Origin of the sequence: Rhizobium sp. P32RR-XVIII, assembly GCF_012641395.1 — a bacterium.
Lineage (GTDB): Bacteria > Pseudomonadota > Alphaproteobacteria > Rhizobiales > Rhizobiaceae > Rhizobium.
This window is the reverse complement of record NZ_JABAIH010000003.1, coordinates 629,857-742,638: the sequence shown is the minus strand read 5'-3', so window position 1 is coordinate 742,638 and position 112,782 is coordinate 629,857. Positions and strand designations below refer to the sequence as shown.

The window sequence follows — 112,782 nt, the reverse complement described above, 5'->3', positions numbered from 1 at the left end:
GAATTCCGGGAGGCGGCGATGGCGATGATCGCATCGGGGTGCATGTGGTCGACATGCGTGAAGGGCACGAACCCGTGCAGCGGCGTATCGATGGAAGCGGCGCGCGCATTCAGGTTGAACGTGCAGTGCGGCAGAAAGCCGACCATACGGTCTTCGTCTTCGACACCCTTGTAAATGCTCTTCAAGGACTCGAGCTTTTCTTGATAAAGCGTTGCGAAACCGTCGAGTTTGATCGTTCCGACGTCGCCGCCGGAGCCTTTGACCCAGAGAACCTTGACCTTTTCGCCGGTCAGCGGATCGGTTTCCATCACCTTAGCGGAGGTGTTGCCGCCGCCGTAATTGGTGATGCGCTTGTCTGCACCCAAGAGATTCGAGCGGTAGAGCAGCTTGCCGGGCTCATCGAGCCTCGCCGCATAAGAGTCGTCCCAACGGTTCTCAAGAAGCCGGACGGTGGCTGCCATTTCATCCTCCCTTGTGTCTTTAGCGCGGACAAAATCCGCGTTCCTTCCGATCATGGTATCGCTCATCAAAACGCGCGTTGTCAATCGAAAACGATCAAAAACCGTTATTGTGCAGCGCAATATGAATATTTTTGAGCGTTTTTGATTGACAGCTTTTAACGGATGCGAAATAAATATGACTACGGGAGGAGCCCAATGCACGAACGCGAACGCCATCGCATCATCTTGAGCGCGGTACAGGAAAAGTCGGTCGTCACGATTCAGGACATTGCTGAATTGACCGAGGCTTCCGAGGCCACGATCCGCCGAGATATTGCGGCCCTCCATGTGCAGGGTAAGATCCGGCGCGTGCGGGGCGGAGCCGAAGCGGTGCATCCGCCACAGCTCGGCAATCTCGCGGGCCGACCCTTCAAAGTCTCAGAATCGCTCAATATCGATAAGAAGCGCGCAATTGCTCGCGCAGCCGTCGATCTTTGCGATCCGGGCGACGCCATCATCATCAATGGCGGCACCACGACGTTCCAGATGGTGCATTACATGTCCGGGCACCGTATGCAGGTCATGACAAATTCCTTCGCGATCGCCGAGCACTTGGTCAAGCACTCCAAGAACACGGTGACCGTGCCGGGCGGGGTCATCTATCGCGAGCAGAGCCTCATCCTGTCGCCCTTCGACAATGACGCAATCCGAAATTTCTATGCGAGGCGCTTTTTCATCGGCGCGCAGGGCGTCGGCCCGCTTGGCGTGATGGAGGCTGACGCGCAGATTATTCAAAGCGAACAGAAGCTGATGCATCAGGCCGACGAACTCGTCGTCATGGTTGATTCCAGTAAGTTTCGCCGCCGGTCGAGCCTCATTCTATGCCCGCTCGATCGCATTTCGACGATCATCACCGATGATGGCATTCCAGAGGAGGCCGTCAAGATGATCGAAGACGCAGGCGTTACGCTCGTGGTTGCGAGCGTCGGCCTGCAAGTTGTGAAGGAGGATTCCTCGTCGGTCGCATAAGGGGCGCCGGCGAGGTGTGAACAGTCGATTAACTGGGAGGATGAAAGCATGAAACTCGCAAGGAAACTCGCGGTGGGCGTAGCGCTCGCCGTCGTCATGATGGCAGGAGCTGCAAGCGCGGCTGACATGAAGATCGGTCTCGTCGTCAAATCGCTCGGCAACGGCTTCTTCGATGCCGCAAACAAGGGTGCGCAGGAAGCTGCCAAGGAACTCGGCGGTGTCGAGATCATCTATACGGGCCCGACTGCACCGACGGCCGAAGGCCAGATCGAAGTCATCAATTCGCTGATCGCCCAGGGCGTCGATGCCATCGCGATTTCGGCAAACGACCCGGACGCCGTCGTTCCCGCCCTGAAGAAAGCTGCTCAACGCGGCATCAAGGTCATTTCGTGGGACTCCGGCGTTGCTCCTGAGGGCCGCATCCTGCAGCTCAACCCGTCGTCCAACGAGCTGATCGGCAAGATGTGCCTGACGCTTGCCAAGGACCATCTCGACGGCGGCAAGGGTGATTTCGCCATCCTGTCGGCAACGTCGACCGCAACGAACCAGAACATCTGGATCGACCAGATGAAGAAGCAGCTCAAGGACTTCCCGGGCCTCAACCTCGTCACCACCGTCTATGGCGACGACCTCTCGGACAAGTCCTACCGCGAAGCCGAAGGCCTGCTGAAGTCCAACCCGAACGTCAAGGTCATCGTCGCTCCGACGACAGTCGGCGTGCTCGCCGCCTCCAAGGTGGTCGAGGACAAGGGCCTCGTCGGCAAGGTCTACGTCACCGGCCTTGGCCTGCCGTCCGAAATGGCCGGCGCGATCAAGTCCGGCGCGACGAAGGAATTCGCCATCTGGAACCCGATCGACCTCGGCTATTCGGCAACGCAGATCGCCTATCACCTCGTTAAGGGTGACGCCGACGGCAAGCCGGGCAGCGAGATCGAAGCCGGCCGCATGGGCAAGATCAAGGTTGGCGACAATGGCGAAGCCGCGATGGCCGATCCGTTCGTCTACAACGCTTCGAACATCGACCAGTTCTCCAAGGTCTTCTGATCGCAAATACCCCTTCTGGCCTGCCGGCCATCTCCCCCACAAGGGGGAGAAAATCTGCAGCACCGCCCCTCCCATCGCGAGCCTCGGCATCGCGGTGGGTCAAGCCCCTCCCCCTTGTCGGGAGGGGTTGGGGAGGGGTTTTTAAGGTGAAACCAATGATGCCCGCCGCAACACAAAAGCACGATGCCAGCCCTATGCCTGAAGGTGATGCCATTCTCGAAATGCGCGGCATCTCGCAGATTTTTCCCGGCGTGAAGGCGCTCGACAATGTCAGTATCGCGCTCTACCCCGGCAAGGTCACGGCGCTGATTGGCGAGAACGGCGCGGGGAAATCCACGCTCGTCAAGATTCTGACCGGTATCTACAAGCCCAACGAGGGCGAAATCATTGTCGACGGGCAGCCTGTTACCTTCTCCACCGCACAAGCGGCGATCGACGCCGGAGTCACCGCAATCCATCAGGAAACCGTGCTCTTCGATGAATTGACGGTTGCCGAAAACATCTTCCTCGGCCATGCGCCGCGCACGAAATTCCGCACCATCGACTGGAAGTCGATGAACAGCCGCTCGAAGGAGCTGCTCACCTCGCTCGAAAGCAACATCGATCCGACGATCCGTCTGAAGGACCTCTCTATTGCGCAGCGTCATCTGGTAGCGATTGCCCGCGCGCTCTCGATCGAGGCCCGCATCGTGATCATGGACGAGCCGACGGCGGCTCTTTCCCGCAAGGAGATCGACGACCTCTTCCGCATCGTCCAGGGCTTGAGAGCCAAGGGCAAGGCGATCCTCTTCATCAGCCATAAGTTCGACGAACTCTATGAGATCGCCGACAATTTCGTCGTCTTCCGCGACGGCCGCGCCGTCGGAAGCGGCAAGCTCCAGGAGACGCCGCAGGACGCGATCGTAAAAATGATGGTCGGACGCGATGTCGAAAACGTCTTTCCGAAGATCGCCGTCGATATCGGAGGCCCGGTCTTCGAGGTCCAGCGTTACTGCCACCGGACGGAATTCCGCGACATCTCCTTCACGCTTCGCAAGGGCGAAATTCTTGGCGTCTACGGCCTGATCGGCGCCGGACGCTCGGAACTTTGCCAGTCGCTCTTCGGCATTACCAAGCCGCTCTCCGGCAAGCTTGTCCTCGAAGGCAAGGAACTGTCGATCACCTCTCCCCATGACGCCATTCGCGCCGGCATCGTCTATGTGCCGGAAGAGCGCGGCCGCCACGGCCTGGCGCTGCCGATGCCGATCTATCAGAACATGACGCTGCCCTCGCTCGGCCGTACCTCGCGCAAGGGCTTCCTGAAAGCGGCGAACGAATTTGCGCTCGCCCGCAAATATGCCGAGCGGCTCGATCTCAGGGCCGCCGCGCTCTCCGTGCCCGTCGGCACGCTTTCCGGCGGCAATCAGCAGAAGGTGGTCATCGGCAAGTGGCTCGCGACCAAGCCGAAGGTCATCATCCTCGACGAGCCGACCAAGGGCATCGATATCGGCTCAAAGGCCGCCGTCCATGGCTTCATCAGCGAACTCGCCGCCGAAGGCCTTTCGATCATCATGATCTCCTCCGAACTGCCGGAGATCATCGGCATGTCGGATCGCGTGCTGGTAATGAAGGAAGGTCTTTCGGCCGGCATCTTCGAGCGCGCTCAGCTTTCGCCGGAGACCCTGGTGCGCGCGGCGACCGGAAATGCGTGAGGTGAAAGCATGTCAAGACTGATCAGAAAGCGCGAAACCCTGCTTTTCCTTATCATCGTCGCGATGATCGCGATCTTCTCGACCCGCGCTTCGGATTTCGCAACGCCGTCGAACCTCGCCGGCATCTTCAACGACACCTCGATTCTGATCATCCTGGCGCTGGCGCAAATGACGGTGATCCTGACGAAGTCGATCGACCTCTCGGTTGCCGCCAATCTCGCCTTCACCGGCATGGCGATCGCGATGATGAATGCCGCCTATCCGGGTATTCCGCTGATCGTGCTGATCGTTGCCGCGATCGCCATCGGTGCGTGCCTCGGCGCCATCAACGGTTTCATGGTCTGGGCGCTCGAAATGCCGCCGATTGTCGTGACGCTCGGCACGCTCACCATTTACCGCGGCATGGCCTTCGTGGTCTCCGGCGGGGCATGGGTGAACGCGCATCAGATGACGCCGATCTTCCTTTCGGTGCCGCGCACGCCGATCCTCGGCCTGCCCGTCCTGAGCTGGGTCGGGATCATCATCGTAGTGCTGATGTATGTTCTGCTGAAATTCACCCAGTTCGGGCGCTCGGCCTATGCGACCGGCGGCAACCCGACGGCCGCCGTCTATGCGGGTATTGACACCGGCTGGACGAAATTCCTCGCCTTCGTGATTTCCGGCGCGCTTGCGGGCCTCGCCAGCTATCTCTGGGTCTCCCGTTACGCCGTTGCCTATGTCGACATCGCCGGCGGCTTCGAACTCGATAGCGTCGCAGCCTGCGTTATCGGCGGCATCTCGATCGCCGGCGGCGTCGGTTCGGTCATCGGCACCGTGCTCGGCGCCCTCTTCCTCGGCGTCATCAAGAACGCGCTTCCCGTCATCGGTATCTCGCCCTTCACGCAGATGGCGATATCGGGCACCGTCATCATTCTCGCCGTCGTCTTCAACGCGAGGCGCGAGCGCAGTCGCGGCCGCATCATCCTGCGTGACAAGGCAGCCGCAGACACTCCAGCCGAGGTGGCCGCATGAGCACCGTTTCCGCCCCGACCGAAAAACGCGTCATTCCCGATCGTCTCGGCACCCCGTTCCGCCGCATCATGTCCAGCTGGGAAGTGCTGCTCTTCGGCGTCGCGATACTGATCTTCATTTTCAATTCCCTGGCGTCGCCCTATTTCCTCAACGCCTGGAACCTCTCGGACGCGACCTTCAACTTCACCGAAAAGGCGATGATCGCCTTTGCCATGGCGCTGCTCGTCATTGCCGGTGAGATCGACCTCTCGGTAGCCGCCATCATCGCGCTTGCCTCGACCGCCATGGGCGCGGCGGCGCAAGTGGGCGTCGGCACAGCCGGTCTCGTCTTGATCGGCATCGGCACCGGTCTGCTCTGCGGGATTTTCAATGGCTTCCTGGTCTCCGTGCTGAAACTGCCGTCGATCGTCGTCACCATCGGGACCATGAGCCTGTTCCGCGGCATTTCCTACATCGTGCTCGGCGATCAGGCCTATGGCAAATATCCCGCCGATTTCGCCTATTTCGGCCAGGGCTATGTCGTCTGGGTGTTCTCCTTCGAATTCGTGCTGTTCATAGTGCTTGCGATCGCCTTTGCAATCCTGCTGCACGCGACGAATTTCGGCCGCCAGATCTATACGATCGGCAACAATGATTTTGCCGCGCGCTTCTCGGGCATTCCCGTCGAGCGCGTTAAGTTCATCCTTTTCATGCTGACCGGCGTCATGAGCGGCATTGCAGCGGTCTGCCTTACCTCGCGTCTCGGTTCCACCCGGCCCTCGATCGCACAGGGCTGGGAACTCGAAGTCGTGACCATGGTGGTGCTCGGCGGCGTCTCGATCCTCGGCGGCTCCGGCACGATCGTCGGGGTGGTCATCGCCGCCTTCGTGATGGGCCTCGTCACCTTCGGGCTCGGCCTGCTCAACGTTCCGGGCATCGTCATGTCGATCTTCATCGGCCTGCTGCTCATCATCACCATCGCCATTCCCATCATCGCCCGCCGCATCAAGGCCATGAGTTCCCGATGACCCTCGAAAAACACGCCTTCAAGATGAAGCTCAACCCAGGCATGGAAGCCGAATATAGGAAGCGGCACGACGAGATCTGGCCGGAACTTGTCGAGCTCCTGCACAAATCCGGCGCCAGCGATTATTCCATCCATCTCGACCGCGAGACGAACACCCTCTTCGGCGTGCTGACGCGTCCGCGGGACCACACGATGGCGAGACTGCCGGACCATCCCGTGATGAAAAAGTGGTGGGCGCACATGGCCGACATCATGGCCACCAACCCGGACAATTCGCCCGTCCAGAGCGACCTCGTCACCGTCTTCCACATGCCATGAGCGAGACGCCAAGATACCGCCGGATCGCCGTTCTCGATATCGGCAAGACCAATGCGAAGGTCGTCGTTCTCGACGCTGCAACGGGTGCCGAGATCGCCGTCGCGAAGATAGCGAATACCGTCCTCAAGGATGGCCCTTACCCGCACTACGACGTGGAAGCGCTCTGGTCGTTCACGCTCGACGCCTTCCAGCGCTTCGCTAGGCAGCCGGGTTTTGACGCCATTTCGATCACCACCCACGGCGCATCTGCGGCGCTGCTTGGTCCGGATGGCAAGCTTGCCATGCCGGTTCTCGACTACGAGCATGAATATCCGCAGGACATCCGCGATGCCTATACGGCCCTTCGTCCTTCCTTCGAGGAAACCTATTCGCCGCGCCAGTCGATGGGGCTGAATGTCGGTGCCCAGCTTCACTATCAGAAGACGGCCTTCCCCGCGGAATTCGCAAGGGTGGCCACCATCCTCACCTACCCGCAATATTGGGCCGCGCGGCTCACCGGCGTTGCGGCCAACGAAGTGACGTCGCTCGGCTGCCATACCGATCTCTGGAATCCGAAGCGCGGCGAATATTCCTCGCTGGTCGACACGCTCGGCATCCGCAATCTGATGGCGCCGATCCGCTCGGCCTTCGATGCACTTGGCCCCGTGCTGCCGGAGATCGCGGCCGGCATCGGCCTTCCTGCCGACATCCCGGTCTATTGCGGTATCCATGATTCCAACGCCTCGCTGCTGCCGCATCTCGTCACCCGCGAGGCGCCGTTTGCGGTGGTCTCGACCGGAACCTGGGTGATCAATTTCGGAGTGGGTGGCGATCTTGACCGTCTCGACCCATCACGCGATGCGCTTGCCAATGTCGATGCCTACGGGCGTGCAGTGCCATCCTCCCGCTTCATGGGCGGCCGCGAATTCGAGATTCTTTCCGCGGAAATCGGCAATATTCCCCTGGGACATGTCAAGGCGGCTCTCGGCGAAACCATTTCAAAAGGCGTGATGCTCCTCCCGAACGTGGCGTCTGGTTCCGGGCCGTTTCCTGGCCGAGAGAAGCGCTGGCTGAATGCGGATGATGCAGGCGCCGCGGAGCGCTATGCCGCGATGTGCCTCTACCTTGGCTTGATGAGCGAGGCCTGCCTTGGCCTGATCGGCGCCGTGGGGCCGGTCATCGTCGAAGGACCTTTTGCGTTGAACGAGACCTATCTCGAGATCCTTGCAACATTGACAGGTCGCGATGTCGTTGCCCTGCCCGGCTCGACCGGCACCAGCCAGGGAGCCTCGTTGCTCACCGGCATAATGCCGGCGCCCGGTTCTGAAAGACGCTTTCCGCCAGCCGTGATCACCGGACTGAAGGACTACCGACGCGCTTGGCATGCAGCAATGGAATAGCAGTCTTTCCATACACGCCCCTTATCCCATCTTAGGCAGGCGGCTAGTGTTGGCCGCTCAAGAAACCAGGCGGAGGAACCATCATGACGGATTCAAACGCGGCCTTCGACCCGCGTGCGCTCGCAGCTCGACTTCACGGCCTCCACAAAGCGGGCGGTCAAGCGCCGACAGCCGATTTCGCGCTTCCCGCCGATCTGCGCCACGCCATGGATGCGCAGAATTTCCTCGCCGCCGAAGAGGCCATTGCCAGCAACGCATGGAAAGTGACGGCTTCGCCCGATGGCCAAGCGGTGACGGCACCGCTCCACCCTTACGCAGAAGCCGATTCCGGCGCGCAGATTCCGTGGGCGAAGGGCATGAAGTTTGAGGCGGAAATCGCTGTCCGTCTCGGCTCGGATCTACCGGTTCGCCGCAACAGCGGTTACAGCCGTGCCGAAGTCGCCGATGCAGTGGCGACGGCCCATCTCGGTGCTGAACTTCTGGTCTCCGCCATCGAGGAAAGTGGCAAGATTTCCTTCCTGCTCTTCCTCGCCGATCGCCTCGGCAACAGCGGCTACGTGCTTGGCCCGACCGTGCCAAAGTCGCTGATCGACACAGCCAGCGGAACGCCGCTGAAAGTCACCTTCAACGGCCAGTCGATCTACGATGCGCCTGCACAGCACCCGAAAGGCGACGTGCTGACGTGGCTCGTCGACTACGCCAACGACAAGCTGCGCCCTGAAAACTCGCTGAAGGCCGGGGCGCTGATCACCACCGGCACGCTTTGTGGCGCGATCGAACTTGCCGCACCAGGCGACATCGAGATTTTGCTCAACGATACCGCACGCTTGCATCTGTCGCTTGTTGCGAAATAGTCAGCGCTGCTCCCGGAACATCTCGATGATGGCGGAAAAGTCCTTTCCGGCATTGCCCTGCTTTTCGAAGAGCGCGTAAAGCTGCGCCGCTTCCGCCCCGAGCGGGGTCGACGCACCACTCGAAAGTGCCGCCTCCTGCGAAAGCCGGAGATCCTTGAGCATCAGAGCGGCAGCAAATCCCGGTTTGTACTCGTTGTTTGCCGGCGATGTCGGTACCGGCCCCGGAACCGGGCAATAGGTATTGATCGACCAGCACTGGCCGGACGACGTCGAGGCAACGTCAAAGAGCGCCTGATGCGAGAGACCGAGCTTTTCCCCCAGCACGAAAGCTTCGCAGACGCCGATCATCGAAATGCCGAGGATCATGTTGTTGCAGATTTTCGCCGCCTGACCTGCGCCGGCTTCGCCGCAGTGGACGATCTTCTTGCCCATCTTTTCAAGGATCGGCTTGGCCTTGGCGAAACTCTCGTCTGAACCGCCCGCCATGAACGTCAAGGTACCCGCCGTAGCCCCACCCGTTCCGCCCGAAACGGGAGCGTCAAGCGAGAGGCAGCCTGCGGCCTTGGCCATCTCATGCGCCTTGCGGGCACTTTCGACATCGATGGTCGAGCAGTCGATCACCAGCGTTCCGGCCGGAACCGACTTCAATATGTCGGGCCAGGCGGTGAGCACATGCTTGCCCTGCGGCAGCATCGTTACCACGGTCTCCGCCTCCATGACGGCCTGGCTGATGTGGCTTGCCGGCTTTACGCCTGTCTCTTCGGCGGCCTGTAGCACGGGGGCAGCGAGATCGAAGCCCATAACTTCGTGTCCTGCCTTGACGAGATTGGCCGCCATCGGCCCGCCCATATTGCCAAGCCCGATGAATGCGATCCGTGCCATGCTGGCCTCCTATCTGTTGTCTTCCAGGATCATTGCCGCGGCTTTCTCGGCAATCATGATCGTTGGAGAATTCGTGTTGCCCGAGGTGATCGACGGCATCACCGAGGCATCGGCGATCCTGAGCTTGGCAAGTGCGCGCAGCTTCAGCCGCGGATCGACGACGCTGTCCCTGTCTCCACCCATCCGGCAGGTGCCGACCGGATGGAAGATCGTCGTGCCGATCTCGCCTGCCGCCCGCTCCAGATCGGCTTCCGTCTGATAAGAGCGGCCGGGCTTAAATTCTTCCGGCTTGAAGCGCGCAAAGGACGGCTGCGAAACGATCCGCCGCGTCAGCTTTATGGATCGAACAGCTATGTCGCGATCACGCTCCGTCGAGAGGTATTTCGGTGCAATCGTCGGCTGTGCGGCGAAATCCGGGCTCGCAATATGCACGGAGCCGCGGCTTTCCGGCCTGAGGTTGCAGACGCTGGCAGTGATCGCCGGAAAGGGGTGAACCGGGTCGCCAAACTTGTCAAGCGAGACCGGCTGCACGTGATATTGCAGGTCAGGTGTCTCCTTGTCAGGTCCCGAGCGCGTAAAGATGCCAAGCTGGCTCGGGGCCATCGACATCGGTCCCGAGCGGCGGATGAGATATTCAAGCCCGATCGCTGCCTTGCCGATCAACTTCGTCGCCTTCTCGTTCAACGTCGGAACGCCGGTCACCTTGTAGGCAAGGCGCAGTTGCAAATGATCCTGCAGGTTTTCGCCGACGCCCTTTGCCTCGGTCACGACGTCGATGCCGGCACTCTTCAGCACTTCGCCGCGACCGATGCCGGAAAGCTCCAGGATATGCGGAGAACCAACCGAACCGGCGGAAAGGACTGTTTCCTTAGTGGCATAAATGCGCTTCGCCATGCCGTCGTGCTGGAACTCGACGCCGGAAATCGCACCTTCCTCGATAAGCAACCGCCGTACATGCGCCTTGGTCAAAACGGTCAGATTGTCGCGTTTCGTCGCCGGGCGGAGAAATGCCTTGGCCGTGTTCCAGCGGATGCCGGAGCGCTGGTTGACGTCGAAATAGCCGGAGCCTTCATTGCTGCCGCGGTTGAAATCCTCCGTAACCGGAATGCCCGCTTCTTTTGCCGCCTGCTGAAAAGCATCGAGCACCGCCCAGCGCACCCGCGCTTTCTCCACCCGCCATTCGCCACCTGCCCCATGCATCTCGTCTTCGCCGCGATAATGATCCTCCGATTTGCGGAAGTAGGGGAGCACGTCGTCCCAGCTCCAGCCGGTGCAGCCCATCTGGCGCCAGAGGTCGTAATCGCGAGCCTGCCCGCGCATGTAGATCATGCCGTTGATGGAGGAGCAGCCGCCAAGCACTTTGCCGCGAGGATAGCTGAGCGCACGGCCATTCAGTCCCTCTTCCGCCGCCGTCGTGAAGCACCAGTCTGTGCGCGGATTGTTGATGCAATAGAGATAGCCGACCGGGATATGGATCCAGTGGTAGTTGTCGCTTCCCCCTGCCTCGAGCAGCAGGACACGGTTGTTGCGATCCTCAGACAGGCGGTTCGCCAGCACGCAGCCCGCGCTGCCTGCGCCAATGATGATATAATCGTAGCGATCCATGCGGTCACCGGCCGCATCAGCGGCGATATACAAAACCCAGTTTGCGCCCCAGCCACGAGGCATAAAATTCGCCAACGATGCCGCGGCGGAAGATCAGAACGCAGATCATGAAGACGACGCCGGTAATGATCGTCACCGGGAATTCCGATGTCGCGAGATAGTTCTGAAGCGTCACGACGAGCCCTGCGCCGAAGATCGGCCCGATCATCGTGCCGATGCCACCGAGAAGCGTCATCAGGATCACCTCGCCCGACATCTGCCAGGCGACGTCCGTCAACGTCGCGAACTGGAAGACCAGCGACTTAACGGCACCTGCAAGTCCGGCAAGGGCCGCCGACATCACGAAAGCACCGAGCTTGTAGCGAGCCACGGAATAGCCGAGCGAGACCGCCCGCTGTTCGTTTTCCCGGATCGATTTCAGGATCATGCCGAAAGGCGAGTTGATGAAGCGCCAGATCAGCACCATGCCGATGAGGAACACTGCCAGGACGAAGTAGTACATGTTGGTGGAATTGTTGAGGTCGACAAATCCTAGGAGATGTCCCCGCGGCACGGACTGGATGCCGTCCTCGCCCTCGGTGAATTTCGCCTGCAGGCAGAAGAAGAAGAACATCTGCGAGAGCGCCAGCGTGATCATCGCAAAGTAGATGCCCTGACGGCGAATGGCGAGATAGCCTATGACGAGGCCGAGCAGGGCCGCCCCCGCCACACCCGTCAATATGCCGAGTTCAGGCGGAAAGCCCCACGCCTTCACCGTATAGGCGGTGAAATAGGCAGCGCCGCCGAAGAAGGTGGCATGCCCGAACGAGAGCAGACCCGTATAACCGAGCAGCAGGTTGAAGGCGCAGGCAAAGAGCGCGAAGCACAGGAGCTTCATCAGGAAGATAGGATAGAAGAAGAACGGCGCGAGCAGCAGAAGCAGCAGGCCGATGATAAGGAAGGCGGCCTGCACTGACAGCGCGGTGCGACTCTTTTCCGTTCGAAGGGTTTCGGTGATGTCCGTCATCTTACGCATCCCGGCCGAAGAGGCCCGCGGGCCTGACGAGAAGCACGATCGCCATGATCACGAAGACCACGATGTTCGACGCTTCCGGATAGAAGACCTTTGTAAGGCCCTCCGCAATACCCAGCACATAGCCGGTAACGATCGCACCCATGATCGAACCCATGCCGCCGACCACAACGACGGCAAAAACGACGATGATGATGTTCGATCCCATCAGCGGCGAGACCTGGTAGATCGGCGCCGCGAGCACGCCGGCAAAGGCGGCGAGACCGGCTCCGAGCGCATAGGTTAGCGTCAGAAGCAGCGGTACGTTGACGCCGAAAACCTGCACCAGAACCGTATTTTCCGTCGCAGCCCGGAGATAGGCGCCGAGCTTGGTCTTTTCGATCAGGAGCCAGGTGCCGATGCAGACCACCAGCGACATGACGACCACCCAGCCACGATAGATCGGCAGGAACATGAAGCCGAGGTTCATTCCGCCTGCGAGGGCTGTCGGGGTCGCATAGGGCTGGCCCGAAGAGCCGTAGAGGTAGCGGAACGTCCCCTCGATCGCCAGCGCCATGCCGAACGTAAAAAGCAGGCCGTAAAGCGGATCGAGATCGTAGAGCCGCCGCAGGAAGAGACGCTCCACCACTGCGCCGAACAGGCCGACGGCGAGAGGCGCCAGAATGAGCGCCGGCCAATAGCCGATGCCACCGTAAGCAAGCATCAGATAGGCGACGAAGGCGCCCAGCATATATTGCGCACCATGCGCAAAGTTGATGACGCGCAGCAGGCCGAAGATGATGGCCAGGCCGAGACTGAGCAGGGCGTAGAAAGAGCCGTTTATCAGGCCGATCAGCAGCTGGCCAAGCAGTGCCTGAACGGGAATGCCGAAGATCATCGTCATGGCATCACACCCCCAGAACCCTGTGCAGCGTATCCATCCGCTGCGGCAGTTCGCCGACCGGGAACTCGGACACCATCTGCCCATGATCCATCAGATAGAAGCGGTCGGCAATGCGGCTGGCAAAGCGGAAATTCTGCTCGACGAGAAGGATCGTCATCCCGCGCTCCTTCAGCTTCCGCAATACCTCGCCGATACGCTGGACGATGACGGGCGCCAGGCCCTCGGTCGGCTCGTCGAGCAAGAGCATTTTGACGCCGGTGCGCAAGATGCGGGCGATCGCCAGCATCTGCTGTTCGCCGCCGGAAAGCTTGGTTCCGGAGCTGGCGCGACGCTCGTAAAGATTCGGAAAAAGCTCATAGATTTCATCGACGGTCATGCCGCCTTCGGCAACGACCGGTGGCAAAAGCAGATTTTCGGAAACAGTGAGCGTCGAGAAGATGCCGCGCTCCTCGGGCACGAAGCCGATGCCTTTATGCGCCGTCTTGTGCAGCGGTACCTGCATCATGTCCGCTCCGCCAAAGCTGATCCTGCCCTTGCGGGCGCGAACGATGCCGGTGATGGTCCGCAGCGTGGTTGTTTTGCCGACGCCGTTGCGTCCGAGGATGGTGATCGTCTCGCCTTCGCCGACATGCATGTCGACGCCATGCAGGATGTGGCTTTCGCCGTACCAGGCATTCAGGCCCCGAACTTCCAGAAGTGCCGCCATCAGCTATCCTCCGTGCCCATATAGGCCTCGCGGACGCGCGGGTCCTTGCTGACCGTGGCATAGTCGCCTTCGGCGAGTATCTCGCCGCGCTGAAGCACGGTCACCTGCTGGCAGATATTGGCGACGACGGAAAGATTGTGCTCGACCATCAATACGGCCCGGTCACGGGCGACCTCGCGGATGATGGCGGAAACGACGCTGACATCCTCCTGGCCCATCCCTGCCATCGGCTCGTCGAGCAGCAGCACTTTCGGGTCGAGTGCAAGCGTGGTGGCGATCTCCAGCACGCGCTTGCGCCCGTAGGAGAGATCCGCGGCTATGTGATCACGCTCCTTCGAGAGCCCGACGCTCGCGAGCAATTGCTCGGCGCGGTCGCTCAACCGATCGAGCGACGACATCGGCCGCCAGAATTGCGTCGAGAGGTTGTTGGGCCGCTGCAGTGCGACGCGCACGTTGTCGAGCACCGACAGGTGCGGAAACACCGCGGAAATCTGGAACGAGCGCACCAGTCCCATCCGCGCCACCTTGTCCGGCGGCGTCTTGGTGATGTCGGTGCCCATCAGCATGATAGTGCCGGCTGTCGGCTGCTGGAATTTGGTCAAGAGATTGAAAACCGTCGTCTTGCCCGCGCCGTTCGGCCCGATCAGCGCATGGACGCTCGCATCCTGCACATCGAGGTCGACGTTCTTGACGGCCGTGAAGCCGCCGAAGTCCCGGCGAAGGCCGCGGGCGGAGAGCACCACCCGCGGCGTCGCATTCGTTTGTGTTGCGGAAACCGCCATAGGCTTACTTTACCAGATCGCAGCCGCTTTTGGCGGGGTCGATATAGGCTTCCTTGCCGGGGACGGTGGCCAGAACATTGAAGTAATCCCAGGGCTGCTTGCTCTCTTCCGGCTTCTTGACCTGCAGCAGGTACATGTCGTGGATCATGCGCCCGTTCGGTCCGACGGTGCCGCCGCGGCCGAAGACGTCATCGACAGGCATTTCATGCAACTGCTTGGCAACAGCTTCGGTCTCGTCCGTGCCGGCCTTCTGGACCGCCTTCAGATACTGAAGAACGGCGGAATAGGTGCCGGTGTGGATCATGTTCGGCATTTTGCCGGTGCGGTCGAAGAACTTCTTTGCGAAGGCGCGGCTCTCGTCGTCGCGGTCCCAATAGTAGCCTTCCGTCAGCGTCAGGCCCTGAGCGGCCTCGAGGCCAAGGCCATGGACCTCCGCCAGCGTGAAGAGCAGTGCCGCCAGATGCTGGCCGCCCTGCGTGATGCCGAATTCGGCAGCCTGCTTGATGGCGTTCGACGTATCGAGGCCGGCATTGGCGAGGCCGATGACCTTGGCACCAGAGGACTGCGCCTGCAGCAGGAAAGACGAGAAGTCCTGGCTGGAAAGCGGATGCCTGACGGAGCCGACGACCGTGCCGCCGTTCGCCTTGACGAAATCGGAGGTCTGCTGTTCCAGCGAATAACCGAAGGCATAGTCCGCCGTCAGGAAGAACCAGCTGTCGCCGCCCTGCTTGACGAGCGCGCCACCGGTGCCGACAGCCAGCGCATGCGTGTCATAGGCCCAGTGGAAGCCGTAGGGCGAACAGGCCTTGCCGGTAAGATCCGTCGTCGCAGCGCCTGTGACGATGTCAATCTTCTTCTTCTCTTTCGCAATTGCCTGGACCGCAAGGGCAACCGACGAGGTCGTCAACTCCATGATCGCGTCCACCTGCTCGGTGTCGTACCACTGGCGGGCGATGTTCGAGGCGATGTCCGGCTTGTTCTGATGGTCGGCATCGATGATTTCGATCGGAACGTCGAGCACCTTGCCGCCGAAATCCTCGACCGCCATCTGGGCGGCCTCGACGGACGACTTACCGCCGAAGTCTGCATAGACACCGGACTGATCGTTCAGAATGCCGATCTTCACCTTCCCGTCCGACGCACCATTGGCGAACACGGCTGTGCTGCTTGCAAGCAGGAATGCAACGGACGCAATAAGATTCTTTCGCATAAGTCTCTCCTCCCAGAGATGGCCAGATCGCGAGTCTGTTCAAAATTGGCCAGCCGCTCTCCTCAAACGAACCGACGCCGCGCCTACGATCACGGAATTTCCCGCATGAGGCAACCGGCGGTTTACAACTAATTCCAAACAGTATCTGTTCGTTTTTGCACAGAGCCGCTCGGAAACTGTGCATCGGCTGCTTTCCGGTCTCTAGGCATTAGACCAAAGACGTAGATGGACGCGTGAACCCGCATGAACAATCCTCCGCAGTTTACTTGGGACGATCTGCAGTTTTTTCTAGCGGTGGCTCGAACAGGGCAGCTTTCGACTGCGGCCAGACAGCTGCGGACTAGCCATGCCACCGTCTCCCGGCGCATCGACCGGCTGGAATTTGCCTTGAAGGTCAAGCTCTTCGAGCGTAACCCGCGCGGCTACGTGCTGACTGCCATGGGCACGCGATTCGTGGAGACCGCCGAAAAGATGGAGCAGGAAACCGAACGTCTGCGGGCCGATCTTGCCGCAGGCTCCATGACGCAGCGCGGCGTCGTGCGCCTCAGCGCGCCGGAAGGCTTTGCCAACTTTTTCTTTGCCAGCGTGCTGCCGAAATTCGCCGCGCTTCATCCGCACCTTTCGCTGGAACTCGTGACGATCCAGCAGATCATGTCGCTGTCGCGCAAGGAAGCGGACCTTTCCGTCGTGCTGGACGAACCGAAGGGCGGGCCGTATTTTTTCGAGAAGCTGACGGATTACCATCTGCAGGTTTACGGCTCGCGGGACTATCTCGCCAAAAGCTCGCCCGTTACCTGCCGCGACGATCTGCTCGATCATCCGTTCATCGGCTATATCGAAGAGATGATCTTTGCGCCGGGACTTGATTATCTCGGCGACGTGCATCCGCGCATCAAACCGCGGTTCCAGAGTTCCAGCATCTTTGCGCAGCTGACGGCAACCCGAAATGGCCTAGGGCTTTGCGTACTGCCGTATTTCTTTGCCAGCCGCTATCCGGAGCTCGTGCGCGTCTTGCCTGATGAAGTGGACCTCTGCCGCGGCTACTGGGTGACCTGCCACGGCGATCTGAAGCAGGCGCCGCGGGTGCGCGCCGTCATTGAGTTCCTGCGCGAAACCGTAAAAGGCGAGGATGCTCGCTTCATCCCGCCCTTGGCAGCGGCGATGCATGCGGGCCGGAAGGCCGGGTGATCATTTCAGGAACTCCGCGCGGTGCGGCGTGAAGGTGTCGATCAGGCGGCCCTTTTCCAAAGCCTTGACTCCATGAACGAGGTTCGGCGGCACGATGAAGCTGCCGCCCTCATTCAGCACCTCGGTCTTTCCGTCGATGGTCACGGCAAAGCTGCCTTCGGCGACATAGCTCGCCTGGATATGCGGGTGCGAGTGCGCAGCTCCGACCGCATCCTTCTCGAACGCGACTTCGACCATCATCATTTCGGGCAGATAGACCATGATGCGGCGCGTGACACCCGGTTCCGGACTGATCCAGTCAGCACCTTCGGCATGCACAAAAAGACTGCTCGACGTCATTCCCGCCTCCTCAATTCGATTTCATAGGGCGGCAAGTTGGAGCATGGAAGCCTGTTTGAAAAGCCTGTATCCGCTATATTCCTTCCGGTTGACGCCGAAGTTGGCCGGCGTTATGGCCAGCTTGATCAGGCATGCCTGAACAATGGTGAGGAGACGCCGTCATGCAGCACACCCGCGAGATCTTCGACTGGGCCGACCCGTTCCGGCTGGTCGAGCAGCTGACGGACGAGGAGCGCATGGTGCAGGATACCGCACACGCCTATGCGCAGGAAAAGCTCGCACCCCGCGTCCTCGAAGCCTTCCGCCACGAAAAGACCGATCCTGATATCTTCCGCGAAATGGGCAAGCTCGGGCTGCTCGGCCCGACGATTGCCCCGGAATATGGCGGCGCCGGCCTCGGCTATGTCGCCTACGGGCTGATCGCCCGCGAAGTGGAGCGCGTCGACAGCGGCTACCGCTCGATGATGAGCGTGCAATCCTCGCTCGTCATGGTGCCGATCGATGCCTTTGGCTCCGAGGCGCAGAAGCAGAAGTACCTGCCGAAGCTTGCCACCGGCGAATGGATCGGCTGCTTCGGGCTCACCGAGCCGGACCACGGCTCCGATCCCGGCTCGATGGCGACGCGCGCCCGGAAGGCCGATGGCGGCTACAGTCTCACCGGCGTCAAGACCTGGATCTCCAACGCGCCGATCGCCGACGTCTTCGTCGTCTGGGCCAAGACCGAGGACGGCGTGATCCGCGGCTTCATCCTGGAAAAGGGCTGGAAGGGACTGTCGGCGCCGGCCATCCACGGCAAGATCGGGCTGCGCGCCTCGATCACCGGCGAGGTGGTGATGGACAATGTCTTCGTGCCGGAAGAAAACCTCTTGCCCAACGTATCCGGCCTCAAGGGTCCGTTCACCTGCCTGAACTCGGCCCGCTTCGGCATTGCCTGGGGGGCGCTGGGTGCGGCCGAAGCCTGCTATGCGACGGCGCGGCAATACGTGCTCGACCGCAAGCAGTTCAACCGGCCGCTGGCCGCCAATCAGCTGATCCAGAAGAAGCTTGCCGACATGGCCACCGAGATCGCGCTCGGCCTGCAGGGCTGCCTCAGGCTCGGCCGCATGAAGGAGGAAGGCCATCCGCCGGTGGAGCTGACCTCGATCCTCAAGCGCAACTCCTGCGGCAAGGCACTCGATATCGCCCGCGCCGCCCGCGACATGCTCGGCGGCAACGGCATCTCCGACGAGTTCGGCGTTGCCCGCCACCTCGTCAACCTCGAAGTGGTCAACACCTACGAAGGCACCCACGACATCCACGCCCTCATTCTCGGCCGCGCCATTACGGGAATACAGGCGTTCGCGAACTAAGGCCTGCTGCTGCAGACCACGACCTGATCCACCGATCGCTGACCTCTTTGTGCGCCATTCGCAACTCGCCAACGAGTCACCGGGAGCGAATTGAAACCCTTCGGAGATTGTGCCACGCTGCGAACGCCGCAACGGCACAGGTCGGGGACGGGTTCGCAGATGCTTCTATTCCTTGCATTTTTGATCGGAATTATTGCCGGCCTCAGGGCCATGACCGCACCTGCAGCCGCTGCCTGGGGCGCAGCACTTGGCTGGTTCGACGTCTCTCAGACTCCTCTCGCCTTCATGGGCTATCAGTGGACGCCGTGGATCTTCACGCTGCTTGCCGTCGTCGAATTGATCAGTGATCAGCTGCCGACAACGCCGAGCCGTAAGGTGCCGATACAGTTCGGAGCGCGTATCATCATGGGGGCTCTCGCCGGCGCCACCGTCGGGGCCTCCGGCGGTCCTCTGGTTGCCGGTCTCATCGCGGGTATCGTCGGCGCCATTGCAGGGACGCTGGGTGCCGCAGCTGCCCGCGGCAAGCTCGCCAGTGTCTTCGGCAGGGATTTGCCGGCGGCGCTTATCGAGGATATCGTCGCCGTCGGCGGCGCTTTGTTGATCGTGGGGGCAGTGCCATGAAAACCTATGATGCGATTTTCATCGGGGCGGGCCAATCCGCCCCCTTTCTCGCGGCCCGCATGGCCGAGAAGGGCATGAAGGTTGCGCTGATCGAACGCAAGTATCTTGGCGGCACTTGCGTCAATGCCGGCTGCATGCCGACGAAGACGCTGGTAGCCAGCGCCCGCGCCGCCCACGTCGCCCGCCGCGGCGGCGACTACGGCGTGAAGATCGCCGGCGGCATCGAAATCGACATGCGGGTCGTCCGCAAGCGTGCGGAAACGGTCATCATGGACGCCCGCAACGGCCTGATCGATTGGCTCGGCGGCATGAAGACGATGGAGGTCGTCTACGGCCAGGCGAGATTCACCGGTCCGAAAACGATTGCCGTCAACGGCGAGACGCTGACAGCGCCGCAAATCTTTCTGAACGTCGGCGCTCGCCCAATCATTCCGGATTTTCCAGGCGTCGACGACATCGATTATCTCACCAGCACATCGATCATCGATCTCGACACGCTGCCGCGCCACCTTGTCGTTGTCGGCGGCAGCTATATCGGTCTCGAATTCGCCCAGATGTACCGCCGCTTCGGCGCCGAGGTCACCGTTCTCGAGCGCGGACCGAAACTCGCCTCCCGCGAGGATGAAGACATTTCCGACGCGATCGAGGATGTTCTGCGCGCAGAGGGCATCGCCGTTTACACGAACGCCGACGGCATTGCTTTCGCCGCGAAGGACGGCGGAATTGCCGTGACCATTGGCTCCGGAAAACCGGAAATCGAAGCAAGTCATGTGCTGATCGCGACCGGCCGCAAACCGAACACCGACGATCTTGGTCTCGACGTTGCCGGCGTTGCGATGGACGCGAGCGGCTATATCTCAGTCGACGACAAGCTGATGACCAATGTCGAGGGCATCTACGCGCTAGGCGATTGCAACGGCCGCGGCGCCTTCACGCATACATCCTATAACGACTTCGAGATCGTGGCGGCCAACTTGCTGGATGGGGCTGACCGGAAGGTGAGCAGCCGCATTCCCGCATACGCGCTCTATATCGATCCGCCGCTGGGCCGTGTCGGCGTGACGGAGAAGGAGGCGCGCCGCTCCGGCAGGAAAATCATGATCTCCACGCGTCCCATGAGCCGCGTCGGCCGCGCCAATGAACGCGGTGAGACCCAGGGCTTCATGAAGATTATCGCCGATGCCGAGACCAAGCAGGTCCTCGGCGCTGCCATCCTGGGCATCGAAGGCGACGAGGTGATCCACGGCATCATCGATGCCATGAACGCCGGCACCACCTACCCTGCCCTGCAATGGGCTGTGCCGATCCACCCGACCGTCTCGGAACTCATTCCAACGGTGCTTGGGGACTTGAAGCCGGTCTGAAATGGCAATGATGCCGCGGAAGCCTTAGATCGCGAAAGGCTGGAGGCCTAGTGGGTGTCCATCGAACTCCTGATCGAGAATTACGGTCTGCTGGCGATATTCCTCGGCACCGCCTTTGAAGGCGAAACCGCCGCATTCCTGGGCGGCGTCATCTCGCATCGCGGGCTTCTGACATACTGGGCTGCATCGATGGCAGCGGCGGGTGGTTCGTTCGCCGGCGACCAAATGTGGTTCTTCGCCGGGCGCTACGCCTCTCATTGGGGTTTCGTTCGCCGGCTGATGGAAAAGCCCGCGCTGGCGCGGGCGACACAGCTTCTCGAAAAATATCCGACCGGCTTCATCTTCGCGTTCCGCTTCCTCGTCGGATTGCGGACGATCAGCCCCATCGTCATCGGCACGACGCGCATCCCGACACGGAAATTCCTCGTTCTGAATATCGCGGCGGCGCTGGTCTGGGGGCAATTGTTCACAGCGTTGGGCTATATCTTCGGGCATGGTATCCAGCAGATGCTGGGCCGCCTCCCGCTGCATCACCACCTGCTCATTGCGCTCGGAGCCGCGGCTATCGTTGCAGGCGCGGCTCTCGCGTTTCGCAAGATGAAACCGGGCATCGGGTCCCCTAGGGCCCCTTAGTCCATAACGATCTGCAGCTTCACATCGGCCGGCCGTGCCTCGACCGCGCGGTCGAAGGCTTTGATCGATTCCTCGAAGTTGAACGTCTGGGAGATCAGCGGCTTCAGGTCGACACGGCCGGAGCCGAGCAGAGCGATCGCCCGCTCGTACTGGTGCGCATAGCGGAAGACCGTTTCGATACGGATTTCCTTGGTCGACGCTGTCGAGACGTCGAAGCCGACCGGATTGACCGACAGGCCGACGGCAACGATGACTCCGCCTGGGCGCGGCAAGGCCATGATCGTTTCCCAGGCCTTCGGCGATCCGGAACATTCGAACACGACATCGGCGCCCCAGGCGTCGGTCAGGCGCGACACTTCCTCCGTCAGGTTCTTCTCGCGGATATTGATCGGGATGACGCCCTGGTACTGTGCGGCGATATCGAGCTTCGGCTGGGCAAGATCGGCAACGATCGCCCGAGCACAGCCGCCGGCAAGCGCGGCGATCGCCACCATTGTGCCGATGGGACCGGCGCCAAGCACGACGGCGGTATCGCCAGGCGCGATCTTAGCCTTTGCTGCTGCCTGCATACCTACGGCAAAGGGCTCGACCATTGCGCCTTCGGCAAAGCTTACATTGTCCGGGAGCTTGAAGGTGTAGTTGGCTGGATGCACAACCTCGGCCGTCAGCACACCGTGAACCGGCGGCGTCGCCCAGAAGGTGACGGCAGGATCGACATTGTAAATGCCGAGACGGCTTGCCTTTGAATTCGGGTCGGGAATGCCGGGCTCCATGCAGACGCGGTCGCCTATTTTCAGATGCATCACGCCTTCGCCGACTTCGAGCACCGTCCCCGCAGCCTCATGTCCGAGCACCATCGGCTCGTTGACGACGAACGGCCCAATTTTGCCGTGGGTATAGTAATGCACGTCCGAACCGCAGACCCCGACGGTGTGGATCCTGATCTTCACCTGACCTGGTCCGGTCTCCAGCGGCAGATCGATATCGCGAAGCGCAAGCTTATGCTGCCGCTCCAATACCAGCGCACGGACCTTGGTCATTGTCGGGTTCCTCTCTGATGCCTTGTCCGCCACTCATTGGGGGACGCGTTGGCAGACTATAAAACCCGACGCCTCCGCAATTCAACAGGATTGCGGAGGCTTTTGCTCATTATGCGATGAAATGCTCAGCCGAACTTGACGAGGTTCAGAGCCGGCAGCGGGCCACCCGGAAACTGAACCAGGCTGCCGCCGACGGCGATCAGCCCGAGGTCGATGCCGAAAAAACCGAGCTTGTCGACCAGCGCGCCGACTTCGGCCTTTGCTGCGGCATCATCGCCGGAATAAAAGAGCACACGCTTGCCGCCTTCGGCCTGCGGATCGCCGGAAACGAGGGCCGGCAGCAGATGGTTGAACGCCTTCACGACGCGCGCGCCTGATACGAGATCGGCGAAGATCTCGCTGGAGAGCCTGCCGTTCAGCTCGGCCGACCTGAAGAGCGGCGCCTCGATCGGATTGTTCGCATCTATGACGATACGGCCATTCCATTCAGGCAGGCCGGCGAGCGCCTTCGGCAGCCTCGACCAGGGAACCGCAACGAGGACCATATCGGAGCTCGCGGCTTCCTCGATGGTGCCCGCCTTGATCCAAGGCGAGAGCTCATGCACGAGACCTGCAAGCGAATCCGGACCGCGGCTATTCGCGATCGTGGCAGGAATGCCGGCTTGAGCGAGCGCGCGGGCGAAGGCGGCGCCGATATTGCCGGCGCCAATGATACCGATGGACATTGTCGTTCTCCTTGAAATGAAAGGTCAGGCGGTGAAGCCGCCGTCGGCAATGATGTCGGCGCCGGTGACGAAGGCTGCTTCCGGGCTTGCGAGATAGGCAACCACACTCGCGATCTCGTAATCCTTGCCGTAGCGGCCGATCGCCATGCCGGGGCCGACGACCTTCGAGATCGGGCCGCCATCGGGATTCATGTCTGTGTCGGTCGGGCCGGGATGGACGGTGTTGACGGTGATGCCCTTCGGACCGAGGTCGCGCACGAGGCCGCGGTTGAAGCCGGCGACCGCGCCTTTGGTCAGCGTGTAAAGCGATGCGGTCGGGAAGGCGGCGTAACGGAACATCGACGAGCCGATATGGATGATGCGGCCACCCGGCTTCATCCTGCGGGCTGCTTCCTGGGTTGCCACGAACACCCCGGTGACGTTGACGGCGATCATGCGCTCATAATCCTCGAACTTGATGTCCTCGATCGGACCGCCAAGAGCGATGCCGGCATTGTTGACGAGGATGTCGAGCGAGCCGAACGTCTCTTCCGTCTGGGACACCGCGGCGCGGACGGCAGCCGGATCGCCGGCATCGGCCTTGATGGCGATGGCACGGCCGCCGGCATCCTCGATTTCCTTGACTACAGCGGCGGCCTTGTCCGGCGAAGCGCTGTAGGTGAGCGCGACCGAGGCGCCATCTGCAGCAAGACGCTTTGCGATGGCCGCACCGACGGAGCGCGACCCGCCCGTCACGAGCGCCGTCTTGCCGGAAAGATTTTCAGTTGTGTTGGTCACTGCGATAACTCCGATTGTTGATGGAGTGAATATCGCTCGGCTATTCCATCTGGATTAGCCTTCAATCGCTTTCATCTATTTCAAGCATATATTGAAAGTTAAATAACACTTATAAGATTTTTATATTGAAGCCTTCCGGCCCCTCTCGAACGTTTATGCAGTCCGGCCGCATATTAATGCATGAGAGATCACCAAGATCGTCTCCAGCCAGAAAGCATGAAAGGTGCCGCCTCCCAAGCCGGCACCCTTTATCTTGTCTGACTCCAAAGAAAAACAACAGGAGTCAAGATCGATGATGGACATCATTTTACTCGGCATCGCCGTCGTATTCTTCGCATTGTGCTTTGCCTACACCAGCGCCTGCGACAGGCTCTGAGGAGAAACATCATGACGCTCGATTATATCTTAAGCGGTGCAGTGACGGTGTTCCTGACCGTCTATCTCACCTACGCTCTCATTCGCCCCGAGCGCTTCTAACGCCGAAGCAACCGGGTATTGAAAGTTACCTCCCATGACCCTCAACGGATGGCTACAGATCCTCGTCTTCTGCGGGATCCTCATCGTGCTCGTCAAACCGCTCGGCGGTTACATGACGCGTGTCTTTTCAGGCGAGCGCACATTTCTCTCACCGGTTCTCGTTCCGATCGAACGGGGGCTTTATGCTTTGGCCGGCACGAACGAGCGTGAAGAACAGCATTGGACCTCCTATGCCTTCGCCATGCTGATGTTCAACCTGCTCGGCGTCATCGTACTCTACGCTTTGATGCGTCTCCAGGCAGGCTTGCCCTATAACCCGGCAGGTATGCCTGCCGTTGGGCCTGAGGTTTCCTTCAACACCGCCATCAGCTTCGTCGCCAACACCAACTGGCAGAACTATGGCGGCGAAAGCACGATGTCCTATCTCACGCAGATGGCCGGATTGACCGTGCAGAACTTCGTTTCCGCCGCGACCGGCATGGCGATCGCCATCGGCCTGATCCGCGCTTTCTCGCGCGCCTCTGGTAAGGCGATCGGCAATTTCTGGGTCGATATGATCCGCGCGACGCTCTACGTCCTTCTGCCGATCTGCATCGTGCTCACGCTCGTTTACGTCTATCTCGGCGTGCCGCAGACGCTCGGCCCCTATGTCGACGCGACGACGCTGGAAGGCGCCAAGCAGACGATCGCTGTCGGCCCGGTTGCCTCGCAGCTTGCCATCAAGATGCTCGGCACCAATGGCGGCGGCTTCTTCAACGCCAACTCCGCGCACCCGTTTGAGAACCCCGACAACATCTCGAACATGCTCCAGATGTTGTCGATCTTCGCGATCGGTGCCGCCTTCACCAACGTCTTCGGCCGCATGGTAGGCAACCAGCGCCAAGGCTGGGCGATCTTCGCCACGATGGGCCTGCTGTTCATCGTCGGCGTTACCGTCACCTACTGGGCTGAAGCTGCGGGCAACCCACTGATGCATGCCTTCGGCCTGCAGGGCGGCAATATGGAAGGCAAGGAAGTCCGCTTCGGCGTCGCCATGTCCTCGCTCTTTGCGGTGATCACCACGGCCGCTTCCTGCGGCGCGGTCAACGCCATGCACGGCAGCTTCACGGCGCTCGGCGGCCTGATCCCCATGATCAATATGCAGCTCGGCGAAGTCATCGTCGGCGGCGTTGGCGCGGGCTTCTACGGCATCCTGCTCTTCATCGTCGTTGCCGTCTTCGTGGCAGGCCTCATGGTCGGCCGCACGCCGGAATATCTCGGCAAGAAGATCGAGGCCAAGGAAATGAAGATGGCTGTTCTTGCCATTCTCTGCCTGCCCTTGGCGATGCTGGTCTTCACGGCGATTGCCTCGGTGCTTCCGTCAGCTGTCGCCTCGATCGGCACGGCGGGTCCGCACGGCTTCTCCGAAATTCTCTATGCCTATACGTCCGCTGCGGCGAACAACGGCTCGGCTTTCGGTGGCCTGACGGGTAACACCCCCTGGTACAACATCACGCTTGGTCTCGGCATGCTGATGGGCCGCTTCCTGGTCATCATTCCGGCGCTTGCGATCGCAGGCTCCCTGGTTACCAAGAAGACGGTTCCCGCTTCGGCAGGCACCTTCCCGACGGACAGCTTGCTCTTCGTCGGCCTCCTGAGCGGTACCATCCTGATCGTCGGCGGCCTGACCTTCTTCCCGGCACTGGCCCTCGGCCCGGTTATCGAGCACCTGATGATGATTACCGGCAAAACCTTCTGAGGTGATGTCATGATCCTTCGTCACAGACTTCGAAAGTCCTTCAACTCACGTCCCGGTTCGCCGGGACGTGAGCGAGAGCGCCTGGCACGGGGCACTGACATCATCCTGGTGATGATGGCCGGCATCCTCGTTATCCTCGCCGCCCTCAGAATTTTACACGGCTGACCGGAAAGCCGGTCGCCTCACCTCGTTTCAAGCTGGAGTCTCTTATGAGCCAGGCAAAATCCGCGAGCATCATGGATTCTCGCATCCTCATTCCGGCCGTGGGCGCCGCTTTCAAGAAGCTGAACCCGCGCACGCTTTCCAAGAACCCGGTCATGTTCGTCGTGGCCACCGTCTCGGCGCTCACGACCGTCCTCTTCATCCGCGACCTCGTAACCGGCGGCGGAAATCTCGGCTTCTCCTTCCAGATCAATCTTTGGCTCTGGTTCACGGTGCTCTTTGCGAACTTCGCGGAAGCTGTCGCCGAGGGTCGAGGCAAGGCACAGGCCGACTCACTGCGCAAGGCCCGCACGGAAACCCAGGCCAAGCTGCTCAGCGCCAACGACGCCAGCGGCTATCGCCTGGTGCCGGGCACGAGCCTAAAGGTCGGCGATCTCGTCCTTGTCGAGGCCGGCGACATCATTCCGTCCGACGGCGAAGTCGTCGAAGGCGTCGCCTCGGTGAATGAAGCCGCCATCACCGGCGAATCCGCCCCGGTCATCCGCGAATCCGGTGGCGACCGCTCGGCTGTCACTGGCGGCACGCAGGTGCTCTCCGACTGGATCCGCGTGCGCATCACGGCGGCTGCCGGTTCGACGTTCCTCGACCGCATGATTGCGCTCGTCGAAGGTGCGGAACGTCAAAAGACGCCGAACGAAATCGCGCTCAACATCCTGCTCGCAGGCATGACGCTAATCTTCGTGCTCGCCACGGCTACGATCCCAAGCTTTGCGTCCTATGCCGGCGGCTCGATCCCGATCATCGTCCTCGTCGCCCTCTTCGTGACGCTGATCCCGACCACGATCGGCGCCCTCCTCTCGGCCATCGGCATCGCAGGCATGGATCGTCTCGTCCGCTTCAACGTGCTCGCCATGTCCGGCCGCGCCGTCGAAGCTGCGGGCGACGTCGACACGCTGCTGCTCGACAAGACCGGTACGATCACGCTCGGCAACCGTCAGGCGACCTCCTTCCGTCCGGTTCACGGCGTGTCCGAGCAGGAGCTTGCCGACGCAGCTCAGCTCGCCTCACTCGCCGACGAAACGCCGGAAGGCCGTTCGATCGTCGTACTCGCCAAGGAGAAATATGCGATCCGCGGCCGCGAGATGGCCAACCTGAAGGCGCATTTCGTGCCCTTCACGGCCCAGACTCGCATGAGCGGTGTCGATGTCGAAGGCTCGTCGATCCGCAAGGGCGCAGTTGACGCTGTTCTCACCTATGTCAATTCCGGCCCCACGTCTGTTTCCGGCAATGCTGTCGTGGCCATGCGGACGGACAGCGATGTCATCAGGGAACTGCAGGCGATCTCAGATGAAATCGCCAAGGCTGGCGGTACGCCGCTTGCGGTCGCCCGTGACGGCCGTCTGCTTGGCGTCATCCAGCTCAAGGATATCGTCAAGGGCGGCATCCGCGAGCGCTTCTCTGAGCTGCGTCGCATGGGTATCCGCACCGTCATGATCACCGGCGACAATCCGATGACGGCAGCCGCCATCGCCGCCGAAGCGGGCGTGGACGACTTCCTCGCCCAGGCTACGCCCGAGAACAAGCTGTCGCTGATCCGCGAGGAGCAGGCGAAGGGCAAGCTCGTCGCCATGTGCGGCGACGGTACGAACGACGCCCCCGCCCTCGCCCAGGCCGATGTCGGCGTCGCCATGAACACCGGCACGGTCGCTGCCCGCGAAGCCGGCAACATGGTCGACCTCGACTCGGACCCGACGAAGCTCATCGAGATCGTCGAGATCGGCAAGCAGTTGCTTATGACGCGCGGCGCCCTGACGACCTTCTCGATCGCCAACGACATCGCCAAGTACTTCGCCATCATCCCGGCGATGTTCCTGACCTTCTATCCGCAGCTCGGCGTGCTGAACATCATGGGGCTCGCAACGCCGCAGAGCGCCATCCTTTCGGCGATCATCTTCAACGCGCTGATCATCATCGCGCTGATCCCGCTGTCGCTGAAGGGTGTTAAATACCGGGCTATCGGCGCCGGCGCGCTCTTGTCCCGCAACCTGCTCATCTACGGTGTCGGCGGCATCATCGTCCCGTTCATCGGCATCAAGGCGATCGACATGGTCATCACGGCCATCGGTCTCGCCTAAGGAGTTGAAATCATGTTGAAAGAACTTCGTCCGGCAATCGTCATGATCGTTGCCACCACGGCCATCACCGGCCTTCTCTACCCGCTCGCCATGACCGGCATCGCTCAGACGCTCTTCCCGACACAGGCGAACGGCAGCCTCTTGGAAAAGGACGGCCAGGTGATCGGCTCGACTCTGATCGGCCAAGCTTTCACGAGCGACAAGTATTTCCATGGCCGGCCTTCGGCGGCGGGTGACGGATACAATGCAGCAAGCTCCAGCGGTTCGAACCTCGGTCCGACCAGCCAGAAGCTTCTCGACCGCGTGAAGACTGACTACGAAGCCGCAAAGGCGACGAACCCGAATGCCGAGGTTCCGATCGATCTGGTGACGGCCTCCGGCAGCGGGCTTGATCCGGATATCTCGCCGGAAGCCGCATACTTCCAGGTGCCGCGCGTCGCCAAGGCGCGCAACATGGACGAGACTGCGGTGAAGGCTTTGGTTGACGGCGCTATCCGCTCTCGTGAGCTCGGTATTCTGGGCGAGCCCACCGTCAATGTTCTGGCATTGAACCAGTCCCTCGATGCTTCTATGACTCAGTGAAGCTGAAGGCCCCGGAGCGCTTGCGGGCGTTCCGGGGCCTTGCTGATAAAGAAAGATTACACGAATGCCGGACGACAGAAGCGATCAGGCCGCCAGGCCCTCGCCCGACGCGCTGCTCGAGAAAGCGCGCGCCGAAATGCGCGGCCGGTTGAAAATATTTCTGGGTGCCGCGCCCGGCGTAGGCAAAACCTACGAAATGCTCGTCTCCGGCCGCGCGAAACTTGCGGATGGCGTCGACGTTGTTGTCGGGGTCGTCGAGACGCACGGCCGCAAAGAGACGCAAGCCCTGCTCGATGGCTTCGAGATCATCCCGCGCGTCGCGGTCAACTACAAAGGCCGGGCGCTGGAGGAAATGGACCTCGATGCCATCCTTGCCCGCAAGCCTGACCTCGTTCTGGTCGATGAGCTCGCCCACACGAACGCAGAAGGCAGCCGGCATCCGAAGCGCTATCTCGACGTCCAGGAGCTGCTGGAACGCGGTATCGATGTCTATACGACGCTGAACATCCAGCACGTGGAGAGCCTGAACGACGTCGTCTCCCAGATTACCCGGATCCATGTGCGCGAGACGGTGCCGGATTCGATCATCGACGTGGCGGACGATGTCGAGATCATTGATCTGACACCAGATGACCTGATCAAGCGCCTGCACGACGGTAAGGTTTACGTGCCACAGACGGCTCAACGCGCGCTAACCAACTATTTCAAGCCCGGCAACCTGACAGCGCTTCGCGAGCTCGCACTGCGCAGGACCGCGCAGCGCGTCGACGACCAGCTCGTGAGCCATATGCAGGCGCACGCGATCTCCGGGCCATGGGCGGCAGGTGAGCGTGTGCTGGTGGCGATCGACCACCGTCCTCGCTGTGCCTCGCTCGTCCGCTATGCCAAGCGTATGGCCTCGCGACTGCGCGCCCCATGGTCTGCCGTCTACATCGAAACCACCCGCTCGATCGGCCTGACGGAAGAGCAGCGGGATACGATCGCGGCGACGCTGCGGCTCGCCGAACAGCTCGGCGGCGAAGCGCTGACCCTTCCCGGCAGGCAGGTTGCCGAGGAACTGCTTCGCCACGCAACTTCCAACAATGTCACGCATATCGTCATCGGATCCCCTGAGAAACAGACATGGCGGCAATGGCTTTGGCCTTCGCCGGTTGATGAACTGATCCGGCATGCCGGCGATATCAGCGTTCATGTCATGTCCGGCAACGAAAAAGAGGGCGAAGCGGCCCGGGGCGTCAAACCGGCGCCAGCTGTCCCGACGTTCAACATTCGAAGCTATATGCTCGCAACGGCCTACGTTGTCATTGCGCTCGGCGTCAGCATCGTGCTCGATCAGGTGCTCGATGTCCGCAACCTTGCTCTCGTTTTCCTGATGGCGGTGCTCACCTCTGCCGTCATCCATGGCCTGCGGCCGGCGCTCTACAGCTGCCTTCTCGGCGCGTTCGCCTTCAATTTTTTCTTCCTGCCGCCGCGTTTCACGCTGACGATCAGGGATCCCGAGAGCGTGATCGCCTTTTTCTTCTTCATCGGCGTGGCGGTGATTGCGAGCAACCTGACCGCAACCGTACAGCGGCAGGCCGCCGCTGCTCGTCAGCGCGCGCGCACGACCGAGGATCTTTATATTTTTTCCCGCAAGCTCGCGAGCACCGGCACGCTTGATGACGTGCTTTGGGCAACGGCCTTCCAGATTGCTTCTATGCTCAAGGTTCGAGTTGTCTTGCTTCTGCCTGAGGACGATACGATCGCGGTCAAGGCCGGATATCCGCCGGATGATACGCTGGACGATGCCGATATCGCCGCGGCCCGCTGGGCCTGGGAGCACAATCATGCTGCCGGACGCGGCGCTGACACGTTGCCAGGCGCAAAACGCCTTTATGTGCCGCTTAGGACCGGGCGTACAGCGGTCGGCGTGATCGGGCTCGATAGCGACCGCCGCGATGGCCCGCTGTTTACGCCCGAACAGCAACGGCTGCTGGATGCGCTCGCCGACCAGGCAGCGCTTGCGATCGAACGCATTCAACTCGTCGCCGATGTGGATCGTGCCAGACTCGCTGCGGAAGCCGATCGCCTACGCTCCGCCCTGCTCACTTCGATCTCCCACGACCTGAAAACGCCGCTGGCTGCAATCCTCGGCGCATCCGGCACGCTGCGCGACTATTTCGAGTCCATGCCGGCAGAAGACCGTAATGATCTTCTGACAACGGTGATCGACGAATCAGAACGCCTGAACCGGTTCATCGCCAACCTGCTCGATATGACAAAAATCGAATCCGGAGCGATGGAGCCGAACTACGGCCTGCATTATCCGGGTGACATCGTCGGCAGCGCCCTCAGACGGGCGGCAAAGATCCTCAAACACCACAGGACCGAAGTGACCATTCCGGCCGACTTACCGATGGTGCGTGTGGATCCGGTGCTTTTCGAGCAGGCGCTCTTCAACCTCCTCGACAATGCCGGCAAATATGCGCCTGAAGATACGGTGATCCGGGTTGGGGGCTGGGTCGACTCGGGTTCCGTCGTTTTTCAGATCGCTGACGAAGGCCCCGGCATTCCGCCCGGCGACCTCACCCGCATCTTCGACACCTTCTACCGCGTACGCAAGGGCGATCAGGTGCGAGCCGGGACGGGTCTCGGCCTTTCCATTTGTCGCGGCTTCATCGAAGCGATGGGCGGAACGATCGTCGCCGGGAATCGCAAGGACCGCGCCGGCGCGGTATTTACCATCCGTCTGCCGATACCTCATGACATTCCAAAACTGGATGAACTCAAATGACCGGCTCAGCCGTGAAAATTCTCGTCGTCGACGACGAGCCGCCGATCCGCAAACTGCTTCGCGTTGGCCTAAGCGCTCAGGGCTATGAGGTGCATGAGGCACCAAACGCCACAAGCGCCTACGCAGCCGTGAAGGAAGATGCCCCGGACCTCATCGTTCTGGACCTTGGCCTTCCCGACAAATCGGGTCACGATCTACTGCGGGAATGGCGGGAGGATGGCCTATCTGTGCCCGTCGTCATTCTCTCTAGCCGCACCGATGAGGCCGGCATCGTAAAGGCGCTGGAGACCGGGGCCGACGATTACGTCACGAAGCCTTTCGGCATCAACGAGCTTGGAGCACGCATCCGCGTCGCACTGCGCCACCGCTTGCAGCAGCAAGGCGAAAAGGCGGTCTTCCAGACCGGCGGCCTTTCCATCGATCTCGTCAAGCGGATCGTCAAGGTGGACGACAAGGAGATCAAGCTGTCTCCGAAGGAATACGACATTCTTCGCGTGCTTGCGCAGCACGCCGGAAAAGTGTTGACGCATCAATTCCTTTTGAAGCAGGTCTGGGGACCGGCTGCCGACGTTCAATATCTGCGGGTATATGTGCGGCAACTGCGACAAAAGGTGGAGCAGACCCCGGATCAGCCGCAATATATCACCACCGAGACCGGTGTCGGCTACCGGCTCAGAGAGCCGGATTGAACTCCGGCATCACACATCCCGTCGATAGACAACGGAAAACATGAATCTCGCACATATCATCCGGCCGGAACATACTTTCGTCGGCGTTTCGGTGCCCACGAAGTGGCGCGCGCTGCAGAATCTCGCCGAAAGAGCCGGCAAGGCGTTCGGTATTGAGGAAAAGACCATCCTTCAGGCGCTGGAAAGTCGCGAAAGCCTCGGCTCGACCGGTATCGGTAATGGCATCGCCGTGCCGCATGCCGCAATCGCCGGCATGACAAGCCCGCGCGGCCTCCTGGTGCGCTTCGCGCAGCCCCTGGATTTCGAGGCCATAGACGATGCACCGACGGATATCGCTTTCATGCTGCTTTTCGGCGAGAGCAATCGCGGTGAATACCTCAACGTGCTTGCCGCCATTGCGCGGCGCCTGCAATCCGAAGGCGTCCTCGCTTCCATGCGGCAGGCCAGAAACGTCGATGAGTTCTACGCGAGCTTCATCGGCGATTCTCGATCATGAGGAAACGCCCGGGGAGACGAAGACTTCGGCCGCTGCTTCCCTGATCGTCTGGATCAGGATCGACATCGGCAGAGAGGGATTGGGCTCCGTGCGCATCGTAAGGCCAACCGGTCCCTTGGTTTCGCTCGTGTCGATAGGAAGGATGCCGAGCAATCCGTCGGCGATATCCGTCGCCACCACGCCCGCGGAGATGATCCAAATTGCCTCGCTCGAGCGAACGAAAGCCCGGCCGAACGAATCCGATACTGTCTCGATCTGGTTCGGCAAATCGGCGATACCATTGGCAATCAAAAAGCTCTCGACGAAAGGCCTGATGATCGATGCCTGGGTCGGCATCAATACCGTATAGTCGCCAATTCTCGAAAAGATCGGCTGCTTGGCCATCAGCAGAGGATGGCCTGCCCGCACGGCGAAGACCACCTGCTCGGAATAAAGGTGCTCGAAGGAAAAGCCGGCCATCTTTTCCGGCGCCGCAAGCCGCCCGACGACGAGGTCGAGATCGCCGACGCGAAGCTGCTCGAGGAGCACCGCATTTTCGCCCGTCACGATCTTGATACGGCTCCAGATGTTCTCTTTGAGAAACAGGTTCATTGCGCGTGGCATAATGTGCGTCGACACTGTCGGAAGCGCACCAACGCGGATCAGCGGAGCATTGCCAACGCGCTCGTGGGTCACGCTGTCGAGCCCTTGCCGGACGGCGGTTAGGGCTGTGCCTGCATGCCTCAGGAACACCTCGCCGTAACGCGTGATCTTGATTCCGCGCCCGTCGCGCTCGAAAAGCTTGACACCCAGCGCCTCTTCCAGCTCACGGATTGTCTTCGTCACGGCAGGCTGGCTGACATGCATGAGCCTGGCGGCCTTCATGACGCTTTTCTGGCGAGCGACCTCGACAAAGGCCTGCAAATGGCGGAGCTTAATTCGGCTATCGATCACGACCTCATAACCTCAGAGTTATTCGAAATCCAAAAAAGATCATTTTACATAACCGAATTAAACATTCAATTTCATCTCTGGAGGAAGTCGCTGTGCAATTTGCCCATATCAACGATATCGCCATTCACTACCAGATCATTGGCGGACCTGCCGACAAGCCGGTCATCGTCTTTGCCAATTCGCTCGGCACGGATTTCCGCATCTGGCGGGATGTGGTCATGCGGCTGGCAGGCGATTTTGCGATCGTGCTCTACGACAAGCGCGGCCACGGTCTGTCCGACGTCGGCCAGGTGCCGTATTCGATTGAGGATCACGCCTCCGACCTGATGGGCCTGCTCGACATGCTGGAGGTGAAGCAGGCTTTCATCTGCGGCCTTTCTGTGGGAGGGCTCATCGCTCAGGCGGTTTATCAAAGGCACCCGGAGCTTGTGCGCGGTCTCATTCTTTGCGACACGGCTCACAAGATCGGCACGGCCGACGGCTGGAACGCCCGTATTGGGACGGTCGCCGACAACGGCATCGGCAGCATTGTCGACGGCGTGATGAAACTCTGGTTCACGCCTGCATTTCGGCGCCCCGAAAACACTGCCTACCACGGCTACAGAAACATGCTCGTGCGCCAGCCGGTCGAGGGTTATCTCGCGACCTGCGAGGCGATCCGTGATGCAGACTACACCGAGGCCGCCAAAAGAATTGCTGTTCCGACGATCTGCATCGTCGGCGATCAGGACGGTTCAACGCCACCGGACCTGGTGAAATCCACCGCGCAACTGATCCCGAACGCCCGCTTCGAGGTAATTCGCGACGCCGGTCACATCCCCTGCGTCGAACAGCCGGAGGCGCTCACGGCCGTCATCCGTGCCTTCATTGATTTCGCATTGCATGGAGAAAAGAGCCCATGAGTGACACTCCGCTTCCTTCCGAGCGCTATCGGCAGGGTATGGCGACCCGCCGCGCCGTCCTCGGCGACGCCCATGTCGATCGAGCGGAGGCGGGTTCGACTGCCTTCGACAGGCCATTTCAGGAGCTGATCACGGAGGCGGCCTGGGGCCATCTCTGGTCGCGGCCGGAGCTGACCAAGCGCGAGCGTTCGATCGTGACCATTGCTCTGCTTGCGGCTCTCGGTCAGGATGATGAGGTTGCCATGCATGTGCGCGCCACCGTCAATACCGGCGCGACGCGCGAGGATATCCGTGAAGCGCTGCTGCATGTGGCGATCTATGCGGGCGTGCCTGCAGCCAATCACGCGATCAAGATCGCCAAGCAGGTCTTCGAACAGATGGATGCCGAAAGGGCGGCATAAGAGGAAACCATGACCGATATACCGAACCGCAAGCCAGAGACCGGCGCCTTCTTCGCCCGCGACCGCGCCTGGCATTCGCCGGCCTATACACCGGGCTACAAGACCTCGATCCTGCGTTCGCCGCAGCGCGCCCTGCTGTCGCTCGACGGCACGATCTCGGAGATCACCGGGCCGGTCTTCGGCCACGCGATGATCGGCGAACTCGACAACGATCTGATCCAAAACTTCGCCAAGCCCGGCGAAAGCGCCATCGGCGAGCGCATCATCGTGCATGGCCGCGTGCTTGACGAGCGCGGGCGGCCACAGGCGGGCGCGCTGGTGGAGTTCTGGCAGGCGAATGCCGGCGGACGCTACCGCCACAAGAAGGAAACCTATCTTGCGGCGATTGACCCGAACTTCGGCGGCTGCGGCCGGGCAATTACCGATGAGGAAGGGCGCTATTTCTTCCGCACCGTTCGCCCGGGCGCCTATCCATGGCCGAACGGCGTCAACGACTGGCGTCCGGCCCATATCCACTTCTCGATCTTCGGCCACGGCTTTTCGCAGCGGCTGATCACGCAGATGTATTTCGAGGGCGATCCGATGATCTGGAAATGTCCGATCGTTGGCACGATCCCTGATAAGGCAGCCATCGAGCAGTTGATCGCGCCTCTCGACTGGGGCAATACGATCCCGATGGACAGCCGCGCCTATAAGTTCGATATCGTGCTGCGCGGCCGCCGCTCGACGATGTTCGAAAACAAGCTGGAGGGCAACTGATGACTCAGGAACTCGGCTATCTGAAGGAAACCCCGTCGCAAACGGCAGGTCCTTATGTTCACATCGGCCTGACGCCGAATTTCTGCGATATCGGCGGCGTCTACGAGAGCGACCTCGGAACGAAGATGGTCAACGACAAGACGCTCGGCGAGCGGATCACCGTGACCGGCCGCATCTTCGACGGCGCAGGCGCGCTCGTTCGCGATGCCGTCGTCGAGATCTGGCAGGCAGACAGCGCGGGTCTTTACAACAGCCCGGCGGAAATGCGCGGAACGGCCGATCCGAACTTCACCGGCTGGGGCCGCTGCCCGACACACGCCGACGACGGCGTCTATAGCTTCGAAACCGTCAAGCCGGGTAAGGTGCCGTTCAAGGACGGGCGGAAGATGGCGCCGCACATCACCTTCTGGATCGTCGCCCGCGGCATCAATATCGGCCTGCATACACGGATGTATTTCCCCGAGGAGACCGAAGCCAACGCGGCAGATCCGCTGCTCGCCCGCATCGAACATCGCGAACGCGTCGCGACCCTAATCGCGGCTAAGGACGGATCGGCGTATACCTTCGACATCCGGCTTCAGGGTGACGGAGAGACGGTGTTCCTGGACATTTAGCTGTGAGCGCCTCTGTCTTCGACCATCCCTTTCTCTCTGGCCTTCTCGGCGACGAGGAGACGGCTGCCTATTTCTCAGCTGATGCGGATATCCGCGCCATGCTTGCCTTCGAGGCGGCGCTGGCGAAAGCAGAGGCGGCGCATGGCATCATTCCGGTGGGCGCCGCTGCGGCGATCGCCGGCGCGTGCTCTTCGTTCGCTCCCGACCTTGCGGCGCTTCGCAATGCCACGGCGCGTGATGGCGTGGTCGTGCCCGAACTCGTACGCCAGCTTCGCGCTGCCGCGGGTGATGCGGGGGCGCACGTGCACATCGGCGCGACGAGCCAGGACGTGATCGATAGCAGCCTGATGCTGCGATTGAAGCCTGTCGCATACCTCTTTGCCGGCCGTCTCGTGGCCATCGATGCGCACCTTACGGCACTGGAGGCAAGTTTCGGCAACCTGCCGATGATGGGCCGGACGCGCATGCAGGCGGCCATCCCCATCACGGTCGCCGACCGGCTGCGGGCATGGCGCTCGCCGCTCGAGGGTTATCGCGAGACGCTGACAGAGCTGCGCTTCCCGCTGCAATTCGGTGGCGCGGCGGGCACGCTGGAGAAGTTCGGCGACAAGGCGGGGGCCGTGCGGGCTTCGCTCGCGCAGGAGCTCGGCTTGACCGACCTGCCGCAATGGCAGAGCCAGCGGGCCGTCGTTGCCGAATTTGCCGGCCTACTGTCGCTCATCAACGGAAGCCTCGGCAAATTCGGCCAGGATATCGCGCTGATGGCGCAGGCGGGCGACGAGATCGCCCTCAGCGGCGGCGGTGCCTCCTCGGCGATGGCTCACAAGCAGAATCCGGTGGCGGCGGAGACGCTGGTTGCCCTTGCCCGTTTCAACGCTACGCAACTTTCCGCCATCCACCATTCCATGATCCACGAGCAGGAGCGCTCCGGCGCGGCCTGGACCCTCGAATGGATGGTTTTGCCTCAAATGGCCGCGGCCTGTGGGGCAGCATTGCGGCTCGCACAGGATCTTGTCGGCAACATTCGCCGTCTCGGACCGCCACAGCTTAAGTAAACGCCGAAGGCACCATCGGCGATCAACCAACGTAGGACGCTGCAGTTGGAAGATCGCCTATGGCCATTAATCGTTGGCAGATGCTCTGCCAAGGTGCCTGTCGGGAAACACCAGTGACTTGATGACAACAGGAACGGCGCCTGAGGTCTCCAGCATTGCGCCTATATCGATGAAATCGAACTCGTCGAGCTTGATCCCGTCGATGGACACAAGCGTCCGGATTCCGGTCTCCAGTTTGCAATGCATCCCAACCAGTCCCCCGACATCGCCGTTGCCGACGAGGATCAGCGGATGACCTTTGTCGAGGATGGCCGAGAGACCGTCCACGACGCCGCGGCAGAAATCGTCGAGCCGGCGATAGCTTGCCGATCCCTCCCAGTCGTAGCAGAGCGCCACCGGGTTGTCGCCCTCGCCGAGATCGAGACGGGCCAGCGAGTCGCGAATCTTGGCCGCGACATCGACACGATCGATCTCGTCGCCGAAGACGATCGCAGGCTTGATGACCGGCACGTTGCGGACCGGCAGCGTCTCCAGCGGATGCACGAAGATCGTGCTGCCACTCACCTGCACCGTATATTGCGAGGCGCCGACCACAGTGGCGCGGATACCCTGCTCCGGCTTCTCCAGTCGCGGACCCCAGCCTTCCAGCCGCTTGCGCAGCGTCTTGGCCAGAAGCGGCCCAAGATCGCTGAACTCCGCCGCGGTTTCGGAATAAAGGAATTCCGAAACGCCGCCGGAAATGGTCACGACATCAGGCAGCGGTGCTGCCGGCAGTGACGGCAAGCGATGCAGCTTCGATGTCTCGGCGCTCATCTCCCCGCCTTGCATGGCCTCGAAGAGCTGGTCGACCATTGCATCGGCAAGCTTCTGCGCATCCTCTTGCGAAAGCACTTCGCCGAGTTCGACGCGAACGCCGGCACGGCGGCCGAAGTAGCGGCCGGCCTCCTCGACGCGGTTGATCCTGCGCTCAGCATCGAAGGCGACGATGCGGGCGCCGATATCGATGGCCGCGATCGCCTGGATGGCATTGTTGGAAGCGCGCGCGAGCTTCGAGGTGCCACCGCCGATATCGACGTTGAGCACGGTCTCGCCCGTCTTGCCGGAGCGCGAGACGGCGCCGGAGCCGAAGGCGGCAAGCGTCGTCTCCAGGCCGTCGCCAGCACTGACGACGACGAACTTTCCTGTCTGCTCGGAGAAAAGCTCTCCGATCGCCCGCGCATTGCTGCGCCGGACGGCGACACCGGTGAGAATCAGCGCGCCTGTATCGATCGACTCAGGCGTGATATCGGCCGCCTCGTACTGTGCCTTGATGAAGGCGCCGAGCACGTCGGCGTCGATCTCGTCCTCGCCGCGATAGGGCGTCAGCAGCACATCCGATTGATGCAGCAGCGTGCGTTCGACCACCATATAACGCGTATCGAGCCGTTCGAGCACGATACGCGAAAAGGCAAGATGGGAGGTCGAAGAGCCGATATCGATGCCGACGCTGACCAGCACGATTTCGTCTTCGACTTCCATGCTGCGGCCGATATTCGAGAAGAATATGCGGCCGCCCTGTTCCTCCACTTCGTCTGACATGATCAGACGACGGTCGACTTCTTCGCGGTCGTATCGGCCGGCTTTTCGTACCATTCCGGCTTCATGCGGACTTCGACGCCGTTCTTGTTCAGAAGCGCCTCATACTCCTCACGGATCTGCGGATCTTCCATCCAGTACGGGATCGCGGTGCCGCCTTCGTTGACGTCGATCGCGGTGTAGTCGGTATGCTTTTCGCCGGGCGCACCCGGGTCGCGGCCCGGATTGTGCGGGCCGAACCAAGCCGTCAGGCGGAAGGGCTCCTTGGAGACGCTGAAGTGCTGGTGATACCAGCGCGCGCCGCCGGGAGCAGCCGTGACCATGCCGTACTGGCCGTAGTCGAGGCGGCGGACGCGATCGGCATGGCCGGTCGCCCACGGGTTGACGCCGCATTCTTCCGGCCAGGTATAGGTATAGCCCTGACCCTTGAGGCAGATCAGGATTGCTGCCGAGGTATGGGCGTGCGCCTTGGAATAGCGGCCGTTCTCGTGCTGGCCGATCCAGTAGTAGAAGGCGTTGTTGGTCATGAACGGCTCGACGCGGCGATAGCCGACCGAGCGGCGGTTATCGAGCGGCAGCTCGCAGTTGACGGCGTCCGGCATAAAGTTGGTGCGGCGCATGGCGAGACCGCGAACCGGATCGGGCTCGATCTCTTCGCGATACTTGTAGAAGTCGTCCGCGCCGGAGAAGCGGTCACGGAAGAGGAAGGGATTGTTGAAAACGGCGTCGACGTTCTGGATCTGGTTCAGGACGTTCGGAGCGGTCGTACCGCCGAGCAGCAGCGCCGGGCTGTTGGTGGCGTTGACGATGCGGTGCATGGCGTTCATCGGGATCGAGAACATCGAACCCTCCTGCCATTCGAAGACGTGCTTCTTGCTCTCGCCGTCAAGCCAGACTTCAGTCGAGCCGCGGCCTTCGACGACGAGGTAGATTTCCTCGTACATGTGCTTTTCAGGGTTCAGCGCGCCTGCTGCGGGAACCTCGACCAGGTGACAGCCCCACTTCGTTTCCGTGCCGTAGAGCTGGATATAGGTGCCGCGCCCGCCGGTGCGCTTCCAGGACTTCAGCGGCAGGTTCTTGACGCTGTCGACGCCGAGGTCGCGGAATACAGGGATACCCTCTTCTTCCATGAACTGGTCATAGGGGGTCGGCTGCTTCTTGAATTCGCCGAAGCCCGCCTTCTTGGTGCCTGCCGGCTCATGCCAGTGCGTTCCTGTACCGCCGCCCAATGGATCCTGATGCATATCGTCTTACTCCTCTCGATTATGAGGCCTGCCATCGCTGCTTGCCGCGCGCCGCAGAGTTCCTCCCGATGACCGCGGCACCTGCCGCCAGATGACTTGTTCCTCTATAAGGAACGTTGTTCTTCTTTAATCCTAACGTACATCCGCTCCCGCGTGAAATCAACGACTTTCGCGACGGTTCGCCGATCTTCTTCGCTTAGGAAAAAAGCAGCGACTTGATGACGACCGGAATGACGCCCGGCGGGTTGATGAACTCCCCGAGATCGACGAAATCAAGGTCTTTCAGCTGGACGCCGTCGATGGAAATCAGGTTCGGACCGATCGCAAGCTCGCGATCGAGAATGCGGCCGAGCGTTTGTCCGACATCCCCGTCGATGACGAGGACCAGCAGTTCCTCTCGCCGGCCAGAGGGCGCGGCGAAGGCCTTGACCGCCTTCGCAACTTCAAGCAGCCGGCCGTAGTCCGGAAGTCCCGTCCACGTAAAAGCCAGCGCCAAAGGCGCATTGATGTTCGTGTCCTGGCGGGACGCAGCGCTCTTGAACGCAGCGGTGATCGCTTCCGCATCCACCACTTCCGGAATGGCGCGGCCGAGATGGACCACCGGAATATTATGTGACGGCAGCCCCTTGTCGCCAGTGCGATACATGGTCTTGCCGCTCACCTGCACGGTAAACTGCGATGCGCCGATGACCGTTGCGCGGATGCGCTGGCCGGCATCGACGATCGGCACGTCGAGACGCTCGGTAAGCTGGGCGATGATCTCCTGGGCAAGCATCTGTGCGATGTCCCCATGACCGGCGGTTTCATATTTGAAAATATATTCGGACACGCCGCCCGAGAAGGTAATGTAGTCCGGCTTGCCGATCCGCTCCAGCGGCTCGGTCAGCTCAAGCTCTTCGCCGAGGGCATCGAGCGGAACGCCGAGGATCTGATCGACTGCGACGGCGGCAAGGCGCTTTGCGATGGCTTGGCGGTGTTCCGATTTCGCAAGGGTTTCCGCGTCCGTCGCAATCCCGAGTTCCCTTGCGACGATCTGCGCCGATTCGTCCACGCGCGACCAGGTACCGGTCTTGTCCTGGGCGATCAGTCGCCCGCCGACTGCGAAGGCCGACACGCTCAGGATTTCTCCCTTGCTGATCAGCGCAAGTTTCGTCGTGCCGCCGCCGATATCAACGTGTAGCCCCCGCGCATTGCGCTTCCTTGACAGTTCGGTTGCACCCGATCCGTGGGCCGCCAGCATGCATTCCAGTTTGTGGCCCGCCGTCGCGCAGACGAAGCGGCCGGATTCGTGTGCGAAGATTTCGTCAATGGCCCGGGCATTCTTGCGCTTGATGGCCTCGCCGGTCAGGATCACCGCGCCGGTATCGATGTGGCTGCGTTTGAATCCCGCATCTTCATAACAATGCGCGAAGAAATGGCGCAGTTCATGCGCATCGATCGTGCCATCGGGCAGGAACGGCGTCAGCAGAATGGGCGAACGCCAGACCACCTGCCGGTCGATCACGGTGAAGCGGCTGGAGAGGTCTTCGGTTTCGCGGCGCATCGTCACCCGGGCAAAAAGCAGGTGCGATGTCGAGCTGCCGATGTCGATGCCGACGGTCAGAAGCTCGACTGTCTCCTGCTGCCAAAGCCAGTCGGAAATCGCCTTGCGTTCGTCTTCGGACAGATCGCCATGCTCGTGTTCGAAATCGAGATCGTGCACGCGCGGTATCTCCTGTGCGTTTCTGCCGGCCCTCGCCGGCGCCGGATGGGACCGGCATCAAAGGAAGTCCCCGTTTCACAACGGGGACTCGATTTGCTGCAAGATCAGCTTGCCGGACCCTTGAGGATCGGGGTCTGGATCACGCCGGTCAGGCTTTCCTTCGGGAGCGCCAGGACTGCCGGCTCGTCGAAAATGTCGCCCATGGCCGACGGCACGCCGGTCTTCTGCAGTTCCTCGAGGAACTTGCGATGGACGCGCGGATCCTGATCCTCGTACTCGATCTGGCGACCGCCATCCTTGACCGACGTCGCCCCGCCGCCTTCGGCACTCTTGCGGCGCAGAGAGATGAACGGATAGCGGCGGCTGCCGAGCGAGCAGGCAACGTAGCGGGCCGGCTGGTCGCAGGTGTTGAAGTGCTGGTGGTACATCCAGAACGGCGGCGTGTACATGTAGCCGTGGCGCCAGGGGATTTCCTTGAATTCGGAATCGCCCTCGTACCACATCAGCGAATAGCCCTCGCCGTCGACGGCATGCACGTGCGTACCGGCCGCATGGCGATGCGCCTTCTTGTAGCGGCCGACCGGCATCTGCGACACGTGCGAATGCATCGTGCCGTCAGCGAGAACGAAGTTGACGTTGAGCGAGCCCTTGCCGCGACCGTCGAACTCATAGAGCTTGAAGCTCGTCAGGTCGTGGACGAAGTTGGTTTCCCAGACATTCTGGATCTTGCGGGCGGATTCGGCGCCGTAGGTATAAAGCACGCCCTCGCCTTCGAAATGCTTGGTGCCGCCGACACGGTCGTCGAAGTCGAAGTCGTTGTCGAAGATGAACTTCAGATTGTGATAGAGGTTGATCGACAGCGGCGCATCGTTGGTGCACGACAGCCGCACGGTCTCCTGGCCGGAGCCGTTGTGGAACTGGTACTGGCAGTTGAGCGGAATGGCAAACAGCGCCTTCGGGCCCCATTCGAACGTCCGGGTCTCGCCGTTCGGCAGCCAGACCGTCGTCGAGCCGTAGCCGGACAGCACGTAGAAGAAGGCCTCGTAGAGATGCTTGACCGGCCGTGTCTTCTTGCCCGGCAGAACCTCGATGACGTAATTCGTCATGAAATCGCCCATGCCAACGGTATGGGCAAAGCAGCCGCGGGCGTCATAGCGGTCCCACGCGCTGGTCTCGAGCGCAAGCAGGTCATGGCCGAGGTCGAAATGGATCGGGATCCCCTCGCCCTGGGCCCAGTCGCGATACGGATCGACAAGGAATTTCGAATTGCTGGGATCGGCGGTCGGAACCGGATCGGTCACGGTTGTCTTTTCATTGGCCATAACAACATCGCTTTCATTTCAGTGCTTCAGTTTTCCCCGCCAAGCCAAAGTGCCGGAGCGATCCGGCACACACGTGCGGGCGTGAACTTTAAAGGCGCCGCAACAGCGGGCGCTCAGGCAAGACCTCCCTCGGAGGCCGGCAGCGGCCGAACGACCCTGCCGAGATAGTTGGCTTCAGGCCCGTAGAGCAGCCCTTTGACATCATCAGCCTTCAAGGACTTGATGATCTGGTCGACCTGACCGGCGAGCGGCAGCATCAATCCCGCCTTCTGCGCCAGATCCAGCGTCACATCCATGTCCTTTTCCTGCCAGGTGAAACGTGTCGTATCCCAGCGGGCGAGCGTTCCGTTCGTACCGGGGCAGAGCAGCAGGATCTCGCGCATGCGCTGGGCATCGATCCCATAACGCTTGGCGATCAGCAGCGTTTCGTAGTTCGCAACGCAGTGAACCCAGTGCAGCAGATTGTTGCAGGCCTTGGCGATCTGGCCGGAGCCGAGCGGACCGACGCGCAGCACATCGCGGCTGTAGCACATCAGCGCCGGGCGAATGCGCTCGACATCCTCCTCCGTTCCACCGCAAAGCGTCAGCAGCGTGCCGGATTTTGCACCGGCTGCTCCGTAGACGACGGGCGCATCGACAAGGCCGATGCCCTTTTCCTTGAGCTTCGGCCCAAGCTGAAGCATCGTCTCCGGATTGATCGTCGCTGCGACCGCGATGACCGATCCGGCAGCCGCGCTTTCCGACAGTTCCTCGCAGACATCGATCACCTGCTGGTCGCTTGCGACGACCAGAACGTAAAGCTCGGCCTCGGAAAGATCGCTGAGCGCCGTCTTGACGGTGATGCCGCGCGCGCCGGCGGATGCCAGCCTTTCGGCGTTGATGTCGAAGGCTGAGACCTCATGGCCTTTGTCGAGCATGTGGCCGGCCATAGCCAACCCCATCTCCCCGGTACCGACGACTGCAACCTTCATGCCTGCCTCCACAGATATTTGCGTACTGTCACGATTTCAGCCCTCATGCTGGGTCACGACGTCGATCAAGGCCGGCACGCCGTTCTTGACCTGCGCGATGGCACGCTCGAGGGCGGCGCCGATATCATTCGCATCCTCGATCGGACCTTCCGCATACCAACCGAGGCCGCGGGCGAGGGTCGCGAAGTCGGGCGCAGGATCGAAGAGATCCATGCCGATATGCGCGCGCTCTTCCGGGGTGCCGCGCTGGCGGGCGACGGTGATCTGGTGTTCCCAGTCATTGTAGTAGGCGCGGTTGTTGTGCATGACGCAGAGGAACGGCACCTTGTGCTTGGCGGCAAACCACAGCGCGCCGACATCGAACATGAGATCGCCGTCCGTCTGGCAATCGACTACCAGGCGGCCAGTGCCCCGATGGGCGAGCGCAATACCTGTCGCCATGCCAATTTGCGTGCCGGTGCCGAGCGCCTTGCCCGGCCAGCGATAGGGCTTGTCGAAATCCCAGAGCTTCAACGCCCAATCTTCGAAGGCATTGGTGGTCAGAACCCAATCCTCGTGCTGGATCTTGTCCCACACCTCGCTCGCGAGGCGAGCGAGCGTCACAGGCTTGGCGTTCCAATCGTTTCGGGCCTCTTCGCGCCATTTGGCGCGCTGGGCGTCGTGCATCGCACCGACGGCCTTTGCACGTTCAGCAATGCGGCTTGCAAGCTTGGCATCGCCCTTGACGCGATCCTTGATCAGCGACGTCAGCGCCGGGATCGCCAGCGCCGTATCGGCCAGCACGCGTTGCGCCGTCTCGGGGAAGCGCTGATAATCCGTCGCCCACTTGGAGATCTCAATGTCAGCGAAGCCGATGTCGAGCCAGTCGCAGCCTTTCGGAAAGAGCGGCTTCAGCGTGCGGTTGATGCGGTCGTTGACATGTGTCGGCCGTTCCCAGTCGCGGCAGTCGAGCAGCGTGATCAGGTCAGCCTGCTTGAAGATGTCTTTGCTCATGCGCATGTCGAGCGGATGCTCGGTCGGGAAGTTCAGGCGCCACTGTGTATCGACCACCGGCGCGCCGAGCGTCTCTGCCAGGCCCACCATGTCGGAATAGCCGTTCTTGTCGCGGCCGACGAATTGCGGCAGCAGCACCGGCCATTCGGCTGAAACGAGTCTGTCGGCCGCTTCCTCGAGCGCCTTCGGATCGGGCGCGATGCGGCTCGGCACCTTGGCCGATTTCGGCGAGGGCAGCGCAATTGGCGCCTCAAGCGGCGCTTCCTGCAGCGCTGCATCGTAGCACATATAGATCGGGCCGCGCGGCTCGGTCATCATGATCGAATAGGCGCGGGCAAAGCTGTCGACGACGCCGTCAATGCCGCCCGGCTGATAGTCCCATTTCACGTAGTCGCGGACCTGGTTGCCCTGGACGTTGGCCGTATGCGCCCAGTCGACGCGCGGACGGCGCTTGCCTTCGTCCATCGGACCGGTCGCGCCGATCAGGAAGACGGGTGCCCGGTCTGTATAGGCGTAGTAGACGCCCATGGTCGAGTGCAGCAATCCAACCACGTTATGGACGATCACGGCCAATGGTTCGCCGGTCGCCTTCGCGTAACCGTGAGCGATCTGCACCGCAACCTTCTCGTGCTGGCAGACGAGCATCGGCGGATTATTGCCGTTATGGTTCACCAGCGAGTCATGGAGGCCGCGATAGCTGGCTCCCGGATTGAGCGTGATGAACGGAAATCCGTATTGCTTGATCAGGTCGGCAATAATGTCCGACTGCCATGCCGAAGGTCCACCGTCCTTCTTCACAGCCGTCTCCTCAGCCGCGACCATTACCTTATCCACTGTCTCCCCCCTTCCTGATCCGGTCAAAATACGGGCGGCCCTCGTAGCCGCCCGCCAGTTCGAGATTGCCTCCGGTCAGTTGTCCTTCAGCGAATCCTTCAGGAAGCCCACTACCTCAGGAGTCTGGTTCATGGCGTTCTTGACCAAGTTACCGACGTCGTCACCCATCTTCGGATCGACGGGGAGACCAATTTCCTTAGCCTTGGCAAGGAATTCCGGATCGGACGTCGCCGCGGTATAGGCGTCGCGCAGAGTCTTGAGGCGGTCGGCTGGCATATCAGGCGGCCCCGCGGTCAGACGCGAAATATCACTCTGAGATTCGACGAGCGCGATGACGCGCTTTGCGTCGTCATTGTTGACGAAGCTGGCGAGCTGCGGCACGTCGGTTTCCGAGCCGCCGATCTGCGCGATCAACTTGCCGTTTCCAGCGTCAACGAAGGGCTGGAAGGTGGAACGCGAGCCGATGATGCCCTGAACCTCGCCGCGGCGCATGGCGAGCTGGTCGTCACTGCCGTTGTAACCCGAGACAACCTCGATCTTGAGACCGAGCGCCTTGACGAGCATTGTCGTTTCGATGGTCGATGCGCTGCCGACGCCGGCAGATGCGAACTTGATCGGCTCCTGGAGCTTCGCCAGGTCTTCGTAGCTGTTGATGCCCGAATCCTTGGAAACGACGATGACGCGCGGATCAGACGAAACCTTTCCGATCCACGACATCTTGGCGAGATCGAACTTGATGCCCGGGTTGCCGGAAAGCTGGCTGTAGATCAGGCCGGTATTGAACGTGCCGAAGGTCAGGCCGTCGGGATCGGAAGCATAGATGAAGTTCGCCCCGATCAGATGGCCCGCGCCCGGCATGTTCTGAACGACGAACGTCGAACCCGGCAGATGCTTCTGCATGAACTGTGCGACGAGTCGGCCGTTGGTGTCATAGCCGCCGCCCGGTGCGGTCGCGACGATATAGTTGACCGTCTTGCCCTTGAAAAATTCCGGACCTTCCTGGGCAAGCGCATTGCCTGTCCAGAGCGCGGTCAGCGCAGCGGCGCCAAAAACCGCCATACGAATGGATTGCATGTTCATTACTTCCCTCCCATTGAGCTGTGCATGCGATACACGGTTAATCTCAGTTGATAGTCTGACTTACGAACTCGACGATCTCTGGTGGTTGGTCGAGCGCGCATTGAACGGACGAAGCTACCGCTTCGCCAACCTCCTAAGTGACCGGCGGTTCCAGCGCCTCGGCCTTTCAGGAATTCCGGATCCGAAATCGCGGCGGCATAGGCGTCTCGCCGCGCCCGGAGCGAACATCCATTCTCCCGTAAGGCCTCCTTGCGACCCGACGACAATTGCCTTGCCGCTGTTAGATCGTGTTGATCCCGAGGGCGTGTAGTACCCAGGGGGTGACGAGGCCCGGATGAAGCTCGATGCCAAGCAACCTGCCGAACACCAGATAAAGGACGAGCGTTGCAGCTGCCGCGAGCGCGACAGAGAGCTTCCAGCTGCACTCTGCCTGCCGCTTCAGGAACGTCAGCAGCATGATAGGCACGCTGATGTAGAAACCAAAGGCGACGACACCGGCGATGAAGCTGACGAAATAGGCGGCCATCACCAGTTCCTGGCGCGCGGTGTGCGGGCCGAATTCCGGCAGCTCAGCCTCGTCGCTGCCGCTCTCCGGCGAGCTGGCGGCGGCAATCGCCTGACCAACCGATGCGGCAGCAGGCGCTGCCGGCGAACGGAAGAGATCGATCGCGAGCTGGATCAGACAAAGTGCAATGCCAGGCACACCGACGACCAGCGGCATGAAGCGCGCCTTGGCTGGAAATCCGAAAGATAGCCCGACCATCGAGGTAAAGATCACCAGCATGACAACGGTGAGGCAGGTACTGAACGTTACATTCTTCATGGTCATGGGCTGACCTCTGCGTTATGGCGGCGGGCGGCCGGCCGGAAGTTGCGATAGAAGGCATAGCCCATCAGCGAGACGATCATGGCAATCAGCACGAGCGAGAGCGGGCGAAGGAAGAAGCTGTAACCCCAGAGCTGAAGCGCTTGGTGCAGCGATGCTTCCGCTTTGCCGCCGAGCACAAGGCCGATGACGAACGGTGCGCGCGGCCAATCTGCACGAAGGAAGCCGTAGCCGATGGCGCTGAAGAGCACGAGCATCACCAGGTTCTGCCACTGGAAGTCACTGACGAAGCAGCCGAGCGATACGAACACAAGGATGAAAGGCACGAGCATGCGGCCGTTCACGAATGTGAGTACCGCGACCCACCGACAGATAACAAGCAGCATTGCTACGGCGATCAGGTTGCCAACCACCAGAGCCCAGATCAGCGTCCAGACGAGGTCGAGATGCTTGGTGACCATCAAGGCGCCGGGCTGGATGCCGAGGATCAGGAATGCGCCGAGCAGGACCGCCATACCCGAGCTGCCGGGGATGCCGAAGAACAGTGTCGGAAGCAGCGAGCCGCCTTCTTTACCGTTGCTGGCGGTTTCCGGCGCGATAACGCCTTCGATCGCGCCCTTGCCGAAGCGTTCCGGATGCTTGGAGCTCTGAACTGCATGGCCGTAGCAGAGCCAGGCTGCAGTTGAACCGCCGAGACCAGGGATCATGCCGATGATGGCACCGATGACCGAGGTGCGAACAACCAGCCACCAATGGCGCGGCACTTCCATGACGCCCGAGAAAAGCTGCTTGTATGAAAAGCCCTTGTCCATCGCCACGGCGGAAATGGAGCCGCCCTTGGTGCTGAGCGCGATCATTTCAGGCACAGCAAACATGGCGAGAACCGCGGTGACCAGGCTGACGCCGTCCCACAGGAAGAGGAAGTCGCCTGCATAGCGGGGCGTACCGGTGACCGGATCCATGCCGACGGTCGACAGCATCAGGCCATAGAAGCCGACGATCAGACCCTTGACGATACGGCTGCCGCTCGAAAGGAACGCGATGAAGCTGATACCGAGCAGTGCGATCAGGAAGAACTCGGCCGGGCTGAACATCAGGATGACCGGCTCGAGGATCGGGATCATGATCGCAAAGACGACCGCACCGATAATACCGCCGACACCGGACGCCGTGATACTAGCGCCTAGCGCGCGGGCAGCCTGTCCCTGCTTCGCCAGCGGATAACCGTCGAGCGTCGTCGCCGCGTCGTCACCGTCTCCAGGGATGCCGAACATAATGCTCGATATCTGACCGCTAGTGCCGTTGACGGCATGCATCGTCAAGAGGAAGACGGCGCCTGCCACCATATCCATGCCATAGACGAACGGAATGGCCATGGCGATCGACAGCTTGCCGCCGATACCCGGCGTTACGCCGACCATAAGGCCGCACACAACGGCGACCAACATCAGGCCCATAATGTGTGGGGAGCTTACGAGGCCGAAGAGCGCCCCGAACATAGTCTCAATCATTGCAGTTTAACTCCTCCCGCCGATGACCTCTCGGCATCAAGCTGGTTTCCATCAATTGACCGCTTGCTCCTCGGCGGCCGATCTGTCCACGCCGGTTTACTTTAGGTCCCGGCCATTTTTTGCATTAGGGACACTCCCCCAAATTTTGTCCAAAGCAAAAATTTATGCTTAGTCCATCACTTTTTATGCGGGCTGGCAAGAGGCATTCCTGTAGGAGGGACACGGTTCCGCTGTGAGGAACGCATCTAACTCCCTATAGTTAAACGGTTTTCTTCGAAATCTTCATCATTTTTAGTAGATTCTTAAGGGTGGTCAGACGGCGTGTCAGCAGCTTTTTATATAGCTCGGTTTTAGGCCTTCGAGTATAAATAAAATCACCAATTCCCGCCAATGACCCTTGATGTTCAACGGTAAAATTCAACGAACATGACGAAGAGTAAGTTTTTCTTATTCTGATCATTAAGCGAAATGGCGTGGACTCCCGAGCGCCGCAAGTATCATTTTCAGCAGGACGGTGCTTCGCGCCGGCCCGGCGCAGTGCCGGGAAAATGGAAGTTCGGCGATGGGAGGGACCGGTTGGACAAGCCAGTCGACAACAAGACGATAGGATCGGAGCCGGAGGTTTCCCTCGGAGCGCTCCTTACATCATTCCTGAGATTGGGCGCTTCGTCATTCGGGGGAGGCATGGCCGGGTGGACGCACAGAGAGATCGTCGAGCGCCGCAAGTGGCTCGATGACGACAATTTCATCAAAACGCTGACGATCGCGCAGATATTGCCAGGTGCCAATCCGATGAACCTCGCGGTTTATATCGGCCTGAAGCTGCGGGGCTGGACCGGCGCCGTCGTTGCACTGTTCGGGATGTTATTGCCCGCTTTCACCGTCATTCTGCTGATGAGCATGGTCTATGAGCAGCTGAGCGCCTATCCGCAGACACACACGGTGTTGCGCGGGCTTGCCTGCGTCGGCCTCGCCTCCTCGGTGACGATGGGAATCAAGACATCGCGCAGGGTGCGGCAGCAGCTGGTGCCATCGCTCATCGCCATTGCCGTTTTTGTGGTGGTCGGCGTGTTGCGCTGGCCTCTCATTCCCGTGGTCGCGGGCGCCATACCCTTCAGCATCGTGTGCGCCTTCCTTATTAAGCAGGAGAAGAAAAATGGATGATGGCAAGTTGCTCAATCTTGTCCTGCTCTGCATCCCGTTGTCGCTGGTGTCCTTCGGCGGAGGCCAGTCGATCGTGGCGGGGCTGCAGCATCAGGTCGTCGACGTGCATAATTTCCTAACGGCCCGTGAATTCACGGATTTCTACGCCATCTCGCGCGCGGCTCCGGGACCGGGCACGCTGATCCTCGCGCTGATTGGCTGGCATATTGGCGGGCTGACCGGCGCAATCGTCGCGACAGTCGCGATTTTTCTCCCCTCCTCGCTCCTCGTATGCATTTTGGGCAGCATCTGGAATCGCCATCGGCACACCGCCTGGGCAATGGCCGCCGAACGGGGGCTGGCGCCGGTCGCCGTCGGCCTGATCTTTGCCGGGGTATTTGCCGTCGCAAGCTCCGCCGGTGTCGGGGTGATCGAGATTGCGACGATCGCAATCGCCGTTTCGCTGCTAATGTTCACCAAGATTGGCCCCTACCCGATCCTCGGCGCGGTAGGAGCCTCCTTTTTCCTGTTGAACCTGGCCGGGATTGCCTGAGCGACAGCACCTTTGAGAAAAACATCGCTGCCGGAATTGACCGGCAGCCGTTTCACAGTATTATGGCTATAGGAGAACACCGTTCCACATAAAAGAACGAACGCGGCGTAAGGAGAATGAAATGGCTGAAAAACTGGTTCTTCGCACGGCATTGGGCAAGCATTCCCATGTCCAGCCACTGAAGGATGGCCGCGTTCAGTCGAGCCGCGTCCGATTCGAATTTCAGGATTACGAGCCGCTCCCGAAAGCATTCCGCACGATGGTTCGCGGCGGCGAGCTCGACCTCTCGGAAATGGCAATCGTCACCCATCTCCTGGCACACCATTACGGCAAGCCGATCACCGGTCTCGCCATTCCGCTCTGGAGCCGCCTGCCCCATACCAATCTCGTCTGTCCCACCGATTCGCCTGTAAAAGGGCCGCGCAATCTTGCGGGAACGAAGGTCGGCGTGCGGGCCTATGCCCAGACCTCGGGCGTATGGGTGCGGGGCTTCCTCCAGCACGAATATGGCGTCGATCTCGATGGCATCACCTGGGTCACCATGGAAGATGCCCATCTCAGCGAATACGAGGATCCGTCGAACGTGGAGCGCAACCGGAGCGAATTGGCGCTGCGGCCGCTGATGCTCTCCGGCGCGCTCTCGGCCATTATGGGAGAGCGAGAGGTCGATCCCTCCGGCATCCGCACCGTGATTCCGGATGCGGAGGCGATCGCCGACGCCTGGATCGCCCGCACCGGCATCGTGCCCATCAACCACACCCTGACCGTCAAGACGGCGCTGGTCGAGGACCATCCCTGGCTCCTCGGCGAGCTGATGGAGATATTCGAGGAAGCGCGCCGCATTGCCATCGAGGATGGAGCGACGCCGCCGCCGGCTTACGGGCTGGATGCGAACAGGGCCTCGCTGCAGCTCGCCTTCGCCTATTCGGCCGAGCAGCGCATCACGCCGCGCCTCTACGACGCGAACGAACTCTACCCCACGATCTGAAGCCTGGCTTCACCGCGTGCAACGGTATTCAAGGACACCGCCATGATCATCGACATTCACGGACACTACACCACCGAGCCGCAGGCGCTGCATCAGTTCCGCGACAAGCAGCTCGCCGGTCTTGCAGATGGAATGCGCCGCCCGCAAAGCACCGAGCTTGGCATTTCCGACGACATGCTCCGCGAATCGGTTGCGCCGCAGCTGAAGTTTCAACAGGAGCGCGGCAGCGACCTGACGATATTCTCGCCGCGCGCCGCCGGTATGGCGCATCACGTCGGCACGGAAGCCGTCAGCATGCAATGGTCGGCGATGTCGAACGATCTGATCCATCGCATCTGCAAGCTTCTGCCGGATAATTTTGCTGCTGTCGGCCAATTGCCGCAGCATCCCGGCGCCGCGCCCAAGAACTGCATTCCCGAATTGCGGCGGATGGTCGAGGAGCTGGATTTCGTCGGCGTCAACCTCAATCCCGATCCGTCCGGCGGCTACTGGACCGATCCGCCGATGACGGACAAGCACTGGTATCCGCTCTACGAAGTGCTCTGTGAGCTCGACGTGCCAGCGATGATCCACGTCACCTCGTCCTGCAATCCGAATTTCCACCATACCGGCGCACATTATATTAATGGTGACACGACGGTCTTCATGCAGCTCATCCAGGGCAATCTCTTCAAGGATTTCCCGACGCTGAAATTCGTGATCCCGCATGGCGGCGGCGCCGTTCCCTTCCATTGGGGCCGGTATCGCGGTCTGGCACAGGAGATGAAGAAGCCGCTTCTGACTGAGCATCTGCTGAACAACGTGTTCTTCGATACCTGTGTCTATCACTATCCGGGCATCGAGCTGATGTCGAAGGTCATCCCTGTCGACAACATCCTCTTCGCCTCCGAAATGCTTGGCGCTGTCAAGGGCATCGATCCGGAGACCGGGCATCATTACGACGATACCAAGCGCTATATCGACCAGCTGAGCTCGCTTGACGAGACGAGCCGCTACAAGGTCTTCGAAGGCAATGCGCGCCGCGTCTATCCGCGGCTCGACAAGCAACTGACCGCGCGCGGGCGGCCGGGCCGGGCGGCATGAGCCGCCCCCGCTCAGCAGCAGTTCGGATTTTCGCTGTCGGAGACGATGGCGTTCTTCATCCAATAGGGCGGCAGGTCGTCCGGCGTCATTTCGCGGGCCGGCTTGAAGGCCTTGAAGACGTGTCGTGCTTCGGGGCTCGTCCAGAAGGTCACGATCGTTTCCAGCGGCGGGCAGCCCGGCATGCCGCAGGCGACCTCTGCCACCATGACGGATACGTCTTCGGACAGCGAAAAGCGTTCGCGCGTCCAGGCCTTTATCTGGCGGATTGCGGCAACGTGCTCGGCATTTCTGGAAGCTGTCTTGAGCATGGTTTCGAACGGGAAAGCCGACGCCCCGATGGCGGCCGGTAAGAGGTTACATAGGGCAGCGACCCTGCCCTTGTCAAAACTGAATATGGAAAAACATCAAGCGCCGGATGCGGGGTCCGCAGCCGGCCATTGCCAAGCGCAAGGAGTTGACGCATGACTGAAAAGGTTCTCGCCGCGGTCCGCACCGGACCTAGCCAAATGGAAATCCAGGAATTTCCGATGCCGGATATTCCGGAAGACGGCGCGCTTCTCAAGATGGAAGTTGCCGGCATCTGCGGCACCGACGTCAAGCTGTTCAAGACGCCGCCGAACAATGCGCCCACCATCATGGGCCATGAGAACATCGGCTATATCGCCAAGGCGGGCCGCGAGTTCACGCGCCGCAAGGGCTTCAAGGAAGGCGATCTGGTCTTCGTCGAACACTATGTCATGTGCGGCAAGTGCGAATGGTGCCACCGTGGCCAGTACCGCCACTGTGAAAACACCGACTGGCGCAAGAATCCCGAAGGCATCCGCTACGGCTATACCTCGGCCGAACGTGCTCCCCATCTCTGGGGCGGCTTTGCGCAATATGTCTACCTGCCGTGGAACGCCGTGGTCCACCACGTGCCCAAGGGCGTTTCGCCCGAACTGGCAGGCCTCGTTACCCCGATGGCCAACGGCATCGAATGGTCGCTGTTCGATTCGGGCGTCGGCTATAACTCGACCGTGCTGATCCAGGGTCCCGGCCAGCAGGGCCTGTCCCAGACCGTCATCTGCAAGCAGGCCGGCGCTTCCCTCATCATCGTCACCGGCACCAGCAAGGACGCTGCCCGCCTGGAAGTTGCCAAGAAGCTCGGCGCCGACTACGTCATCGACGTGCAGAAGGAAGACCCGCTGGCGCGCATCATGGAAATCACCGGCGGCAAAGGCGTCGACGTTTCGCTCGACTGCACCGCCGGCGCCGGCACGATCCCGATCACGCTGGGCATCGAAGCTCTCAAGCGCAAGGCCGGCACCATCCTGGTGCAGGGCGAGCTCAAGGAGTTCCCGAACTTCCCGCTCGAAAAGATGACGGTCAAGGCCATCACCATGAAGAGCGCTCGTGGCCACAGCTACGAGGCCTGCGAGTTGGCCCTGCAGCAGATCGCCTCCAACCGCTTCCCGCTGGACATGATCACCACTCATAAGTTCGGCCTCAAGGACGCGGCGCTGGCCATCGAGTCGGTCGGCGGCAAGGGCGTGCCGAACGTGATCCATGCCTCGCTGATGCCCTGGGAATAAGCCCTAGGCAATAGACCTCTTCCGGGCGGGGACCATCCCGCCCGGCTCTTGATCCTACCGACGCGATCCATGTCACCCATCGGCTCCCGCGTCGGCACTCTTTCAACGAAAAAATGGAAGCAACGATCGTGTCCATCGGATTCAGAATCATGCCGCGCCACCGCAAGGTGACCGCCGAAACCGCCAAGCGCTTTCTCGATGTCCCGGTGGCTTGCGTCAGCGACGCCATGAACCGTCTGAGCGCCGGCGGCCCGACGCTGCGCCCGCTCCATGCCGGTGGCGCCATGGCCGGCGCAGCCTTCACTGTCCGGACCCGTCCGGGTGACAATCTGATGATTCACAAGGCCCTCAAGATGGCTGAACCGGGCGACGTCATCGTCGTCGACGCCGGTGGCGATCTTTCCAACGCCCTGGTCGGGGAAATGATGTTGTCGCATGCCCGCGCCATTGGCGTCGTCGGCGTCGTCATCAACGGCGCCGTGCGTGACTATGGCTGGATCCGCGCCAATACCTATCCGGTGTTCGCCGCCGGCGTCACCCATCGCGGCCCCTATAAGGACGGTCCGGGCGAGATCAACGTGCCGATCTCGCTGGGCGGCATGGTGATCGAACCGGGCGACCTCATCATCGGCGACGATGACGGCCTGCTCTGCGTCCCCTACGACCAGACCGAAGCCCTCTACCAAGCCGCTGCCAAAAAGCACGAGGCCGAATCCAAGACCGTCGCCAATACCCTGGCCGGCAAGCTCGATCCCAAGCTCTGGGTCGACGAAACGCTCCAGCGCCTTGGCTGCGAAGGCCTCTGACCCATTCAAGCCCGCGGCCGCTTTGCGGTCGGGGCATCCATTCAAGGAGGTGAACCTTGGCAAATGTTACCATCAATGGAATCGACACCTATTACGAGGTGTTCGGCTCCGGTCCTCCCCTGCTGATGTGCGCGCCCGGCGGCTTCGATGCCGACGTGGAAAAATGGCGCACCCAGGGCATTTATTCGCAAGTGAAGTTCCTCGACAATCTCTCGAAGAACTATACCTGCATCGCCTTTGACCGCCGCGACACCGGCAAGACCGGTGGCCGCGTTGAGCCTCTGCAATGGGTCGATTATGCTCACCACGCCAAGGGCATGCTCGACGCGCTCAATATCGAAAAGGCCTACGTCATGGGCGGTTGCATGGGGTGCAGTGTCGCCGTTGCGTTCGGCGTCGCGTACCCGCAAGCAACAGCAGGCATGGTGCTTTTCTGGCCCGTCGGCGGTGCCAAATACCGGATCAACGGGCACCAGCGCTTTGCCGAGCACCTGGCCTTCGTTCATCAGAATGGGCTCGAAGCTGTCGTTGCTCTTGCCAGGCAACCTGGCAGCGCCTTCGGCAAGGACGCGCGCGTCGGCCCGTGGGTTTCGGCCCTGCGCACCGACCCCGAGTTTGCAGAACGCTATGCGAAGCAGAACGTCGAGCAATACAAACTGATCCTCGCAGGCATGGTCCGGAGCCTTCTGGACCGCGACACGTCGCCCGGTGCCGAACCGGAGGACCTGCTGCGTCTCAGCATCCCGACCCTGATCGTGCCAGGCTCCGACGCGTCACACGCGACATCGGCAGCACGCTATCTGCAGGAATGCATTCCGGGCTCGCAATATTGGGATGTTCCGGTTTCGGCCCAAGACGAAGCGAGCACTAACGCGCGCGTCATTGAATTCCTCAAGGCAAGTGCCTGAGAAAAATTCAGTGTGGCTGGGCATCCGGCAGAAATTTACCGCTCTGCCGGACCAGGAACTCTTGAAAGGCCGTCATGACCGGGGTCATCGCCCGGTCAGTGCGGCTGACGGCAAACCACTGACAGCGGATCGGAAGACCGGCGACGTCGAGGATAGCAAGTTTGCCCGCCTGAACTTCAGCTGCAACGCTGTGGGCGGCAAGAAATGCAACGCCGGTATCGGCCATGACGGCCCGCTTGATGTCCTCGACGCCGTCCATTTCCGTGTTCGCACGAGCCGCCCTGCCAGGAACCTCGTTCATGAAACGCTCGAAGAATATCCGGGTGCTCGAACCTAAGCCACGAACGATGAAATGTTCCTCCGCGATTTCAGCCTTTGAAATGGCCGAGCGGCCGACTAGGCTATGATTGGGAGCGCTGACAACAACCAGAGAATGCTCCCCAAAGATGGCGGCGCGAACCGAGATGTTGCGTGGCGGCCTGCCGACGAGCGCGATGTCGATGGTCCGGTTCTTCAGCCGCTCGATCGTCTCGGCGCGACGGTCGATGATAACTTCGAGGTCAATATCCGGAAACTCGGCTGAAAAGGCATTGTGCATCGGCTTTGCGAAATACCGTACGGTCGAAACAGCGCCGACCGTGATGCGGCCACGTTTAAGACCCTTGAACGCGTTCATCTCATCGCTCAGCAGGTGAAGGCGATCATTAATATCGCGAGCGGCAGCAAGGACGGCCCTCCCCGCTTCCGTCGGGTACATGCCGTGGGCCATGCGTTCGAAAAGCTGGACACCTGCTTCGGCTTCGAGTTGCTTAAGTTGCAATGTGACTGCCGGTGCAGTGAGGCCGAGCACCTTCGCAGCGTCAACGATCTTTCCGTGAGTCTCTATCGCGAGTAACGATCTGAGCTGTCGAAAAGTTATATTTTTCATAGAGATGACGATAAAAAAACTTAACGCTGATGTAAAGCGAATAAATTTTACTTCGCTGCGGCGTGAGGAGTTCGAATGCGGGGGGACGTCGTTCCGGCATCGGCAAAAGCCGCGCGTAGCTGTTCAAATGCGCGGAAACCTTTACCTGCCAAGCGGCGGTTCGCGCTGTAAACTATTGAAAGATCTATGCGTGGCAGCCACGCGTCTCGCCGGTGGCTTTGCTGCTGCAGGTGTCGGCTTCCTCGTCGGCGTGGTTTCGTCTGCAGGATGTCTAAAATGAAAAAGCGGCGATCTGATCGCCGCTTTTTCATGTATGTCTAAAGGGATTCAACGCCGTTTGTAGGTGCGCTCGAAAGCCGTTTCGTCGATCCCAAGGCTGTGCAGGGCGGCTCGTGAGGGCGCCCGGCGTTCACGCCGAGCCCGCGAGCACTCGCGAGCTGCGCTGATGAGGCTCATGCCGTCGAAAAATCCGCCGAACGCACTGCGGACCCATTCGGAATTGCCTTCATTTCGAAAAGCCAATGTCGTCATCGTTCCTGTCTCCGCCATTATGTTGCACTGCATATAAGCGCCAAGTGCTAAAATGGAAAGACGGGCAGCGGCAAAGCAGATATACGGCGCCTGCATAGCGCACTACCCTGCCGGCTGGCTGATTGCTTAGATGACGAAGTGTTCCATGGTCTCCGGAACGAAAATGTCTTCGGCTCGAAGACGCCTTTTCGAGAGCCCCTGTTCGTAGGAGTACCGCAGGAAGGTATCCAGCGTTTCGCGATTTTGCTTGAAGCCGTAACTCCAGTAATCGTCGCCCATGATACGCCGGACATCCTCGACATGTGCGTTCAGCCAGGGGAGCATCACCTTGAGTGCGGCGGTCTCCTCGAGTTCACGATAGATGCGTAACTGCGCTTCGGCGAAAGCCTTATAAAGAGACTGAGCGATCCAGCGGTGCGCTTCGTAGATTTCCCGGCGAATAACGATCGTATGCATGATCGGAAAGATGTTCGTCTTGCGGAAATAGGCTCGTTCCACATCGACAAAATCTTCGAAAAGCCGCCGTACCCCGCCGTTTGGACCGGCATAGGAAGAAGGCTTGCGGGCGGTGAAGAGCGCATCGATCTCCCCGTCGCGGATCATTGCGGACAGTGTCTGGGTCGGGCCAATCCGCTTGACACGGATATTTTCCGGCAGGTCGAGAGCAAGCTTTTCCGGACGGTTCGGCTCCTCCTCACCGCCCGTATAATGCGTCACGTCATCGACCTTGACGCCGTATTCGTCAGAAAGGATGCCGCGGATCCAAACAGGCGCGGTCATCTGATACTCGGGACTGCCGACGCGTTTGCCGACAAGGTCGGCCGGTTCGCGGATGCCTGCCGCTGCATTCACGTAGATCGACGAATGCCGGAAATAGCGCGAGGGAAAGACCGGGATCGCCACGAAAGGGCGGTCTTCCGTGAAATGGGACATCACGTAGGATGACAGCGACATCTCGGCAACATCGAATTCACGATGGCGCAGCATGCGGAAGAAGGTCTCCTCCACCGGCATGTTCAGATAAATAAGGTCGATACCATCGGGCACGACCGTTCTGTCCATGATTGCCCGCGTCCGGTCATAATTCCAGCAGCCGAAGGACAAACGAAGCGAAGATCTCAGGATTCTCTCTCCCCAACAACCCGGCAAAACGAGCCTTTGGCAACCTTTGGCCACCCATTGAATCACGTTTGATCAATGCTGCTCATTCGCCGATTTTCGGCGCCGGGAACCTCTCAATTCGCCGTGATCATCAAGTGCGTCGCAGCAAATGTCCAAGGCAAATCATATTGCCTAGATCAAAGATAAATTGTGGATCAGCTTTCCACTATCCGGTCTATCGGATGAGCGTAGGCACCGATCGCCTTCGCAAGCTTTCCGACCATACTGTCGATGAAGGCGTGGAACTGGCCTTCGTCCGCAAGGCCTTTGTTCGAGGCATGCGCAAGGTACAGCGTCAGCTTGACGTCCGGCCGCTCTATCCGCTGGGCGATGAGTTCGCCCGCCTCTATTTCTTCCGAAACGATGCCATAAGGCATGATGCTATGGGCGACGCCGTGCAGGATCAGGGCCTTGATCGCCTCCATGGATTGCACCTGATAGGTGATCTTTACGTCGAGCGACAAGCGCGACGCCGTTTCATGCACGCGCCGCCATATGATATCGCGATTGGAAACGAGTGCGAGGTCGCCAGCGACCGCCTGCCGGAAGGAGACATTCGGCTCAACCGCCTTCCCATCCGGTGCTGAAACCAGCAGCAGATCCTCTTCCATGAGCGCTATGCGACGCACGCCGGGACTATCCTCGATATCATAGGCAAGCACATAGTCGAGCTCGCCACGCTCGAGCGCATCCGACAGCACGAAGCTCAGCTCTTCGACGAGATGCAGCGAGATGCCCGGCAGTTGCTCATTGGCCGCGACCAGAACGTCGGTGCCGATCAGCTTCAATATGCTCGGCGTTGCGCCGAGACGCACCCGCACGCGCTCGCCGCCGAGCGAAATCAGGTCGCGGCGTGTGTCTTCGATGCGCTGGAGGATCTCCAGCGCGCGCTCATAAAGCAGCTTCCCGGCGGGTGTCGCGCTGACGCCACGCGAGTGCCGCTCGAGCAGCTGGATCTGCAGCGAATCCTCCAGGTTGCGGATCTGGATTCCAAGTGCCGTTTGGGCAAGATTCAGTTGCTCGGCGGCTTTCGTGATGTTGCCGACTTCGACGACCTTGACGAAGTATGCGAGCTGGCGGAGTTTCATCGGTCAATAAAACTGGTCAAAGTGAACCTGGGCAGGTGGCACGCCGAGATCAATCAGCATCTTCTGTATCGCCTGCCCCATCATCGGGGGACCTGCGAAGTAGATTTCGCACTCCGGCAGCCGCTCGGCAAAGAGCTTGGCGGCGACCTCATGCGCGAAGCCGCGGTAGCCATTCCAGCCATCCTCCTCTTCCGGCATGCCGGAGACGACAGGATGATAATGGATCGTGCTGCCGAAACCTGGAAGTTCCTCCAGCATCTCCTTGCCACCGATATCGCGCGCGGCGCGTCCACCATAGATAAAGTCGATGCGGCGTCCAGCCAGTGCAGGCGAGACAGCGGCCGCGCGGGTGATCGAGATCATCGGCGACAGACCGGATCCACCCGCAAGGCAGATGATATCCCGCGGCGCATCTTCCCGCAGATAGGCCATTCCGTACGGCCCGTCGATTTCGATGTGATCGCCTGCCTTCAGGCCATCGAAGAGCTTGGTGGTTGCAGCACCGTTCGGGACGCGGCGAATCTGGAAATGCCACTCGTCAGCCTGATCGCCTGTACTCGCCATGGAGTAGGCGCGGCTTCCCTCAACGCCCGGCAGCGTCAGAAGCGCATATTGCCCGGAGAGGAACGGCGCGGGCGTCTCAAGCTTGAAACGGAATTCCCGGATGTCGTGGGTGATATCGCGGGTAGCCGTGAGCGTGGCGGCCTGGCGCACCGGGCGGAATCGGCTCTCATAATGCGGCATCAGGCGCAGCTTGACGGCACAGTCGGAGAGCGGTCGGGCCTGACAGCCGAGGCGACGGCCGCGGCCGCGATCGCGTTCGCTGAGGCCGGGAGCGTCAGTTCTCAGTTCCTCGATCTCCCCTTCCAGCAGATCGAAACGACAATTGCCGCACGAGCCGACATTGCATTCGTAGGGAAAGCCGAGGCCGGCCCGAAGGGCGGACCGCATGATCGTGTCTCCGTCGTCGCAGGGCCAGCTCACGCCGGTCCCACTCAATGTTATCACGCTCATGCAGTCCTCCTCATTGCCTTATCTCCGGTAGACCGCCCCGTATCCGAGGCGGGATGAAATGGTTGCCACGGTATCGAGCAGTGGCCTTGCAAAGCTTTCGACCGCGTCGAGAGACAAGCGCTGCGACGGACCGGCGACCCCGACCGCACCCACGACCGAGCCGCTCGAATCCCTGACCGGAGCCGCAATGACGCGGATGCCGGGCTCGCTTTCCTCGTCCTCGACTGCGAAACCGCGCTGGCGCACTTCCGCAAAGACCTCGCGCAGGCGCGCTACATCGGTGATCGTATGCGCGGTCCGCTTCGTGAGCGGCGGCGTAAGCACGCGGTCGATCATCTCCTCGGGCGCAAAGGCGAAGATTGCGCGGCCGACCGCCGTGCAATAAGCCGGCTTGCGGGCGCCGAGATCCGATTTGATGCCGAGCGCCTGCGGGCTCTCGAGGTCATAAACGTGCATCACTTCCGTATCGCTCGGAATGCCGAGGATAATCGTCTCGCCGGTATGCTTGCGCAGATCGAAGAGATAGGGTCTCGCCTCATTCGACAGGTCCATGCGTCGGCGAACGAGCGTGCCGAGACCGAACAGGCCGATCCCAAGACGGTAGCGCTCGGTCTCCGGATTCTGCTCCAGCAATCCCTCTGCTACCAGCGTGACAGCCAGGCGATGCACCGTGCTTTTTGCGACCTTCAGCTTCTGCGCCAGGGCGCTGACGCCGATTTCGACCTCGTCTTCTGAAAATGCTTTCAGAAGACGAATGGCGGTCGTCACGGACGAGAGGCGGTTGCGCTTGGCAGGAGCCGTCTTCTTCGCGCGTGTCATTTCTTTCACAGATGCATTCATGGCTTGCGTTTTCCGTTTCTTCCCCGGGAGTAAGTGATCGTCCATAACACAGCTCCCGCGAATACTCACGTCAACGTTACTGCCATCTTAAACCCTTAGCGCACTCAGCATCTCGGGGACGTATTCGTCCCCCTTGGAGATGACGAGCATCGCGGCAAAGGGGCGCATCGCCGTCAGCGTGCGGGCAAGATCCTCCGCCGGGACATCCGTCGAATTCAGGACGAGGCCGGTGGTCATCTTGCTGCGCACGAAGCAGGCATTGCCGATCACTTCCGCCGCTTCCGCCGAGGCGCCGGCCGTTGTCACCATGACGATGACATCGGCGTCGGCGATTTCGTCGGCAAGGTTGACCCGCTTGCCGTCACGATCCTCCAGCACGGCGTCGACCGGCAACATGTGCAGCGAATCGCTCGCTCCCTTCGCTTCGACGTAACGAAGAAAATGCGCGCCGGGCCAGCTGCTTGCGCTGGTCAACTTTTCCAGCGCCTCAAGCCCTTCCGCGTCGAGCGCGATGATGCGCGATTTGCGCGGCTTCGAGTTGGGATAGTTGACGCGGAAGCGTGCCTCTTCCGCAGTCGTCGCCCGTGCGCTCTCGCTCAATCCGAGTTGCATGACGTCATCTCCTTCGTCAGACCGACGTCTGCGCCTTGCCGGCGATGACGGTCAGCGCTTCGTCCTTGATATCGGTATAGGACTTGTCGACCGGCAGTACGATCGCTGCCGAACGAACACGATGATGGGCCGGATCGACGCCCGGAGGGATCGTGCCCTTGTCCTTCAGCGCGCGTGCAGCCTTCAGCAGCCGGTGACGAGCCATGATGATGCCGTTATCGGTCGACACCAGGTTTTCCTTGCTGCGGTCGACGATGGGGCCCATGCTTTCCTGCAGCGATGCATCTTGCATGGCAATGCCCTCGACGCCGGAATAGGTGATGCCCTTCCGCTGCGCCTCACGGTCCATCAAGTAGTCGTTGTCCTTGTTGGCTGCCGGGCGGAAGGTGCCGGGGACATAAGCAACATGGATGCCCTTGCCGTCCTTCATCGCCTGGCGCTCTTCCGTCGTCAGCGCGCGGACAGGATGGTAGTCGAAGCTCCAGGCCCAGCAGTTCTCGTCGTCGATCGGGATCCAGAAATGGCCGTGGACCGGATGGTCGCCGCGCGGCGGAACCATGGTGAACGACGGCATGATCCAGGGCGTGATGCGCCAGTAGTAATGACCTTCTTCGGCATTACGGCGAGCGCCGATGTAAAGGCCGCCCTCGCTGTCGGTAACTTCGAAGAATGGCTTGGCATCCGACATATTGTACTTGTTGCCGCGGGCGCCCTTGAAGAGCGGGTCGCTGTTCAGATTGCCGCTGTGGAGCCAGGAGACGTGGCTGGAATCGATGCCGCCTTCCATGGCCTGCAGCCAGTTGCACTCCTGCCAGCGCTTGGAGGTGAAGGTCTGCTCGGCAGGCACGAGCGCGAACTCCCATTCCGGATGCGGCGGCTGCTTGTCGGCCGGGCCCATGTAGGTCCAGAGGATGTCGCCGATCTTGATCAACGGATAGGACTTCAGCTTGATCTTGCTGCAGTAGCCGCTTTCCTTAGGCTCCGAAGGCACTTCGATGCACTGGCCGGTATGGTCGTATTTCCAGCCGTGATAGGGGCAGCGCAGACCGCCCTGTTCGTTGCGGCCGAACCAGAGCGAAACACCGCGATGGGCGCAGAATTCGTCGATCAGACCATAGCGGCCCTCGCTATCGCGGAAGGCGAGCAGCCTTTCGTTGAGGAGCTTGATTCGCACAGGCGCACAATCATTGTCCGGCAGCTCCTCAGCGAGAAGCGCCGGAATCCAGTAACAGCGGAACATGTCGCCCATCGGCGTTTCGGGGCCTGTCTGGGTCAGCAGATCGTTCTGTTCTTTTCTCAGCATCGCAATCCTCCTCAAGGTAGCAGACCCCGCCGGGTCTCTCTCGTTGCTTTAAAACGGGCGTCTTTTTACGGTTGACGTTCGCGCCCGATCGGGTATTTTTAAAGTGTTCCGTTATGCAGAACATCGTTTCGTTTTTAGAAGGTACATGCTGACGACCGCCTAGTCAAGCGGAGACAGCGCTACGAAGGAGATGCTTAAAATGTCTGATACATGCTCGCGGATCAGGCTGTGTTCCACCGACGATGTCGATTGGGACAGCGCCATCAGGGTCGAGGAAGGCGATCTTGTGCTCGCGGTTTTCAATATCAACGGCACTTTTTACGTGACCGACGATCTGTGCACCCACGGCCCGGGCTCGCTGGCTGACGGCTATCTGGAAGGCCATGAAGTCGAATGCGATTTCCACAATGGCAAGTTCGACGTCCGCACCGGCGAGGTCACTGCACCGCCCTGCATGCTCCCGATCAAGACATATAAGGTCGTGGTCGAGAACAACGAAGTGATGATCGAAATCTGATTGCGCCATCGCTTGCTTGCCTCACAAAGTCGTATAATATGGGATTTGTTTCTTTGGAGGAATGCCCATGCAATCTCATAAACACGAACCAGAGGCTCAGGCCGAGCCCTCGGAAAACGCGCTGCGCCACGATGTCTCAATGGCGACGCGGCTGCTGAACAGTCTCAAAATACTGGAATATAGCGGCCATGTCAGCGCGCGTTTGCCGGGCGTAACGACCTTTTTGATTCAGCCGCAGGACAAGAGCCGCGCCGATGTGGCGCCCTCGGATCTGTTCGTCTGCGATCTCGACGGCAAGGTTATTTCGGGACCCGAGGGCTCGAAGCCGCCGTCCGAAACTTTCCTTCATTGTGAGATTTACAGATCACGCCCGGACGTGAATTCGGTGGCGCATTTCCACCATGACGTCACCAACGTCTTCACGCTGGTCGAGGACGTGCCGCTGCCGCCGGTGAAGAACCACGCGATCCGCTGGCGCAACGGCATTCCCGTTCATTCCGACCCTGCCCATGTCGACACTCCCGAGCGCGGCCGCGGCATTGTCGCGACGCTCGGCGATTGCCATGCGATGCAAATCCGCGCCCACGGCCAGATCGTCACCGCCGAGACCGTCCGCGCCGTCTTCATCGATGCCGTGCACCTGGTCGAGAATGCCGAAGCTGCCTATCGCGCCGCCTCGCTCGGTAAGATCAAGCCGCTGACGGAAGAGGAAATGGAATCCTTCGCCCACAGCTTCCGCCGCGGCCACCACATCCGCAAGCTCTGGAAATACTACGCCGGCGGCGCAATCCGCGATGGCCTTTTCCCGGAAGCTTGGAACGCAGCTGTCTGAAATACCAAGCATGCCGTGGCCGGGAAACGGCCACGGCATGCGCTTGCAATTGCATGCGTTCCTCTGCTCGCCCTATAGTGCGTCATCGTCACCGCTGCTGCAGAGATTCCATGGTGCCTTCCGCTAGTTCTATCCCATGCCAGATGTTTCCAACTGCTTCCGTTCCGGCGAGGAAAAGCGCTTGAACAGTCTCGAAAAGATGATCGGTATCCTGGATCTTTTCGATGCCGGCGATGATGCGGTGACGGTTACCTTCGAGGAGCTTTGCGAGTCGCTCGGCTATACGCGCTCGACAATGTACCGCTATCTCAAGACGTTGACCGACGCCGGCCTGCTGAGCTCGCTCCCTGGCGTCGGTTACATGCTGGGACCGCGGATCGTCGAACTCGACTACAAGATACGAACCGGCGACGTGCTGATTCGCGCCGCCCTCCCGGTGATGGAGGAGCTGTCCACCCGCTTCAAGGGCATTGCCCTGCTCTGCCGGCGCTTCAAATTCGAAGTGCTCTGCGTGCATCAGGAAACCGGCACGGATGCCATCCACAGCAACTACGAGCGCGGGCGCATGCGATCCTTGCTGCATGGCGCTGCCTCGATTGCGATCCTCGCCTACCTGCCTGATCATCAACTCAAGAAGCTTTTCAGCATGGCGAAGGACGAGTTCACGTCCGCCGGCTTCGGCGCCTCGCTTGCAGAAGTCAAGGCGACGCTGAAGGGTCATCGGGAGCGCGGCTGGGTGAGCACGACGGGTGACGTCACCCCCGGCGTCGTCGGCATCGCAGCGCCCGTCTTCGATGCACGCTCGGAAATTGTCGGCAGTCTCAGCCTGACGCTCAAGGACACGCGCATAAGCGCCAAGGCTGAGGAAGAGGTCGCTGAACGCGTCGTCTTTTGCGCCGGGATCCTTTCAAAGAGCCTGGCGCGCAGTTGACGGCTTAGTGCCCTGTCACCATGGCGGCAAGCGCTTCGGCATCCTCCGGCGCGCTCTTGCCGCGCCAGACGACATGCATGTCCGGGCGCACCAGCACGAGATCGTAACCATAGATGTCGCGCACATGCGGGGCGTCGATGTCCAGCGTCTGGTATGGCGTACGCCGGGCGCGGAAAGCTTCTTCCAGCTTGCTCGTATCGATCGTCGTGCCGCCGAGGCGCAGCAGCGTATAGCCCGGCCCGATATGATCCTGCACCGGATCGTTGTCGCCCAGCCAGAGATGCGGCAGGCGGGCGCCCGGCCAGGTCGTCGGATGATATTCGCGGAAGAGATGCTCCGGTCCGCCGGGTTCGTCGGTGATCACCGGTGAGCCGACATAGCGGTAGCCGAGTTCGGCGCCGATCATCTCGTTCGTCTTGCGCTGCTCGACATCGGCGACACGAGTAAGGTTGTCGCGCGTCGCCTGGCCTTCCGGCGTGTTGTCGCGGATGTTCGGCCGGTACTGCGAACGCCACTTGCGCCGGCCGAGCGAGGCATAGCGCGAGGCGCCGACATTGCGGTCGCCAACCTGCCGCCGCTCGATCTCATAGGAGCGTAGCAGGTTCGGCCCGCCCCAACCTTGCAGGACGGCGGCAAGCTTCCAGCCGAGATCGACGGCATCGCCGACACCGGTATTCATGCCGAGCCCGCCCGTTGGGATGACAAGATGAGCAGCATCGCCGGCCAGGAAAACGCGCCCGGCGCCATAATTGTCCGCCAGCAGGAGATTCTGCTTCCACTGACCGACATAGAGCATCTTGTAGTCGACCGGTACGCCGACGGCCTTTTCGAATTGTGCCGCCATGTCCTCGTCCTTCTCGACGACCGCATGCAGCGTCCAGTGCTTTGTCGAATCCTGCATGATGAGAAACGTCGCCTGTCCATCGGCAACGTGATAATGGCGGCCGCGCCCAGGCCCATCGCCGAGCGGAATGCGGCTGTAGAGGTCTTCGCTGTAATAGAGCGCCTGGCGCAGATGCAGGAGATTGCCCTCGCCGCGCAGCTTGATGCCGAGCTGCTTGCGCACCGGGCTCGCACCGCCATCGCAGCCGACGAGATATTTGGCCCGGAACATATGATCCGCGCCCTTTCCGTCGATCGTGCGCGCCGTGACGCCTTCGGCATCCTGTTCGAAAGAAATGAATTCGCGGTCGTAGAGGACCGTAACGGTCGGCAGAGCCTCGGCCACCGACTTCAGGAGAGGCTCAAGCGTATACTGGGAGATGAGCTGGTAGGCCTCGAGCGGCTGCGTCGCATCATTGCAGGCTTTTACCTCCGCCAGCGCCTCTGACACCGAGGCATAGGGCAGACGCAGCAGCGGCGGCTCATTCATCGCCAGCACGACATAGACATCCATCGGGATGGAGCCGTCGAGACCGGCCTTCCTGATCTTCTCCGAAATGCCCATGCGCCGGAAGATCTCCATTGTACGGGCGTTGCAGCGCTCCATCTTCGGCAAAAATTCGGGCGCCTGCTTCTTCTCGATAAGGGTGCAGCGCACACCCTTCTGGCCGAGATCGATAGCGAGCGTCAGCCCGACTGGGCCTGCTCCGACAATGAGAACATCCGTTTGGTTCATGGTCATATCCATTGGTTGGCCGCCGGCCCGCTTCACCTCCTCGAAGACGGCACCGGACCGCGTGGGTAGACTGCGGTCGCGCGGCAATTTCGAACAATGTCTAACGCGAGATCGGTTTTGCCGTCAATTCAAAATCAAAAAAATCTCACAATGCAGGATAAATTGAAAAAACGCTGGACAAGTAATTGCCGTTCAGCGCATGGTGGCGCTAGATAAAGCGGCGGTCGCTTCGGCCGCGGGCTCTAGGAGGAGAAAGTGGTAAAGAAGCTTGAGCTGACGCTCGCTTGCGGCGATTACGAGATCGTGCGGCCCTTGAAGGAAGGCATCGTCTCGCCCGACGGCATCGAACTGACGATCGTGACGAAGATGGATTCGACCACGCGTCACTGGCGCTTTCTGCGCAACGGCGAATTTGACGTGGCGGAGGTTTCGCTCTCTTCCTACATGGCGGCCAAGACGCGCGGGCTTCCGTTCGAGGCTATTCCCGTGTTCCTGCACCGGCGCTTCCGGCACGGCTTCATCTTCACCAATACCGCAAGCGGCATTCGCGAACCGAAGGACCTGATCGGCAAGAAGGTCGGGGTAAAAGCCTATCTGGTGACGGCGTCGCTCTGGCTGCGCGGAATACTGGAAAGCGAATATGGCGTTCCGCACAAGTCGATCGAATGGTATTCCGAACTCGACGAGGACGTCGATTTCAAGCTGCCGGAAGGCCTGACGCTTCACAAGATCAGCAATGACAAGTCCATCGAGCAGATGCTGGTCGACGGCGAAATCGATGCGCTGCTGCACCCCGATCTGATCGATCCGATCACCGATCGCGATCCGCGCGTCGGCCGGCTATTCCCTGACTACAAGAGCGAAGAGATCGCCTACTACAAGCGCACCGGCATCTTCCCGATCATGCATGTGCTCGGTATCCGCCCGGAAATCATCGAGCGCCATCCCTGGGTAGCGGTCAATCTCTACCAGGCCTTCAACGAGTCAAAGCGCATTGCCATGAAGCGCATGGAGGATCCACGCATCGTGCCGCTCGCCTGGTATCGCGAAGCCTGGGAAGAGCAGCAGGAGATCATGGGGGGCGACCCCTGGGCCTACGGGCTCGACGGGCAGAACCGCAAGACGCTGGAGACAGTGATCGGCTACGCCCATCAGCAGGGTCTGATCGACCGTGAAGTGGAGCTTTCCGAGCTTTTCCTCGACGTTTCACAGGGCCGCAAACGAGGCGACAAGCACCGTGTGTAGTGCCTGCGACGGTTCCCCCGCGAACAGCGAATTTCAACCGGCCTGGAGCGGATCGAGTTTCCGTTGTGACGGCCTGGCGGAGACGAAAACTATGCATGAAGATCTGAAGCAGAGAATGATTGAGGCCGGCCGCATCCTCGAACAGGCCGGTCAGGGCGACTGGACGCGCGGCCATATTTCCGTCCGCGTTCCCGATCAGCCGGACCGCTTCTACATGAAGGCCTCGAAGATCGGTCTTGAAGAAATCACCCTCGACAACCTGATCACCGTCGGCCTCGACGGCGAGAAGATCGACGGCGATCATGGCCGGCACAACGAGGTCTACATTCATTCAGAGGTGTTGCGAGCCCGTCCAGACATCAATGCGGTCGTGCATACTCACGCGCCCTATGCCGTCAGCTTTTCGGCCCTCGGCAAGCCGCTGCAGCCGATCGGTCATCCCGGCTCGATCTTCGCCGAAGGCCTGCCGGTCTTTTCCGAAACCACCGAACTCATCACCACGACCGAGCGCGGCAAGGCGGTTGCCGCCACCCTCGGCAGCCATGGTGCGATGCTTTTGCAGAACCACGGCCTCGTCACCGCCGCTCCGACCATCGAGCAGGCGATCTATCTGGCGCTCTCGCTCGAAAACGCCTGCATGATGCAGCTCTGGGTCGAGGCGGCAGGCGGCGCAAAGGCGCTCGGCAAGCCGGAAGACATCAAGGCCAAGCGCAAGCACATGTTCCGTGAAGAAATGTTCAAGGCGACCTTCGCCTATCTCGTCCGCCGCCTGAAGCGCGGCTGAGACGATCCCGACCAAAATTCGTTCAGGAGGAGTACCATGCACTATATTGACGCGTTCAATCATTTCTTTCCGAAGGCGCTCTGGGAGCGCATCCAGAAGCTCGACGGCGCCGGCAAGGATATCGGCCGCCGCATGCAGGGCATCCCCTGCATCTACGATCTCGAAACCCGTTTCCGGGTGATGGATGAATTTTCCGACTACAGGCAGATCATCTCGCTCGGCATGCCGCCACTGGAAGCCATGGGCGGACCGGAGCTTTCGACGGAATTCGCGAAGATCGGCAATGACGGCCAGGCCGAGCTCGTGCGCAATCATCCCGACCGCTTCGCCGGTTTCGTCGCAGCGCTGCCGATGAACGCCCCCGAGGCGGCCGCGAGGGAAGCCGAGCGCGCCTTCACGGAGCTCGGTGCGAACGGCCTGCAGATCCACACCAACGTCAACGGCGCGCCTCTCGACGAGGAGCGTTTCTTCCCGATCTTCGAGATGGCGGCGAAGTACAACAGGCCGGTGCTGCTGCATCCATCGCGCAACTCTTCGATGACCGACTACGCGACCGAAGACAAATCCAAGTACGAGATCTGGTGGACCTTCGGCTGGCCTTATGAGACCAGCGCCGCCATGGCCCGCCTCGTCTTCTCCGGCTTCATGGACCGCCTGCCGAACCTCAAGGTTCTCGCCCACCACATGGGCGCCATGGTGCCCTTCTTCGAGGGCCGCGTCGGCCCCGGCTGGGACCAGCTTGGCAAGCGCACCTCGGATGAGGATCTGTCGCTGGTGCTGAAGCGCCTGAAGAAGCGTCCGCTCGACTATTTCAAGGACTTCTACGCCGACACCGCAGTCTTCGGCTCGCGCTCAGCGACGCTGTGCGGCCTGGATTTCTATGGCAGCGACCGTATTCTCTTTGCATCCGATTCGCCCTTCGATCCGGAGAAGGGTCCGGGCTACATCCGCGATACGCTGAAGATCCTGAATTCGCTCGATCTGCCGAAGGAAGACATGGAGAAGATCTGCTTCCGTAACGCCGAGGCGCTTTTCGGCCTCAAAAAATGATCAGCTTTGTCGCGGAGGCGGCTTCTTCCGTCTCCGCGACAAATATACGGCTGGCGCGCAGCCGAAACGCGCTCTAAAGCAAGCGCGTATTCCTGTCAGGACTCCCTCGTGTCACGCCTTACACCAATCATCCTCGCAGTCGCTCTGTTCATGGAACGGATGGACTCGACAATCATCGCAACCAGCCTGCCCGCGATTGCAGCCGATATCGGCACGTCGCCTATCGCCCTGAAACTCGCGGTGACCAGCTATCTGGTGGCGCTTGCGGTCTTTATCCCCATAAGCGGCTGGATGTCCGATCGTTTCGGCGCGCTGAACGTCTTCCGGCTGGCGATCGGGGTTTTCATGATCGGCTCCATCGGCTGCGCGTTCTCCAATTCCATCGAGGCCTTCGTCTTCGCACGCCTCATTCAGGGCGCGGGCGGATCGATGATGACGCCGGTGAGCAGGCTCCTTCTGGTGCGCGGCACCCCCCGCAACCAGTTGGTCGATGCACTGGCATGGCTGACGATCCCTGCCCTCATCGGCCCGATCCTCGGGCCGCCGGTCGGCGGGTTCCTCACGACCTATCTCAGCTGGCACTGGATCTTTTGGATCAATGTTCCGATCGGTATTGTCGGCATCATCCTCGTCACGAGACTTCTTCCGCCCGTCGAAACGCGTGTCCCGAAGCCGCTCGACTTTCCGGGTTTTTTCCTCTCCGCAATAAGCTTCGGCGCCCTTATCCTTGGTATTTCCATCGTCAGCCTGCCGGCTGTGCCCAGATACTACGGCTATGCGACGGTCGCGGTGGGAGCCCTGTCCGGCATAATCTATCTGCTTCGGGCGCGACGTGTGGCGCATCCGCTTCTCGATCCGAGGATGTTCCGCTATCCGATGTTTCGCGCTGCGATTGTCGGGGCTTCCAATTTCCGCATGGGCTTGGGCGCGTTGCCTTTCCTGATGCCACTGATGCTGCAATTGGGATTTGGCCTGTCGCCGTTTCAGTCCGGCATGGTGACCTTCGTCACGGCAATCGGCTCGCTGAGCTCGAAATTCGGAGCTGCGCGCATGTTCGGCGCTTTCGGCTTCCGCCGCGTCCTCATTGTCACGACCATACTGTCCGCAATTCTTCTAGGCATCAACGGACTTTTCCACCCGGGCACGCCGCTCTCGCTGATCATGGCATGCCTGCTCGTCGGCGGCGTGCTGCGCTCAATGGCCTTTTCCGGGGTCAATGCCATGGCGTTCGGGGATGTCGATGACGCCGACAGCGGGCAGGCGACGGCAATCAATGCCGTCGCGCAGCGCCTTTCCATGGCGACTGGCGTCGCAGTTGCCGGGGCGTCCCTCGATATATCCAGCAGCCTGCACGGCGGCACGTTGGAGAACATCGATTTCCAGATCGCCTTCGTCGTCGTCGGCCTCATTTCCGCGTCGAGCGTCATCACTTTCTGGCGTTTGCCGCGAAACGCAGGCGACGATCTTGTGAACCGCAAGATGCGCGAGGGTTAGCCGTAGGCTCGGTCCTCACACCCGCTCTAGGGCTACAGCAATCCCCTGCCCGACGCCAATGCACATCGTTGAGAGCGAATACCGCCCGCCGATTCCGGCAAGCTCCAGCGCTGCCGTTCCGGCGATCCGTGCACCGGACATGCCAAGCGGATGGCCGAGCGCTATGGCACCGCCATTGCGGTTCACGCGACCGTCGTCGTCGGCAATGCCGAGTTCGCGCAGAACTGCCAGGCCCTGCGAGGCGAAGGCTTCGTTGAGTTCGATCACATCGAACTGGTCCTGTGTCATGCCAAGCCGAGCCATCAGCTTGCGCGATGCTGGAACCGGACCAATGCCCATGATGCGCGGCGGCACGCCGCCTGCTGCCCCACCCAGGATGCGAGCGATCGGAGTCAGTCCATATTTCTTCGCCGCAGCTTCGCTCGCGATGATCAGGGCAGCAGCACCATCGTTGACGCCGGAGGCGTTACCGGCCGTCACGGTGCCGCCCTCCTTCTTGAAGGGCGTGGAGAGCTTGGCGAGCGCTTCCATCGTGGTCGCACGCGGATGCTCATCCTTCTCAACGACAATAGGGTCGCCCTTGCGCTGCGGAATGGTGACGGAGGTAATTTCCTTTGCTAGCCGGCCGTTGGCCTGCGCCGCCGCGGCCTTGGCCTGGCTGCGGACCGCAAAGGCGTCCTGGTCCTCACGCGAGACCTTGTAGTCCTCGGCAACGTTCTCGCCGGTCTCCGGCATGGAATCGACGCCGTACTGCTTTTTCATCAGAGGATTGATGAAGCGCCAGCCGATTGTCGTGTCGTAGATCTCGGCGTTGCGCGAAAAGGCCGTCTCGGCCTTCGGCATGACAAAGGGTGCGCGCGACATGCTTTCAACGCCGCCGGCAATCATCAGCTCAGCCTCACCGGCGCGAACCGCACGGGCGGCGGCGATGACCGCATCCATGCCGGAGCCGCAGAGGCGGTTGATCGTCGTGCCGGGCACCGAGACCGGCAGGCCGGCAAGCAGCGACGACATACGGGCGATGTTGCGATTGTCCTCGCCGGCCTGGTTGGCGCAGCCGAAAATCACATCGTCGACGGCTTCCCAATCCACCTTACCGTTGCGCTCGATCAGCGCCTTCAACGGCACTGCGCCGAGATCATCGGCGCGAACGGCCGACAGCGAGCCGCCAAAGCGGCCAATGGGGGTGCGAATATAATCGCAGATAAAAGCGTCAGCCATTAGGCTTCTCCTCAGAGTTCCGGAACGACGAGATCGGCGACCGGGCCATCGATATGGAGCGGTGCGCCGGTCATCGCCTGCAATTCCTCGACCGTCATCGCAGCGAGCTTCTCGCGCAGCACGAAACGGCCCTTCACGATATCGATGACGGCGTGGCTGGTATAGACGCGGGTGATGCAGGCGACGCCCGTCAGCGGGAAGGTGCATTTGTCGACCAGCTTCGGCTCGCCGTTCTTGGTGACGTGCTCGGTGATGACGCAGACCTGTTTGGCGCCGTGCACGAGGTCCATGGCGCCGCCGACAGCCGGCACGCCCTTGGCGCCGACCCGCCAGTTGGCGAGGTCGCCGTTCTGGGCGACCTGGTAAGCGCCGAGAATCGCGACGTCGAGATGGCCGCCACGCACCATGGCGAAGCTGTCGGCATGGTGGAAGAAGGCCGAGCCGGGCTTCAGCGTCACCGGCCGCTTGCCGGCATTGATGAGATCCCAGTCCTCTTCACCGGCGGGCGGTGCCTCGCCGAAATCGAGGATGCCGTTTTCCGTATGGAAGATCGCCTGGCGGCCGGGCGGCTGGTAGCGCGCCACCATTTCCGGAAAGCCGATGCCGAGGTTCACATAGGCGCCGTCGGCGATGTCCTGAGCGGCGCGCCATGCGATGCTGGCATTGGAAAGCTTGATGTCTTCGCGAGTGTTGATGGGGCTGATATCGATGGTCATTGATAAGCCACTCCGGCTCGAACGAGCTCTTCTTCCTGGGCGGGATTGGCGACCTCGACGACGCGGTCGACGAAGATGCCGGGGGTGACGACATGCTCGGGTTCGATGCCGCCGGCGGGAACGATTTTGGAGACCTGGACGATGGTCTTCGCCGCCGCCATGCACATCAGCGGATTGAAGTTGCGTCCGGCCTTGTTGTAGATGAGGTTACCGTGGGTGTCGCCGACATGCGCCTTGACGATGGCGAAATCGGCCTTCAGCCAGCGCTCCTGCACGTAATGCCTGCCGTCGAATTCGGCGATGACCTTGCCTTGCGCAAGCTCGGTGCCGTAGCCGGTCGGCGTGTAGAAGGCCGGGATGCCGGCGCCACCGGCGCGGATCCGCTCGGCGAGCGTTCCCTGAGGCACCAGTTCCAGCTCTATCTGACCGGCCAGATATTTCTCCGTGAAGGCGCGCGGGTCCGACGACCGCGGGAAGGAGCAGATCATCTTCCGCACCATGCCCGCGTCGATCATTGCGGCAATGCCGATGCGGCCGTTGCCGGCATTGTTGTTGATCACCGTGAGGTTCTTCGGCCGCTTGTCGATCAGGGCGTGGATCAGCTCGATCGGCGCGCCCGACCCGCCGAAGCCACCGATCATGACGGTCGCCCCGTCACCGATTTCGGAAACGGCCTCCGCCGTGTTCCCGATAGTTTTGTCCATGCTGGATCACTCCTTGCCCGGTTCGGCGGGATGCTCCTCCCCGCCTCTGGACCAATGGATAAAACGAGATGGCAGGACCAGCAAGAGATTTGTGCGTTATTTGATATTTGTTCGTATATCGCACAAACTGAGAGACCAAAATGGCGGAGTCGTTGCGCGACCGGGACGACACCCATGGCCGTCCCGTCGGACTTGCGGTCGACAAGGCCGGCGGTCTGCTGATCGCCGACGATGTCGGCAACACGATCTGGCGCGTGACCGCGGCACCAGCGACGCAGTGACCAGGCTTGCGGGGACCGGACGCCGCGCCTGCGCGGCTGGCGATCATCCTTTGACGATTAAGACGGTCCCCTTGGCGAGGCTCAAAACCTTTGATGCTTGGCTCCCGAGGATCAGCCGATTGATCCCACGGTATCCATGCGATCCCATCATAATGAGGTCACTGCCAATCCGCTCTGCGGTATCCACGATACCATCGGCAGGGCTCGCGCTCTCGACCGCGACCGTATCGACGTCACCCGTGCATAGCTTCGCAGCCGCTTGGAGTGTCTTCTTGCTTTGCTCCGCATTGCCCTTCGCGATGTCTTCGTACATGAGGGGCGACCAAACGTCTGGTGCGAAGAACATTGAGGGGATCGAACTTACTGTTACGATCGTGATTTTTGCCTTGAGTATTTGAGCTAGCTCGGAAGCCTGCTTCACTGCATTCGTCGCAAGATCAGACCCGTCTGTTGCGACAAGGATGTGCTTGAACATCGTCGTACTCCTGTTCGCTTGCGCGAACCGAACATAAACCACAGTCGAAGGTAGAGTCTATCGACGGCCGCTTTGCGACAGAACCCGTTGTTCATAATTATCGCGTAACGCGGTCTAATGCCAAATCTACGGTGGAAAGCACGGCTCAGGGCCCGCTTCGGACTGGTATCCGACTTCGGCGGCAACTTGGGCGATGGAATCTGCCGAGTCGACCAGCCGCCGCCTTGCAGCGTCAAACCGAACCTCGGCAAGATATGTCAGCAGCGCTATTCCACAAATCCTCTGAAGCGCGCGAACGAGGGTTGCCCGGGACGGGCCACCAATGTCCGCGAGCGTGTCAAGGGTCCAATTTCGACAGGGCTGAAATGCTGTCTTGACGGAGATCGAACGTTAGCCCCGCGATTTTCACATTGCGACCATTAGTAGACAACACTGGAGGATACCCGCGAAAGCACCAACCACCTTCCGCCGCGTGATTAAGAAGCGCTATGATTGACGATGAGCCTTCTCGCGATTACGCGATGCCCGAACGGCGGCGTCGTTCGCGCGCGTCCGTTGTCGACGACATTCTATCGAAATGCGGAGAGGTCGACCAAGGCCATCATCCGGGAAGCAACCTCATGCTAGCCTCTCGCCGGGTTTAGCGACACGATTGCCGCACGGATCAGCGCGGCTATCGTGTCTTAAGGCGAGGTTGAGCGTAGCGAGCTTTGTCCGGTTCGGTCGCTCATGATCGCCCAGCGCCGCCGCCACCCGTTTCGCGAGATTGAAAAAGACCCAGTTGACGGGTCTCGTTCCCATGGTCGTTTGTCCGCGTAGCTGTCGATGTCGCAAATCTTCCGCCGCTTACACAAAAGCGTCACCGGCAGCCGCTATGTTAAGTCATCCGAATGAATTTAGGATTCATCCGAATGATTTATGAACAACGTTCGATCGAAGCGAGATCGCGGTCCGGCCAGTGGCAGATCGTTGAAAAACAAATCAACAGGGATATCGCCTCGGGTGCTCTTGCGCCCGGAAGCCGTCTGCCGACGGAAACCGAGATCATGGATCAGTTCAAGGTCGGCCGGCACAGCGTACGGCGGGCGATCGCCGAATTGGCTTCTGCCGGTAAGGTGCGGGTTGAACAAGGCCGCGGCACCTTCGTGGAAGAGCAGTCCGTCATCACCTACAATATCGCCCGGCGAACGCGCTTTCGCAAAAACCTGCTGGAACAGGGGCGCGTCCCCTCCGGCCAGCCGGTCTCAGAATCCGAGATCGCAGCGCCACCCGGCGTCGCTGCGGCGCTGAAGCTCCTCGAAGGCGCCAAGGTCTACATGATCGCCCGGCGCGGCTTTGCCGACGACGTACCGATCAGCCTCAGCCATTCCTACCATCCGGTGGAGCGGTTCCCGAATATGCATCTGCGCCGCCGCGCGGGTGAGTCGGTCACCAGCATCTACGCTGCCTTCGGCATTCCTGACTATGTCCGGCAGAGCACCATGATCCTCACCCGCCGGGCGATCGGCGATGAAGCGCAGCTTCTCGCACAATCGCGCCAGCAGCCGGTGCTCGTCGTCCAGAAGACCGACGTCGACATGGAAGGCCGGCCGATCGCCTATTCCGAGACGGTCTGGGCCGGAGAACGCGTGCAATTCAGCATTGACAACGAGCCGGAGGATCACGTCGCGACCCCGGCGAAAGGACAGGACGATGAATGAAACCATGGAAGCCGGCGCGCCCCCTGCCAGCTTCAGCCATGCAAGCATGCTCGACATTCTTGCCAGGGCCGATGCCAAAGGAATCAAGGCTGTTGCGGAGGATTTACTCGATGAGCTGGGACCGGTGGAGGTTCTCGTGAACCGCACCGGCCTTGCGATGCTGCCCTATATCGACACTGTACAGAACACGGCCTTCCATCTCGGCGAGGTACTGATGGCCGAAGCCCATATCCGCCTGCCGGACCAGGGCGTGGAAGGCTATGGCGCCGTCATCGGGCGTGATCTCGAACATGCGATGGCAATGGCCGTCATCGATGCGAGCTTCACAGGCGATATCGGCAAGACCGGTATCGTGACCTTTCTGGCAAATGAAGAACGCCGTCAGGCGCAAGACGACGACATTAGGCTGCGCAAGGTCGAGGCGACGCGCGTACGGATGGAGACCTTCTGATGAGCCAGACCTTGCTCCTTCCGACTGATGAGGACGTGCGTTCCAACGTCACTTTCGATGCGCTGATGTGGGCGCTAGCCCGCCCCGGCCGTGTCCAGCCCCTGCCCTTTCCAGGCCTGCTCGCGCTGGCGGAAAGCCTGCTCGACCGCGAATGCAGCTTCTTCTGCTCCGATGAGGGGCTGAAATCCGACATTGCCAGGATCGGTGCCCACGCCGTGGCCCTGCCGCAGGCTGAATATGTCTTCGCATCGATCGGTGACCACGCGGAAGTGTCCGCGCTTTCGGCGATGCTTTCGGGCAACTTGCTCTATCCTGATGCCTCGGCGACGATTTTCGCACAGGCACAGATCGGTTCTGGAACGAGGCTTCGCCTTACCGGCCCCGGCGTCAACGGTTCCATCGATATCTCCATCGATGGTGTGCATCCGGATTTCTGGGCGCTGCGCGCCGAGGCCATCCGTTATCCCCTAGGCTGGGACATCTACCTCGCCGATGGCGAAAGCCTGATCGGTATTCCCCGCTCCACGAAGATAGAGGTGCTCTGATGGCCTATGTTGCAACGCGCGGCGGCGAACACGCTATTGAACAGTCCGAGCGTCTCTACCGCGAAGAGCTTGGACAGATCGACAAGGCCCGCGTCGAGGCGATCGGCGAGAGCCTGCCCTACCTCGTCGACCGTGTCATGGGCGAGGCTTCGCTCTACGCGCCCGAGCTAGCGGCGCTGGCGCTCGCTCAGTCCGGCGGCGACCTCTACGAGGCAGTACTGCTGCTGCGCGCCTACCGCACGACCCAGCCGCGCTTGACGATTGCAGAGCCGGTTCGCCAGCAGGAGCTCTTTACCGTCAGACGTATTTCGGCTGCTTTCAAGGATATTCCGGGCGGCCAGATCCTCGGGCCGACGCTCGACTATTCGCATCGTCTGCTGAATGTCGACGTGCTGAACGGCACGGCTTTCGTTCCCGAGTCGGTGGAAGCGGCAGACCAGCCGGCACCCGCCACACAGCCGTCGCTGACGGTCTGGCAGAAGGCGCAGGGCCTGATCGCCGAGACGCCGGCCGAGGATATGCGGCTCGACGAGATTCCCGACGTCACCCGCGAACCGCTGCTGTTCCCGGCAAGCCGCGCCCACAAGCTGCAGAGCCTTGCGCGTGCCGATACCGGCGGCACGCTGGCGCTCGGCTACTCCACCATGCGTGGTTATGGCAGCGTCCACCCGACCGTCAACGAGCTGCGGCTCGGCGAAGCCGAAGTGCGCATCCGCCATCCGCGCGGTACGCTCTTCAGCGCCGGACGCGCCCGCGTCAGCCAGAGCGAAGTCATCTCCAAGAGCAAGAGCCTGGAGCTCGGCTTTTCCGCCACCTTCGGCTGGAACGAGGTGAAGGTCATCGCCGCCGCCTCGCTCGATCTCGCCTCCAACCAGCCCAATCCGCATCCGGCCTCGAACGAGGAGTTCATCCTCTACCATACAGAGCCCGTCGAAAGCTCGGGCTTCTGCATCCACTTCAAGCTGCCGCACTATGTGACCTTCCAGTCGAGCCTCGATGCGCTGCGGCGCGTCAAGGCCGATAAGGCTGCCAATGAAACCAGCGCGCCCCAAGATGGCGCGGCAAAGCAGGCCGAACTCGAAAAGGCAATGCCGTGAAACTCGATCAATTGACCAAACCTTGGGCGGCCTTCAGCTATGGCTTCCTGGATGAATCCGCCAAGCGGGAGATGCGCCGCCGTATCCTGAAAGCCATTGCCATTCCCGGCTATCAGGTGCCCTATGCCAGCCGCGAAGTGCCGATCGCCCGAGGCTGGGGAACCGGCGGTCTGCAGGTGACGCTGACGCTCTTGAAACCCACCTCCGTCGTCAAGGTCATCGACCAGGGCGCCGACGATTCCGTCAATGCCAGCAGCATCCGCAAGTTCCTGCGCCGCGTCAGCTCGGCCAGGGAGACCCTGGATACGCTGGAGGCCGATATCATCCAGTCGCGCCATCGCATTCCGGAGGAGAAACTGCGCGAAGACCAGATCCTCGTGCTGCAGGTTCCCAATCCGGAGCCGCTGCGTCCGGTCCAGCCGGATATGTCCGAAGCGCGCATCATGCATGGTGACGCCGATTATGGTCAGCTCTGGCTGACACTCTACGAACAGCTCGTGCGCTCCGGCCGCATCATGCAGGGTTCCAGCTATCCGAGCATGGTCAACGGGCGCCATGTGATGACCCCTTCGCCGATCCCGCGCTGGGACGTGCCGAAGATGAACCAGGCGGCGAACCTCACCATCCTCTCCGCCGGTCGCGAAAAGCGTATCCATGCCGTGCCGCCCTATACGCGCGTCGAACCGCTCGTTTTCGACGACGTGCCCTATCGGATCGAAGATCATGCCGACAAGATTTGTCATCGCAGCGGCGTAACAGGCTACTTCATGAACGAACTGCCGCAGGACGACGGCTCCTCGAGCTTTGAGGTCTCCGACAGCCAGTACGGCGTCAAGCATATCCGCAAACGGAACGGCGAGACCGTCGCCATTGGCGAAACCTATTACAAGCAAGGCAGGATCGAGCAATGACCGCCGCAAATCTTTCCGCCTCCGGGCGCCAGCCGCCGCGGCTGATGCTGTCCTCGCCCATCCTGACGATGAACGGCATCCGCAAGAACTTCGGTGACGTGCAGGCGCTGCGCGGCGTCGACGTCACCGTCTATCCCGGCGAAGTGCTGGGCATCGTCGGCGAATCCGGCTCCGGCAAATCGACGCTGCTTAGGATGATGAACCTCGAAGACAGGCCCGATAACGGCGAATACAGGCTGGCGCTTCCGGGCCGTGAAGACCTCAATCTCTTCACGCTCGACCGTTTCGAACGGCGGATGCTGCGGGCGCGCCATATCGGCATCGTTTACCAGAACCCGCATCTTGGTCTTCGAATGAACCATACGAGTAGCGGCAATGTCGCCGAGCGGCTGCTGATTGCCGGCGAGCGGAATTTTGCTGTGCTTCGCGCCCGCGCGAAAGGCGCGCTCGATGCCTCGGAATTTCCGGTAGCGCGCATGGATGCCCGCCCGGCAGAACTGTCTGGCGGCATGCAGCAGCGCGTGCAGCTTGCCAAGGCGATCGCGCTCGAACCGGCCCTACTTCTGCTCGACGAGCCGACGACGGGGCTCGATGTGAGCGTCCAGGCGCTGGTGCTCGACACGCTGAAGCGGCTGCAGCGCGAGCGCCGCATCACTATCGTCATCGTTTCGCATGATCTCGGTGTTATCCGCACCATGGCGGACCGTGTCATGGTGATGCGCAACGGCGAAGCCGTCGAAGAGGGCCTCGCCGACCAGATCTTTCAGGATCCGCAGCATGAATACACGCAACAGCTCGTGCATGCGAAGCTTTGACAGGAGGCTGACCCGGTGAACATGCACACACATCCCGCCGCTTCCGCGCAAACGATCCTCTCTGTCCAGGGACTGGCCAAGCATTTCGAGATGCATCATCTCAAACGCACGTTGCACGCCTTCGACAAGGTCGATTTCGAGCTGCGCGAAGGCGAATTCATCCTGCTGACGGGAGAAAACGGCGCCGGCAAATCAACCCTGCTGCGCACACTTTACCGTTCCTATCTGCCGCGATCAGGCCATGCCTATTACCACACGCGCGAAGGCGTCATCGACCTGACGGTAGCAGCCGATGTCGATATCGCTCTCCTGCGGCATCGGGAGATCGGCTTCGTGACGCAGTTCCTGCAGGCGCGACCGCGCGTAGCGGCCGAAGAATTGGTTGCCGAACCGCTGCGCCTTGCCGGCCGACCTTATAGCGAAGCGATCGAGGAGGCCCGCCGCTGGCTCTCCGCCTTCGGCGTCAAGCCTGGACTGTGGGCCGCCTACCCCTCCACCTTTTCCGGCGGCGAGCAGCAGAAGGTCAATCTGGCGCGTGCGCTCATCCTGCCACAGCGGCTCCTGTTCCTCGACGAGCCGACCGCCTCGCTCGATAAAAACGCGCGCCGCGCACTTGTTGCCCGTCTAGCCGAGCTGAAAGCCGCGGGTGTCGCGATGATCGGCGTCTTTCATCACCCCAACGATGTCGCGGATCTCATCGACCGCGAAATCAGCCTTCAAACCAAACAGATCCACGATGGAGCAGAGAATGTGGCTGAGTGATTTCGAAATCGTGTTGCGCGATAGGACCATACCGCGCGGCGCAATTAGGATCGAAGATGGCATGATCGCTGACATCAGAGAGGAGCCGGTGGCTTCGGCCGATATTTTCGGCGATGGCAGGCTTCTGCTTCCCGGCTTTATCGACATGCATGGCGACATGATCGAGCGCGAGATCGAGCCGCGGCCGAATGTGCGCTTTCCGCTGGAGCTCGGCATTTTCGAACTCGACAAGAAGCTCGCCGGCAACGGCATCACCACCGCCTATGCGGCCCTGTCCTTCCATGCCAACAGCAGCTACGGCCATATTCGCTCGGAAGAACATTCACGCTCGATCATCCAGACCCTCGTTGATCTCCGAAAAAACGATCTTCTGATCGACCATAGGGTTCATGCGCGCTTCGAAATCACCTTCACCCACGCCCGCGTCGTGATCGAAGATCTGCTGCGAGCCGGCGCCCTCGATCTCATATCGCTGATGGACCATACGCCAGGTCAGGGCCAGTATCGCGATGTCGAACGGCATATCGAAACGATCGCGCGCAACAACAAGATCACCCTTGAGCAGGCTGCCCAGCGCGTGCGCGAACGCATGGAAAACCGCGCCCAGAACAATGACGCGGTCGACAATCTGCAGGGCATTGCCGCGACGGCGCGCGACCATGGCGTCATCATCGCCTCCCACGACGATGACAGCATCGAGAAGGTCGCAATCGTCGAGGGGCTGGGCGCGCGCATCAGCGAGTTTCCGGTAACGATGGCCGCCGCTCAGGAGGCCCGCAAGCTCGGACTTGCGACCGCGATGGGCGCGCCGAACGCACTTCGCGGACTGTCCTATTCGGGCAATCTTTCCGCCCGCGAAGCCTATGAACGCGGCGTTCTCGACATCCTGGCGAGCGACTACCATCCCTCAGCAATGCTTCCGGCGGCCATCGCGCTTGCGGATGCCGGATCGGGCGGATTGCCGGCTTCTGTTGCACTGGTCAGTGCCAACCCCGCCAGGGCGCTCGGGCTTACAGACCGCGGCATGATCGAGATCGGACTGCGTGCCGATCTCGTCATCGCCGAACACGGCCGCCTTCCGCGGGTACGGGCAACCTTCTGCCGGGGCAAACAGGTCTATTCGGACGGAATTGTTTCGCGATTCCAACAGGCTGCGTAAGCGGCCTGATGCCGAAGGGCCGTGTAAACTCCCCCTGACAAATACATCCGGAAAGTTCGGATGTATTACTTGATAAAAACAGCGTAACTACCGGCAAATATTGAGAAATTACTTAATAAAACTATCATATGGGAATGCTATATTCCATTTCATAGGCTGGCATTTAAGTATAATTCAGTTGCGTCTTTGACGTTTCTGACAAGCAGAGGTCTTCCGGTGCTTGAACTTCACTCCCTCAAGAAGAAATTCGGTCAAACACACGCGGTCGACGACGTAAATCTGTCGATCGATGCCGGACAGATGGTCGGCATCATCGGACGCAGCGGGGCGGGCAAATCGACGTTGCTCCGGCTGATCAACCGCCTGATCGATCCGACATCCGGCACCGTCATGTTCGACGGCAAGGACATCACCAAGTTGCGCGGCCGAGAGCTGCGCCTTTGGCGCGCCTCCTGCGCCATGGTGTTCCAGCAGTTCAATCTGATCGAGCGCATGGATGTCCTGACCAACGTGCTGATCGGCCGCGTCGCCCAACACGGGTTCGTCTCTTCCATGCTGCGCCGCTTCACGGATGAGGAAAAGGAAATGGCGATCCGTGCGCTCGACCGGCTCGACCTCGTGCCACAGGCGCTGCAGCGGGCGGGCACGTTATCAGGCGGACAGCAACAGCGCGTCGCTATCGCCAAGGCGCTGGTCCAGAGCCCGAAGATCATGCTTGCCGACGAGCCGATCGCGTCGCTCGACCCGGCCAATGCGACGCGCGTCATGGAGGCGCTGCGCAAGGTCAACCGCGAGGACGGCATTACCGTTCTCGTCAATCTTCATACGCTCGATACTGCTCGCAACTATTGCGAACGCATCATAGCCATGCGGGCCGGGCGGGTGCGCTTTGACGGCGCACCGGCGGATCTGACTCAGGAACGGGTCCGCGAAATCTACGGTACGGACGATTTCGACGCAGAAATCGACGAGGCCGTGACATCCACCTCATTCAACGCAGGTCGAACCGTAAAAGAGAAGGTCTACCAGGCGGTATGAGTTTCGCCCGCGGCTCCGTTAGGCCGCTGGCTTTCCTTTTGCAACAGGAGAGTTGGAATGAAAAACGTCCTCATGCTTGCGGCCGTAACGGCTGCACTTGCCCTTTCCAGCCAGGCCCATGCCGACGGTTGGAAAGACCAGTACAAGACGATCCGCCTCGGCGTTCTCTCAGGCGAAAACGAAAAAGACCGCATCGCACGCCGCGTCGGCTTCCAGCAATATTTGGAAAAGGAACTCGGCGTGAAGGTCGAGATCTTCACCGCCGGCAATTATGACGGCGTCATCCAAGCGCTCGCCTCCGACCAGATCGAATTCGCCTTCCTAGGCTCCTCGGCCTATGCCGCCGCCTATACCGAGACGAATGGCGGCGTCGAACCGCTGCTCGCAAACCAGGAACAGGACGGCTCGACCGGCTACTATTCGGTCATCACCGTTCGTTGCGATTCCGGCTACAAGTCGGTCGACGACCTGAAGGGAAAGGTTCTGGCGTTTGCCGATCCGGATTCGACGTCCGGCTATGCCGTGCCCTTCTACAACCTCGTCAAACAAGGCTACGATCCGAAAACCTTTTTCTCGGCCATTCCCTTCTCCGGCGCCCACGAAACCGGCGTCATGGCCGTCGCCAACAAGCAGTTCGACGCCGCCGCGACCTATGTCAACAACGAGGTCAGCGGCATCCCGCAGCGCATGGAATCCAAGGGCATGATCCCGAAGGGCGAGATCTGCCGTATCTGGCAGTCGCCGGAAATCACCAATGGCCCGTTCACCACCCGCACCAACCTGCCCGCCGACATGATTGCTGAGGTCAAGGCGGCGGTAAAGGCAACGCCGGAAAAGGCGCCTGACGCTTTCAAGGAAATGAGCGGTGGCGACAACTCCACTTCCAAGGGTTATGTCGACGTCGATCACCAGCGGTACCAGTGGATCGTCGACATGCGCGACTGGCTGAAGAAGCAGCGTCGCAACGGCTGACATCCCTCATCCACGTCATGCACGGGAGCGCCGTTCCATCCGGCGCTCCCACGACCAGGATCCGATATGACGACAGCGACACCCTCCATCACCATCCGCCGGTTCGAGGCCGAATACCGCCTTGTCCGCAGCCGTGCCAAAACCGTGCAACTTGTTTCGCTCACGCTCGTTGCTGCCGCTGTTCTGCTGACGGCCTGGACGGGCGGCTTCTTCGACATGACCGAGGTCAATCTGCCCTCAGGTGAGCGCATCGCCACCTGGAAATTATGGGCCTCCCTGCCCCGCCTCGGCGAATATCTCTACAAGACGCTGCCGCACTTGCGTATTGAATCGCTCGGATCGGACCTTGCCGAGTGGTTCTGGCGCTGGCCGGTCTGGCTCGAACTGCTCGGCGAAACGATCCTGATCGCCTATGTCGCAACGTTCTTCGGCGTCGTTGGCGCCTTCGTCCTCAGCTTCCCGGCCGCCCGCAACCTCAGCCCTAACAGCTTTCTGCTGATCGCCTCCCGCCGCTATCTGGAGGTCATCCGCACGGTCCCCGATATCGTCTGGGCGCTTATATATGTCTTCTGCTTCGGCGTCGGGCCACTTGCCGGTGTGCTGGCGATCGCCACCCATGCGACGGGTTCACTCGGCAAGCTCTATTCCGAGGTGAATGAGAATATCGACATGCGGCCGCTGGAAGGCGTCAAGGCTTCGGGCGGCACCTGGTTTCATCAGATGCGTTATGGCGTCGTGCCGCAGGTCATCCCGAATATCATCAGCTACACGCTGCTGCGCTTCGAGATCAACGTGCGCTCCTCCTCGATCATCGGCTATGTCGGAGCCGGCGGTCTCGGTCAGGAGATCCGCACCGCCATGTCCCTTCAGGAGTATACCGATCTCTCGGCGCTGTTCGTCATCATCCTCGTCACGGTGGTGATCATCGATTTCCTGAGCGAGAAGCTGCGCCACCGCATCATCGGCATCGAAAGCCGGAGTATCTGAGACATGATAGATAGCTCTTCCTTTTCCGAGCTGCGGCAGCGCGTTCCAGGCGCCTTCTCGGTGGAGCCGCGCGTGCGGCTGATGCGCTATGCCTGCGCGGTGGCGCTTATCCTGCCGCTCATTGCCGGCCTCTATCTCTTCGACATTTCACCAGCGCGCATCCTGAACGGCCTGTCACGGCTCGGCATGATCTTCTCCTTCATGTTCCCGCCGTATATCTGGACGACCTGGCAGGAATGGAGCGATGTGCTTGTCGGCCTGGGACAGACGATTTCGATGGCTTTCCTCGGAACGCTGCTTGGCGCGATCGTCGCCTTTCCGCTCGCCTTCCTTGGCGCCAAGAACATCATGCCGCTCGGCTGGGTGCGGCTATCGACCCGCCGGGGGTTCGATGCGCTACGCGCTGTCGAACAGATCGTACTCGCGCTCATCTTCATCCGCGCCTTCGGCCTCGGCCCGCTTCCGGGCGTCTTCGCCATTGCCGTTTCCGAAATCGGTACCTTTGCCAAGCTCTTTTCGGAAGCGATCGAAAATACCTCCCGCAAACCCGTCGATGGCGTCCTGGCCTCGGGCGGCGGGCCGCTGCAGACCATCCGGCTTGCCATCATGCCACAGGCCATGCCGGTGATCCTGTCGATCATGCTCTATAACTTCGAGTCCAACACCCGCTCCGGCACCGTCCTCGGCATTGTCGGCGCCGGCGGCATTGGCTTTCTGCTGGCGGATCGCATCGCTGCCTATCGCTGGCCGGAAGCCTGGACGATCATCTTCCTGATCGTTGCCGTCGTTTATGTTATCGATCTTTCCTCCGCCTGGCTGCGCGGTAAGATCATCGGCAAGAATGACAGCGCGCGCTAGCGGCGAAAGAGCCCGGCGCAACTCGATCTCGGACCATAGAAAGCGACCTCCGGAAACGAGAAAGCCTGCCGCGGAAGGAGGTGCGGCAGGCTTTCGAAAAGAACCGAACAGCGACTGGGAGGAGGAGTGTCGCTGTTCCGACAGACGCCCTTGGAAGGAGGAGTGGGCGTCTGAACCACGAAGCCCTGCGGGAGGAGGTGCATGGCTTCGATGTACGCGAGCATACGCTGATACTGATCATTGGAAAGAGATTATGCTGCAGTGCAGCTATGCACAAAACATGCATCTCGCGACGGCGACAGATGCGCGGACTTCTTCTACCACTGAAACGCAAAACGCCCGCTAAAGAGCGGGCGCCTCAAAATGCTTTACACCACTCTCAGAGAGAAGTGGCAGCGCGAGCAACGTTGCGAATTTCGCTGCGGTCAATACCTAGATCGCTCAACTCGCGATTGGTCATGCGACCCAGTTCGGCTACAGTCTGACGATACTTGCGCCAGTTGTTCAAGGAGCGTGCGACGTTCATGATGATCCCCTTTCCTGAGGTCCGTTTGACGTCAGCGACCGTAGTTGGCTCCGGCGTCGTTCGATGTCACGTATATAGTTGTTTTGCCCGCCTCATGACATGAACAATGCATCAGGCCAGTTATGCGCCAGACGCGGCACTCTGCTGTGGAGTGCCCAAATCGCAGCCGCTCAAGCCCTGAACCGATCGAATGCGGTCAGGTACCTGGTCGGTGGGTCGGCATCCGGATATCGATAGATTTCGGGAGATTTCGCGGGCGCTCGCCTTCCGTCTGGCTTACGCACCATCACGGGTTGATGAGTGCCGCCAATTCGTCGTCGATTTCCACTCCGGTCGTGAGTGCATCCCGCCGTCGGCCCTGGCTGCGTCGGCCCGGCAGGCGCACATTCGGGTCGGCCGTCATCGTCGACGCAAGCAGTGCAAGGCGCGAGGCCGTCCCGGCGCCGCCCGTTGCCTCGGGATCGATCGCGATGATCATCTGCCCGAGCTTGGGCGGGTTGCCGCGGTCATCGAAGAGGGAGGTGGCTTCAAAGGAATAATTGGTGCCGGTGAGGCTCGCCGCGAGTATCTCGACCATGAGCGCCAATGCCGCGCCCTTCGCGTCGCCGAGAGGCATCATCGTTCCTTTCAGGGCTTCGCTCGGATTCGTGGTTGGTTTCCCCTCTATGTCGAGCGCCCAGTCATCCGGAATGTCGGTGCCCTTCTGGTGCGCCGCCATGATCCTGCCACGCGCGACCTTGGACATTGCAAGATCGATGACGATCGGCTCATCATGCGGAAGTGGCGCCGCAAAGGCGATCGGATTGGTGCCGTAGACGGCGGTCTTTCCACCCCAGGGCGCCATGGCTGCCGGCGTATTGGCAAACATCAGCGCCACGAGTCCGCGCTCAGCGAAGCGCTCGACCGTCAACCCCATGACGCCGGCATGATGCGAGCGATGAATGGCAGCGACCGCAATGCCGGATTTCGAGGCGAGAGCCGGAAGCTTTTGAACGGCGAGATCGAGCGCCGGATAGGCAAAGCCGCAGCCAGCATCGATCCTGAGCACTGCCGGCGCACTCGACCAAGCAACCGGCGTGGCGAAACCATCGACCTTTCCCGCCTTGGCCTGGGCGGCATATGCAGCAAGACGCCGCAGGCCATGACCGCTTTGCCCGGCGGTCTCGGCCGCAACGAGAGCGACCGCGACCGATTTCGCATTTTCGGGGCTGACGCTGTGTCTCTCCAGCATCTGTGCGACAAGGCGCTCGGCTTCGGTGATGGACAGCAGCATTGCAATTAACTCCAGGCAAGGGCTTTCGGAATGGCCGGCAGTGCCAGTGAGGCGCCGGAGGCACAAAGCAACACGAAGACAATCAGTCTCAACGTCTTCGGCGACAGAGGCAACGGCATGCGCCGCGCCATGTGCGTACCGAGGGAGACGGTGATGATGGCGAAAAAGGCCGGCCAGTAAACTGGCTTCGGAAAGGTACCGTCCGCAATGACGACGAAAAGGCGTATCAGCGCGTTGATGCTGAAGATTGCCACCAGCGTCTCGCGGATTGCGGCGATCGGCAGAGGCTGACGGTAGAAATGATAGACGAGCGGCGGGCCGCTTGTCGAAAAAAGGCCGCTCATGATGCCCGAAAAGGCACCGAAGAAAACGAAGGACGACTTTGTTGCCTCCTTTTCCTCTTTCCTGGGCGGCATGACGAGTTGCAAGGCCGAGACGATGATCACGAGGCCGAGGATGATGCGCAGGTAGATGAGCCCGGTCGAGGCGAGATGATCGAGCAGGAAATAGCCGGCGACGAGCGTCGGCAGGCTGGCGCAGAGCACAAGCACCAGTTCGGTGCGCAACACGTCGCGCCAGCCCCTTATCATCATGATGGCAGCATTGACGAGCGTCAGCACGCCGGTAACGACCGCAGCATCGCGCAGCGGCATGACGGCTGTCAGCCCGACCGCGCCCATCAGCAGCAGCCCGAAGGCGAAGCCGGTCAAAGTCTGCACATAGGCCGCAACGCCGGCCATCAGCACGAAACCGATGATCTCAGAAGGCGTCATAATGCGGCGAACCTGGAAAGACGTGTCGAGCCGTTGCTAGACATCAGAGATCGCCATTCAGGGTTAGCATCAGATTGGCAAGAAGCGCGGTGCGAACTGCAAGGCTGCTGACGAATATATATTCGTCGAATGTATGGGCGCCGGCTCCGTCGGCGCCGAGACCATCGAGGGTCGGCACTCCAAGCGCCGCGGTGAAGTTTCCGTCGGAGCCGCCACCGGTGCTGACGCCCTCTAGAGTGATGCCGAGGTCGGCGGCAAGCCTGGCAGCATGATCGAAAAGCCGCTCGCCCGCCTCCGACTGGGCAAAGGGCGGGCGGTTGACGCCTCCCTTGATCTCGATGGTGATATCGGGATCGACCGGCGTCAGGCTTTCGACCTTCTTCAGGATTTCGGCAGCCGTCTCATCGTCGGGAAGACGCAGATCGACTTGCATGTGGCATTCAGCCGGCACGATGTTACGCCCGGTTCCACCATGGATTGTGCCGACGGTGACGGTGATGCCGCGTTGCGCGTCGTTCAGGCTTTCGAGTTCGAGTACCAGTCGGGCGGCGGCGCGGATCGCGCTGCGCCCATCCTGCGGCCTCGTGCCGGCGTGAGAAGCGCGCCCGCGCACGAGGATGTCATACATGGCGACGCCTTTACGGGCGACCACGATCTTGCCACCGTCCCGTGCCGGCTCGACCACAAGGGCGTAAGACGCATTGCGGGCATAATTCTCGATCACGCCACGCGAGCTTGTGCTTCCCATTTCCTCATCCGGGATGAAAAGCAGATCGACAGGTAAATGCGTCCCGTCGCGCGCAGCAATTTTCATCGCTTCCAGCGCCATCAATGCTCCCGATTTCATGTCGTAGATACCGGGACCATAGAGCCTGTCGCCCTCTTGCCGCAGGGGCAGATTTTCCTTGATGGTGCCCATCGGATGCACCGTGTCGAGATGCGCTAGGATCAGCACGCCCCTTTCATTGCTACCGGCCGGGCGGGGCGACCGCACGGCGAGAATATCGCCGAAACCCAGCGCTCCCGGCGTACGCTCCGTCGCGAGTCCGGCCTCCCTCGCGATCGCTTCCACACGGTCGGCAAGCCGGTTGACGGCCGCGGAGTCACGTGTCGGCGTTTCGATCTCCACCCAATGATTCAACTCGGAGAGAAGCACTGCTTCATCGATATCTGCGGCAGAAATGGTGCAGGGCATGGGAGATCTTTCAAAAAGGGTTTTCAGGCCGGCAGAAGAAGAATGTGGTGTTCGGTTTCGGCGGCAATCTTCTCGCCGCTGTAGAGCAGTGGCACATATCGCCCCTTTGCCCAGCCCTCGGCCAAATCCGCATAATGCGGCGAACGCGGATCGCCGGACTGGCCGGGCGTGTTGATGCAGACGCTGTTGTCCCAGTCACCGACATCCATGACGAGGCGCACCGACGCGCCGGCGCTGACGCCGAAATCGCTCATCCGGTAGCCGGCATGCATGGGCGTGGAGCGGCTGCCGCCGGTTGGCAAGGGACCGACATTCCAGGTGATTGCACCTTCGGCCTCAATGCGGCTGGTGGCATGCTCGAAGAGCGCTTTGTGCAGACCGCCCCATTGCCAGGCGGCCGGATCGGCGCGGAAGCGTCTTTCGCAATCGGCAAAACCGGCGGACAGCGTCGATAGCAGCATGGTGTCGCGCTCGGCCTCCCCCCAATGAGAACCGGGTTCCGAGAGCAGGGTCAGCATGCGGTCGACATCGCCCGGCAGTAGCAATTGCCGGACGGTCGGATTCGGCGCGAATTTCGCGAGCAGCGCAGGCCGCAGATGCTTCATCCACCAGACTTCGAAGAGGGCGGCCGGGGCGCTTGTGGCGTCCAGCTGGTGATCCCAGCCGTTGAAGAGAGCGAGCGCCTGTTTCTGGGTTTCATCGACCGGATATTGGCCGGTAACCCTGTCCAGCAGGCCACAGATCGTCGCGGCCGGGCGGGAATAGGTATCCGTCTGCAGCGTGGTCGAGCCCTTCAGCGTATGCTTCGCGTCGGCGGCGAGCACGGACTTGATGCGCTGGGCGCGGCTGACTTCCGCCCATTCATGACCGATCGACGGCGCTTTCGAATCGCGGACCGCCGGCAGGTTCATCTCGTTAGCGGAGGCCACGAAACCTTCAGCCGGATTGTATTTGCGCGGCAATTGGTCAGCGGGCAGGAAACCGTCCCATTCATGGGAGCCGTGACCCGGTACCGGCAGGAGGCCCTCCCAGTTATGCCGGATCGGCGTGAAGCCGGCAGTGAACCAGCCGATATTGCCCTCCACGTCGGCGCTGACGTGGTTGACCGAGGGCGTGCCCCAGCGCGAAAGCGTTTCGGAAAATGCCTTCACCGAGCTGCTGCGCATATAGGATAGGCTGCCGAGATAGGCGGCCGAGCCCGGCGAGAGCCAGACGGAGCGCATGGCGATCGCCTGCCGCTTCTTCGGATTCTCGTGCAGAATCGGGCCGTGACGGGTGAAGCAGAGCGTCAGGGTCTGGTCAGGGAAGCCCTTGACCACGAACCGCTCCTCAAGGCGGGTAATCGCCTCCCAGCCGTCGCCATAACGATACTGCTCCGGGTCGCCGTCCTTCGTTTCGTAGACATAGATGTCTTCCTGGTCGGCGCCGAAAATGGTCAGTCCAAAAGCGGTCTTCTCGTTGTGGCCGAGCGAGATGCCCGGAGCGGTCGGTTCGCCGGTGCCGATGGCGTTGAGGCTTGGCGCTTCGAGATGCACGAGATAACGCAGCGACGGTACCGCATGCGCCCGGTGCGGGTCGCTCGCGAGGATCGGCCGGCCGGTTTCGGTGCGGGAACCGTGGACGGCCCAGTTGTTAGAGCCCTCCTCCACGGTTGCCTGGATGACGTCGCCGAGATCGGTCACCTCGGTCCATTTCCAGACATCATCGAGCGTGGCGGCAAGCCGGGCTTTGTCGAAGGTGACCGGCGCGGTGGCGAGCTTGAACAGGCGGGTCGCTTCAAGCGGGATGTCGGCGAGCACGATGCCTTCGGCCGGCTTCGGTTCAACCGGCGGATCGATCTCGTAACGCAGCAGGTCGGTCTCGGCATCGGCCAGCGCCATGATGTTGGCGCGCAGGATTTCCGAGAGTCCGTTGCGGGTCAGCGCATGGCTGCGGACGCGCACAACGTCGGAGGGCTGCCAAAACGCCGGCTTCGTGCCGAAGACGGCAAATTCCGGCGGCAGGCGGGAAGGCTCAGCCGCGCAGAGCGCGATATAGGCATCGATACCGGCGGCGAAGGCGGTGCAGATCGCCTCCGTATCCGCCGCGTAAGCTCTCCATTCCGCCGCCATGTCGCCGCGATAGAGGAAATGCCGGGCCGCATGGTCCTGCGCCAGATAACCGGGGCCGAAATCCGCCGCCAGGAGACCGAGGCCGCGCTTGCGCCACAGGTCCAGTTGCCACAGCCGGTCGCGTGCGGCGTTGAAGCCCTGCACGAAGAACAGGTCCTTCTCGCTCGCCGCCTTGATATGCGGAATGCCCCAGCGGTCGATGCGGATCTCCGCCTCGGCCTCGAGGCCGGTCAGTCGGAGGGTTTCGTTCGTCGGGGCATCTGTCATGGCAGTACTCTTATGCGTGATGGCAGGCGACGCGAGCGCCATCGGCGCGCGGGGTCAGTTCCGGCCGTTCCCTGGAACAAATCTCGGTCGCAAGCGGGCATCGCGTGTTGAAGGCGCAGCCGGAGGGGATGTTGGCCGGGCTCGGCAGTTCACCGCCCAGAATGAGCCGTTCCTTGGAACGCTGCACAACGGGATCGGCTTCGGGCACCGCCGACATCAGCGCCTTGGTATAGGGATGTTTCGGATTGGCAAAGAAGGTGTCGCGGTCGGCCATTTCAACGAACCGGCCGAGATACATGACCACAACGCGGTCGCAAATGTGACGAACCACGCCGAGGTCATGCGAGACGAAGAGATAGGAAACGCCGGTGCGCTTCTGTAGCGCCACCAGCAGGTTGAGTATCTGCGCCCGTACCGACACGTCGAGCGCCGAGACCGGCTCGTCGCAGATGACGAGGTCCGGTTCGAGCGCGAGCGCGCGGGCAATCACAACGCGTTGGCGCTGGCCGCCGGAAAACTGGTGCGGATAACGGTCCGCATGTTCGGGTCTCAGGCCCACCTGTTGCAGGAGCGTCGCGACGCGCGCCTTGAGCTGCTTGCCACGAGCGACGCCGCGCACGATCAGCGGTTCGGCGATCGTGGCACCCACCGTCGAGCGCGGGTCGAGCGATAGCGCCGGGTCCTGGAAGATCATCTGCACCTTGCGTCGGATATCGTTGAGCTTCTTTTTGTCGGCGCCCACCACTTCTTCGCCGCTGATCTTGACGCTGCCGGAAACCGGCGCCTGCAGGCCGACGATCGTGTTGGAGAGCGTGGACTTGCCGCAGCCGGATTCGCCGACCAGCGCAACTGTCTCGGCGCGGCCGATCGTGAGATCCACGCCGTTGACCGCCTTCACAACCGGTCCGGCCTTGCCGAGCAAGCCGCTGTGGCCGCCGAAATGCACCGCGACGTCGCGGATTTCGAGAACCTTGTCGTTCATGCCGCAACCTCGCGGATTTCGCTCATGCGATCGATATGCCAGCAGGCCGAGCGATGGTCCCCGCCACAATCCATCAGCGGCGGCTGCTCGTTGCGACACTTGTATGTCACGAGGGGACAGCGGTCCGCGAAACGGCAACCGACGCCAAATTCGTTCGGCGTCGGCACTGTGCCCTCGATGGTCGCCAGATCCGCCTTGGGAGCGTCATCGAGTTTCGGTACGCTAGCCAAAAGCAGGGCCGTATAGGGGTGCTTCGGTTCGCGAAAGAGCGCGTGAACCGGGGCGATCTCGGCGATGCGGCCGGCATACATGACCGCTACCTCGTCAGCGATATCGGCGACCACGCCCATGTCATGGGTGATGAGGACGATTGCGGTGCCGCGCTCGGCTACCAGCTTCTTCATGAGATCGAGGATCTGCGCCTGGATCGTCACGTCGAGTGCCGTGGTCGGCTCGTCTGCGACCAGCACGCGCGGACCGCAGATCAGCGCGATCGAGATCATGATGCGCTGACACATGCCGCCCGAAAGTTCGAACGGATATTGATGCAGCCGCCGGTCGGGATCGGGAATGCCGACATCGGCGAGCATCTGCCGCGCCTTCTGGTAAGCTTCGGCCTTCGAGACGCCGTGATGCACGCGGTACGCTTCGGCGATCTGCGCGCCGACCGTCGTCAGTGGGTCGAGCGAGGCGCTAGGCTCCTGAAAGATGATGGAAATATCTTTGCCGCGGGCCTTGCGGAACTGCCGCTCCGACATTGCGGCAAGATCGGTGTTTTCGAGCATGATCCGGCCACCGGTACGGCGGGCTGCCGGCGGCAGAAGGCCGAGCATGGCATAGGAGGTCAGCGATTTGCCGCAGCCGGATTCGCCCACCAGCGCCATGACCTTGCCGGGCGCCACGGCGAAGGAGACGTCGTCGACGACATTGGCGCCACCGATGTCAATGGTGAGCCTGTCGACGGCAAGCAGCGGGGTTGCGGCAGCATCCATTCCCTTAAGCCCCTCCGGTCTTGGCCCGCTCGGGCCGCTTGTAGTTGCCGATCGAATTGCCACCGTCGACGGAGAGCACAGCACCGGTGATGAAGGCGGCCTTTTCGGAGCAGAGATAGGCGATCGCGCCCGGCGCATCCTGCGGGCCGCTCGCGCGGCCGAGCGGAATGTTCTTCAGCATGTTGGTGACATATTCGTCGGAAAGCTCGCTCACCTCGCTGCCCGGCGCGAAACCCGGCTCCACGATGTTGACGCGGATGCCGTATTCCGCGAGTTCCATCGCAAAACCCTTCGAAAGGCGTTCGATCGCCGTCTTCGAAGTGCAGTAAGGCACCGAATTCTGGTTCATCTTGCGGGCGGCCCCAGACGAGATGTTGACGATCGAGCCCTGCTTGCCTTCTGCTATCATCAGCTTGGCCATCTCGCGCGACAGCACGAAGGGGGCACGCAGGTTAACACCGAAGACGCGGTCCCAGTCGGAAAATTCCATGTCAAGCAGGCTGAAGCGGGTATAGATGCCGGCATTGTTGACCAGGATGTCCGGCGCCTTCCATTCGCGGCGCACGAGATCGACGAGGTCCAGCATGGAGGCGTCGCTCGTCAGTTCGGTCGCGTGCAGCAGCACCTTCGACCGGTCGAGGCCAAGTTCCCTGACCGCCTTTTCCAGCCCGTCCATGCGGATGTCGCTCAGGCAGAGCCTTGCGCCTTCCTGCGCGAAATAGGCGGCGATCCAGCGGCCGAAGACGCCGGCGGCGCCGGTGATGACAATGGTCTTGTTTTCGAATTCCATGGGTAAAACCTCAGCGAGAACGCGAACGCGGGTCGATCTGGTCACGCAGCCAGTCGCCAAGCACGTTGACGGAAAAGACGAGTAGGAAGAGACAGGCGCCGGGGAAGGCGACGATCCACCAGGCCCGCTCGAGATACTGGCGGCCGACGCTCATGATCGAGCCCCAGCTTGCAGCTGGCGGCTGGATGCCGAGGCCGAGGAAGGAAAGGCCGGCTTCCATTAGAATCATCAGGCCGAATTCGGCAGTCGCGACGATCAGCAGCGGCCCGGCGATGTTCGGCAGGATGTGGTGGAAGAGGATGCGCGCCGCGCCGGCACCGGCGAGTTCCGAAGCCTTGATAAACGGCAGGTTGGAAACCTGCAGCGTCTGGGCGTAGGCTACGCGGGTGTAACGCGGCCAGCGGGTCAGGCCGAGCACCAGGACGAGCTTCAGGAAGCCCGGGCCGAGCACGGCGACCGTCAGCACCGCAAGCAGGATCGCCGGGATCGACATCATGATGTCGACGAGGCGCATGATGAGGATCTCGATCTTGCCGCGGAACCAGCCGGCGACCATGCCGAGGGTGACGCCGACCAGCGTCGAGACGACGACGGAGAGGACCGCGACCGAAAGCGAGACGCCGGCGCCGTAGATGGTGCGCGAGAGCAGGTCGCGACCGAGGTCGTCGGTGCCGAGCCAGTAGGTGAAGCCGCGCAGTTCGAAGCCCGGCGGCTTCAGGCGGGCAAGCAGGGTCTGCTTGTCCGGATCGGCCGGCGCGACCCAGGGGGCAAGGATCGCGAGGGTCACGATCACCAGGAAGATGATCGAGACGATGATGACTGACAGGGGCACCCGGCGAATGCGTTGACCGAGGGCGAGGACGGCGGTGTTCATGAATGCCTCCTCAGCGGACCAGGCGGATACGCGGATCGACGAGCGCATAGACGAAATCCGCAAGTACGCTGGTCAACACGTAAACGAAGGAGATCAGCAGCACGATGACCTGGACGACCAGGAAGTCGCGCGACTGGATGGACTGGATGGCGAGCTGGCCGATGCCCGGCCAGGCAAAGACCGTCTCGATGATGACCGCGCCGGCCAGCAGGTTGCCGATTTCGAGCGCCGCGATGGTGATGACCGGGATCGCCGCGTTCCGCAGCACATGGTGCACCACAACCGACCCCATCGACAGGCCGCGGGCGCGACCGGCCCGGACATAATCCTTGCCGAGCTCGTCGATGATCGAGATGCGGGTCATGCGCGCGAAGGTCGACATGGATACGGCGCCCAGCGCGATCGAAGGCATGATCAGCGACGCGAAGTCGCCGGAGCCGGAGGTCGGCAGCCAGCGCAGCGTCACGCCGAAGACGAAGATCAATACGATGCCGGACAGGAAGGTCGGCACGCTCTGGCCGGTGACGACGATCGCGGTCAAGAGCCGTTCCAGCCAGCCGCCGCGGTTCGTCGCCATCAGAATGCCGGCCGGGATGCCCATGCCGATCGCCACCACCAGCGCGCCGGCGGCGAGCATCATCGTATAGGGCACGCGTGACATGACAATATCGAATGCCGGCACGCGTTGCACGACGGAAACACCGAAATCGAACCGGGCGAGCCCCTGAAGGTAATCCAGGTACTGCACCGAGATCGGCCGGTCGAAACCGAGCTGGTGGCGGAGATCCGCGATCATCTGGGCCGATGCGTCCTGCGGCACGAGCAGCAGGGTCGGATCGCCCGAGAGATGCATCACGACGAACACGATGGTGAGAACGCCGAAGATCGCAATGATCGCCTGTATCAAACGCTCGACGGCGTATGTCAACATGGTCGTGCTACCTGTCTTACTGCCAGCTCATGTCCATGACGAACATCGCTTCGTTGGCGGTCGGCTGCCACTTCAGCTGCTTGTTTGCGCCATAGATCGCATAGGCCTGATAAAGGCCAAGGCCCGGAACGTCGTCCTTGATGATCTGGTAGGCCTGCTCGTAGAGCTTCAGCCGCTCGTTCTGGTCGAGGATGGCGCGCGCCTTGTCGACGGCCTCATCGAACTTCGGGTTCGAATATTTCGCCCAGATGCTGCCGGTGCGGAACAGCGGGAAGATCACGCCGTCGACGTCCTGGCAGGCGCAGGACCATGCGCCGAAGGCAAGGCCGCCAGCATTGGCTGGATCGCCCTGGCGGCGCTTCAGGAAGGTCGCCTGGTCGCTGGAGGAGATGGTGACGTTGAGACCTGCCTCATTGACCATCTGCTGGATGGCCTCAACGGTGGCGCGGCTATAGGCCGGAGAGGTGAGGAATTCGACGGTGGCACCTTCCGCGCCGGCCTCCTTCACCAGTTGCTTGGCCTTGTCGAGATTGTACTCGTAACCCTTGACCTTGTCGGTGTAGCCGAAGACCGGCTCGGCACCGAGCACTTCCACCGCCTTGCCGTAACCTTCGAGCAGCGCATCGACCAGCGCCTGGCGGTCGATCGCATAGGCGATCGCCTCGCGGACGCGGACGTCCTTGGTGGCGCCGGCCTGGGCGTTGATGAAGAGATAGCCGATGCGCTCGGTCGGAACCGACAGAACCTGCGAGTTCGAGTCGCTCTTGATGCTTTCGGCCTGATCCGGCGGCACTTCGCGGATGAGGTCGGCCTTGCCGGTCTTGAGGTCGGCGATGCGGGTTGAGACATCAGGCACGGTGCGGAAGACGACATGCTGGAATGGCGGCTTGGCGCGCCAGTAGCTCGAATAGGCCTCAAGCTCGGTCTGGACGCCTTTCTGCCAGTTGACCATCTTATAGGGGCCGGAACCAAGCGGCTTCAGGTTGAATTCCTGGTCACCGACCTTCTCGACATAGGCCTTCGGCACGATCGACAGCTTGACGAGCTGGGCGAGCAGCGCCGGATAGGCGGACTTGGTGGTCATCTTGACGACGGTCGGGCTGGTGGCTTCCGCCTTGTCGATCTGGTCGAACTGCGAGAGCTGCGGGCTCTTCAGCTTTGGATCGATGATGCGGTTGATCGAGAAGGCGACGTCTTCGGCGGTCAGCTTCGAGCCGTCCTGGAAGGTAACGTCGTCGCGGATCTGGAACTCGATCGTCTTGTCGTCGAGATATTTCCACGACTTGGCAATCTGCGGCACGATCTCGCCCTTGGCATCACGGGTCAGCAGGTTGTCGAAGATGTTGCGGTAGATCGAATAGCTGTCAGTGTTCCACTGTAGATGCGGATCGAGTGTCGCGGCATCGTTCGGCAGATCGATGGTCAGCATATCCTTGGGCGACTGAGCCATGGCGGTCGAGGCCATGAGAGCCATCACGAATGCGGCAGCGGTAGCAAATCTCAAAGACATCTGTGTTCCTCTCTTCTTATGTCAGCTTATTCTTCCAGTTATTCCAAGGCGAGAACGTTATGCGGCCCGACCGATACCAGCCTCCTTGGCGCAATAGGCAGCAAGTTCAGCATGGGTCGTGAACCAGACATCGCCCTTCGCCTGCGCCTGGCGGATGATCTCCTCCAGGATGAAGATGCGGGAGCGATGCCCGACATGATGCGGATGCATCGTCAGTTGGAAAAGCCCACCTTCGTCATAAGCAAGCTCCAGCTCGCGCTGGAAGATCTCGAGAACCATAGCCGGGTCGCCATAGGGCCGTGCGCCTGTCATCCGGTCCATCGCGACGTAGGGAGCATCGTCGCGGATCCATTCCACCGGAATTTCCACGATGCCGGTCGGCTCGCCGTCTTCCAGCAACTCGTAAGGCTCGTCATCGGCCATCAACGAGGAGTCATAAAGCAGACCCATTTCACGAGCGATCTTCAGCGTATGGGGGCTAAAATCCCAGGATGCGGTGCGCATGCCCACAGGCCGGATGCCGCAGACGCGTTCGAGAACATCGGCCGCCCGTAGCGCGAGATCGCGCTCGGTTGCCTCGTCCAGGCGCGAATTGAATTCGTGGATCCAGCTATGAATGCCGATCTCATGGCCGGAAGCAACGACGGCACGCGCCTCGTCGGCATTGATCATAGCCGAGACGGCGGGCATGTAGATCGATGCCGGCACCGCGTATTTATCGAGCAGCTTAAGGATGCGTGGCATGCCGGAGCGTGCGCCATACTGGCCCTGGCTCAGGCGACTGATGGAGATGCCGCCGTTGCGCAGTTCCATCGTCTCGTGATCGGCATCGAATGAGAGAGCGACAGCCATGCGGGCGCCGTTCTTCCACTGCGCCGGCTTCAATGAGCGACCCGCCCGGACCTTGTTGACGCTCCTCTGCCAGACATCGTCTGCCCAGAGCCAGGGCTGGTTTTTGTCATGCTGTTCTGCTGCGCTCATGATATTCTTTCATTCGGCGATGCCGGGGGCTCCTTGCCCTTGTATTTTTTCTAGGCAAATTTTTTATAAGCCGAGGAAATAGCCATCAATGGGGGTTTTGTTCACATATATGAACTCTGAAGTGAAGAGCGCGGGTCGCATCCTTGATCTTCTGGAATATCTGTCGGTGCTGCGCGAACCGGCCTCGCTCTCGCAGATCATCCGCGATCTCAAGCTGCCGAAGAGTAGCGCGCATGGTCTGATCCAGACACTGGCGGCCCGCGGTCATGTCGTTCAGGACGCTGCAGGACACTACATGCTGGTGGAGGCAAGCCGCCACGGCTTCCCTTTCCGTCGCCATGAGGAGCCGCTGGTCGTCACGGCAATGCCCTTCATGGAACGGCTGAGGGACGAGTCCGGCGAAACGGTTCTGCTTGGCACGATGAATGCGCATTGCGACCTGCGCCGACTGGCAAAATGCGTTAGCCATCATCCTGTCCGCTATGACGTCAATATGGACGCCGCAATCACCGCGCATTGCACGGCAACTGGCCGCGTGCTTCTTGCTCATGCTCCCGCGGAAGCGCTGGAAGACTATCTCTCGCGCGTCCGCTTTCTGTCCTACACCCGCTACACGATCACGGATGTCAAACAGATCCGCGAGGTCCTCGCAAAGGTCCGCCGTGACGGCTATGCGATCAACGACCAAGAATTTGTCACTGGCTCGACTGGGATCGCCGCCCCCCTTTTTGGCGCGGAAGGCAATGTGATTGCAGCGCTCAATCTCGGAACGCTGACAAGCCGATATGTCGAGCGGCGCGAGGAACTGTTGCTGAAATTACGCTCGACTGCCGATCAGATCAGCCGCGCCTTGGGCTATCGAAGATAGCGGATGATCCAATCCTTATACGAGACGACAATCCCACGCTCCAACAGTACTTCCTCAACCAGTCGCAGGCTGAGCGGAAACAGAAAATAGAGCCAGACAGCGTTGGCGATGGTCGAAAGGGAGAAACATGCATTCGGCGACGACGGCAATTCGAGCCATCCGACCTCGCTGGCAGCGAGAACCCGCCACCTCTTCCAGATCCAGCGTTATCTCACGCACAGAAGCTCGATGAACGCTTAGGCCGGCGCCTGCCATTGGGATGCAATGTCCAGCCGCCTTTCCAGAATCGATAGGAATTCATAGACCTTCTTCGGGACATAGCGGCTGCGGGGATAAAAGGCCTTGATGCTCCGATCCAATGTTATCCCGCCCCCGAACAGCGAGACCAACGCTCCTGACTTGAGCTCATCGGCGACGCTGTAGAACGGCAAGCGCGCAATTCCGCTCCCCTGCAGAACTGCAATCCGGATCGCGCTCTCGATATTAGTCTGAAACGTGCCGTCGACTGAAATGACAAACTCCTCGCCGCCGCTGCTGACTTTCCATTGTCGAGGGTTGCCCCGCTGCTTCATGTGGATTAGACAGTTGTGCGCGCTGAGTTCCTGCGGCTTGGTCGGTCTGGCATGTCGACTGAGATAATCCGCCGAGGCGCATACGACATAGGGCACGGTGCCGAGCTTCCTCTCGAACAGACCGCTTTGAAAGAAACTGTCGTCATCGAAGTCCCTGCTGCCGATCAAGACATCCACGCCACGTTCCATTAGGCTGGCTGAATAAACGCTGAAGGTCAGCTCCACCTTCACCGTAGGAAACTGAACATTGAAATCACCGATGGCCGGCAGGACGAGCGCCTGGCCGACGCCCGGTGTGCTGTGGACCCGCAGCGTGCCGATCAGTTCGCGGCTGACGGCATTGGCATTGGCCTTAGCGGCGTCGAGCTCTCCCAAGATCCGTACGCAATGTTCGAAGAACACATTGCCGACATCAGTCAGAAAGACCCGGTGGGTCGATCTGTGAAGCAGGGTCAAGGCAAGGGCATGTTCGAGCTGAGTTATATGTTTGCTCATATAGGACGGCGATTTGCCGAAATGCTTTGCAGCGATCGTGAAACTTCCGTGCTGGACCACCCGCGCGAAAATTACGATGTCGTTAAGGTCCAAGCCTTCGAAGCTGGAGCGAGCGATAGGAGGCGTCTGCATCATTAACAAAAGCTGGCACATATTGGAGCGCTCGGCAATTCGGTTGCGCAGGCACGCCGAATTCTCACGCGCCCCCATTTCATGATGCGCTCGCGAAATGGGTACGTTCTCTGATGGGCTCAGCTTGCCGGTCCCTTGAGGATCGGTCTCTGGATGACGCCGGTCAGGCTTTCCTTCGGGAGCGCCAGGACTGCCGGCTCGAAGATGTCACCCATGGCCGACAGTACACCGGTCTTCTGCAGTTCCTCGAGGAACTTGCGATGGACGCGCGGATCCGGATCCACCTATTCGATCTGGCGGCCGCCGTCCTTGACCGATGTCGCCCCGCCGCCTTCGGCACTCTTGCGGCACAGCCAGATGAACGGATAGTGGCGGCTGCCGAGCGAGCAGGCGACGTAGCGGGCCGGCTGGTTGCGACAACGAATTTCGATGCTTCGGAATTGGAAGCGGCGTTACTGTTTTCCGCCATTTCGGCAACCGTCCTTTGTGAAGAAAGGACGCCATTATGGGAGCCTCTTTCACAAACGGTACTTTCGTTTCGGAAAAGACGTTTTTCGCATCTGCTTGATGACTTGGATCAATGCGGGTGTCACTATGATCGAAATCAGGAGTCAAAGAGCTCCAATATCGCGGTGTCAAAGCATTGCGATCAATCAATGGGAACTGAACTAGGACATCAGAGCAATGCATATCCGCAGCCTTATCAGCCGCCTCTGACGGCAGAAATCCGTCGGCTTCACTTTTGAAGCGCCCGAAGGCGCATGGTTTTGCCATCTGCTTTTGAAGGTGCCGTGCGGCCAGGCGCAAATCCGATCCATCCGTCATGCCGCCAATGCGGCCGACCTCGGTTCCCTTGGGGACCGACAAGGTCTTTGCGCGGCCGGCGGCAACCTCGGCATAGGACGTGGCCTGATATCGATTCAGGACTGTCCGATCATGGAAAAGCAGAATGAACATTGACGCAGCCCAGCCGATGAGACCGACCGCCGTCGTGACAGGCGGAGCGAAAGGCATTGGCCGGGCGATCGTGCTGGCCCTTGCCGAACGCGGATACAATGTCGCGGTCGTCGATATTCTTGATGAACGGGGATGTGAGACGGCGGAAGAAGCCTCGGCCCTCGGTGCCGATTGCAAATATGTCCGGACGGACGTGGCCGACGAACAGTCCGTCGTTGCTATGGTGGACAAGGTCCGCGCCCAGCTCGGCGAACCGCACGTGCTCGTCAACAATGCCGGCATCTATCCCCGGCACAGTGCCGCCGAAATGCCCTATGAACTCTGGCAGCACGTGCTCGCCGTCAATCTCGGCGGAGCCTTCCTCTGTAGCCGGACCATCGCGCCCTTCATGCTGCAGCGGGGCAACGGCGTCATCGTGAACGTGGCCTCCGGCCGCGCGCTGCAAGGTGCTGCGGGCGGAAGCCACTATGCGGCCTCCAAAGCCGGACTTTTGTCGCTCACCCGGTCGCTTGCGCTCGAGTGGGCACCCACCCTTCGCGTCAATGCGGTCATCCCAGGCGTCACGGACACCGACCAGCCCCGGGAAGGCAATCCCGACGAGAAAGCGCTTTACGCCCGCGGACAAAAAATACCCCTTGGGCGGATCGGCCAGCCCGAGGATGTGGCGAAAGCCGTCTGCTTCTTCCTCTCCACCGACGCGTCTTACGTGACCGGACAAAGCCTCTGCGTCAACGGCCGCTTAATCATGCACTGAGCGCCGGTTTCAAAAAATCATAGCAAAGAAAGGAAACACTCGTGGCAAAGATTTCACGCCTTCAAAAGGAACTATCGGCACAGCATGTCGGACTTGTGCTCTTCGACTCCCTGAACGGATATCTGCATCCGCCGGAGGCCGGGAAAGTCCAGTTCCTTGCCGAACGCAATATCCTGCCGAACCTCGCGCGCCTGCAGGGCGGTGCCCGCAAGGTGGGTATGACGACCTTTTATCCGATTGGCCAGCACGGACCGAACAACGTCGACAGCGTCGAGCGTCTGACGGATACGGATATGGACCTGACACCCGGCCCGAAGGCGCCGATCACGCCGCGTTTCCACAAGGGATCGACGGATGCGCAGATCGCCGAAGAGGTCAGCCCACTGGAAACGGACGTCATCGTTCCGAAGAACCGTTGGAGCTCCTTCTTCCAGACCAATCTCGACATGCAGCTCAGGGTGCGCGGCATCGACACCATCGTTCTCGCCGGCGGCTCGACGGATGTCGGCATCGCCAGCACGATGTTTGCGGCGCGTGATCTCGACTATGGCATCGTCGTCGTTCGCGATGCCTGCTTTTCCGCCCGCGGAAACAATCATGACTTCTTCATGGATCGCGTCTTCCCTCGGATGGGCCGGGTGATGAATGTCGATGAAGCCGTTGCATTGATGACTGCCTGAACGGAGCCCGCCATGTCTAAAGAAATCCTGACAAGCCGTATCGTCTGCGCCGGTGGAATGCCGGCCATCGTCGCCAAGCCCGACAAGCCGGGCCGGTTTCCTGTCATCGTGCTGATGCATGAGCGATATGGGCTCGTCGAGCATACGGAGCATCTGGCGCAGCGCTGCGCCAGCGACGGTTTTGTCGTTGTCGCCGGTAACTTCTTCTTCGAGCATCCAGACCAGGAAGGACTGGCGAAGGGGACCGCGCGCTGCGATCTTTCCGATCCCGATGCTGTCCGCTTCATCAAGTCTGCGTTCGATGCAATGGGCGACGAGCCGGCAGCCGATCTCAGCCGCACGGCCGTCGCAGGCTATTGCCAGACGGGCCGCCATCCGCTGGTCTACGCTTCGGAATTCTCGCCAACGGCCGTCGTCGTCTGGTATGGCGGCGCCGGCCGGAAAGAGTGGGACGTCTCCGAGATCCATCCGCGTCCCCTCGAGGACGTCGTGGCGAAGGTTTCCTGCCCGGTTTTCGGCGCTTACGGCGACATGGACCACATCATCTCGATCGATAATGTCCGCCGACTGCGCGGCATTCTCGAGGAAAAACATACGAGCTACGACATCAACATCTATCGCGGCGCGCCGCATGGCTGGTTGAACAGCACGATGCCGGGCCGCTATCGCAAGGCCCAGGCGGAAGCCGCCTGGGCCGATCAGCAGCGCTTCCTGACGCGTGTGCTCTCGCCCGAGCGCGACCCGAATGTCGTTACCTGGAACTTCAATGCGTCCGTCGCTGCCGACTACGACTTCACCAAGAACAAGCGCCTGGAGTGATCGGCCTCTCTGACACTTCGCAAATATTGGCCGGGATGCATCCGTCCCGGCCAAGACTGGCAAAGAGGAGCTCTCACAATGGACTTCACAATTATCGGGGCGGCAGGCCACGCGTTCACCACGATGCTCGAGCCGATGCGCTTCCTGTTTCTGATCGGCGGAGTCATTCTCGGCATCATCATCGGCATCCTTCCCGGTATTGGCGGCCTTGCGGGAACGGCACTTCTGCTTCCGTTCACCTACAGCATGGACTCCTATACGGCGATCGCCTTCCTGCTGGGACTTGGAGCCGCCACGGCAACAGGCGACCCCATCCCGGCAATCCTCTTCGGCGTGCCGGGCGGCGTCGGCTCGGCCGCGACCGTCCAGGACGGCTTCGCGATGGCCAAGAAGGGCTTGGCGGGCCGGGCGCTGGCTGCCTCGTATGTGTCGTCCCTCATGGGCGGCGTCTTCGGTGCCTGTCTGCTGGCCGTCGCAATTCCGGTCCTCAGGCCCTTCATGCTTTTCATCGGTTCGCCGGAGCTGCTCGCCTTCGGTGTGTTCGGTCTCTCCATGGTAGCCATGCTTTCCGGCAAGACGCCTTTGCGCGGTCTCGCCGCCGCCGGCATCGGCGTCATGTTCTCCATGATCGGCTCCTCGCCGCAGACCGGCACCATGCGTTGGACGCTCGATAGCCTCTACCTTTGGGAAGGCATCCCGCTGGTGCCGCTCACGCTCGGCCTGTTCGCGCTTCCCGAACTCTGCGACCTCGCCATCACCCGCAATGCCATTGCGAGTGGCAGTCTTGGCAATGTCGGCTCCGGCATGCTTGCAGGAGCTCGCGACAGCATCAAGAACTGGTGGCTGGTGCTACGCTGCAGCTGGATCGGTGCAGGCTTTGCAACCGTCCCCGGCATCGGCGCGGCGATCATCGACTGGATCGCGTATGCCCATGCGCTGCGCACCGAACGCGGCGCCAGGGAAACCTTCGGAACGGGCGATGTGCGCGGTGTCATCGCTGCTGAAAGCGCAAATAATGCCCGCGAAGGCGGCGCGCTGGTGCCGACCATCGCTTTCGGCGTGCCGAGCAGCTCCGGCATGGCCGTGCTAATGGGCGCCTTCCTGGTTCACGGCATCGTGCCGGGGCCGGATATGTTGACCAAGCATCTCGATATCACCTATGCGATGGTCTGGAGCGTTGCTCTTGCCAACATCGTCGGCGCGGGCCTTTGCTTCCTGTTCAGCGCACAGTTCGCCAAGCTTGCCACGCTGCGCTATACGCTGATCCTGCCGGGCATCCTGTCGATCATCTATATCGGCGCCTATGAAGGTTCGCGGAATTGGGGGGACCTATATGTTCTGCTCCTGTTCGGTGTCGTCGGTTGGGTTATGAAGCAGATGCGTTGGCCGCGCCCGCCGCTGATTCTCGGCTTCGTCCTTGGCGCATCGATCGAATCCAATCTTTTCATATCGCTGAGGGTCTACGGCGCAGATTGGATCTACCGCCCCGTCGTCATCCTGCTCTTCGCCCTTGCGCTGATCAGCCTCCTCAGGCCCGTCATCGCCGGCTACCGAAGCGGCAGCATGCGCTTCGGCCTGCGCGATCTGAAGCCCCAGGTGAAGTCGACGGATATCTTCTATGTGGCGGTCATCTGCCTGCTCGGCGCGATGATCTTCGAAGCCTCGTCCTGGCCGTTCGATGCCAAGATCGTTCCGCTGATCGTCGGTGTCGCTGCCCTGTTCTTCGTCGTGATCAGCCTGTTGAACCGGGTCTTCCTCGACGCCAAGGTGCCGTCGAACGATCCTCTCAAGGCAGTGCAGGAAGAACAAGGGGACCAGATCCATATGGACCTCGGCTCCGACACGGGTGATCTGCCCCTCAGGACGGTACTCCTGCGGGCGGCGGTCTTCTTCATCTGGATCGTCGGCTTCATGATCTCCATGGCCCTGATCGGCCTCATCCCGACGGTGCCGCTCTTCGTCGTCGGCTATATGTGGCTCGAACAGCGCGAGCGGCTTTACCTCACGGCGATCTATGCCGCCTCGATCGCGATCTTCGTCTACGTCGTCTTCGACAGGCTGCTCTCCATCCCTTGGCCCCCGACAGTTCTCGGAACCTGGGTTCCCGTCCTGCACACCATGATCCCGTCGATGTGAGGCCGAGGCGATGACCGGACACGCACTTGAAGGAGGCGTTGCGCTCGTCACCGGCGGAGGCGGCGAGATCGGCGGGGCAATCGCCTGCCGCTTCGCCAGCGAGGGAGCCGCAATCGTCGTCGCCGATATGCGGGAGGAGGCAGCGATCGCCACCGCCTCGGCCATCAAGGATCGCGGCGGGCAGGCACATGCCGTCCGCCTCGACATCAGGGATCCGGCAGCGGTGCGTGCCGCGATCGATGCCTGCGTCGACCGGTTTGGCAAGCTGACCTCGCTCGTCAACACGGCTGCCGCGGTCACGCCCGACAGCACCGTCGAGATGCTCGATCTCGACGACTGGGCCAATGCGCTGGCGGTCAATCTGACCGGGGCGTTCCTGACCTGCAAATATGCCATCCGGCATCTGCGCCGGGCCGGCGGCGGAACGATCGTTAACATCGCTTCCCAGCTCGCCTATGTCGGACCGCCGGGGCGGGCCGTCTATTCCACGACCAAGGCGGCGCTCATCCAGTTCACCAAATGCCTCGCCGTCGATCACGCCGGCGACGGCATCCGCGCCAACACGCTTTCGCCGGGCGCGATCGACACCTTACGCACCATGCGCCGCTACGGATCCCGCGACGAGGCCAACCGCGCACGCGGCCCCAACCACCTTCTCGGGCGCACCGGGCGCGTCGAAGAGATTGCCGCCGGCGCCCTCTTCCTCGCATCCGAGGAATCCTCCTTCATGACCGGCACCGACCTTCTCATCGATGGCGGCTACCTCGCATTCAAGGGCAGCCGACCATCCGCAACTGCATCGTCAACCTCAAGCGTACGGAGATAGACATATGGTAAGAGCCTTCAGCAAATATATCGCCGCCCTTCTCGTGGGCGCATGTTTCAGCGCCCCGGCACTCGCGGACGACGTCGCCGATTTCTACAAGGGCAAGGTGATTACCGTCGTCATCAGCTCCTCGGCCGGTGGTGGTTACGATACGCTGGCCCGCACGATCGCCCGCCATCTCGGGGATCACATCCCCGGCAATCCGACGCTTATCGTCCAGAACATGCCGGGCGCCGGCGGCATCGTCGCCACGAACTACCTCTATAACATCGCGGCCAAGGACGGCACGGTCATCGGCGGCGTCCAGAACAACACGCCCTTCGAACCGCTCTACGGCACCAAGGAAGCGCAATATGACGCGACCAAGTTCGAATGGCTCGGCTCGCCGAGCGTCGAAACCGGCATGCTGACCGTCTGGAAGACCTCGCCGGCGAAGACGATCGAGGATGCGAAGGCGCAGACCGTCACCGTCGGGGTGACCGGCGCCAACTCGACGCCGAGCTTCTATGCCCGCCTGCTGAACGCCGCGCTCGGCACGAAGCTCGACATCATCAACGGCTACAAGGGCCAGAACGAGGTCTTCCTGGCGATGGAACGTGGAGAGGTCCAGGGCGCTCCCAGCCTGTTCTATAGCTCGCTCGTCGCGACACGGCCGACCTGGCTTGAGGATGGCAGCGTGCGCGTGCTGGTTCAATTTGGTACGGAAAAGGAACCGAAACTTGGTGATGCCCCCTTTGCTAACGACCTCGTCTCCGATCCGAAGACGCTGGATTTGATGAAGGTCGCCTTCGCTCCGCTCGCCTTCGGTCGTCCCTATCTTACTCCGCCGGAAGTTCCCGCCGATCGCGTCGCTGCCCTGCGGAAGGGCTTCGAGGATATGATGAAAGATCCGTCGTTCATTTCGGACGCAGAAGGGCTTGGCCTTCAGGTCGACTCCCCCCGCAACGGCGAGCAGCTGGCTGATACACTGAAGGAAGCCTACGCCACCTCGCCCGAGGTCGTCAGCGAAATCCGCAAGCTGATCGCCGGCAACGCCGAATAAACTTCATCACCGCTTTTTGTCGACTGCGGATCACACCGCAGTCGATGTAGTTTGTACAAGAGGTATATTCTCTAGCTTGACTGAGGTTGTAACGTCGATTCCGTTGCGCAGGCTCTGATGGCGGCACTCGGCGACGCCTGCCATGGTTAGCCGTCGTGGCGGACGTAGGCCAAGAGTGCAAGTCACCAAGTTCTCAGGCAGCCTACTACGCGGCCGTTTTTATTTCATGATCTTGATCGCTGCGGGCTCCGTTCCTCTTGTCCGCGCCTGCCTAACACAGTTGCGGCCGGAGCGCTTCGCTTCATAGAGAGCGGCATCGGCAGCGCGCATGACAGAGGCAAGTTTCTCCCCCGGAGCGAATTCCGCAACTCCAAAGCTCGCCATCACAGTGAAGGAAGACGGCAGCTCGCTCACGGCAATTTCCGTGACCTCGCCTCGCAGTAACTGCGCAAATAAGGCGGCGATCTCCGACGTTGTATTTGGCATGAAAACCGCAAATTCTTCGCCACCGATACGGCCGACCACGACACTGTTTTCGGTGTTCGCCCGCAAGAGGTCGCCAAAGGCCTGGATGACAAGATCGCCAACATGATGGCCAAAGGTATCGTTGATACTCTTGAAATGGTCGAGGTCGCAGAGGATCAGCGCATGTCGGTCGTTGGGTGCGAGCGCCATGGCGGCCTTTACGCCGTTCTCGAAGCCGACACGATTGGCAAGGCCGGAAAGGGAATCCTTTTCCGCATTGCTGCGCTCATCCGCCATGATCTCCAGAACGAGCACGGATAGCAGCGTCAATCCCACCGCGACCACGAGCACGGCGGTCGAGCTTTGCGAGATCAACCCATAGTTCGTGTGGATATAGTCCTTTGCGGTCGTCCCTGCCCCCACGAGGATCGCAAGACTTGCCTTGGCGAAGAAATGTAGACAGGTCACCAGCAGCAGGCAGCCGAGCGCCCGGTCAATCATCAGCCGGCGCGTAGACGATAAGACGGCAACCGCGCTAGCAAAGATGACGAGCGCGAAAGGGGTCTGATAGGAAAAAGCGTGCAAGGCAGTTCCACGCGGCAGATCGTAGATCAGCAGATCGAGGAAGATGCCGCCCGACAGGAAACAGGCCGCCTTCAGCGGGTCGATCTTGCGTCCGTAAAGCTCGCCGATGCCGACCCTGAGCAGAATCATGCCGGCAAGCACGGTCGCAAATGCCCCGATCGCCCAGAACTTGGCCGGATGCGTATATGCGACCAGCAGTTCGCAGAGCGCCGAAAGCGAGGCAACGGCAAAAGCTGCGGCAAACCAGAGAGCTGAGGCCCGCGAGCGGCTGCGGGTCGAGACCACCGCAAAGGCCAGCGCAAAGGACATTGCGATGATGAAATTCACCGCTAGGAAAAAGGCCGCTCCGTTCATCAACCCGTTTGTGCAGAACTCTGCACGCCATCCGCTTACCGTTCAGTGCGGATTTTAGAAGCGCATGAACAAGAAACCGTTAATGCCTGAAGGTCGCAGAGGCGTACGACGTGCGATCCGCCACCCTTTGTTCCAAGCGTGGATTTCTTCAATATGCATGCTTCTTATGGCCTTCGGCGCTATCGCGGCCAAGGTTGCGTCGTTCTCGGCAGGAGCCAACGACACCTCGCCTGATCGCGCGGCGTCCACCGCCGCGCGATCGTAGACTGGGGGATTAATGTCCGCCACTCGAGGTGAGCCCCAGAAGCTGCCACTCCCAACGCAGAGCCTGACCGAAGCCGCCGCCCAATTCAGCAAACAGCTTCGACACTTCGTCAGCGGTTTCCTCAGCCGCCCAATCCCACTGAAGCTCGCTGAGATAGGCCGCGACCGTCAGCGGACGTGCGCCCGCTTGCAGCATGCGCTGGACGCCGCGTTCGTGGCTCTCGCTGCTGCTGCCGCCGGATGCATCGGTGACGATATAAACTTCATAACCTTCCGCAAGTGCCGACAAAGTCGGCAGGTTCAGGCAGACTTCGGTCCAGAGACCGGCCATGACGAGCTTCTTCTTTCCGGTCTTCTGAACCCAGTCGTAGACATCCGGTTCAACCCAGGCATTGAGGCCCGTGCGGTTGATCGGCTTCTGTTCGGGAAATACCGCCTGGATCTGCGGAAGGAGTTCCTGCCGTTCGCCAAAGACGGTCGTCAGCAGCGTTGGGACCTTAAAAATCTTGGCCGCTTTCGCCAACATCGTAACATTGTTGATGACCGTCTCGACAGGGTGCGAACGGACCGCCAGAAGCTGAATATACTGGTGATCGACCAGAATGACCGCGTGATTGTCGGGGGTGAGAACAGAGGCGACTTTCTTCGTCTCAGGCATTTTCTTTCTCCATAGGCTAGATTTGCGGCGGGAAAAACGCTTCGCAGGATGCGGGGCGCAAAAATTGCTCGGCTTGGGAAAGCATCGAGCGGCGACGATGCTAGCCATTTGCAACGACGCCGGAAGCCAACCGCCGGCGAAACCGGCGTTCGCTCTCATCGAACAAACAGACAGTCCTGGCGAAGACCGCCGCTGCAGACGCAGACCGCAGGTCAGCTTAAGGAATGTGACGAATAGCTTGGACGCTTGGGCCTCCGAGGGCCAATCCGGACGTTACACAATCCCATGACATCCACTCGGACGAGATAGTAGAAATCCCTCGGATAGTGCATCGTGGTGACGGTCGAGCATGGCGTCAGACTTTTCAATCTTTTATTAACGCTGTTGATCTGTATGCTCGCTCCGCCCGAAGCTGGGATAGTGCTTAAAATCAAATGATCCGAGTGGGATTCGTGTCGGCTGTGATCAAAGAATGAAGTGGCGTTTCGACGATATCCTGGCGTTCGTACGCGTCATGGAATGCGGCAGCATCACGTCTGCCGCCGAGCGAATGAATGTATCGAAGTCGGGGATCAGCAAACGCATAAGCGATCTGGAAGCGGCGCTCGGCGTGGAG

114 protein-coding genes and 1 pseudogene (2 of these 115 cut by a window edge) are annotated in these 112,782 nt (G+C 61.0%); 61 read left to right on the top strand and 54 right to left on the bottom strand.

Going from position 1 to position 112,782, the window contains the following annotated elements; genetic code table 11:
* Nucleotides 1–461, bottom strand: partial view of a bifunctional rhamnulose-1-phosphate aldolase/short-chain dehydrogenase gene (locus tag HGP14_RS13160; protein WP_168830258.1) — the 5' end (the start) only. 1,636 nt of this gene lie to the left of the window's left edge; 461 of the gene's 2,097 nt are visible here — the first part of the coding sequence; it begins with the start codon at nt 459–461; the stop codon falls past the left edge of the window.
* A gap of 195 nt (nt 462–656) precedes the next feature.
* Here HGP14_RS13160 and HGP14_RS13155 point away from each other — a divergent pair, with 195 nt between their 5' ends.
* From HGP14_RS13155 to HGP14_RS13120, 8 genes are all read left to right on the top strand, one after another.
* Complete coding sequence (locus HGP14_RS13155) at nt 657–1,469, top strand: DeoR/GlpR family DNA-binding transcription regulator (protein ID WP_168830257.1); 813 nt, start codon at nt 657–659, stop codon at nt 1,467–1,469.
* A 48-nt stretch (nt 1,470–1,517) separates the two neighbouring features.
* Nucleotides 1,518–2,513, top strand: coding sequence for a rhamnose ABC transporter substrate-binding protein (gene rhaS, locus HGP14_RS13150; protein WP_168830256.1), 996 nt, complete (start codon nt 1,518–1,520; stop codon nt 2,511–2,513).
* 155 nt (nt 2,514–2,668) lie between these two features.
* Nucleotides 2,669–4,204 carry a sugar ABC transporter ATP-binding protein gene (locus HGP14_RS13145; RefSeq protein WP_409527073.1) on the top strand — a complete coding sequence of 512 codons (1,536 nt, stop codon included), beginning with the start codon at nt 2,669–2,671 and terminating at the stop codon, nt 4,202–4,204.
* A 9-nt stretch (nt 4,205–4,213) separates the two neighbouring features.
* Complete coding sequence (locus HGP14_RS13140) at nt 4,214–5,215, top strand: ABC transporter permease (protein ID WP_168830255.1); 1,002 nt, start codon at nt 4,214–4,216, stop codon at nt 5,213–5,215.
* Nucleotides 5,212–6,222, top strand: coding sequence for an ABC transporter permease (locus HGP14_RS13135; RefSeq protein ID WP_168830254.1), 1,011 nt, complete (start codon nt 5,212–5,214; stop codon nt 6,220–6,222). The genes HGP14_RS13140 and HGP14_RS13135 overlap by 4 nt, the downstream gene beginning before the upstream one ends.
* Complete coding sequence (gene rhaM, locus HGP14_RS13130) at nt 6,219–6,539, top strand: L-rhamnose mutarotase (protein ID WP_168830253.1); 321 nt, start codon at nt 6,219–6,221, stop codon at nt 6,537–6,539. The genes HGP14_RS13135 and rhaM overlap by 4 nt, the downstream gene beginning before the upstream one ends.
* Entirely contained in the window at nt 6,536–7,918 is a 1,383-nt protein-coding gene (locus tag HGP14_RS13125) for an FGGY-family carbohydrate kinase (RefSeq protein WP_168830252.1), read from the top strand. The genes rhaM and HGP14_RS13125 overlap by 4 nt, the downstream gene beginning before the upstream one ends.
* 83 nt (nt 7,919–8,001) lie before the next feature.
* The gene (locus HGP14_RS13120; protein WP_168830251.1) at nt 8,002–8,772 is read left to right on the top strand and encodes a fumarylacetoacetate hydrolase family protein; all 771 of its coding nucleotides are present in this window, start codon (nt 8,002–8,004) and stop codon (nt 8,770–8,772) included.
* Here the strand turns inward: HGP14_RS13120 and mmsB are convergent, their stop codons facing one another.
* The 7 genes from mmsB to HGP14_RS13085 are packed head-to-tail and all read right to left on the bottom strand — an operon-like array spanning nt 8,773 to nt 15,852.
* Nucleotides 8,773–9,654, bottom strand: coding sequence for a 3-hydroxyisobutyrate dehydrogenase (mmsB, locus tag HGP14_RS13115; protein ID WP_168830250.1), 882 nt, complete (start codon nt 9,652–9,654; stop codon nt 8,773–8,775).
* Nucleotides 9,655–9,663: 9 nt separating this feature from the next.
* Nucleotides 9,664–11,259: a GMC family oxidoreductase gene (locus tag HGP14_RS13110; protein ID WP_168830249.1), complete on the bottom strand. Its 1,596-nt coding sequence runs from the start codon at nt 11,257–11,259 to the stop codon at nt 9,664–9,666.
* Nucleotides 11,260–11,275: 16 nt separating this feature from the next.
* Entirely contained in the window at nt 11,276–12,265 is a 990-nt protein-coding gene (locus HGP14_RS13105; RefSeq protein ID WP_168830248.1) for a branched-chain amino acid ABC transporter permease, read from the bottom strand.
* Nucleotide 12,266: 1 nt separating this feature from the next.
* Nucleotides 12,267–13,154 carry a branched-chain amino acid ABC transporter permease gene (locus HGP14_RS13100; RefSeq protein ID WP_168830247.1) on the bottom strand — a complete coding sequence of 296 codons (888 nt, stop codon included), beginning with the start codon at nt 13,152–13,154 and terminating at the stop codon, nt 12,267–12,269.
* Nucleotides 13,155–13,158: 4 nt separating this feature from the next.
* Entirely contained in the window at nt 13,159–13,860 is a 702-nt protein-coding gene (locus HGP14_RS13095; RefSeq protein WP_168830246.1) for an ABC transporter ATP-binding protein, read from the bottom strand.
* Nucleotides 13,860–14,642 carry an ABC transporter ATP-binding protein gene (locus HGP14_RS13090; RefSeq protein ID WP_168830245.1) on the bottom strand — a complete coding sequence of 261 codons (783 nt, stop codon included), beginning with the start codon at nt 14,640–14,642 and terminating at the stop codon, nt 13,860–13,862. The genes HGP14_RS13095 and HGP14_RS13090 overlap by 1 nt, the downstream gene beginning before the upstream one ends.
* Nucleotides 14,643–14,646: 4 nt before the next feature.
* Complete coding sequence (locus HGP14_RS13085; RefSeq protein WP_168830244.1) at nt 14,647–15,852, bottom strand: ABC transporter substrate-binding protein; 1,206 nt, start codon at nt 15,850–15,852, stop codon at nt 14,647–14,649.
* Nucleotides 15,853–16,095: 243 nt separating this feature from the next.
* On the opposite strand from HGP14_RS13085, the gene HGP14_RS13080 reads away from it, so the two are divergent.
* The gene (locus HGP14_RS13080) at nt 16,096–17,040 is read left to right on the top strand and encodes a LysR family transcriptional regulator (protein ID WP_168830243.1); all 945 of its coding nucleotides are present in this window, start codon (nt 16,096–16,098) and stop codon (nt 17,038–17,040) included.
* Here the strand turns inward: HGP14_RS13080 and HGP14_RS13075 are convergent, their stop codons facing one another.
* A complete protein-coding gene (locus HGP14_RS13075) occupies nt 17,041–17,379 on the bottom strand; it encodes a cupin domain-containing protein (protein ID WP_168830242.1) in 339 nt (112 codons plus the stop codon).
* Between the two features lie 161 nt (nt 17,380–17,540).
* Between HGP14_RS13075 and HGP14_RS13070 the strand changes: the two genes are divergently transcribed.
* The 4 genes from HGP14_RS13070 (at nt 17,541) to HGP14_RS13055 (ending at nt 21,346) form a co-directional block, all read left to right on the top strand.
* Nucleotides 17,541–18,728, top strand: a complete 1,188-nt coding sequence (locus HGP14_RS13070) for an acyl-CoA dehydrogenase (RefSeq protein WP_168830241.1) — start codon at nt 17,541–17,543, stop codon at nt 18,726–18,728.
* 159 nt (nt 18,729–18,887) lie between these two features.
* Complete coding sequence (locus tag HGP14_RS13065; protein ID WP_168830240.1) at nt 18,888–19,349, top strand: DUF4126 family protein; 462 nt, start codon at nt 18,888–18,890, stop codon at nt 19,347–19,349.
* On the top strand, nt 19,346–20,713 hold the full coding sequence (locus HGP14_RS13060) for an FAD-containing oxidoreductase (RefSeq protein WP_168830239.1): 1,368 nt from the start codon (nt 19,346–19,348) through the stop codon (nt 20,711–20,713). The genes HGP14_RS13065 and HGP14_RS13060 overlap by 4 nt, the downstream gene beginning before the upstream one ends.
* A gap of 54 nt (nt 20,714–20,767) precedes the next feature.
* On the top strand, nt 20,768–21,346 hold the full coding sequence (locus tag HGP14_RS13055; protein ID WP_168830238.1) for a DedA family protein: 579 nt from the start codon (nt 20,768–20,770) through the stop codon (nt 21,344–21,346).
* Here the strand turns inward: HGP14_RS13055 and HGP14_RS13050 are convergent.
* From HGP14_RS13050 to HGP14_RS13040, 3 genes are all read right to left on the bottom strand, one after another.
* Entirely contained in the window at nt 21,343–22,386 is a 1,044-nt protein-coding gene (locus HGP14_RS13050) for an NAD(P)-dependent alcohol dehydrogenase (RefSeq protein WP_168830237.1), read from the bottom strand. The two genes, HGP14_RS13055 and HGP14_RS13050, sit on opposite strands and share 4 nt — an antisense overlap.
* Nucleotides 22,387–22,511: 125 nt before the next feature.
* Complete coding sequence (locus HGP14_RS13045; protein ID WP_168830236.1) at nt 22,512–23,111, bottom strand: NADPH-dependent F420 reductase; 600 nt, start codon at nt 23,109–23,111, stop codon at nt 22,512–22,514.
* A gap of 24 nt (nt 23,112–23,135) precedes the next feature.
* The gene (locus HGP14_RS13040) at nt 23,136–23,888 is read right to left on the bottom strand and encodes a 3-oxoacyl-ACP reductase family protein (protein WP_168830235.1); all 753 of its coding nucleotides are present in this window, start codon (nt 23,886–23,888) and stop codon (nt 23,136–23,138) included.
* 387 nt (nt 23,889–24,275) lie between these two features.
* On the opposite strand from HGP14_RS13040, the gene HGP14_RS13035 reads away from it, so the two are divergent.
* From HGP14_RS13035 to HGP14_RS13005, 7 genes are all read left to right on the top strand, one after another.
* Nucleotides 24,276–24,365, top strand: coding sequence for a K(+)-transporting ATPase subunit F (locus HGP14_RS13035; RefSeq protein WP_016556800.1), 90 nt, complete (start codon nt 24,276–24,278; stop codon nt 24,363–24,365).
* A 34-nt stretch (nt 24,366–24,399) separates the two neighbouring features.
* A complete protein-coding gene (gene kdpA / locus HGP14_RS13030; protein WP_168830234.1) occupies nt 24,400–26,103 on the top strand; it encodes a potassium-transporting ATPase subunit KdpA in 1,704 nt (567 codons plus the stop codon).
* Nucleotides 26,104–26,312: 209 nt separating this feature from the next.
* A complete protein-coding gene (gene kdpB, locus HGP14_RS13025) occupies nt 26,313–28,400 on the top strand; it encodes a potassium-transporting ATPase subunit KdpB (protein ID WP_168830233.1) in 2,088 nt (695 codons plus the stop codon).
* 12 nt (nt 28,401–28,412) lie between these two features.
* Complete coding sequence (gene kdpC, locus HGP14_RS13020; protein WP_168830232.1) at nt 28,413–28,982, top strand: potassium-transporting ATPase subunit KdpC; 570 nt, start codon at nt 28,413–28,415, stop codon at nt 28,980–28,982.
* Between the two features lie 64 nt (nt 28,983–29,046).
* A complete protein-coding gene (locus tag HGP14_RS13015; protein WP_168830231.1) occupies nt 29,047–31,755 on the top strand; it encodes a sensor histidine kinase KdpD in 2,709 nt (902 codons plus the stop codon).
* Nucleotides 31,752–32,444 (top strand): response regulator transcription factor, encoded by a 693-nt coding sequence (locus HGP14_RS13010; protein ID WP_168830230.1) that lies wholly within the window; start codon nt 31,752–31,754, stop codon nt 32,442–32,444. The genes HGP14_RS13015 and HGP14_RS13010 overlap by 4 nt, the downstream gene beginning before the upstream one ends.
* Nucleotides 32,445–32,484: 40 nt before the next feature.
* A complete protein-coding gene (locus HGP14_RS13005; RefSeq protein WP_168830229.1) occupies nt 32,485–32,940 on the top strand; it encodes a PTS sugar transporter subunit IIA in 456 nt (151 codons plus the stop codon).
* Here HGP14_RS13005 and pcaQ read toward each other — a convergent pair.
* Nucleotides 32,935–33,873: a pca operon transcription factor PcaQ gene (gene pcaQ, locus HGP14_RS13000; protein ID WP_168830228.1), complete on the bottom strand. Its 939-nt coding sequence runs from the start codon at nt 33,871–33,873 to the stop codon at nt 32,935–32,937. The two genes, HGP14_RS13005 and pcaQ, sit on opposite strands and share 6 nt — an antisense overlap.
* Before the next feature lie 92 nt (nt 33,874–33,965).
* On the opposite strand from pcaQ, the gene pcaD reads away from it, so the two are divergent.
* From pcaD to HGP14_RS12975, 5 genes are read left to right on the top strand one after another with little or no spacing between them, the layout of a single operon-like run.
* On the top strand, nt 33,966–34,775 hold the full coding sequence (gene pcaD, locus HGP14_RS12995) for a 3-oxoadipate enol-lactonase (protein ID WP_168830227.1): 810 nt from the start codon (nt 33,966–33,968) through the stop codon (nt 34,773–34,775).
* Nucleotides 34,772–35,176, top strand: a complete 405-nt coding sequence (gene pcaC / locus HGP14_RS12990) for a 4-carboxymuconolactone decarboxylase (RefSeq protein WP_168830226.1) — start codon at nt 34,772–34,774, stop codon at nt 35,174–35,176. Before pcaD ends, pcaC begins: the two co-directional genes overlap by 4 nt.
* A gap of 9 nt (nt 35,177–35,185) precedes the next feature.
* The gene (gene pcaH / locus HGP14_RS12985) at nt 35,186–35,935 is read left to right on the top strand and encodes a protocatechuate 3,4-dioxygenase subunit beta (protein ID WP_168830225.1); all 750 of its coding nucleotides are present in this window, start codon (nt 35,186–35,188) and stop codon (nt 35,933–35,935) included.
* Nucleotides 35,935–36,549, top strand: a complete 615-nt coding sequence (gene pcaG, locus HGP14_RS12980) for a protocatechuate 3,4-dioxygenase subunit alpha (protein ID WP_168830224.1) — start codon at nt 35,935–35,937, stop codon at nt 36,547–36,549. The genes pcaH and pcaG overlap by 1 nt, the downstream gene beginning before the upstream one ends.
* A gap of 2 nt (nt 36,550–36,551) precedes the next feature.
* A complete protein-coding gene (locus tag HGP14_RS12975; RefSeq protein ID WP_168830223.1) occupies nt 36,552–37,604 on the top strand; it encodes a 3-carboxy-cis,cis-muconate cycloisomerase in 1,053 nt (350 codons plus the stop codon).
* Between the two features lie 66 nt (nt 37,605–37,670).
* Here HGP14_RS12975 and HGP14_RS12970 read toward each other — a convergent pair whose 3' ends face one another.
* The 9 genes from HGP14_RS12970 to HGP14_RS12930 form a co-directional block, all read right to left on the bottom strand.
* A complete protein-coding gene (locus HGP14_RS12970) occupies nt 37,671–39,236 on the bottom strand; it encodes an ethanolamine ammonia-lyase reactivating factor EutA (protein WP_205927136.1) in 1,566 nt (521 codons plus the stop codon).
* Nucleotides 39,185–40,423, bottom strand: coding sequence for a cupin domain-containing protein (locus HGP14_RS12965; protein WP_168830222.1), 1,239 nt, complete (start codon nt 40,421–40,423; stop codon nt 39,185–39,187). Before HGP14_RS12965 ends, HGP14_RS12970 begins: the two co-directional genes overlap by 52 nt.
* A gap of 196 nt (nt 40,424–40,619) precedes the next feature.
* Nucleotides 40,620–42,125, bottom strand: coding sequence for an ethanolamine ammonia-lyase reactivating factor EutA (locus HGP14_RS12960; RefSeq protein WP_205927135.1), 1,506 nt, complete (start codon nt 42,123–42,125; stop codon nt 40,620–40,622).
* Between the two features lie 104 nt (nt 42,126–42,229).
* Entirely contained in the window at nt 42,230–43,447 is a 1,218-nt protein-coding gene (locus tag HGP14_RS12955; protein ID WP_205927134.1) for a hypothetical protein, read from the bottom strand.
* A 113-nt stretch (nt 43,448–43,560) separates the two neighbouring features.
* Nucleotides 43,561–44,418, bottom strand: a complete 858-nt coding sequence (locus tag HGP14_RS12950; RefSeq protein WP_168830221.1) for an NAD(P)-dependent oxidoreductase — start codon at nt 44,416–44,418, stop codon at nt 43,561–43,563.
* Between the two features lie 36 nt (nt 44,419–44,454).
* Nucleotides 44,455–46,245, bottom strand: a complete 1,791-nt coding sequence (locus HGP14_RS12945; RefSeq protein ID WP_205927133.1) for a thiamine pyrophosphate-binding protein — start codon at nt 46,243–46,245, stop codon at nt 44,455–44,457.
* Between the two features lie 75 nt (nt 46,246–46,320).
* Entirely contained in the window at nt 46,321–47,325 is a 1,005-nt protein-coding gene (locus HGP14_RS12940; RefSeq protein ID WP_168830220.1) for a tripartite tricarboxylate transporter substrate binding protein, read from the bottom strand.
* 280 nt (nt 47,326–47,605) lie between these two features.
* Nucleotides 47,606–48,154, bottom strand: coding sequence for a tripartite tricarboxylate transporter TctB family protein (locus HGP14_RS12935; protein WP_168830219.1), 549 nt, complete (start codon nt 48,152–48,154; stop codon nt 47,606–47,608).
* Nucleotides 48,151–49,662, bottom strand: a complete 1,512-nt coding sequence (locus HGP14_RS12930) for a tripartite tricarboxylate transporter permease (protein ID WP_168830218.1) — start codon at nt 49,660–49,662, stop codon at nt 48,151–48,153. The genes HGP14_RS12935 and HGP14_RS12930 overlap by 4 nt, the downstream gene beginning before the upstream one ends.
* A gap of 576 nt (nt 49,663–50,238) precedes the next feature.
* Here HGP14_RS12930 and HGP14_RS12925 point away from each other — a divergent pair.
* The 4 genes from HGP14_RS12925 (at nt 50,239) to HGP14_RS12910 (ending at nt 53,429) form a co-directional block, all read left to right on the top strand.
* The gene (locus HGP14_RS12925) at nt 50,239–50,826 is read left to right on the top strand and encodes a chromate transporter (protein ID WP_168830217.1); all 588 of its coding nucleotides are present in this window, start codon (nt 50,239–50,241) and stop codon (nt 50,824–50,826) included.
* The gene (locus tag HGP14_RS12920; RefSeq protein WP_168830216.1) at nt 50,819–51,358 is read left to right on the top strand and encodes a chromate transporter; all 540 of its coding nucleotides are present in this window, start codon (nt 50,819–50,821) and stop codon (nt 51,356–51,358) included. The genes HGP14_RS12925 and HGP14_RS12920 overlap by 8 nt, the downstream gene beginning before the upstream one ends.
* 121 nt (nt 51,359–51,479) lie before the next feature.
* Complete coding sequence (locus HGP14_RS12915; RefSeq protein WP_168830215.1) at nt 51,480–52,346, top strand: hypothetical protein; 867 nt, start codon at nt 51,480–51,482, stop codon at nt 52,344–52,346.
* Between the two features lie 42 nt (nt 52,347–52,388).
* Nucleotides 52,389–53,429 (top strand): amidohydrolase family protein, encoded by a 1,041-nt coding sequence (locus tag HGP14_RS12910; protein WP_168830214.1) that lies wholly within the window; start codon nt 52,389–52,391, stop codon nt 53,427–53,429.
* 11 nt (nt 53,430–53,440) lie between these two features.
* On the opposite strand, the gene HGP14_RS12905 is transcribed toward HGP14_RS12910, so the two are convergent.
* Nucleotides 53,441–53,737, bottom strand: a complete 297-nt coding sequence (locus tag HGP14_RS12905) for a hypothetical protein (RefSeq protein ID WP_168830213.1) — start codon at nt 53,735–53,737, stop codon at nt 53,441–53,443.
* 153 nt (nt 53,738–53,890) lie between these two features.
* On the opposite strand from HGP14_RS12905, the gene HGP14_RS12900 reads away from it, so the two are divergent.
* From HGP14_RS12900 to HGP14_RS12890, 3 genes are all read left to right on the top strand, one after another.
* The gene (locus HGP14_RS12900) at nt 53,891–55,000 is read left to right on the top strand and encodes a zinc-dependent alcohol dehydrogenase (protein WP_168830212.1); all 1,110 of its coding nucleotides are present in this window, start codon (nt 53,891–53,893) and stop codon (nt 54,998–55,000) included.
* A 128-nt stretch (nt 55,001–55,128) separates the two neighbouring features.
* Nucleotides 55,129–55,806 (top strand): RraA family protein, encoded by a 678-nt coding sequence (locus HGP14_RS12895; RefSeq protein ID WP_168830211.1) that lies wholly within the window; start codon nt 55,129–55,131, stop codon nt 55,804–55,806.
* 56 nt (nt 55,807–55,862) lie between these two features.
* Complete coding sequence (locus tag HGP14_RS12890; RefSeq protein ID WP_168830210.1) at nt 55,863–56,714, top strand: alpha/beta fold hydrolase; 852 nt, start codon at nt 55,863–55,865, stop codon at nt 56,712–56,714.
* A 7-nt stretch (nt 56,715–56,721) separates the two neighbouring features.
* Here the strand turns inward: HGP14_RS12890 and HGP14_RS12885 are convergent, their stop codons facing one another.
* The 8 genes from HGP14_RS12885 to HGP14_RS12850 form a co-directional block, all read right to left on the bottom strand.
* Nucleotides 56,722–57,642, bottom strand: coding sequence for a LysR family transcriptional regulator (locus tag HGP14_RS12885; protein ID WP_168830209.1), 921 nt, complete (start codon nt 57,640–57,642; stop codon nt 56,722–56,724).
* Between the two features lie 327 nt (nt 57,643–57,969).
* Nucleotides 57,970–58,173 carry a hypothetical protein gene (locus HGP14_RS12880; RefSeq protein WP_168830208.1) on the bottom strand — a complete coding sequence of 68 codons (204 nt, stop codon included), beginning with the start codon at nt 58,171–58,173 and terminating at the stop codon, nt 57,970–57,972.
* A gap of 126 nt (nt 58,174–58,299) precedes the next feature.
* On the bottom strand, nt 58,300–59,235 hold the full coding sequence (locus HGP14_RS12875; RefSeq protein WP_168830207.1) for an ABC transporter substrate-binding protein: 936 nt from the start codon (nt 59,233–59,235) through the stop codon (nt 58,300–58,302).
* A 254-nt stretch (nt 59,236–59,489) separates the two neighbouring features.
* On the bottom strand, nt 59,490–60,422 hold the full coding sequence (locus tag HGP14_RS12870; protein ID WP_168830206.1) for a LysR family transcriptional regulator: 933 nt from the start codon (nt 60,420–60,422) through the stop codon (nt 59,490–59,492).
* A gap of 3 nt (nt 60,423–60,425) precedes the next feature.
* A complete protein-coding gene (locus tag HGP14_RS12865) occupies nt 60,426–61,436 on the bottom strand; it encodes an FAD-binding oxidoreductase (RefSeq protein WP_168830205.1) in 1,011 nt (336 codons plus the stop codon).
* A gap of 18 nt (nt 61,437–61,454) precedes the next feature.
* Nucleotides 61,455–62,276, bottom strand: a complete 822-nt coding sequence (locus tag HGP14_RS12860; protein WP_246704435.1) for an IclR family transcriptional regulator — start codon at nt 62,274–62,276, stop codon at nt 61,455–61,457.
* 87 nt (nt 62,277–62,363) lie between these two features.
* The gene (locus HGP14_RS12855; RefSeq protein ID WP_168830204.1) at nt 62,364–62,888 is read right to left on the bottom strand and encodes a hypothetical protein; all 525 of its coding nucleotides are present in this window, start codon (nt 62,886–62,888) and stop codon (nt 62,364–62,366) included.
* Nucleotides 62,889–62,904: 16 nt separating this feature from the next.
* Complete coding sequence (locus HGP14_RS12850; RefSeq protein WP_168830203.1) at nt 62,905–64,191, bottom strand: Rieske 2Fe-2S domain-containing protein; 1,287 nt, start codon at nt 64,189–64,191, stop codon at nt 62,905–62,907.
* 199 nt (nt 64,192–64,390) lie between these two features.
* Here HGP14_RS12850 and HGP14_RS12845 point away from each other — a divergent pair, with 199 nt between their 5' ends.
* The 3 genes from HGP14_RS12845 (at nt 64,391) to HGP14_RS12835 (ending at nt 66,471) form a co-directional block, all read left to right on the top strand.
* Nucleotides 64,391–64,708 carry a non-heme iron oxygenase ferredoxin subunit gene (locus HGP14_RS12845; RefSeq protein ID WP_168830202.1) on the top strand — a complete coding sequence of 106 codons (318 nt, stop codon included), beginning with the start codon at nt 64,391–64,393 and terminating at the stop codon, nt 64,706–64,708.
* A gap of 67 nt (nt 64,709–64,775) precedes the next feature.
* Nucleotides 64,776–65,540 (top strand): class II aldolase/adducin family protein, encoded by a 765-nt coding sequence (locus tag HGP14_RS12840; RefSeq protein WP_168830201.1) that lies wholly within the window; start codon nt 64,776–64,778, stop codon nt 65,538–65,540.
* A gap of 181 nt (nt 65,541–65,721) precedes the next feature.
* Entirely contained in the window at nt 65,722–66,471 is a 750-nt protein-coding gene (locus HGP14_RS12835) for an IclR family transcriptional regulator (protein ID WP_168830200.1), read from the top strand.
* A 4-nt stretch (nt 66,472–66,475) separates the two neighbouring features.
* Here HGP14_RS12835 and HGP14_RS12830 read toward each other — a convergent pair whose 3' ends face one another.
* A complete protein-coding gene (locus HGP14_RS12830) occupies nt 66,476–68,089 on the bottom strand; it encodes an FAD-dependent monooxygenase (RefSeq protein WP_168830199.1) in 1,614 nt (537 codons plus the stop codon).
* A gap of 255 nt (nt 68,090–68,344) precedes the next feature.
* Between HGP14_RS12830 and HGP14_RS12825 the strand changes: the two genes are divergently transcribed.
* From HGP14_RS12825 to HGP14_RS12810, 4 genes are all read left to right on the top strand, one after another.
* A complete protein-coding gene (locus HGP14_RS12825) occupies nt 68,345–69,334 on the top strand; it encodes an ABC transporter substrate-binding protein (protein ID WP_168830198.1) in 990 nt (329 codons plus the stop codon).
* A gap of 91 nt (nt 69,335–69,425) precedes the next feature.
* Nucleotides 69,426–70,118, top strand: a complete 693-nt coding sequence (locus HGP14_RS12820; protein WP_168830197.1) for a class II aldolase/adducin family protein — start codon at nt 69,426–69,428, stop codon at nt 70,116–70,118.
* Nucleotides 70,119–70,154: 36 nt separating this feature from the next.
* Nucleotides 70,155–71,168 (top strand): amidohydrolase family protein, encoded by a 1,014-nt coding sequence (locus HGP14_RS12815; protein WP_168830196.1) that lies wholly within the window; start codon nt 70,155–70,157, stop codon nt 71,166–71,168.
* Nucleotides 71,169–71,294: 126 nt separating this feature from the next.
* Complete coding sequence (locus tag HGP14_RS12810) at nt 71,295–72,662, top strand: MFS transporter (RefSeq protein ID WP_168830320.1); 1,368 nt, start codon at nt 71,295–71,297, stop codon at nt 72,660–72,662.
* Between the two features lie 15 nt (nt 72,663–72,677).
* Here the strand turns inward: HGP14_RS12810 and pcaF are convergent, their stop codons facing one another.
* Genes pcaF through HGP14_RS12795 form a run of 3 tightly spaced genes read right to left on the bottom strand, consistent with a single transcriptional unit; the run spans nt 72,678 to nt 75,303 of the window.
* Nucleotides 72,678–73,883 carry a 3-oxoadipyl-CoA thiolase gene (gene pcaF, locus HGP14_RS12805; RefSeq protein WP_168830195.1) on the bottom strand — a complete coding sequence of 402 codons (1,206 nt, stop codon included), beginning with the start codon at nt 73,881–73,883 and terminating at the stop codon, nt 72,678–72,680.
* Between the two features lie 11 nt (nt 73,884–73,894).
* A complete protein-coding gene (locus HGP14_RS12800; protein ID WP_168830194.1) occupies nt 73,895–74,599 on the bottom strand; it encodes a CoA transferase subunit B in 705 nt (234 codons plus the stop codon).
* On the bottom strand, nt 74,596–75,303 hold the full coding sequence (locus HGP14_RS12795; protein WP_168830193.1) for a 3-oxoacid CoA-transferase subunit A: 708 nt from the start codon (nt 75,301–75,303) through the stop codon (nt 74,596–74,598). Before HGP14_RS12795 ends, HGP14_RS12800 begins: the two co-directional genes overlap by 4 nt.
* 140 nt (nt 75,304–75,443) lie before the next feature.
* On the opposite strand from HGP14_RS12795, the gene HGP14_RS12790 reads away from it, so the two are divergent.
* Nucleotides 75,444–75,584, top strand: a complete 141-nt coding sequence (locus HGP14_RS12790; RefSeq protein ID WP_168830192.1) for a hypothetical protein — start codon at nt 75,444–75,446, stop codon at nt 75,582–75,584.
* Nucleotides 75,585–75,627: 43 nt separating this feature from the next.
* On the opposite strand, the gene HGP14_RS12785 is transcribed toward HGP14_RS12790, so the two are convergent.
* Nucleotides 75,628–76,059, bottom strand: coding sequence for a universal stress protein (locus HGP14_RS12785; RefSeq protein ID WP_168830191.1), 432 nt, complete (start codon nt 76,057–76,059; stop codon nt 75,628–75,630).
* Nucleotides 76,060–76,185: 126 nt separating this feature from the next.
* The gene (locus tag HGP14_RS36665; protein ID WP_409527075.1) at nt 76,186–76,383 is read right to left on the bottom strand and encodes a helix-turn-helix domain-containing protein; all 198 of its coding nucleotides are present in this window, start codon (nt 76,381–76,383) and stop codon (nt 76,186–76,188) included.
* A 587-nt stretch (nt 76,384–76,970) separates the two neighbouring features.
* On the opposite strand from HGP14_RS36665, the gene phnF reads away from it, so the two are divergent.
* From phnF to phnE (HGP14_RS12720), 12 genes are all read left to right on the top strand, one after another.
* Nucleotides 76,971–77,759 carry a phosphonate metabolism transcriptional regulator PhnF gene (gene phnF / locus HGP14_RS12775; protein WP_168830190.1) on the top strand — a complete coding sequence of 263 codons (789 nt, stop codon included), beginning with the start codon at nt 76,971–76,973 and terminating at the stop codon, nt 77,757–77,759.
* Nucleotides 77,752–78,210, top strand: a complete 459-nt coding sequence (locus tag HGP14_RS12770) for a phosphonate C-P lyase system protein PhnG (protein ID WP_168830189.1) — start codon at nt 77,752–77,754, stop codon at nt 78,208–78,210. The genes phnF and HGP14_RS12770 overlap by 8 nt, the downstream gene beginning before the upstream one ends.
* On the top strand, nt 78,210–78,755 hold the full coding sequence (gene phnH, locus HGP14_RS12765; protein ID WP_168830188.1) for a phosphonate C-P lyase system protein PhnH: 546 nt from the start codon (nt 78,210–78,212) through the stop codon (nt 78,753–78,755). Before HGP14_RS12770 ends, phnH begins: the two co-directional genes overlap by 1 nt.
* Nucleotides 78,755–79,852, top strand: a complete 1,098-nt coding sequence (locus HGP14_RS12760; RefSeq protein ID WP_168830187.1) for a carbon-phosphorus lyase complex subunit PhnI — start codon at nt 78,755–78,757, stop codon at nt 79,850–79,852. The genes phnH and HGP14_RS12760 overlap by 1 nt, the downstream gene beginning before the upstream one ends.
* Nucleotides 79,849–80,763, top strand: coding sequence for an alpha-D-ribose 1-methylphosphonate 5-phosphate C-P-lyase PhnJ (locus tag HGP14_RS12755; protein WP_168830186.1), 915 nt, complete (start codon nt 79,849–79,851; stop codon nt 80,761–80,763). Before HGP14_RS12760 ends, HGP14_RS12755 begins: the two co-directional genes overlap by 4 nt.
* Nucleotides 80,760–81,578, top strand: coding sequence for an ATP-binding cassette domain-containing protein (locus HGP14_RS12750; protein WP_168830185.1), 819 nt, complete (start codon nt 80,760–80,762; stop codon nt 81,576–81,578). Before HGP14_RS12755 ends, HGP14_RS12750 begins: the two co-directional genes overlap by 4 nt.
* Before the next feature lie 21 nt (nt 81,579–81,599).
* Nucleotides 81,600–82,340 (top strand): phosphonate C-P lyase system protein PhnL, encoded by a 741-nt coding sequence (locus tag HGP14_RS12745; protein WP_168830318.1) that lies wholly within the window; start codon nt 81,600–81,602, stop codon nt 82,338–82,340.
* Nucleotides 82,327–83,499 (top strand): alpha-D-ribose 1-methylphosphonate 5-triphosphate diphosphatase, encoded by a 1,173-nt coding sequence (locus HGP14_RS12740; protein ID WP_168830184.1) that lies wholly within the window; start codon nt 82,327–82,329, stop codon nt 83,497–83,499. Before HGP14_RS12745 ends, HGP14_RS12740 begins: the two co-directional genes overlap by 14 nt.
* A gap of 216 nt (nt 83,500–83,715) precedes the next feature.
* Complete coding sequence (gene phnC, locus HGP14_RS12735; RefSeq protein ID WP_168830183.1) at nt 83,716–84,537, top strand: phosphonate ABC transporter ATP-binding protein; 822 nt, start codon at nt 83,716–83,718, stop codon at nt 84,535–84,537.
* A gap of 57 nt (nt 84,538–84,594) precedes the next feature.
* Nucleotides 84,595–85,509, top strand: a complete 915-nt coding sequence (gene phnD, locus HGP14_RS12730; protein WP_168830182.1) for a phosphonate ABC transporter substrate-binding protein — start codon at nt 84,595–84,597, stop codon at nt 85,507–85,509.
* A 66-nt stretch (nt 85,510–85,575) separates the two neighbouring features.
* Complete coding sequence (gene phnE / locus HGP14_RS12725) at nt 85,576–86,496, top strand: phosphonate ABC transporter, permease protein PhnE (RefSeq protein WP_168830181.1); 921 nt, start codon at nt 85,576–85,578, stop codon at nt 86,494–86,496.
* Nucleotides 86,497–86,499: 3 nt separating this feature from the next.
* Nucleotides 86,500–87,354, top strand: coding sequence for a phosphonate ABC transporter, permease protein PhnE (gene phnE / locus HGP14_RS12720; RefSeq protein ID WP_168830180.1), 855 nt, complete (start codon nt 86,500–86,502; stop codon nt 87,352–87,354).
* 379 nt (nt 87,355–87,733) lie between these two features.
* Here the strand turns inward: phnE (HGP14_RS12720) and HGP14_RS12715 are convergent, their stop codons facing one another.
* From HGP14_RS12715 to HGP14_RS12660, 12 genes are all read right to left on the bottom strand, one after another.
* On the bottom strand, nt 87,734–87,880 hold the full coding sequence (locus HGP14_RS12715; RefSeq protein ID WP_168830179.1) for a DUF1127 domain-containing protein: 147 nt from the start codon (nt 87,878–87,880) through the stop codon (nt 87,734–87,736).
* Between the two features lie 286 nt (nt 87,881–88,166).
* Nucleotides 88,167–89,153 (bottom strand): Ldh family oxidoreductase, encoded by a 987-nt coding sequence (locus HGP14_RS12710; protein ID WP_168830178.1) that lies wholly within the window; start codon nt 89,151–89,153, stop codon nt 88,167–88,169.
* A gap of 5 nt (nt 89,154–89,158) precedes the next feature.
* On the bottom strand, nt 89,159–89,926 hold the full coding sequence (locus HGP14_RS12705) for a sulfite exporter TauE/SafE family protein (RefSeq protein WP_168830177.1): 768 nt from the start codon (nt 89,924–89,926) through the stop codon (nt 89,159–89,161).
* Nucleotides 89,927–89,969: 43 nt separating this feature from the next.
* Nucleotides 89,970–91,121, bottom strand: a complete 1,152-nt coding sequence (locus tag HGP14_RS12700) for a M20 family metallopeptidase (protein WP_168830176.1) — start codon at nt 91,119–91,121, stop codon at nt 89,970–89,972.
* 23 nt (nt 91,122–91,144) lie between these two features.
* Nucleotides 91,145–93,499, bottom strand: coding sequence for a penicillin acylase family protein (locus HGP14_RS12695; RefSeq protein WP_168830175.1), 2,355 nt, complete (start codon nt 93,497–93,499; stop codon nt 91,145–91,147).
* A gap of 10 nt (nt 93,500–93,509) precedes the next feature.
* Nucleotides 93,510–94,481 carry an ABC transporter ATP-binding protein gene (locus tag HGP14_RS12690; RefSeq protein ID WP_168830174.1) on the bottom strand — a complete coding sequence of 324 codons (972 nt, stop codon included), beginning with the start codon at nt 94,479–94,481 and terminating at the stop codon, nt 93,510–93,512.
* Nucleotides 94,478–95,473: an ABC transporter ATP-binding protein gene (locus HGP14_RS12685; RefSeq protein WP_168830173.1), complete on the bottom strand. Its 996-nt coding sequence runs from the start codon at nt 95,471–95,473 to the stop codon at nt 94,478–94,480. The genes HGP14_RS12690 and HGP14_RS12685 overlap by 4 nt, the downstream gene beginning before the upstream one ends.
* A gap of 4 nt (nt 95,474–95,477) precedes the next feature.
* On the bottom strand, nt 95,478–96,263 hold the full coding sequence (locus tag HGP14_RS12680) for an SDR family NAD(P)-dependent oxidoreductase (protein ID WP_168830172.1): 786 nt from the start codon (nt 96,261–96,263) through the stop codon (nt 95,478–95,480).
* A 10-nt stretch (nt 96,264–96,273) separates the two neighbouring features.
* Nucleotides 96,274–97,137, bottom strand: coding sequence for an ABC transporter permease (locus HGP14_RS12675; protein ID WP_168830171.1), 864 nt, complete (start codon nt 97,135–97,137; stop codon nt 96,274–96,276).
* Nucleotides 97,138–97,147: 10 nt separating this feature from the next.
* The gene (locus HGP14_RS12670; RefSeq protein WP_168830170.1) at nt 97,148–98,068 is read right to left on the bottom strand and encodes an ABC transporter permease; all 921 of its coding nucleotides are present in this window, start codon (nt 98,066–98,068) and stop codon (nt 97,148–97,150) included.
* 16 nt (nt 98,069–98,084) lie between these two features.
* Complete coding sequence (locus HGP14_RS12665) at nt 98,085–99,578, bottom strand: ABC transporter substrate-binding protein (RefSeq protein WP_168830169.1); 1,494 nt, start codon at nt 99,576–99,578, stop codon at nt 98,085–98,087.
* Nucleotides 99,579–99,635: 57 nt separating this feature from the next.
* Nucleotides 99,636–100,559 (bottom strand): polysaccharide deacetylase, encoded by a 924-nt coding sequence (locus HGP14_RS12660; RefSeq protein ID WP_168830168.1) that lies wholly within the window; start codon nt 100,557–100,559, stop codon nt 99,636–99,638.
* 88 nt (nt 100,560–100,647) lie between these two features.
* Between HGP14_RS12660 and HGP14_RS12655 the strand changes: the two genes are divergently transcribed.
* Nucleotides 100,648–101,427 carry an IclR family transcriptional regulator gene (locus tag HGP14_RS12655; RefSeq protein WP_246704434.1) on the top strand — a complete coding sequence of 260 codons (780 nt, stop codon included), beginning with the start codon at nt 100,648–100,650 and terminating at the stop codon, nt 101,425–101,427.
* Nucleotides 101,428–101,441: 14 nt separating this feature from the next.
* Here the strand turns inward: HGP14_RS12655 and HGP14_RS12650 are convergent.
* The 3 genes and pseudogenes from HGP14_RS12650 to HGP14_RS12640 all read right to left on the bottom strand — a co-directional run.
* Nucleotides 101,442–101,576 (bottom strand): annotated as a pseudogene (locus tag HGP14_RS12650) (IS6 family transposase); the annotation flags it as partial.
* 87 nt (nt 101,577–101,663) lie between these two features.
* The gene (locus tag HGP14_RS12645) at nt 101,664–102,704 is read right to left on the bottom strand and encodes a LysR family transcriptional regulator (RefSeq protein WP_168830167.1); all 1,041 of its coding nucleotides are present in this window, start codon (nt 102,702–102,704) and stop codon (nt 101,664–101,666) included.
* 41 nt (nt 102,705–102,745) lie between these two features.
* Nucleotides 102,746–102,910, bottom strand: coding sequence for a hypothetical protein (locus HGP14_RS12640; protein WP_168830166.1), 165 nt, complete (start codon nt 102,908–102,910; stop codon nt 102,746–102,748).
* Between HGP14_RS12640 and HGP14_RS12635 the strand changes: the two genes are divergently transcribed.
* The 7 genes from HGP14_RS12635 (at nt 102,887) to HGP14_RS12605 (ending at nt 109,840) form a co-directional block, all read left to right on the top strand.
* The gene (locus HGP14_RS12635) at nt 102,887–103,372 is read left to right on the top strand and encodes a hypothetical protein (RefSeq protein ID WP_168830165.1); all 486 of its coding nucleotides are present in this window, start codon (nt 102,887–102,889) and stop codon (nt 103,370–103,372) included. The two genes, HGP14_RS12640 and HGP14_RS12635, sit on opposite strands and share 24 nt — an antisense overlap.
* Nucleotides 103,373–103,575: 203 nt before the next feature.
* Nucleotides 103,576–104,337: an SDR family NAD(P)-dependent oxidoreductase gene (locus tag HGP14_RS12630; protein WP_168830164.1), complete on the top strand. Its 762-nt coding sequence runs from the start codon at nt 103,576–103,578 to the stop codon at nt 104,335–104,337.
* Between the two features lie 41 nt (nt 104,338–104,378).
* Entirely contained in the window at nt 104,379–105,017 is a 639-nt protein-coding gene (locus HGP14_RS12625; protein WP_168830163.1) for a cysteine hydrolase, read from the top strand.
* Nucleotides 105,018–105,029: 12 nt separating this feature from the next.
* A complete protein-coding gene (locus HGP14_RS12620; protein ID WP_168830162.1) occupies nt 105,030–105,836 on the top strand; it encodes a dienelactone hydrolase family protein in 807 nt (268 codons plus the stop codon).
* A gap of 78 nt (nt 105,837–105,914) precedes the next feature.
* Nucleotides 105,915–107,972 (top strand): tripartite tricarboxylate transporter permease, encoded by a 2,058-nt coding sequence (locus HGP14_RS12615; protein ID WP_168830161.1) that lies wholly within the window; start codon nt 105,915–105,917, stop codon nt 107,970–107,972.
* A 10-nt stretch (nt 107,973–107,982) separates the two neighbouring features.
* Entirely contained in the window at nt 107,983–108,798 is an 816-nt protein-coding gene (locus HGP14_RS12610) for an SDR family NAD(P)-dependent oxidoreductase (RefSeq protein WP_168830160.1), read from the top strand.
* 4 nt (nt 108,799–108,802) lie between these two features.
* Nucleotides 108,803–109,840: a Bug family tripartite tricarboxylate transporter substrate binding protein gene (locus tag HGP14_RS12605; RefSeq protein ID WP_168830159.1), complete on the top strand. Its 1,038-nt coding sequence runs from the start codon at nt 108,803–108,805 to the stop codon at nt 109,838–109,840.
* A gap of 219 nt (nt 109,841–110,059) precedes the next feature.
* On the opposite strand, the gene HGP14_RS12600 is transcribed toward HGP14_RS12605, so the two are convergent.
* Nucleotides 110,060–111,244, bottom strand: coding sequence for a sensor domain-containing diguanylate cyclase (locus HGP14_RS12600; protein ID WP_168830158.1), 1,185 nt, complete (start codon nt 111,242–111,244; stop codon nt 110,060–110,062).
* A 274-nt stretch (nt 111,245–111,518) separates the two neighbouring features.
* Nucleotides 111,519–112,166, bottom strand: a complete 648-nt coding sequence (locus tag HGP14_RS12595; protein WP_168830157.1) for an isochorismatase family protein — start codon at nt 112,164–112,166, stop codon at nt 111,519–111,521.
* Nucleotides 112,167–112,638: 472 nt separating this feature from the next.
* On the opposite strand from HGP14_RS12595, the gene HGP14_RS12590 reads away from it, so the two are divergent.
* Nucleotides 112,639–112,782, top strand: partial view of a LysR family transcriptional regulator gene (locus HGP14_RS12590; RefSeq protein WP_168830156.1) — the 5' portion only. 825 nt of this gene lie beyond the right edge of the window; only the first 144 of its 969 coding nucleotides appear in the window; the start codon lies at nt 112,639–112,641; the stop codon falls past the right edge of the window.

Bases quoted from the DNA above. Each gene is read 5' to 3' on its own strand.
- HGP14_RS13155 (WP_168830257.1), top strand. From the start codon at position 657: ATGCACGAACGCGAACGCCATCGCATCATCTTGAGCGCGGTACAGGAA.
- rhaS (WP_168830256.1), top strand. From the start codon at position 1,518: ATGAAACTCGCAAGGAAACTCGCGGTGGGCGTAGCGCTCGCCGTCGTC.
- HGP14_RS13145 (WP_409527073.1), top strand. From the start codon at position 2,669: ATGATGCCCGCCGCAACACAAAAGCACGATGCCAGCCCTATGCCTGAA.
- HGP14_RS13140 (WP_168830255.1), top strand. From the start codon at position 4,214: ATGTCAAGACTGATCAGAAAGCGCGAAACCCTGCTTTTCCTTATCATC.
- HGP14_RS13135 (WP_168830254.1), top strand. From the start codon at position 5,212: ATGAGCACCGTTTCCGCCCCGACCGAAAAACGCGTCATTCCCGATCGT.
- rhaM (WP_168830253.1), top strand. From the start codon at position 6,219: ATGACCCTCGAAAAACACGCCTTCAAGATGAAGCTCAACCCAGGCATG.
- HGP14_RS13125 (WP_168830252.1), top strand. From the start codon at position 6,536: ATGAGCGAGACGCCAAGATACCGCCGGATCGCCGTTCTCGATATCGGC.
- HGP14_RS13120 (WP_168830251.1), top strand. From the start codon at position 8,002: ATGACGGATTCAAACGCGGCCTTCGACCCGCGTGCGCTCGCAGCTCGA.
- mmsB (WP_168830250.1), bottom strand. From the start codon at position 9,654: ATGGCACGGATCGCATTCATCGGGCTTGGCAATATGGGCGGGCCGATG.
- HGP14_RS13110 (WP_168830249.1), bottom strand. From the start codon at position 11,259: ATGGATCGCTACGATTATATCATCATTGGCGCAGGCAGCGCGGGCTGC.
- HGP14_RS13105 (WP_168830248.1), bottom strand. From the start codon at position 12,265: ATGACGGACATCACCGAAACCCTTCGAACGGAAAAGAGTCGCACCGCG.
- HGP14_RS13100 (WP_168830247.1), bottom strand. From the start codon at position 13,154: ATGACGATGATCTTCGGCATTCCCGTTCAGGCACTGCTTGGCCAGCTG.
- HGP14_RS13095 (WP_168830246.1), bottom strand. From the start codon at position 13,860: ATGGCGGCACTTCTGGAAGTTCGGGGCCTGAATGCCTGGTACGGCGAA.
- HGP14_RS13090 (WP_168830245.1), bottom strand. From the start codon at position 14,642: ATGGCGGTTTCCGCAACACAAACGAATGCGACGCCGCGGGTGGTGCTC.
- HGP14_RS13085 (WP_168830244.1), bottom strand. From the start codon at position 15,852: ATGCGAAAGAATCTTATTGCGTCCGTTGCATTCCTGCTTGCAAGCAGC.
- HGP14_RS13080 (WP_168830243.1), top strand. From the start codon at position 16,096: ATGAACAATCCTCCGCAGTTTACTTGGGACGATCTGCAGTTTTTTCTA.
- HGP14_RS13075 (WP_168830242.1), bottom strand. From the start codon at position 17,379: ATGACGTCGAGCAGTCTTTTTGTGCATGCCGAAGGTGCTGACTGGATC.
- HGP14_RS13070 (WP_168830241.1), top strand. From the start codon at position 17,541: ATGCAGCACACCCGCGAGATCTTCGACTGGGCCGACCCGTTCCGGCTG.
- HGP14_RS13065 (WP_168830240.1), top strand. From the start codon at position 18,888: ATGCTTCTATTCCTTGCATTTTTGATCGGAATTATTGCCGGCCTCAGG.
- HGP14_RS13060 (WP_168830239.1), top strand. From the start codon at position 19,346: ATGAAAACCTATGATGCGATTTTCATCGGGGCGGGCCAATCCGCCCCC.
- HGP14_RS13050 (WP_168830237.1), bottom strand. From the start codon at position 22,386: ATGACCAAGGTCCGTGCGCTGGTATTGGAGCGGCAGCATAAGCTTGCG.
- HGP14_RS13045 (WP_168830236.1), bottom strand. From the start codon at position 23,111: ATGTCCATCGGTATCATTGGCGCCGGCAATATCGGCGCCGCCTTCGCC.
- HGP14_RS13035 (WP_016556800.1), top strand. From the start codon at position 24,276: ATGACGCTCGATTATATCTTAAGCGGTGCAGTGACGGTGTTCCTGACC.
- kdpA (WP_168830234.1), top strand. From the start codon at position 24,400: ATGACCCTCAACGGATGGCTACAGATCCTCGTCTTCTGCGGGATCCTC.
- kdpB (WP_168830233.1), top strand. From the start codon at position 26,313: ATGAGCCAGGCAAAATCCGCGAGCATCATGGATTCTCGCATCCTCATT.
- kdpC (WP_168830232.1), top strand. From the start codon at position 28,413: ATGTTGAAAGAACTTCGTCCGGCAATCGTCATGATCGTTGCCACCACG.
- HGP14_RS13015 (WP_168830231.1), top strand. From the start codon at position 29,047: ATGCCGGACGACAGAAGCGATCAGGCCGCCAGGCCCTCGCCCGACGCG.
- HGP14_RS13010 (WP_168830230.1), top strand. From the start codon at position 31,752: ATGACCGGCTCAGCCGTGAAAATTCTCGTCGTCGACGACGAGCCGCCG.
- HGP14_RS13005 (WP_168830229.1), top strand. From the start codon at position 32,485: ATGAATCTCGCACATATCATCCGGCCGGAACATACTTTCGTCGGCGTT.
- pcaC (WP_168830226.1), top strand. From the start codon at position 34,772: ATGAGTGACACTCCGCTTCCTTCCGAGCGCTATCGGCAGGGTATGGCG.
- pcaH (WP_168830225.1), top strand. From the start codon at position 35,186: ATGACCGATATACCGAACCGCAAGCCAGAGACCGGCGCCTTCTTCGCC.
- pcaG (WP_168830224.1), top strand. From the start codon at position 35,935: ATGACTCAGGAACTCGGCTATCTGAAGGAAACCCCGTCGCAAACGGCA.
- HGP14_RS12970 (WP_205927136.1), bottom strand. From the start codon at position 39,236: ATGGTACGAAAAGCCGGCCGATACGACCGCGAAGAAGTCGACCGTCGT.
- HGP14_RS12965 (WP_168830222.1), bottom strand. From the start codon at position 40,423: ATGCATCAGGATCCATTGGGCGGCGGTACAGGAACGCACTGGCATGAG.
- HGP14_RS12955 (WP_205927134.1), bottom strand. From the start codon at position 43,447: ATGGCCAATGAAAAGACAACCGTGACCGATCCGGTTCCGACCGCCGAT.
- HGP14_RS12950 (WP_168830221.1), bottom strand. From the start codon at position 44,418: ATGAAGGTTGCAGTCGTCGGTACCGGGGAGATGGGGTTGGCTATGGCC.
- HGP14_RS12940 (WP_168830220.1), bottom strand. From the start codon at position 47,325: ATGAACATGCAATCCATTCGTATGGCGGTTTTTGGCGCCGCTGCGCTG.
- HGP14_RS12935 (WP_168830219.1), bottom strand. From the start codon at position 48,154: ATGACCATGAAGAATGTAACGTTCAGTACCTGCCTCACCGTTGTCATG.
- HGP14_RS12930 (WP_168830218.1), bottom strand. From the start codon at position 49,662: ATGATTGAGACTATGTTCGGGGCGCTCTTCGGCCTCGTAAGCTCCCCA.
- HGP14_RS12920 (WP_168830216.1), top strand. From the start codon at position 50,819: ATGGATGATGGCAAGTTGCTCAATCTTGTCCTGCTCTGCATCCCGTTG.
- HGP14_RS12915 (WP_168830215.1), top strand. From the start codon at position 51,480: ATGGCTGAAAAACTGGTTCTTCGCACGGCATTGGGCAAGCATTCCCAT.
- HGP14_RS12910 (WP_168830214.1), top strand. From the start codon at position 52,389: ATGATCATCGACATTCACGGACACTACACCACCGAGCCGCAGGCGCTG.
- HGP14_RS12905 (WP_168830213.1), bottom strand. From the start codon at position 53,737: ATGCTCAAGACAGCTTCCAGAAATGCCGAGCACGTTGCCGCAATCCGC.
- HGP14_RS12900 (WP_168830212.1), top strand. From the start codon at position 53,891: ATGACTGAAAAGGTTCTCGCCGCGGTCCGCACCGGACCTAGCCAAATG.
- HGP14_RS12885 (WP_168830209.1), bottom strand. From the start codon at position 57,642: ATGAAAAATATAACTTTTCGACAGCTCAGATCGTTACTCGCGATAGAG.
- HGP14_RS12880 (WP_168830208.1), bottom strand. From the start codon at position 58,173: ATGACGACATTGGCTTTTCGAAATGAAGGCAATTCCGAATGGGTCCGC.
- HGP14_RS12875 (WP_168830207.1), bottom strand. From the start codon at position 59,235: ATGGACAGAACGGTCGTGCCCGATGGTATCGACCTTATTTATCTGAAC.
- HGP14_RS12870 (WP_168830206.1), bottom strand. From the start codon at position 60,422: ATGAAACTCCGCCAGCTCGCATACTTCGTCAAGGTCGTCGAAGTCGGC.
- HGP14_RS12865 (WP_168830205.1), bottom strand. From the start codon at position 61,436: ATGAGCGTGATAACATTGAGTGGGACCGGCGTGAGCTGGCCCTGCGAC.
- HGP14_RS12860 (WP_246704435.1), bottom strand. From the start codon at position 62,276: ATGAATGCATCTGTGAAAGAAATGACACGCGCGAAGAAGACGGCTCCT.
- HGP14_RS12855 (WP_168830204.1), bottom strand. From the start codon at position 62,888: ATGCAACTCGGATTGAGCGAGAGCGCACGGGCGACGACTGCGGAAGAG.
- HGP14_RS12850 (WP_168830203.1), bottom strand. From the start codon at position 64,191: ATGCTGAGAAAAGAACAGAACGATCTGCTGACCCAGACAGGCCCCGAA.
- HGP14_RS12845 (WP_168830202.1), top strand. From the start codon at position 64,391: ATGTCTGATACATGCTCGCGGATCAGGCTGTGTTCCACCGACGATGTC.
- HGP14_RS12840 (WP_168830201.1), top strand. From the start codon at position 64,776: ATGCAATCTCATAAACACGAACCAGAGGCTCAGGCCGAGCCCTCGGAA.
- HGP14_RS12830 (WP_168830199.1), bottom strand. From the start codon at position 68,089: ATGAACCAAACGGATGTTCTCATTGTCGGAGCAGGCCCAGTCGGGCTG.
- HGP14_RS12820 (WP_168830197.1), top strand. From the start codon at position 69,426: ATGCATGAAGATCTGAAGCAGAGAATGATTGAGGCCGGCCGCATCCTC.
- HGP14_RS12815 (WP_168830196.1), top strand. From the start codon at position 70,155: ATGCACTATATTGACGCGTTCAATCATTTCTTTCCGAAGGCGCTCTGG.
- pcaF (WP_168830195.1), bottom strand. From the start codon at position 73,883: ATGGCTGACGCTTTTATCTGCGATTATATTCGCACCCCCATTGGCCGC.
- HGP14_RS12800 (WP_168830194.1), bottom strand. From the start codon at position 74,599: ATGACCATCGATATCAGCCCCATCAACACTCGCGAAGACATCAAGCTT.
- HGP14_RS12795 (WP_168830193.1), bottom strand. From the start codon at position 75,303: ATGGACAAAACTATCGGGAACACGGCGGAGGCCGTTTCCGAAATCGGT.
- HGP14_RS12790 (WP_168830192.1), top strand. From the start codon at position 75,444: ATGGCGGAGTCGTTGCGCGACCGGGACGACACCCATGGCCGTCCCGTC.
- HGP14_RS12785 (WP_168830191.1), bottom strand. From the start codon at position 76,059: ATGTTCAAGCACATCCTTGTCGCAACAGACGGGTCTGATCTTGCGACG.
- phnF (WP_168830190.1), top strand. From the start codon at position 76,971: ATGATTTATGAACAACGTTCGATCGAAGCGAGATCGCGGTCCGGCCAG.
- HGP14_RS12770 (WP_168830189.1), top strand. From the start codon at position 77,752: ATGAATGAAACCATGGAAGCCGGCGCGCCCCCTGCCAGCTTCAGCCAT.
- phnH (WP_168830188.1), top strand. From the start codon at position 78,210: ATGAGCCAGACCTTGCTCCTTCCGACTGATGAGGACGTGCGTTCCAAC.
- HGP14_RS12760 (WP_168830187.1), top strand. From the start codon at position 78,755: ATGGCCTATGTTGCAACGCGCGGCGGCGAACACGCTATTGAACAGTCC.
- HGP14_RS12750 (WP_168830185.1), top strand. From the start codon at position 80,760: ATGACCGCCGCAAATCTTTCCGCCTCCGGGCGCCAGCCGCCGCGGCTG.
- HGP14_RS12745 (WP_168830318.1), top strand. From the start codon at position 81,600: ATGCACACACATCCCGCCGCTTCCGCGCAAACGATCCTCTCTGTCCAG.
- HGP14_RS12740 (WP_168830184.1), top strand. From the start codon at position 82,327: ATGTGGCTGAGTGATTTCGAAATCGTGTTGCGCGATAGGACCATACCG.
- phnD (WP_168830182.1), top strand. From the start codon at position 84,595: ATGAAAAACGTCCTCATGCTTGCGGCCGTAACGGCTGCACTTGCCCTT.
- phnE (WP_168830181.1), top strand. From the start codon at position 85,576: ATGACGACAGCGACACCCTCCATCACCATCCGCCGGTTCGAGGCCGAA.
- phnE (WP_168830180.1), top strand. From the start codon at position 86,500: ATGATAGATAGCTCTTCCTTTTCCGAGCTGCGGCAGCGCGTTCCAGGC.
- HGP14_RS12715 (WP_168830179.1), bottom strand. From the start codon at position 87,880: ATGAACGTCGCACGCTCCTTGAACAACTGGCGCAAGTATCGTCAGACT.
- HGP14_RS12710 (WP_168830178.1), bottom strand. From the start codon at position 89,153: ATGCTGCTGTCCATCACCGAAGCCGAGCGCCTTGTCGCACAGATGCTG.
- HGP14_RS12705 (WP_168830177.1), bottom strand. From the start codon at position 89,926: ATGACGCCTTCTGAGATCATCGGTTTCGTGCTGATGGCCGGCGTTGCG.
- HGP14_RS12700 (WP_168830176.1), bottom strand. From the start codon at position 91,121: ATGCCCTGCACCATTTCTGCCGCAGATATCGATGAAGCAGTGCTTCTC.
- HGP14_RS12695 (WP_168830175.1), bottom strand. From the start codon at position 93,499: ATGACAGATGCCCCGACGAACGAAACCCTCCGACTGACCGGCCTCGAG.
- HGP14_RS12690 (WP_168830174.1), bottom strand. From the start codon at position 94,481: ATGAACGACAAGGTTCTCGAAATCCGCGACGTCGCGGTGCATTTCGGC.
- HGP14_RS12685 (WP_168830173.1), bottom strand. From the start codon at position 95,473: ATGGATGCTGCCGCAACCCCGCTGCTTGCCGTCGACAGGCTCACCATT.
- HGP14_RS12680 (WP_168830172.1), bottom strand. From the start codon at position 96,263: ATGGAATTCGAAAACAAGACCATTGTCATCACCGGCGCCGCCGGCGTC.
- HGP14_RS12675 (WP_168830171.1), bottom strand. From the start codon at position 97,137: ATGAACACCGCCGTCCTCGCCCTCGGTCAACGCATTCGCCGGGTGCCC.
- HGP14_RS12670 (WP_168830170.1), bottom strand. From the start codon at position 98,068: ATGTTGACATACGCCGTCGAGCGTTTGATACAGGCGATCATTGCGATC.
- HGP14_RS12665 (WP_168830169.1), bottom strand. From the start codon at position 99,578: ATGTCTTTGAGATTTGCTACCGCTGCCGCATTCGTGATGGCTCTCATG.
- HGP14_RS12660 (WP_168830168.1), bottom strand. From the start codon at position 100,559: ATGAGCGCAGCAGAACAGCATGACAAAAACCAGCCCTGGCTCTGGGCA.
- HGP14_RS12655 (WP_246704434.1), top strand. From the start codon at position 100,648: ATGGGGGTTTTGTTCACATATATGAACTCTGAAGTGAAGAGCGCGGGT.
- HGP14_RS12645 (WP_168830167.1), bottom strand. From the start codon at position 102,704: ATGGGGGCGCGTGAGAATTCGGCGTGCCTGCGCAACCGAATTGCCGAG.
- HGP14_RS12635 (WP_168830165.1), top strand. From the start codon at position 102,887: ATGGACGCGCGGATCCGGATCCACCTATTCGATCTGGCGGCCGCCGTC.
- HGP14_RS12630 (WP_168830164.1), top strand. From the start codon at position 103,576: ATGAACATTGACGCAGCCCAGCCGATGAGACCGACCGCCGTCGTGACA.
- HGP14_RS12620 (WP_168830162.1), top strand. From the start codon at position 105,030: ATGTCTAAAGAAATCCTGACAAGCCGTATCGTCTGCGCCGGTGGAATG.
- HGP14_RS12615 (WP_168830161.1), top strand. From the start codon at position 105,915: ATGGACTTCACAATTATCGGGGCGGCAGGCCACGCGTTCACCACGATG.
- HGP14_RS12610 (WP_168830160.1), top strand. From the start codon at position 107,983: ATGACCGGACACGCACTTGAAGGAGGCGTTGCGCTCGTCACCGGCGGA.
- HGP14_RS12605 (WP_168830159.1), top strand. From the start codon at position 108,803: ATGGTAAGAGCCTTCAGCAAATATATCGCCGCCCTTCTCGTGGGCGCA.
- HGP14_RS12600 (WP_168830158.1), bottom strand. From the start codon at position 111,244: ATGAACGGAGCGGCCTTTTTCCTAGCGGTGAATTTCATCATCGCAATG.
- HGP14_RS12595 (WP_168830157.1), bottom strand. From the start codon at position 112,166: ATGCCTGAGACGAAGAAAGTCGCCTCTGTTCTCACCCCCGACAATCAC.